The sequence below is a fragment of the Burkholderia anthinoferrum genome, assembly GCF_002925705.1.
Taxonomy (GTDB): domain Bacteria; phylum Pseudomonadota; class Gammaproteobacteria; order Burkholderiales; family Burkholderiaceae; genus Burkholderia; species Burkholderia semiarida.
Genome location: NZ_LFZP01000041.1, coordinates 1 through 109,838, shown reverse-complemented (window position 1 = coordinate 109,838; position 109,838 = coordinate 1). Strand labels below are relative to the sequence as shown.

General features: G+C 67.1%; 111 protein-coding genes, 7 tRNA genes and 2 pseudogenes (1 of these 120 running past the window's edge). 68 read left to right on the top strand and 52 right to left on the bottom strand.

Going from position 1 to position 109,838, the window contains the following annotated elements; translation table 11 throughout:
• Positions 1–343, bottom strand: the 5' portion of a protein-coding gene (locus C5F75_RS13755) for a M48 family metallopeptidase (RefSeq protein WP_059574043.1). Its footprint begins 917 nt before the window's first position; 343 of the gene's 1,260 nt are visible here — the first part of the coding sequence; the start codon lies at positions 341–343; its stop codon lies off the left edge, out of view.
• A 125-nt stretch (positions 344–468) separates the two neighbouring features.
• Between C5F75_RS13755 and orn the strand changes: the two genes are divergently transcribed.
• On the top strand, positions 469–1,089 hold the full coding sequence (gene orn, locus C5F75_RS13750; protein WP_059574042.1) for an oligoribonuclease: 621 nt from the start codon (positions 469–471) through the stop codon (positions 1,087–1,089).
• A 23-nt stretch (positions 1,090–1,112) separates the two neighbouring features.
• Here the strand turns inward: orn and mog are convergent, their stop codons facing one another.
• Positions 1,113–1,721 (bottom strand): molybdopterin adenylyltransferase, encoded by a 609-nt coding sequence (mog, locus tag C5F75_RS13745; RefSeq protein ID WP_081066587.1) that lies wholly within the window; start codon positions 1,719–1,721, stop codon positions 1,113–1,115.
• Positions 1,705–2,307 (bottom strand): ribosome biogenesis factor YjgA, encoded by a 603-nt coding sequence (gene yjgA, locus C5F75_RS13740; protein ID WP_275906232.1) that lies wholly within the window; start codon positions 2,305–2,307, stop codon positions 1,705–1,707. Before yjgA ends, mog begins: the two co-directional genes overlap by 17 nt.
• Positions 2,308–2,434: 127 nt before the next feature.
• On the opposite strand from yjgA, the gene pmbA reads away from it, so the two are divergent.
• Positions 2,435–3,805: a metalloprotease PmbA gene (gene pmbA / locus C5F75_RS13735; RefSeq protein WP_059574040.1), complete on the top strand. Its 1,371-nt coding sequence runs from the start codon at positions 2,435–2,437 to the stop codon at positions 3,803–3,805.
• A gap of 86 nt (positions 3,806–3,891) precedes the next feature.
• Here pmbA and C5F75_RS13730 read toward each other — a convergent pair whose 3' ends face one another.
• Both C5F75_RS13730 and C5F75_RS13725 read right to left on the bottom strand, forming a co-directional pair.
• The gene (locus C5F75_RS13730; protein ID WP_059574039.1) at positions 3,892–4,392 is read right to left on the bottom strand and encodes a dihydrofolate reductase; all 501 of its coding nucleotides are present in this window, start codon (positions 4,390–4,392) and stop codon (positions 3,892–3,894) included.
• 287 nt (positions 4,393–4,679) lie between these two features.
• Positions 4,680–4,892, bottom strand: a complete 213-nt coding sequence (locus C5F75_RS13725; protein ID WP_226093723.1) for a hypothetical protein — start codon at positions 4,890–4,892, stop codon at positions 4,680–4,682.
• 310 nt (positions 4,893–5,202) lie between these two features.
• Between C5F75_RS13725 and C5F75_RS36760 the strand changes: the two genes are divergently transcribed.
• Genes C5F75_RS36760 through C5F75_RS13715 form a run of 3 tightly spaced genes read left to right on the top strand, consistent with a single transcriptional unit; the run spans position 5,203 to position 7,910 of the window.
• Positions 5,203–5,523 (top strand): hypothetical protein, encoded by a 321-nt coding sequence (locus C5F75_RS36760; RefSeq protein WP_155634601.1) that lies wholly within the window; start codon positions 5,203–5,205, stop codon positions 5,521–5,523.
• Positions 5,499–6,896: a sigma-54 dependent transcriptional regulator gene (locus tag C5F75_RS13720; protein WP_059574037.1), complete on the top strand. Its 1,398-nt coding sequence runs from the start codon at positions 5,499–5,501 to the stop codon at positions 6,894–6,896. The genes C5F75_RS36760 and C5F75_RS13720 overlap by 25 nt, the downstream gene beginning before the upstream one ends.
• A 42-nt stretch (positions 6,897–6,938) precedes the next feature.
• The gene (locus C5F75_RS13715) at positions 6,939–7,910 is read left to right on the top strand and encodes a thymidylate synthase (RefSeq protein ID WP_059574036.1); all 972 of its coding nucleotides are present in this window, start codon (positions 6,939–6,941) and stop codon (positions 7,908–7,910) included.
• Positions 7,911–8,007: 97 nt separating this feature from the next.
• Here C5F75_RS13715 and C5F75_RS13710 read toward each other — a convergent pair whose 3' ends face one another.
• Both C5F75_RS13710 and C5F75_RS13705 read right to left on the bottom strand, forming a co-directional pair.
• The gene (locus C5F75_RS13710) at positions 8,008–10,557 is read right to left on the bottom strand and encodes a DUF6600 domain-containing protein (RefSeq protein WP_060011724.1); all 2,550 of its coding nucleotides are present in this window, start codon (positions 10,555–10,557) and stop codon (positions 8,008–8,010) included.
• Positions 10,558–10,719: 162 nt separating this feature from the next.
• A complete protein-coding gene (locus C5F75_RS13705) occupies positions 10,720–11,427 on the bottom strand; it encodes an ArsR/SmtB family transcription factor (protein WP_059574035.1) in 708 nt (235 codons plus the stop codon).
• A 187-nt stretch (positions 11,428–11,614) separates the two neighbouring features.
• Between C5F75_RS13705 and C5F75_RS36755 the strand changes: the two genes are divergently transcribed.
• Positions 11,615–11,755, top strand: coding sequence for a hypothetical protein (locus C5F75_RS36755; protein ID WP_167351605.1), 141 nt, complete (start codon positions 11,615–11,617; stop codon positions 11,753–11,755).
• Between the two features lie 121 nt (positions 11,756–11,876).
• Positions 11,877–12,389: an acyl-CoA thioesterase gene (locus C5F75_RS13700; RefSeq protein ID WP_023475851.1), complete on the top strand. Its 513-nt coding sequence runs from the start codon at positions 11,877–11,879 to the stop codon at positions 12,387–12,389.
• A gap of 54 nt (positions 12,390–12,443) precedes the next feature.
• Here the strand turns inward: C5F75_RS13700 and fumC are convergent, their stop codons facing one another.
• The 3 genes from fumC to C5F75_RS13685 form a co-directional block, all read right to left on the bottom strand.
• Positions 12,444–13,838: a class II fumarate hydratase gene (gene fumC, locus C5F75_RS13695; protein WP_059574034.1), complete on the bottom strand. Its 1,395-nt coding sequence runs from the start codon at positions 13,836–13,838 to the stop codon at positions 12,444–12,446.
• A gap of 184 nt (positions 13,839–14,022) precedes the next feature.
• Positions 14,023–15,411, bottom strand: coding sequence for a multidrug efflux MATE transporter NorM (norM, locus tag C5F75_RS13690; RefSeq protein ID WP_059574033.1), 1,389 nt, complete (start codon positions 15,409–15,411; stop codon positions 14,023–14,025).
• Between the two features lie 137 nt (positions 15,412–15,548).
• Entirely contained in the window at positions 15,549–15,767 is a 219-nt protein-coding gene (locus C5F75_RS13685; protein ID WP_006486208.1) for an RNA-binding S4 domain-containing protein, read from the bottom strand.
• 268 nt (positions 15,768–16,035) lie between these two features.
• On the opposite strand from C5F75_RS13685, the gene C5F75_RS13680 reads away from it, so the two are divergent.
• On the top strand, positions 16,036–16,443 hold the full coding sequence (locus C5F75_RS13680) for a hypothetical protein (RefSeq protein ID WP_059574032.1): 408 nt from the start codon (positions 16,036–16,038) through the stop codon (positions 16,441–16,443).
• Between the two features lie 132 nt (positions 16,444–16,575).
• Here C5F75_RS13680 and C5F75_RS13675 read toward each other — a convergent pair whose 3' ends face one another.
• The 9 genes from C5F75_RS13675 to fdxA form a co-directional block, all read right to left on the bottom strand.
• Positions 16,576–17,352: a DUF4088 family protein gene (locus C5F75_RS13675; RefSeq protein ID WP_059574031.1), complete on the bottom strand. Its 777-nt coding sequence runs from the start codon at positions 17,350–17,352 to the stop codon at positions 16,576–16,578.
• 160 nt (positions 17,353–17,512) lie between these two features.
• On the bottom strand, positions 17,513–17,851 hold the full coding sequence (locus C5F75_RS13670; protein ID WP_059574030.1) for an AzlD domain-containing protein: 339 nt from the start codon (positions 17,849–17,851) through the stop codon (positions 17,513–17,515).
• Positions 17,848–18,615: an AzlC family ABC transporter permease gene (locus tag C5F75_RS13665; RefSeq protein ID WP_059574029.1), complete on the bottom strand. Its 768-nt coding sequence runs from the start codon at positions 18,613–18,615 to the stop codon at positions 17,848–17,850. Before C5F75_RS13665 ends, C5F75_RS13670 begins: the two co-directional genes overlap by 4 nt.
• A gap of 127 nt (positions 18,616–18,742) precedes the next feature.
• Positions 18,743–19,648, bottom strand: a complete 906-nt coding sequence (locus C5F75_RS13660; protein ID WP_059574028.1) for an AraC family transcriptional regulator — start codon at positions 19,646–19,648, stop codon at positions 18,743–18,745.
• A gap of 61 nt (positions 19,649–19,709) precedes the next feature.
• The gene (locus C5F75_RS13655) at positions 19,710–20,195 is read right to left on the bottom strand and encodes a CreA family protein (protein ID WP_059574027.1); all 486 of its coding nucleotides are present in this window, start codon (positions 20,193–20,195) and stop codon (positions 19,710–19,712) included.
• A 130-nt stretch (positions 20,196–20,325) separates the two neighbouring features.
• Positions 20,326–20,401: transfer RNA gene (locus C5F75_RS13650), tRNA-Asn, on the bottom strand.
• Between the two features lie 72 nt (positions 20,402–20,473).
• Positions 20,474–20,549 (bottom strand) — tRNA-Asn (locus C5F75_RS13645).
• A gap of 72 nt (positions 20,550–20,621) precedes the next feature.
• A tRNA-Asn gene (locus C5F75_RS13640) sits at positions 20,622–20,697 on the bottom strand.
• Positions 20,698–20,799: 102 nt separating this feature from the next.
• Positions 20,800–21,123 (bottom strand): ferredoxin FdxA, encoded by a 324-nt coding sequence (fdxA, locus tag C5F75_RS13635; protein WP_011544919.1) that lies wholly within the window; start codon positions 21,121–21,123, stop codon positions 20,800–20,802.
• A gap of 285 nt (positions 21,124–21,408) precedes the next feature.
• Between fdxA and pncB the strand changes: the two genes are divergently transcribed.
• From pncB to rmuC, 5 genes are all read left to right on the top strand, one after another.
• Positions 21,409–22,608, top strand: a complete 1,200-nt coding sequence (pncB, locus tag C5F75_RS13625; RefSeq protein WP_059574026.1) for a nicotinate phosphoribosyltransferase — start codon at positions 21,409–21,411, stop codon at positions 22,606–22,608.
• An 87-nt stretch (positions 22,609–22,695) separates the two neighbouring features.
• Positions 22,696–23,358, top strand: a complete 663-nt coding sequence (locus C5F75_RS13620) for a LutC/YkgG family protein (protein WP_059574025.1) — start codon at positions 22,696–22,698, stop codon at positions 23,356–23,358.
• A gap of 43 nt (positions 23,359–23,401) precedes the next feature.
• Positions 23,402–24,832: a sodium:proton antiporter gene (locus tag C5F75_RS13615; protein ID WP_089464627.1), complete on the top strand. Its 1,431-nt coding sequence runs from the start codon at positions 23,402–23,404 to the stop codon at positions 24,830–24,832.
• Between the two features lie 81 nt (positions 24,833–24,913).
• A complete protein-coding gene (locus tag C5F75_RS13610; protein WP_059638337.1) occupies positions 24,914–25,903 on the top strand; it encodes a 2-hydroxyacid dehydrogenase in 990 nt (329 codons plus the stop codon).
• Positions 25,900–27,375, top strand: a complete 1,476-nt coding sequence (rmuC, locus tag C5F75_RS13605; RefSeq protein ID WP_060965740.1) for a DNA recombination protein RmuC — start codon at positions 25,900–25,902, stop codon at positions 27,373–27,375. The genes C5F75_RS13610 and rmuC overlap by 4 nt, the downstream gene beginning before the upstream one ends.
• Before the next feature lie 90 nt (positions 27,376–27,465).
• Here the strand turns inward: rmuC and C5F75_RS13600 are convergent, their stop codons facing one another.
• From C5F75_RS13600 to C5F75_RS13575, 6 genes are all read right to left on the bottom strand, one after another.
• On the bottom strand, positions 27,466–27,951 hold the full coding sequence (locus C5F75_RS13600) for a GNAT family N-acetyltransferase (RefSeq protein ID WP_104012365.1): 486 nt from the start codon (positions 27,949–27,951) through the stop codon (positions 27,466–27,468).
• Positions 27,948–28,223 carry a hypothetical protein gene (locus C5F75_RS13595; RefSeq protein WP_006476519.1) on the bottom strand — a complete coding sequence of 92 codons (276 nt, stop codon included), beginning with the start codon at positions 28,221–28,223 and terminating at the stop codon, positions 27,948–27,950. Before C5F75_RS13595 ends, C5F75_RS13600 begins: the two co-directional genes overlap by 4 nt.
• A gap of 39 nt (positions 28,224–28,262) precedes the next feature.
• Positions 28,263–29,561, bottom strand: coding sequence for a molybdopterin molybdotransferase MoeA (gene moeA / locus C5F75_RS13590; RefSeq protein ID WP_104012364.1), 1,299 nt, complete (start codon positions 29,559–29,561; stop codon positions 28,263–28,265).
• Positions 29,562–29,672: 111 nt separating this feature from the next.
• Positions 29,673–30,290, bottom strand: coding sequence for a molybdenum cofactor guanylyltransferase MobA (gene mobA / locus C5F75_RS13585; RefSeq protein ID WP_104012363.1), 618 nt, complete (start codon positions 30,288–30,290; stop codon positions 29,673–29,675).
• A 29-nt stretch (positions 30,291–30,319) separates the two neighbouring features.
• The gene (gene moaA / locus C5F75_RS13580) at positions 30,320–31,432 is read right to left on the bottom strand and encodes a GTP 3',8-cyclase MoaA (protein ID WP_089464632.1); all 1,113 of its coding nucleotides are present in this window, start codon (positions 31,430–31,432) and stop codon (positions 30,320–30,322) included.
• Positions 31,433–31,564: 132 nt separating this feature from the next.
• Entirely contained in the window at positions 31,565–34,753 is a 3,189-nt protein-coding gene (locus C5F75_RS13575) for an Rne/Rng family ribonuclease (RefSeq protein WP_104012362.1), read from the bottom strand.
• A 721-nt stretch (positions 34,754–35,474) separates the two neighbouring features.
• Here C5F75_RS13575 and C5F75_RS13565 point away from each other — a divergent pair.
• The 4 genes from C5F75_RS13565 to C5F75_RS13550 are packed head-to-tail and all read left to right on the top strand — an operon-like array spanning position 35,475 to position 38,547.
• The gene (locus C5F75_RS13565; protein WP_059574017.1) at positions 35,475–36,479 is read left to right on the top strand and encodes an RluA family pseudouridine synthase; all 1,005 of its coding nucleotides are present in this window, start codon (positions 35,475–35,477) and stop codon (positions 36,477–36,479) included.
• Positions 36,480–36,484: 5 nt separating this feature from the next.
• Positions 36,485–37,144, top strand: a complete 660-nt coding sequence (locus C5F75_RS13560) for an HAD-IA family hydrolase (protein ID WP_104012361.1) — start codon at positions 36,485–36,487, stop codon at positions 37,142–37,144.
• A complete protein-coding gene (locus tag C5F75_RS13555; protein ID WP_059574322.1) occupies positions 37,141–37,542 on the top strand; it encodes a Rieske (2Fe-2S) protein in 402 nt (133 codons plus the stop codon). The genes C5F75_RS13560 and C5F75_RS13555 overlap by 4 nt, the downstream gene beginning before the upstream one ends.
• 12 nt (positions 37,543–37,554) lie before the next feature.
• Positions 37,555–38,547 carry a S49 family peptidase gene (locus C5F75_RS13550; RefSeq protein WP_059574015.1) on the top strand — a complete coding sequence of 331 codons (993 nt, stop codon included), beginning with the start codon at positions 37,555–37,557 and terminating at the stop codon, positions 38,545–38,547.
• A gap of 69 nt (positions 38,548–38,616) precedes the next feature.
• On the opposite strand, the gene C5F75_RS13545 is transcribed toward C5F75_RS13550, so the two are convergent.
• Both C5F75_RS13545 and C5F75_RS13540 read right to left on the bottom strand, forming a co-directional pair.
• Positions 38,617–39,339 carry an SAM-dependent methyltransferase gene (locus C5F75_RS13545; RefSeq protein WP_059574014.1) on the bottom strand — a complete coding sequence of 241 codons (723 nt, stop codon included), beginning with the start codon at positions 39,337–39,339 and terminating at the stop codon, positions 38,617–38,619.
• A complete protein-coding gene (locus C5F75_RS13540) occupies positions 39,336–39,968 on the bottom strand; it encodes a Maf-like protein (protein WP_089464634.1) in 633 nt (210 codons plus the stop codon). Before C5F75_RS13540 ends, C5F75_RS13545 begins: the two co-directional genes overlap by 4 nt.
• 221 nt (positions 39,969–40,189) lie before the next feature.
• On the opposite strand from C5F75_RS13540, the gene C5F75_RS13535 reads away from it, so the two are divergent.
• The 21 genes from C5F75_RS13535 to acpS all read left to right on the top strand — a co-directional run bounded on the left by C5F75_RS13535 (position 40,190) and on the right by acpS (position 58,949).
• Entirely contained in the window at positions 40,190–40,825 is a 636-nt protein-coding gene (locus C5F75_RS13535) for a YceD family protein (RefSeq protein ID WP_059638276.1), read from the top strand.
• Between the two features lie 98 nt (positions 40,826–40,923).
• A complete protein-coding gene (gene rpmF / locus C5F75_RS13530) occupies positions 40,924–41,103 on the top strand; it encodes a 50S ribosomal protein L32 (protein WP_006051932.1) in 180 nt (59 codons plus the stop codon).
• A gap of 129 nt (positions 41,104–41,232) precedes the next feature.
• Entirely contained in the window at positions 41,233–42,339 is a 1,107-nt protein-coding gene (gene plsX / locus C5F75_RS13525; protein ID WP_099316199.1) for a phosphate acyltransferase PlsX, read from the top strand.
• The gene (locus C5F75_RS13520) at positions 42,340–43,329 is read left to right on the top strand and encodes a beta-ketoacyl-ACP synthase III (RefSeq protein ID WP_104012360.1); all 990 of its coding nucleotides are present in this window, start codon (positions 42,340–42,342) and stop codon (positions 43,327–43,329) included.
• 84 nt (positions 43,330–43,413) lie between these two features.
• Positions 43,414–44,346 carry an ACP S-malonyltransferase gene (fabD, locus tag C5F75_RS13515; protein WP_059574321.1) on the top strand — a complete coding sequence of 311 codons (933 nt, stop codon included), beginning with the start codon at positions 43,414–43,416 and terminating at the stop codon, positions 44,344–44,346.
• A gap of 36 nt (positions 44,347–44,382) precedes the next feature.
• Complete coding sequence (fabG, locus tag C5F75_RS13510) at positions 44,383–45,132, top strand: 3-oxoacyl-ACP reductase FabG (protein WP_059574010.1); 750 nt, start codon at positions 44,383–44,385, stop codon at positions 45,130–45,132.
• Between the two features lie 144 nt (positions 45,133–45,276).
• Positions 45,277–45,516, top strand: coding sequence for an acyl carrier protein (acpP, locus tag C5F75_RS13505; protein WP_004197638.1), 240 nt, complete (start codon positions 45,277–45,279; stop codon positions 45,514–45,516).
• Positions 45,517–45,680: 164 nt separating this feature from the next.
• Entirely contained in the window at positions 45,681–46,913 is a 1,233-nt protein-coding gene (fabF, locus tag C5F75_RS13500; protein ID WP_104012359.1) for a beta-ketoacyl-ACP synthase II, read from the top strand.
• An 11-nt stretch (positions 46,914–46,924) separates the two neighbouring features.
• A complete protein-coding gene (locus C5F75_RS13495; protein ID WP_104012358.1) occupies positions 46,925–47,389 on the top strand; it encodes a hypothetical protein in 465 nt (154 codons plus the stop codon).
• Between the two features lie 91 nt (positions 47,390–47,480).
• A complete protein-coding gene (rpoE, locus tag C5F75_RS13490; RefSeq protein WP_006490873.1) occupies positions 47,481–48,080 on the top strand; it encodes an RNA polymerase sigma factor RpoE in 600 nt (199 codons plus the stop codon).
• Positions 48,081–48,166: 86 nt separating this feature from the next.
• Positions 48,167–48,784, top strand: coding sequence for a sigma-E factor negative regulatory protein (locus tag C5F75_RS13485; RefSeq protein WP_059574007.1), 618 nt, complete (start codon positions 48,167–48,169; stop codon positions 48,782–48,784).
• Between the two features lie 5 nt (positions 48,785–48,789).
• On the top strand, positions 48,790–49,842 hold the full coding sequence (locus tag C5F75_RS13480; RefSeq protein ID WP_059638278.1) for a MucB/RseB C-terminal domain-containing protein: 1,053 nt from the start codon (positions 48,790–48,792) through the stop codon (positions 49,840–49,842).
• 16 nt (positions 49,843–49,858) lie between these two features.
• Complete coding sequence (locus C5F75_RS13475; RefSeq protein ID WP_059574005.1) at positions 49,859–51,343, top strand: DegQ family serine endoprotease; 1,485 nt, start codon at positions 49,859–49,861, stop codon at positions 51,341–51,343.
• 7 nt (positions 51,344–51,350) lie between these two features.
• Positions 51,351–51,629, top strand: coding sequence for a glutaredoxin family protein (locus C5F75_RS13470; RefSeq protein ID WP_104012357.1), 279 nt, complete (start codon positions 51,351–51,353; stop codon positions 51,627–51,629).
• Between the two features lie 156 nt (positions 51,630–51,785).
• Positions 51,786–53,579 carry a translation elongation factor 4 gene (gene lepA / locus C5F75_RS13465; RefSeq protein WP_021159691.1) on the top strand — a complete coding sequence of 598 codons (1,794 nt, stop codon included), beginning with the start codon at positions 51,786–51,788 and terminating at the stop codon, positions 53,577–53,579.
• A gap of 16 nt (positions 53,580–53,595) precedes the next feature.
• Positions 53,596–54,489 carry a signal peptidase I gene (gene lepB, locus C5F75_RS13460; RefSeq protein ID WP_059574003.1) on the top strand — a complete coding sequence of 298 codons (894 nt, stop codon included), beginning with the start codon at positions 53,596–53,598 and terminating at the stop codon, positions 54,487–54,489.
• A gap of 152 nt (positions 54,490–54,641) precedes the next feature.
• Positions 54,642–55,865 (top strand): ribonuclease III, encoded by a 1,224-nt coding sequence (rnc, locus tag C5F75_RS13455; protein ID WP_104012356.1) that lies wholly within the window; start codon positions 54,642–54,644, stop codon positions 55,863–55,865.
• A 60-nt stretch (positions 55,866–55,925) separates the two neighbouring features.
• A complete protein-coding gene (gene era / locus C5F75_RS13450) occupies positions 55,926–56,825 on the top strand; it encodes a GTPase Era (RefSeq protein WP_104012355.1) in 900 nt (299 codons plus the stop codon).
• Positions 56,812–57,648 carry a DNA repair protein RecO gene (gene recO / locus C5F75_RS13445; RefSeq protein WP_059574001.1) on the top strand — a complete coding sequence of 279 codons (837 nt, stop codon included), beginning with the start codon at positions 56,812–56,814 and terminating at the stop codon, positions 57,646–57,648. The genes era and recO overlap by 14 nt, the downstream gene beginning before the upstream one ends.
• Positions 57,645–58,421, top strand: a complete 777-nt coding sequence (gene pdxJ, locus C5F75_RS13440; protein WP_059574000.1) for a pyridoxine 5'-phosphate synthase — start codon at positions 57,645–57,647, stop codon at positions 58,419–58,421. Before recO ends, pdxJ begins: the two co-directional genes overlap by 4 nt.
• Before the next feature lie 81 nt (positions 58,422–58,502).
• Positions 58,503–58,949 (top strand): holo-ACP synthase, encoded by a 447-nt coding sequence (gene acpS / locus C5F75_RS13435; protein ID WP_059573999.1) that lies wholly within the window; start codon positions 58,503–58,505, stop codon positions 58,947–58,949.
• Between the two features lie 33 nt (positions 58,950–58,982).
• Here the strand turns inward: acpS and C5F75_RS13430 are convergent.
• Positions 58,983–59,201: pseudogene (locus C5F75_RS13430) on the bottom strand (zinc ribbon domain-containing protein); the annotation flags it as partial.
• A 136-nt stretch (positions 59,202–59,337) separates the two neighbouring features.
• Here C5F75_RS13430 and nagZ point away from each other — a divergent pair.
• A complete protein-coding gene (gene nagZ, locus C5F75_RS13425; RefSeq protein ID WP_059573998.1) occupies positions 59,338–60,366 on the top strand; it encodes a beta-N-acetylhexosaminidase in 1,029 nt (342 codons plus the stop codon).
• 173 nt (positions 60,367–60,539) lie between these two features.
• Here nagZ and C5F75_RS13420 read toward each other — a convergent pair whose 3' ends face one another.
• From C5F75_RS13420 to earP, 3 genes are all read right to left on the bottom strand, one after another.
• Positions 60,540–61,925: a sigma-54-dependent transcriptional regulator gene (locus C5F75_RS13420; protein WP_059573997.1), complete on the bottom strand. Its 1,386-nt coding sequence runs from the start codon at positions 61,923–61,925 to the stop codon at positions 60,540–60,542.
• Positions 61,926–62,192: 267 nt separating this feature from the next.
• A complete protein-coding gene (efp, locus tag C5F75_RS13415; RefSeq protein ID WP_059573996.1) occupies positions 62,193–62,750 on the bottom strand; it encodes an elongation factor P in 558 nt (185 codons plus the stop codon).
• Between the two features lie 137 nt (positions 62,751–62,887).
• Complete coding sequence (gene earP / locus C5F75_RS13410; protein WP_104012354.1) at positions 62,888–64,081, bottom strand: elongation factor P maturation arginine rhamnosyltransferase EarP; 1,194 nt, start codon at positions 64,079–64,081, stop codon at positions 62,888–62,890.
• Between the two features lie 76 nt (positions 64,082–64,157).
• On the opposite strand from earP, the gene uvrC reads away from it, so the two are divergent.
• The 7 genes and pseudogenes from uvrC to C5F75_RS13375 all read left to right on the top strand — a co-directional run.
• On the top strand, positions 64,158–66,191 hold the full coding sequence (uvrC, locus tag C5F75_RS13405) for an excinuclease ABC subunit UvrC (protein WP_059638288.1): 2,034 nt from the start codon (positions 64,158–64,160) through the stop codon (positions 66,189–66,191).
• A 90-nt stretch (positions 66,192–66,281) separates the two neighbouring features.
• A complete protein-coding gene (gene pgsA / locus C5F75_RS13400) occupies positions 66,282–66,869 on the top strand; it encodes a CDP-diacylglycerol--glycerol-3-phosphate 3-phosphatidyltransferase (protein ID WP_011544951.1) in 588 nt (195 codons plus the stop codon).
• 166 nt (positions 66,870–67,035) lie between these two features.
• A tRNA-Gly gene (locus tag C5F75_RS13395) sits at positions 67,036–67,111 on the top strand.
• A gap of 52 nt (positions 67,112–67,163) precedes the next feature.
• Positions 67,164–67,239 (top strand) — tRNA-Gly (locus C5F75_RS13390).
• Positions 67,240–67,290: 51 nt separating this feature from the next.
• Positions 67,291–67,366 (top strand) — tRNA-Gly (locus tag C5F75_RS13385).
• A gap of 98 nt (positions 67,367–67,464) precedes the next feature.
• Positions 67,465–67,538: transfer RNA gene (locus tag C5F75_RS13380), tRNA-Cys, on the top strand.
• 186 nt (positions 67,539–67,724) lie between these two features.
• A pseudogene (locus C5F75_RS13375) lies at positions 67,725–68,261 on the top strand (DNA adenine methylase); the annotation flags it as partial.
• Between the two features lie 39 nt (positions 68,262–68,300).
• On the opposite strand, the gene C5F75_RS13370 reads toward C5F75_RS13375, so the two are convergent.
• Genes C5F75_RS13370 through C5F75_RS13350 form a run of 5 tightly spaced genes read right to left on the bottom strand, consistent with a single transcriptional unit; the run spans position 68,301 to position 70,899 of the window.
• Positions 68,301–69,011 carry an immunity 52 family protein gene (locus C5F75_RS13370; protein WP_104012353.1) on the bottom strand — a complete coding sequence of 237 codons (711 nt, stop codon included), beginning with the start codon at positions 69,009–69,011 and terminating at the stop codon, positions 68,301–68,303.
• A gap of 11 nt (positions 69,012–69,022) precedes the next feature.
• Positions 69,023–69,631 carry a restriction endonuclease fold toxin 5 domain-containing protein gene (locus tag C5F75_RS13365; RefSeq protein WP_104012352.1) on the bottom strand — a complete coding sequence of 203 codons (609 nt, stop codon included), beginning with the start codon at positions 69,629–69,631 and terminating at the stop codon, positions 69,023–69,025.
• Positions 69,513–69,986 (bottom strand): hypothetical protein, encoded by a 474-nt coding sequence (locus C5F75_RS37200; RefSeq protein ID WP_124657613.1) that lies wholly within the window; start codon positions 69,984–69,986, stop codon positions 69,513–69,515. Before C5F75_RS37200 ends, C5F75_RS13365 begins: the two co-directional genes overlap by 119 nt.
• Positions 69,979–70,482: a DUF4123 domain-containing protein gene (locus C5F75_RS13355; protein WP_099316206.1), complete on the bottom strand. Its 504-nt coding sequence runs from the start codon at positions 70,480–70,482 to the stop codon at positions 69,979–69,981. Before C5F75_RS13355 ends, C5F75_RS37200 begins: the two co-directional genes overlap by 8 nt.
• Positions 70,483–70,485: 3 nt before the next feature.
• Positions 70,486–70,899, bottom strand: coding sequence for a PAAR domain-containing protein (locus C5F75_RS13350; RefSeq protein WP_104012351.1), 414 nt, complete (start codon positions 70,897–70,899; stop codon positions 70,486–70,488).
• A gap of 753 nt (positions 70,900–71,652) precedes the next feature.
• Here C5F75_RS13350 and C5F75_RS13345 point away from each other — a divergent pair.
• Positions 71,653–72,321 (top strand): hypothetical protein, encoded by a 669-nt coding sequence (locus tag C5F75_RS13345; RefSeq protein ID WP_179231716.1) that lies wholly within the window; start codon positions 71,653–71,655, stop codon positions 72,319–72,321.
• A gap of 180 nt (positions 72,322–72,501) precedes the next feature.
• Here the strand turns inward: C5F75_RS13345 and C5F75_RS36750 are convergent, their stop codons facing one another.
• Positions 72,502–72,756: a hypothetical protein gene (locus C5F75_RS36750; protein ID WP_059573992.1), complete on the bottom strand. Its 255-nt coding sequence runs from the start codon at positions 72,754–72,756 to the stop codon at positions 72,502–72,504.
• A gap of 194 nt (positions 72,757–72,950) precedes the next feature.
• Here C5F75_RS36750 and C5F75_RS13340 point away from each other — a divergent pair, with 194 nt between their 5' ends.
• Entirely contained in the window at positions 72,951–74,429 is a 1,479-nt protein-coding gene (locus C5F75_RS13340) for a sensor domain-containing diguanylate cyclase (protein ID WP_099316208.1), read from the top strand.
• A 153-nt stretch (positions 74,430–74,582) separates the two neighbouring features.
• Here C5F75_RS13340 and C5F75_RS13335 read toward each other — a convergent pair whose 3' ends face one another.
• Complete coding sequence (locus tag C5F75_RS13335) at positions 74,583–75,131, bottom strand: GNAT family N-acetyltransferase (protein WP_060313268.1); 549 nt, start codon at positions 75,129–75,131, stop codon at positions 74,583–74,585.
• 50 nt (positions 75,132–75,181) lie between these two features.
• Complete coding sequence (locus tag C5F75_RS13330; protein WP_059638293.1) at positions 75,182–75,799, bottom strand: helix-turn-helix domain-containing protein; 618 nt, start codon at positions 75,797–75,799, stop codon at positions 75,182–75,184.
• Between the two features lie 146 nt (positions 75,800–75,945).
• Here C5F75_RS13330 and C5F75_RS13325 point away from each other — a divergent pair, with 146 nt between their 5' ends.
• Positions 75,946–76,182, top strand: a complete 237-nt coding sequence (locus C5F75_RS13325; protein WP_059573988.1) for a ParD-like family protein — start codon at positions 75,946–75,948, stop codon at positions 76,180–76,182.
• Positions 76,182–76,988 (top strand): type I methionyl aminopeptidase, encoded by an 807-nt coding sequence (gene map, locus C5F75_RS13320; RefSeq protein WP_104012350.1) that lies wholly within the window; start codon positions 76,182–76,184, stop codon positions 76,986–76,988. The genes C5F75_RS13325 and map overlap by 1 nt, the downstream gene beginning before the upstream one ends.
• Positions 76,989–77,101: 113 nt before the next feature.
• Here map and C5F75_RS13315 read toward each other — a convergent pair whose 3' ends face one another.
• Entirely contained in the window at positions 77,102–77,605 is a 504-nt protein-coding gene (locus C5F75_RS13315) for a GAF domain-containing protein (protein ID WP_104012349.1), read from the bottom strand.
• A gap of 114 nt (positions 77,606–77,719) precedes the next feature.
• Complete coding sequence (locus tag C5F75_RS13310; protein WP_059573985.1) at positions 77,720–78,637, bottom strand: LysR family transcriptional regulator; 918 nt, start codon at positions 78,635–78,637, stop codon at positions 77,720–77,722.
• 111 nt (positions 78,638–78,748) lie between these two features.
• On the opposite strand from C5F75_RS13310, the gene C5F75_RS13305 reads away from it, so the two are divergent.
• Entirely contained in the window at positions 78,749–79,615 is an 867-nt protein-coding gene (locus C5F75_RS13305; protein WP_059638301.1) for a pirin family protein, read from the top strand.
• 126 nt (positions 79,616–79,741) lie between these two features.
• A complete protein-coding gene (locus C5F75_RS13300; RefSeq protein WP_104012348.1) occupies positions 79,742–80,233 on the top strand; it encodes a GNAT family N-acetyltransferase in 492 nt (163 codons plus the stop codon).
• Between the two features lie 15 nt (positions 80,234–80,248).
• On the opposite strand, the gene C5F75_RS13295 is transcribed toward C5F75_RS13300, so the two are convergent.
• Genes C5F75_RS13295 through C5F75_RS13285 form a run of 3 tightly spaced genes read right to left on the bottom strand, consistent with a single transcriptional unit; the run spans position 80,249 to position 82,198 of the window.
• Complete coding sequence (locus C5F75_RS13295) at positions 80,249–81,118, bottom strand: cytochrome c oxidase assembly protein (RefSeq protein WP_059638305.1); 870 nt, start codon at positions 81,116–81,118, stop codon at positions 80,249–80,251.
• 10 nt (positions 81,119–81,128) lie between these two features.
• A complete protein-coding gene (locus C5F75_RS13290) occupies positions 81,129–81,575 on the bottom strand; it encodes a copper chaperone PCu(A)C (protein ID WP_104012347.1) in 447 nt (148 codons plus the stop codon).
• An 8-nt stretch (positions 81,576–81,583) separates the two neighbouring features.
• Complete coding sequence (locus tag C5F75_RS13285; RefSeq protein ID WP_059573980.1) at positions 81,584–82,198, bottom strand: SCO family protein; 615 nt, start codon at positions 82,196–82,198, stop codon at positions 81,584–81,586.
• 281 nt (positions 82,199–82,479) lie between these two features.
• On the opposite strand from C5F75_RS13285, the gene otsB reads away from it, so the two are divergent.
• A complete protein-coding gene (gene otsB, locus C5F75_RS13280; protein WP_059573979.1) occupies positions 82,480–83,232 on the top strand; it encodes a trehalose-phosphatase in 753 nt (250 codons plus the stop codon).
• The gene (gene otsA, locus C5F75_RS13275) at positions 83,229–84,614 is read left to right on the top strand and encodes an alpha,alpha-trehalose-phosphate synthase (UDP-forming) (RefSeq protein WP_059573978.1); all 1,386 of its coding nucleotides are present in this window, start codon (positions 83,229–83,231) and stop codon (positions 84,612–84,614) included. The genes otsB and otsA overlap by 4 nt, the downstream gene beginning before the upstream one ends.
• A 78-nt stretch (positions 84,615–84,692) precedes the next feature.
• Here otsA and C5F75_RS13270 read toward each other — a convergent pair whose 3' ends face one another.
• Complete coding sequence (locus tag C5F75_RS13270; RefSeq protein ID WP_104012346.1) at positions 84,693–86,528, bottom strand: ABC transporter ATP-binding protein; 1,836 nt, start codon at positions 86,526–86,528, stop codon at positions 84,693–84,695.
• A gap of 557 nt (positions 86,529–87,085) precedes the next feature.
• Here C5F75_RS13270 and C5F75_RS13265 point away from each other — a divergent pair.
• The 3 genes from C5F75_RS13265 (at position 87,086) to C5F75_RS13255 (ending at position 89,698) form a co-directional block, all read left to right on the top strand.
• The gene (locus C5F75_RS13265; RefSeq protein ID WP_034186533.1) at positions 87,086–88,150 is read left to right on the top strand and encodes a glycosyltransferase family 4 protein; all 1,065 of its coding nucleotides are present in this window, start codon (positions 87,086–87,088) and stop codon (positions 88,148–88,150) included.
• 235 nt (positions 88,151–88,385) lie between these two features.
• The gene (locus C5F75_RS13260) at positions 88,386–89,195 is read left to right on the top strand and encodes a hypothetical protein (protein ID WP_060965771.1); all 810 of its coding nucleotides are present in this window, start codon (positions 88,386–88,388) and stop codon (positions 89,193–89,195) included.
• A 38-nt stretch (positions 89,196–89,233) separates the two neighbouring features.
• On the top strand, positions 89,234–89,698 hold the full coding sequence (locus tag C5F75_RS13255; RefSeq protein ID WP_059638311.1) for a DUF2214 family protein: 465 nt from the start codon (positions 89,234–89,236) through the stop codon (positions 89,696–89,698).
• A gap of 122 nt (positions 89,699–89,820) precedes the next feature.
• On the opposite strand, the gene gudD is transcribed toward C5F75_RS13255, so the two are convergent.
• The gene (gudD, locus tag C5F75_RS13250) at positions 89,821–91,173 is read right to left on the bottom strand and encodes a glucarate dehydratase (RefSeq protein ID WP_099316213.1); all 1,353 of its coding nucleotides are present in this window, start codon (positions 91,171–91,173) and stop codon (positions 89,821–89,823) included.
• Positions 91,174–91,532: 359 nt separating this feature from the next.
• Here gudD and C5F75_RS13240 point away from each other — a divergent pair, with 359 nt between their 5' ends.
• Positions 91,533–92,282 carry a FadR/GntR family transcriptional regulator gene (locus tag C5F75_RS13240; protein WP_011544971.1) on the top strand — a complete coding sequence of 250 codons (750 nt, stop codon included), beginning with the start codon at positions 91,533–91,535 and terminating at the stop codon, positions 92,280–92,282.
• Between the two features lie 142 nt (positions 92,283–92,424).
• Here C5F75_RS13240 and C5F75_RS13235 read toward each other — a convergent pair whose 3' ends face one another.
• The 3 genes from C5F75_RS13235 to pdxY form a co-directional block, all read right to left on the bottom strand.
• A complete protein-coding gene (locus tag C5F75_RS13235) occupies positions 92,425–93,573 on the bottom strand; it encodes a branched-chain amino acid ABC transporter substrate-binding protein (protein ID WP_104012345.1) in 1,149 nt (382 codons plus the stop codon).
• Positions 93,574–93,945: 372 nt separating this feature from the next.
• Complete coding sequence (locus tag C5F75_RS13230; protein WP_059573972.1) at positions 93,946–96,090, bottom strand: phosphocholine-specific phospholipase C; 2,145 nt, start codon at positions 96,088–96,090, stop codon at positions 93,946–93,948.
• 253 nt (positions 96,091–96,343) lie between these two features.
• Positions 96,344–97,204, bottom strand: a complete 861-nt coding sequence (gene pdxY / locus C5F75_RS13225) for a pyridoxal kinase PdxY (protein ID WP_060313304.1) — start codon at positions 97,202–97,204, stop codon at positions 96,344–96,346.
• A gap of 185 nt (positions 97,205–97,389) precedes the next feature.
• On the opposite strand from pdxY, the gene C5F75_RS13220 reads away from it, so the two are divergent.
• On the top strand, positions 97,390–98,451 hold the full coding sequence (locus C5F75_RS13220; RefSeq protein ID WP_104012344.1) for an alpha/beta fold hydrolase: 1,062 nt from the start codon (positions 97,390–97,392) through the stop codon (positions 98,449–98,451).
• Between the two features lie 39 nt (positions 98,452–98,490).
• Here the strand turns inward: C5F75_RS13220 and C5F75_RS13215 are convergent, their stop codons facing one another.
• Positions 98,491–99,489 carry an LLM class flavin-dependent oxidoreductase gene (locus C5F75_RS13215; RefSeq protein ID WP_059573969.1) on the bottom strand — a complete coding sequence of 333 codons (999 nt, stop codon included), beginning with the start codon at positions 99,487–99,489 and terminating at the stop codon, positions 98,491–98,493.
• 636 nt (positions 99,490–100,125) lie between these two features.
• Here C5F75_RS13215 and hpnI point away from each other — a divergent pair.
• The 5 genes from hpnI to C5F75_RS13190 all read left to right on the top strand — a co-directional run bounded on the left by hpnI (position 100,126) and on the right by C5F75_RS13190 (position 105,455).
• Positions 100,126–101,301, top strand: coding sequence for a bacteriohopanetetrol glucosamine biosynthesis glycosyltransferase HpnI (gene hpnI, locus C5F75_RS13210; RefSeq protein WP_104012343.1), 1,176 nt, complete (start codon positions 100,126–100,128; stop codon positions 101,299–101,301).
• Between the two features lie 134 nt (positions 101,302–101,435).
• Positions 101,436–102,878, top strand: coding sequence for a hopanoid biosynthesis associated radical SAM protein HpnJ (hpnJ, locus tag C5F75_RS13205; protein WP_316252114.1), 1,443 nt, complete (start codon positions 101,436–101,438; stop codon positions 102,876–102,878).
• Positions 102,879–102,881: 3 nt separating this feature from the next.
• A complete protein-coding gene (hpnK, locus tag C5F75_RS13200) occupies positions 102,882–103,766 on the top strand; it encodes a hopanoid biosynthesis-associated protein HpnK (RefSeq protein WP_059573967.1) in 885 nt (294 codons plus the stop codon).
• Positions 103,763–104,812 carry a lysylphosphatidylglycerol synthase domain-containing protein gene (locus tag C5F75_RS13195; protein ID WP_104012342.1) on the top strand — a complete coding sequence of 350 codons (1,050 nt, stop codon included), beginning with the start codon at positions 103,763–103,765 and terminating at the stop codon, positions 104,810–104,812. The genes hpnK and C5F75_RS13195 overlap by 4 nt, the downstream gene beginning before the upstream one ends.
• An 88-nt stretch (positions 104,813–104,900) precedes the next feature.
• A complete protein-coding gene (locus tag C5F75_RS13190; protein WP_006488732.1) occupies positions 104,901–105,455 on the top strand; it encodes a hypothetical protein in 555 nt (184 codons plus the stop codon).
• Positions 105,456–105,458: 3 nt separating this feature from the next.
• Here C5F75_RS13190 and C5F75_RS13185 read toward each other — a convergent pair whose 3' ends face one another.
• Entirely contained in the window at positions 105,459–105,755 is a 297-nt protein-coding gene (locus C5F75_RS13185; RefSeq protein ID WP_027783976.1) for a BrnA antitoxin family protein, read from the bottom strand.
• Entirely contained in the window at positions 105,739–106,035 is a 297-nt protein-coding gene (locus C5F75_RS13180) for a BrnT family toxin (RefSeq protein WP_059573965.1), read from the bottom strand. Before C5F75_RS13180 ends, C5F75_RS13185 begins: the two co-directional genes overlap by 17 nt.
• A 397-nt stretch (positions 106,036–106,432) precedes the next feature.
• Between C5F75_RS13180 and C5F75_RS13175 the strand changes: the two genes are divergently transcribed.
• Genes C5F75_RS13175 through C5F75_RS13160 form a run of 4 tightly spaced genes read left to right on the top strand, consistent with a single transcriptional unit; the run spans position 106,433 to position 109,715 of the window.
• Positions 106,433–107,122 (top strand): ABC transporter permease, encoded by a 690-nt coding sequence (locus C5F75_RS13175; RefSeq protein ID WP_006488734.1) that lies wholly within the window; start codon positions 106,433–106,435, stop codon positions 107,120–107,122.
• A complete protein-coding gene (locus C5F75_RS13170) occupies positions 107,119–107,832 on the top strand; it encodes an ABC transporter permease (protein ID WP_059573964.1) in 714 nt (237 codons plus the stop codon). Before C5F75_RS13175 ends, C5F75_RS13170 begins: the two co-directional genes overlap by 4 nt.
• A 20-nt stretch (positions 107,833–107,852) precedes the next feature.
• Positions 107,853–108,653 carry an ABC transporter ATP-binding protein gene (locus C5F75_RS13165; protein ID WP_006488736.1) on the top strand — a complete coding sequence of 267 codons (801 nt, stop codon included), beginning with the start codon at positions 107,853–107,855 and terminating at the stop codon, positions 108,651–108,653.
• Between the two features lie 21 nt (positions 108,654–108,674).
• Entirely contained in the window at positions 108,675–109,715 is a 1,041-nt protein-coding gene (locus C5F75_RS13160; RefSeq protein ID WP_059573963.1) for a GlxA family transcriptional regulator, read from the top strand.
• Positions 109,716–109,838 lie beyond the last annotated feature (123 nt).

The following is a 109,838-nucleotide window of genomic DNA, read 5'->3' as shown; positions in this document are numbered from 1 at the left end:
TGATCACGAGCACCGCGGCGACGAGGGCGACCTGCTGCCCGTAGCCGCGGCCGAGCCAGCCGGTCAGCAGCGTGTCGAGCGCGCCGACGCCGCCGAGCAGCGTGAGGCCGACCAGCACGGCCGCGCTGACGACGATCTCGAACATCGTCAGCCGGGTGCGCTCGACCGTGTAGTCGGCCGCGCGCTGGTGGGCGGTCAGCGGGATGGTGGCGCTGAACTGCGCGGGCACGCCGTTGCGGTGCGCGGCGACGAAGCGGATCTGCCGCGACGCGAGCCACAGCTTGGTGACGACCATCGCGAGTACGGCGATCGCGAACAGCAGGGTGAACGAAAAGGGTGACATCGAAGGCGCCAAAGGGTTCTATGCGAGAATTATATGTTCTTGCGGACCGGCCCCGCTCACGCGATGCCGGCCGCCCGGGCGGCGCCGCATCGGCGCGCCCGGTCCGCCATTTTCCAGGATGAATCATGACCGATACCGCCGCTTCCGCCAGCCAGCCCGCGCTCGTGCGCAACGAGTTGAACCTCGTCTGGCTCGACATGGAAATGACGGGCCTCGACCCGGATAACGACCGCATCATCGAGATCGCGGTCGTCGTGACCAATTCCACGCTCGACATCGCGGTCGAGGGCCCGGTGTTCGCGATCCACCAGAGCGACGAGACGCTCGCGAAGATGGACGACTGGAACAAGTCGACGCACGGCCGTTCGGGGCTGATCGACCGCGTGCGCGCATCGACCGTGACCGAGGCGGAAGCCGCCGCGCAACTGCAGGCGTTCCTCGCGCAGTACGTGTCGCCGGGCAAGTCGCCGATGTGCGGCAACTCGATTTGCCAGGACCGCCGCTTCATGGCGCGCTGGATGCCTGAATTCGAGCGGTTCTTCCACTACCGCAATCTCGACGTCAGTACGCTCAAGGAGCTGTGCCGCCGCTGGCAGCCGGCCATCTACAAGGGTTTTCAGAAGCGGGCGATGCACACGGCGCTCGCCGATATCCACGAGTCGATCGACGAGCTGAAGTACTACCGCGAGCATTTCCTGATTCCGGCCGCCTCGGCGCCGGCAGGCGATTCCGTGCCGGCCGTCTGAGCAGGCCGGCACGCGGCAAACGCTCAGCGCCGCGCGCTTTTCGGCCGGAACGCCGCGACCACCGCGGCGTCGGTCTCGATATACGGGCCGCCGATCAGGTCGATGCAGTAGGGCACCGCGGCGAAGATGCCGGGCACGGTCGAGTTGCCGTCGGCGTCGCGCAGCCCTTCCAGCGTTTCCCGGATCGACTTCGGCTGGCCGGGCAGGTTGATGATCAGCGCCGCATGGTCGGCCGTTTCGCGGATCACGGCGACCTGCCGCGACAGGATCGCGGTCGGCACGAAATTCAGGCTGATCTGCCGCATCTGTTCGCCGAATCCCGGCATTTCCTTCGTCGCCGCGGCCAGCGTGGCTTCCGGCGTCACGTCGCGGCGCGCGGGGCCCGTGCCGCCCGTCGTCAGCACGAGGTCGCAGCCGGCGACGTCGACCAGTTCGGCGAGCGTGGCCGAGATCGTCGGTGCGTCGTCCTGGATCAGGCGCGTCTCGGCGCGCCACGGCGAAACCAGCGCGCCGGCGAGCCATTCCTGCAGCGCCGGGATGCCCTTGTCTTCGTAAACCCCCGTGCTCGCGCGGTCGCTGATCGACACGAGGCCGACCACGAGCTCGTCCGGATGGTTACGCTTCGTCGTCATGGTCGTCTCCGGCGTCGTCGGCCGCTTCGTCGTCGCTGTCGGATGCGCCGCCCGCGGCCTTGATCCATTGGAACAGCTCGCGGAAATAGCGCGGCGGCTTGCCTTGCTGCGCTTCCTTGCGCGCGTTGCGGATCAGCGTGCGGCCTTCCTGGATGTCGGCGTCGGGGTGCTGGCGCAGGAATTCGGTCAGCGCGTCGTCGCTCGCGAGCAGTTGCTCGCGCGTGCGCTCGATCCAGTGCAGGCGGGCGGTGGCGGCCTTGTTCACGCCGCGTTGCGCGTCGAGCGCGGTGCGCAGCGCGGCCGTTTCGTCGTCGGTCAGCGAGCGCATCACGCGGCCGACGTACTGAAGCTGGCGGCGCTTGCCTTCGTGATCGGTGATCCGGCGCGCCTCGCGCACGGCGTCCGCGAGGTCCTCGGGCATCGGCATGCGCTTGAGCGCATCCTTCGGCAGGTCGACGAGCGCCTGGCCGAGTTCCTGCAGCGCGTGCATTTCGCGCTTCAACTGGGATTTGCTGGGGCGATCGTAGCCATGGTCGTCGTCCTCGACGGCAGGTTCGATCGGCTGGATTCGGGTTTTGCGTGTCATGGGCCGCATTGTATCGCGGCGCGGACACCCCAAGCTTGTCTGTGCGCGGCCCCGGACCTTGCTATGATCGCGGGATACGCAACATTTTGACCATGCGGGCGCCCGCCCGCCACCGGATACCAAGACGATGGCAGCCAATCTCGACGTACAAGCGCGCTATTTCCCGCACACGCAGGACCAGCTCAAGGAAATCGCATCGGACATCCTTCGCCATGCGAAGGCGCTCGGCGCGACGGACGCCGCGACCGAAATCTCCGAGGGCGACGGCCTGTCGGTGTCGGTGCGCCGCGGCGAAGTCGAAACGATCGAGCACAACCGCGACAAGATGGTCGGCGTCACCGTGTTCATCGGCAAGAAGCGCGGCAACGCGAGCACGTCGGACTTCTCGCCGGCCGCGATCAAGGATACCGTCGCCGCCGCCTACAACATCGCGCGCTTCACGGCCGAGGACGAAGCGGCCGGCCTTGCCGAAGCCGAGCTGCTCGAAACCGACCCGCGCGACCTCGATCTGTACCATCCGTGGGCGCTGAGCGCCGACGAGGCCGTCGAGCTCGCGCGCCGCGCGGAAGACGCCGCGTTCGCGGTCAGCCCGCAGATTCGCAATTCGGAAGGCGCGAGCGTGTCGGCGCAGCACTCGCAGTTCGTGCTCGCGACGTCGCGCGGCTTCCTCGCCGGCTACCCGTACTCGCGCCACTACATTGCGTGCGCACCGATCGCGGGCAGCGGCCGTCACATGCAGCGCGACGACTGGTATTCGTCGAAGCGCAGCGCGATCGATCTCGCCGCGCCCGAAGCGGTGGGCCGCTACGCGGCCGAACGCGCGCTCGCGCGGATGGGCGCGCGCCGTCTCGACACGCGCAAGGTGCCCGTGCTGTTCGAGGCGCCGCTCGCGGCCGGCCTGCTCGGCGCATTCGTGCAGGCGGTGAGCGGCGGCGCGCTGTACCGCAAGACGTCGTTCCTCGTCGACAGCCTCGGCAAGCCGGTGTTCGCGCCGCACATCCAGGTCGTCGAGGATCCGCACGTGCCGCGCGCGATGGGCAGCGCGCCGTTCGACGAGGAAGGCGTGCGCACGCGTGCGCGCAGCGTCGTGAAGGACGGCGTCGTGGAGGGCTACTTCCTGTCGACCTATTCGGCGCGCAAGCTCGGCACGCAAACGACCGGCAACGCGGGCGGCTCGCACAACCTCGCGCTGCGCAGCTCGAACACGCAGGCGGGCGACGACTTCGACGCGATGCTGAAGAAGCTCGGTACGGGCCTGCTGCTGACCGAGCTGATGGGGCAGGGCGTGAACTACGTGACGGGCGACTATTCGCGCGGCGCGGCGGGTTTCTGGGTGGAGAACGGCGTGATCCAGTATCCGGTCGAGGAAATCACCGTCGCCAGCACGCTGCAGGAGATGTTCCGTCATATCGTCGCGATCGGTGCGGATTCGATCGTGCGCGGTACGAAGGAAACCGGCTCGGTGCTGATCGAGCAGATGACGATCGCGGGGCAGTAAGCCGCGCGCGGCGCAGGCCGACAACAGTCAACGAAAACCCGACCGGCGTGAGCCGGTCGGGTTTTTTCATCGTGCGGAAGAAGGCGTCAGCCGCGCTTGCGTGTGTAGACGACGAACGCATAGCCGAACGAGTTCGGCGCGGCAGCCTGATGCGCGTCGCGCGAGACTTCCTGCCAGTGCGCGGCGTGAGGCGCCGGGAACGACGCGTCGCCGTCGAAGTCGGCATCGATCTCGGTGATGACCAGCTTGTCGGCGAACGCGAGACCTTCCGCATAGAGTTGCGCGCCGCCGATCAGGAATGCCTCGGGCGCGCCGTCGCGCGCGGCGAGCGCCAGCGCGTCGGCGAGCGACGTGACCGTGTCGCAGCCTTCGAAACGGCGCGTGGCGTCGCGCGTGACGACGATGTTGCGGCGGCCGGGCAGCGGCCGGCCGATCGACTCGTGGGTCTTGCGGCCCATCACGATCGGCGCGCCCATCGTCGTGCGCTTGAAGAACGCGAGATCCTCGGGAAGTTTCCAGGGCAACTGGTTGTCGCGGCCGATGATGCCGTTGCGGGCACGCGCGACGATCAGGGTCAACGTCGTCATGAAGGTCGGGGAAGAGGGAACATGCAATGGGCCGATTTTACCGGAACGGCGGCGCGCGCCGGATTCCGCCTGCCCGCGTGGGCATCGGCGTGTGTTGCGCGGTGCGCCGCGACGCGGGATGCCCGCATCACGGCGGCCGTCCGAATAAAAAGAGTGCCCGCCGGGGGACGGAGCACCAAAACATTTTGCGTCGCGAGATTGGCGATACCGGTTCCGGTCGATGGCATCCCGTCCGACCGGATCGTCGATTCGATACGCAATCCTAATTGAATTTAGACGGAAAATGATCAGGGATGCGTATTGCTTCGCGCGTTGCCTCCCATCGCATGCTGCATGTTGCCCGGTTGCGGTGCCGGCATCGGCAACTGGGGCGGCGGTGGAATCTCGTCCCACAGCGTCACGGAGGCCTGGCGCGCCGGCAGCGGTTGCGGCGCCGACACGGTCACGATACCGAACCCGTTGCCGTGCTGCCTGACCGGCACATTTTCGACAAGCAGCATCGCGCGATCCGGTCGCATGCCTTCGTCCGCGCATGCGGGTGCAGGCGGGCCGGCGGCCGAAAGCAGGAGCGTCGTCGGCACGAAAGAAAGTAAAAGGATTTTTCGCATGGTGACTGTCTCCGGTCGTTTCCGTATTCAGCGAAATACATGCCACGATACCGGGACCATTGCCGCCATTGCGATTCGCGCTCGAGCGTTGAGAATTGTGGCCGAAAACGCCTGAAAATGTTTCAGGCCTGAAACGAGGGGGCTCGGGAATATTGCTGATTCAACCAACCCGCTTCAAGGATGAAAATCGGCGCGTGTGTTGATGACGAAACCCTTCCTGCGCATGCGCTATGTGCAGATGATTGATCTGCATCGACCTCCTGAGCGATTGGGCCGGATCGCCATCGGCGCTGAAACGGGCTTGTCGTATTCTGCGCCTGTAACAAGCTGTTTGATCAAAATAACTGGACGCAAGATAAGCGCCATCATGCGAGGCATTGTCGTTGCCGCGCATCGGCATGGCGAATCGAGCCACCTTGGGCTGACCCGATTCGATCCTTTTGCACGCGACCTGACGTGTGCGGCAATCGTTAGACGGTTGATGAACGGGGTGAGGATATGGGAGCCGATCAGCGGCACGTGATCTACTATTCGCGCGAACCGAACGATGCGTTGCGCGGCCATTTCGACGAATGCGGCTGGCGCGTCGATCTTGCCGAGACCGTGCGCGACGTGCGGCGCGTCGTGCAGCAGGGCGTGGCAACCGCCGGCCTGCTCGATTTTTCGCCGGGCTTCAAGCCGTCGGATCTGCGCGAACTCGAATCCTGCCTGAGCATCCAGCACATCGGCTGGATCGCGGCGACGCGGCGCGGCCAGTTGCAGGACGCGACGCTGCGCCATCTCATCCGCGACTATTGCTTCGACTACGTGACGATGCCGTACGAAACGGCGCGCATCGTCGAGACCGTCGGCCATGCGCACGGCATGATCGCACTGACCGATGCCGTCGCGCCGCCCGTCGGCGCCGGGCGTACCGAAGGCGAGATGGTCGGCACCTGCGATGCGATGCTCGGGCTATTCAGGACGATCCGCCGTGTCGCGGCGACGGACGCACCGGTGTTCATCTCCGGCGAGTCGGGCACGGGCAAGGAGCTGACGGCGGTCGCGATTCACGAGCGGTCGTCGCGCGCGCAGGCGCCGTTCATCGCGATCAATTGCGGGGCGATACCGTCGACGCTGCTGCAGGCCGAACTGTTCGGCTATGAGCGCGGCGCATTCACCGGGGCGAACCAGCGCAAGATCGGTCGCGTCGAGGCCGCCAACGGCGGCACGCTGTTTCTCGACGAGATCGGCGATCTGCCGCTCGAAAGCCAGGCGAGCCTGCTGCGTTTCCTGCAGGAGGGCAAGATCGAGCGGCTCGGCGCGCACGTGTCGGTGCCGGTCGACGTACGCGTGATCTGCGCGACGCACGTGGACATGGAAGCGGCGCTGCGCGAAGGGCGCTTCCGCGAGGACCTGTTTCATCGGCTGTGCGTGCTGAAGATCGAGGAGCCGCCGCTGCGCGCGCGCGGCAAGGACATCGAGGTGCTCGCGCGCCACATGCTCGAGCGCTTCAAGGGCGATGCGCATCGCCGCCTGCGCGGTTTTTCCCCTGACGCGGTCGCGTCGCTGTACGGCTATTCGTGGCCCGGCAACGTGCGCGAGCTGATCAATCGCGTGCGCCGCGCGATCGTGATGTCGGAAGGCCGGATGATCACCGCGACCGACCTCGAACTGAGCGACTATGCGACGCTCGCGCCGGTGTCGCTGCTGGAGGCGCGCGAGGCGGCCGAACGGCAGGCGATCGAGCAGGCGCTGCTGCGCCATCGCGGCCGTTTCGCGGATGCCGCGCGGGAGCTCGGCGTGTCGCGCGTCACGCTCTACCGGCTGATGTGCGCGCACGGCATGCGCGAGCGCGGCGACACGCTGGCAGGGTTTTCGGCGCCGTTGCCGGAGCTTCCGCGCCACGCTTGCTAAAATTGGCGGGTGCGGCCGCCCCTCGCGGCCGAAGGAACCCGCATGAAACAGTATCTCGATCTCGTTCGTACCATTCTCGATACAGGCACCTGGCAGGAGAACCGCACGGGAATCCGCACCATCAGCATGCCGGGCGCGATGCTGCGTTTCGACCTGCAGCAAGGCTTCCCGGCCGTGACGACCAAGAAGCTCGCGTTCAAGTCCGCGATCGGAGAGCTCGTCGGCTTCCTGCGCGCATCGCGCAGCGCGGCCGATTTCCGCGCGCTCGGCTGCAAGGTGTGGGATGCGAACGCGAACGAGAACGCGCAGTGGCTCGCGAACCCGTATCGCCAGGGCGTGGACGATCTCGGCGACGTCTACGGCGTGCAATGGCGCCAGTGGCCGGGCTACAAGGTGCTCGACGCGAGCGCCGACGCGCAGATCGCCGATGCGACGCGCCGCGGCTTCCGGATCGTCACGCGTTTCGATGAGGACGGCACGTCGAAGGTGCTGCTGTACAAGGCGATCGACCAGTTGCGCCAGTGCCTGGACACGATCATCGAGAACCCGTCCGATCGCCGTATCCTGTTTCACGCGTGGAATCCGGCCGTGCTCGACCAGATCGCGCTGCCCGCATGCCATCTGCTGTACCAGTTCCTGCCGAACGCGACGAAGCGCGAAATCTCGCTGTGCCTGTACATCCGCAGTAACGACGTCGGCCTCGGCACGCCGTTCAACCTGACCGAAGGCGCCGCGCTGCTGTCGCTCGTCGGCCGGCTGACGGGCTACACGCCGCGCTGGTTCACGTATTTCATCGGCGACGCCCACATCTACGAGAACCAGCTCGACATGCTGCAACGGCAGCTCACGCGCGACCCGTACGAAAGCCCGCGGCTCGAGATTGCCGAGCGCGTGCCCGAGTACGCGAAGACGGGCGTCTATGCGCCGGAATGGCTGGAGCAGATCGAGCCGTCCGATTTCTCGCTCGTCGGCTATCGCCACCATGAGCCGCTGACCGCGCCGATGGCGGTCTGATCGCGCGGCGGGGCCGCGCGGTTTCATCGATCCGCACGCCGCAAAAAGGCTCGACCGGTATCAGCCGGTCGAGCCTTTTGTTTCATGTCCGCGGCACTTACTGGCGATGCCGCTCTTCGTGGCCGCCTTGCGGCGGCGGGCTGCTCGGGCGCGGCGCCTCGACGTGCGGCGCCGGCTGCGGGCGTGCTTCCATCCGGGGGGCGGGCATCGGCGGGCGCGGTTCCATGCGGGGTGCCGGTTGCGGCCGCGGCTCCATGCGCGGCGCCTGCGGCTGCGGACGCGGCATGTCGTGCACCGCGGGCGCCGGCGGGCGGTACTCGTTCACGCGCGGCGGCGCGACTTCGCGACGGGGCGCCGGTTGGGCGAAGTCCGGGCGCGGTTGCGGCGCGGGGGCGGCCCGCTCCGGTTGCGGCTGCGCATGCCGGGCCGGCGTCGGGAAATCGGGGCGCGGATGTGGTTGCGGAATCTGCGCGGTATGGTCGGACTGCGGTTGCGGCAGTGCGCGAGGCGCTTCGTTGCGCCCGCCGGATTGCCCACCCTGCGGAGCCGGCACGCCGTCCGGATGCGGGAGCGCCGCGCTGCGCACGGGCGACAGCGCGTTCTGTCCCGCCGCGTGTAGCGCGGCAGGCGGAGCAGGGCGCTGATGCGCCATCGGCGTGTGCGGCTGCATCCACACGGGCGACGGCGCGTTCGCTACGTGCGCATCGCCCGTCCGCGCCGGAACGTCGTTCGCGCCCGGCGGATGCGGGACGCCATTGCCGGGCGCGAACGCCTGATGCGGCATCGGATTGCCGGGCGCCTGCGGCGTGCCGCCGTTGGCGAAACGCGGTGCGTTGGGCGTTTCGCCGTTCGCCGGCCGCGCGACATTCGGCATGCCCGGCGCCGGTGCGCCCGGCTGTCCGGCCCGCACGTCGGCCGGCTGGCCTTCGCGCGGCGCGCGGGCCGGCTGCACGACCGGGCCGTGCGGATTCACGAGCTGCACGTTGTGCATCGCCCATGCGCCGCCGCCCGGCTTGCCCGGCACGCGGACCGGGCGAGCCGTATAGTCGGCCGGTACGTTCGTCTTCACGACGGGCGCACCGGCCCCCGGTACGCGCCCGCCCTGCTGCGCGAGGTGAGCGGCGGCCTGGTCGCGATACGCGGCCGGCACGGCCGGATTGCGCGTCGCCACGAACGGGTGCTGCGCGATCGCCGCCGGCGGGCGGTAGCCGGCATTGCGCAGCCCGCCGGTGAAACTCTGGCGCACCGGCGCGATGCCGGGCGTGCCCGGCATCACGTGCGCGTTGCGCCATTGCCGCGGATCGACGGGCTGCGCGAAGTGCGCGACCGGCTGGCCGTGCACGAACGCGGCGGCCGGCACGGCCGTGATCGCGTGCGGCGCGCGCAAGTTCACGTACGTCTTGTTGATGTTGGTGATATTGGTGATGTTCGTCACGTTCACGGTCTTGTTCACGTTGACGTTGTTCACCACGATGTTGCGGTTGACGCGGTCGTAGTAGTGCGGGCTCCAGCCGCCCCAGCCCGGATGCCACGCCTCGCCCGGGCCGAGCGCGAACCATGCGCAGCCGGCCGCGGCCACGCCACCGACCGTGAGCGCGACGCTCCAGTCGGAACCGCCGCCGCCACCGCCGCCCACGAACGCGACGAGCGCCGGCGCGTAGACGGGTGGCTGGCTGACGACCATCGGGCCGGGCACCCATGCCCAACTGTCGTCGACGTACGCCCAGCGGCCGTAGTGATAGGGCGCGAAGCCCCACGGCGCGTCGTCGACCCAGGTCCAGCCCCACGGCGCCTGCCAGATCCAGTGACCGTCGTGATACGGCGCCCAGTCGGCCGGCGTGTTGTTCGGCACCCATACCGCGCCGTAATTCGGGGTTTCGCGCCATGTGCCGTTCGCGTCGAGATCCTGGTAGCCCGGAATGTCGCGGGACACGTACCGGGCCGACACCGAGCGCGCTTCGGCCGCGTCGCGGCTGGCGGCCCACTGGTCGAGCGCGTCGGGGGCCGGTGCGGCCGATTGCTGCACGACCTGCAGGTCGGTGCCCGTGAACACGACCTGCTGGCCGGGCGACAGCGGATACTGTCCGTTGCTGCCGTAGACGGTCGCGCTGCCGCTGCGCACCGTCACCGTCGTGCTCGCGCCGTTCGGCGCGACATCGACGCGATAGTCGCCCGGGCCCGTGATGCCGAGCGCGAGATTCGGCGTGTCGATTTCGTACGATCCGCCGGCCGGCAGATCGCGCACGTGTGTCGACACGGTGCCGAGCCCCACTTTCAGCTGCGTCGTCGTATCGTCGAGGTTCAGCACCGACAGGCTCGTCGATTCGCCGAGCCGCACCGCGGTCGAGCCGACGTGCAGTTCCGAGCGCGCGCCGGCATCGTTCCAGAGTTGGTCGCCGGTCGTCAGCGGCCGGTTGACCGCCGCATACGACCACGTATCGGTGCCGGCCGGTTCGGTCGTCACGGCGCCCGACAGGTAATTGAGCCGCGCGACGCGGCCGGGCGGATCGCCGCCCGGTTGCCGTGCCGCGGCCATATTCGGCGGCGCGTCGACCGATTGCGCGAAGGCGGGCGGCAGCGCCGCAAGCGCGACGAACGCGAGCAGCGTGCAGCGGGCGGTGCGCTTGAGCGTGAACAGGGTGGCCATGGTGAGCGTCATTGTCGTGATGGCGGCGCGCCGATTCGTGCCGTCGAGTTCACAATATCCGCTTGGCCTGTTTCAAGGCACGGTGTTTTGTAAGTCGAGTGGCACGCGATGTAACAAAACCTCTCCATCGCGCGCCGTTGTCGTGCAGTTGCAATGCCGGCGTCAAGCGGACGTAAGCCACGCATCGAAAACCTGCTGCCCGCGCACCGTGACGCGCAGCACGCGCGGCCGGGCAGCACGCTCGATCCAGCCATGTGAACAGAAGCTATCGAGCAGCGCCGCGCCGAGTGCGCCGCCGAGGTGCGAGCGCCGCTCGCTCCAGTCGAGACAGCCGCACGCGAAGCGGCGCCGGCGCATGCGCTGCTGCGCGACGTCGATGCCCCATTGCGCGAGCGCCTGCGTGCCGAGCTCGGTGGTCTCGATCGCGTCGCCGTTTGCGAGCAGCCAGCCGCGCGCGGTGAGGCCGTCGAAGATGCGCACCGCGAGCTCGCCGGCCATGTGGTCGTAGCAGGTGCGTGCATAGCGCAGTTCGGCCGGGACCGCGCGCGACGGCGGCGGAACCGGGCGATGCGGCGCGGCCGCGCGGGCGACGTTGGCCATCGCTTCGAGCGAGGCCGCGATGTCGGCCGATGCAATGCGGTAGTAGCGATGCCGGCCGCGCACGTCGAGGGCCAGCAGGCCGCCTTCGGTCAGGCGCGCGAGGTGCGCGCTGGCCGCGGACGGCGACAGCCCCGCGATCATCGTCAGTTCGCCGGCCGGGCGCGCGCTGCCGTCCATCAGCACCCACAGCATCGCGGCGCGGCCGGGATCGGCGAGCAGCGCGCCGATGCGGCTCAGGCCCGGAAAATGGTGGTCGTCTTGATCGGTCATCGTCGTGTCTCGTCGAGCGGGATGAGGGGCAGTGTAGTCGGTGCCCGCATTCGATGTTTCGCTTTCGGATGAAATGTCGAACGCAGCGGCGGCGCCGCTGCGCGGACCGGCCGCGGGCGGTTGCAGGGCACGCGTAGAATGGCCGGACGCGGCGGCAGCGGGCCGCCGCATGTGACGCGATGCGAAGATGAAGACGATTTTCTGTGTGTTGGCGGCCGCGCTCCTCTGCGCGGCCTGTGCGCCCGGTGGCGCGGGCGCGACCGGAGCGCGCGGCGGCAGTATCGAGATGTACGGGACGATCGACCAGGGCATCACCGTGCGCCGCTGACGTTCGCGCGCGGTCGGTATGGCCGCCGCAGCCCCGCCACACGGGGCCCGCCGCGACGCATTGCCGCAGTGCAACGTATAATGGCCCCATCACAGCGCCCCTGCCGCCTGGAGCCAGAACAATGCCCCAACCGTCCCCCGTGCCGGCCGCCCTCGACCGCACCGAAACCGTATTCCGCTTCCTTGCCGAGCCTTCGTCCGTGAACTTCGGCGGCAAGGTGCACGGCGGCGCGCTGATGAAGTGGATCGACGAAGTCGCGTATGCGTGCGCGGCGGTCTGGTCGAGCCGCTATTGCGTGACGGTCAGCGTCGGCAACATCCGCTTCCAGCGTCCGATCCTGGTCGGCAATCTGGTCGAGCTGAAGGCGCGCGTCGTGGCGACGGGCCGTACCAGCATGCACATCCATGTGTCGGTGCACGCGGGCGATCCGAAGGGCGGCGTGTTGCGTCAGACGACCGATTGCCTCGTCGTGTTCGTCGCGGTCGACGAGAACGGCAACCCGGTGCCGGTACCGCCGTTCGTGCCGGAAACCGACGAGCAGCGGGTACTGGCGAAATATGCGGCCGACGTGCGGGCCGCGCTCGACAAGATCGTCGAGATGAAGCCGGAAGAAGTCGCGAAGGGCACCGTCTGAGTGCCGCGGGCGCCGCGCTCGTCGCGCCGCGCCCGTCGTTCCGCCGTCCCGCCGTTACCGCGTCCCGATCATCTGCTCGGGGCGTACCCACGCATCGAATTCCGCTTCCGTCAGGTAGCCGAGCGCGAGCGCGGCCGCCTTCAGCGTCGTGCCTTCCTTGTGCGCCTTCTTCGCGATCTGCGCGGACTTGTCGTAGCCGATGTGCGGATTGAGCGCCGTCACGAGCATCAGCGATTCGTTCAGCAGCAGGTCGATCCGCGAACGGTTCGGCTCGATGCCCACCGCGCAGTGATCGTTGAAGCTCTGCGCGCCGTCGGCGAGCAGCCGCACCGACTGCAGCACGTTGTGCGCGATCATCGGCCGGAACACGTTCAGCTCGAAATTGCCGCTCGCGCCGCCGACGTTGACCGCGACGTCGTTGCCGAACACCTGGCAGCACAGCATCGTCACGGCTTCCGACTGCGTCGGATTCACCTTGCCCGGCATGATCGAGCTGCCCGGCTCGTTTTCCGGAATCGACAGCTCGCCCAGCCCGCAGCGCGGCCCGCTCGCGAGCCAACGCACGTCGTTCGCGATCTTCATCAGGCTCGCCGCGACCGTCTTCAGCGCGCCGTGCGCGAACACCAGCGCGTCGGCGGCCGCCATCACCTCGAACTTGCTCGGCGCGGTCACGAACGGCAGCTTCGTCAGACGGCCGATCTCGTCGGCCACGCGCACCGCGAACGCCGGATGCGCGTTCAGCCCCGTGCCGACCGCGGTGCCGCCGAGCGCGAGCTCGTACAGGTGCGGCAGCGCCGATTCGACGTGACGGATGCCCTGGTCGAGCTGCGCGACATAGCCGGAGAACTCCTGGCCGAGCGTGAGCGGCGTCGCGTCCTGCAGGTGCGTGCGGCCGATCTTCACGATGTCGGCGAATGCCTTCGACTTCGCGTCGAGCGTCGCGCGCAGCGTGCGCAGCGCCGGCAGCAGGTGGTTGACGATCGCATACGCGGCCGCGATGTGCATCGCGGTCGGGAACACGTCGTTTGACGACTGGCCGCGGTTCACGTCGTCGTTCGGATGAACCTTGCGCGCCTCGCCGCGCTCGCCGCCCATCAGCTCGCTCGCGCGGTTCGCGATCACCTCGTTGAGGTTCATGTTGGTCTGCGTGCCGGAGCCCGTCTGCCACACCGCGAGCGGGAATTCGCGCGGATGCTTGCCGGCGATGATCTCGTCGGCGGCCGCGATGATCGCGTGTGCCTTGTCGTCGGCGAGCACGCCGAGCGACTGGTTGACGGCCGCCGCGGCGCGCTTGACGATCGCGAGCGCGTGGATCAGCTCGGGCGACTGCTTCTCCGTCGAGATCCGGAAATTCTGCAGCGAGCGCTCGGTCTGCGCGCCCCAGAGCCGATCGGCCGGCACGGCGATCTCGCCGAACGTGTCGCGTTCCATCCGAACTGCTTCGTTCATGATGCACTCCTCCTGGAAAGGGGAAAGGCCGCGCGTCGTCGCGCGGCGTCAGACGTAATCAGACGTATCGTGAGGCAGTCGCGCCGCTTGCGCGGCGTCTCGAGGTGCTCAGCCGACAAGGATAGCGCCGGCCGCGATTTCGTGTCGTGTCGCGCCCAGGGCGCGTTGCGCGCGCAAACAGGCGCTAGCGCGCCGCCGCGATGAGCGAGGTGGTCTTGCGGTGAAAGCGCCAGGCCATCAGCGCGGCAACGCTCGCGAGGCCGGCCGCGAGCCCCCACCACAGGCCGCGCGCGCCCAGGCCGGCGTGGAACGCGAACCAGTAGCCGGTCGGGAAGCCGATGCCCCAGTAGCCGAAGGTCGCGGCGAGCATCGGGATGCGCGTGTCCTTCAGGCCGCGCAGCGCACCCGACGCGACGGTCTGCATCCCGTCGACGATCTGGAACACCGCGGCGATGCCGAGCAGCGACGCGGCGAGCGATACCGTCGCCGCATTGGCCGGATCGTCGAGGTGCAGGTACAGGCCGACGATCGTATGCGGCGCGACGATCATCACGAGGCCCGACAGCGACATGAAGCCGACGCCGAGCGCGAGCGCGACGAAGCCCGCGTGCCGCGCGGCGACGGGCGAGCCCGCGCCGACCCAGTAGCCGACGCGCACGTTCGCCGCCTGGCCGATCGCGAGCGGCACCATGAACGACACCGACGCGACGTTCAGTGCGATCTGGTGCGCGGCGAGCGACGTCGCGCCCAGCACGCCGACCGTGAGGCCGGTGGCGAGAAAGAGCGTCGATTCGACGCCATACGTGATCGCGACCGGCCAGCCGATGCCGATCAACTCGCCCATCACGGGCAGCTTCGGGCGCGCGGCGGTCACGAAATGGCGAAAGCGCTGCCGGCCGTGCAGCAGCCAGATCAGCGCGAGCGCGGTGAGCCAGATCGTGATCGTCGTCGCGACGGCCGAGCCGAGAAAGCCGAGGCGCGGCAGCCCGAATGCGCCGTGGATCAGCCCGTAGTTCAGCACGCCGTTGACGCCGACGCCGCCGATCGACACCCACAGCAGCCGTCGCGCGGCGCCGATCGCCGGCAGGAACGCGCGCATCAGCCCGACGCCGATCAGGCTGCCGAGCGCCGCGAAGCGCAGGATGCCCGTGTATTCGCCGACGTGATGCGCGAGCAGCGGCGGCTCGTGGAACATCAGCAGGATCGGTTCGGCGAGCGACAGCGCGACGATGGCCGGAATCGCGAGCAGCACGGACAGCGCGAAGCCGGTCCAGTAGATGTGCGGCACGCGGTCCTCGGCCTGCGCGCCGCGCGCATGTGCGACGCTCACGCTGACCGACGACAGCACGCCTTGCAGGATCGTCACGATCACGAAGAAGAAGTTCGCGCCGAGCCCGCCCGCCGCGAGCGAATCGGGGCCGAGCGAACCGAGCAGCACCGTGTCGGTGACGCTCATCGCCATCTGGGAAAGTTGCGCGATCGCGAGCGGCGCGGCGAGGCGCGCGGTATCGGCGGCATGACTGGACAGGGACGGCGGCGCGGCGGCCGTCCGCGTGAGACCGGAATGCGACATGGAATGGGCGCTCGCGCGGGTGCGGGCCCGCGCTCTGTGTATTTATTTTGAGAGACGGCTAGCTTACGGCTTTATGCGTACCGTGTCGAACGCGTGCGCCGATGGCCATGTCACGGGCAGGGGAACCGCCGCGGTCGCTACGCTTCGCGTACCGCGATGCGCGTGTCGCCGAGCAGCACGACCTGGCCCGCGCGGATCTTGCAGGTCTTGCGAAGCTCGACCGCGCCGTCGACCTTCACGGCGCCGGACGCGACGATCAGCTTCGCGGTGCCGCCGCTGTCCGCGAGACCGGTGATCTTGAGCAGGTTGTGCAACTCGACGTATTCGCCGGTCAGCGTGAAATCCAGATTGGGCATGACGAGGAAGGTGCGCAACGCGCGGAAGGAAACGCTCCGCATCATACGGCACCGCGCGTCGGCACGCGAGCGCGGGGTCGTCGCCGGCGGATGTAAAGGACTGTGAGCGATTCGTCAGCAAATGAAACGGTGGGTAACAGTCTGAGAGATTCGCGAACCGGTCGCGCGGGCCGCCGGTCTTCTGTCGTACCTGCCGCGTGTTGCGGCGGGGCATGCAACGGACCGCATCGCCGTGGTCCGGGCGCACAACTTCTTGAGGAGAATTGCCATGTCCAAGATTCGTACGATGCTGATCGGTGCCGCGCTGACGGCGTTCGCCACTTCGGCCGCATTCGCCCAGACGGGCGGGACCACGCAAGGCGCGGCCGGTGCCGGCGTGCAGGCGCAGACGCCGGCGGCAGGTGCCGGTGCAGGCATGCAGGGTGGTGCCGGCGCGAACGCGTCGGGCAATGCGACGACCGGTGCGACCGATGCGGTCGGCGCGGCAGCCGATGGCGCGAAGGACACGACGTCGTCGGCCGTCCATTCGACCAAGAAGCACACGAAGCATGCGGCGAAGTCGGCCAAGAGCCATGCGGGTTCGGCCAAGGCGAAGGCGAAGGCCGACGACGCGACCGAGGGCGGCGCATCGGTCGGCACGCAGGGCGGTGCATCGGCCCAGGGCGCCACGCAGTAAGCGGTGCGCGGCGCCGTCGCGATGCTCGCCTTCGGACGACGCGTCGCGACGGGCGATCGTCCGGCGGCCCGGTTCGCTTCGCGCGAGCCGGGCCGTTTTCGTGGGGTAAGTAAGACGGTCGGCGGGACGCGCTTACGGCCGGCGCTGGCCTTGCCCCTGCCCCTGGGCCGGCCGCACCGCGGCAGGCGTGAACACGCTGCGCAGCCACGCGGCGAGCCGCGCGAAGACGTCGTACGGTTCCTCGACGAAGATCTCCGGTTTCAGCAGCCGCAGGTATTCCATGATCTGCTGCGCTTCCTGCTTCTGGAACGAGCCGTGCGCGAGCCCGAGCCGCAGCAGCCCGCGTAGTTCGCCGAGCTTGTCGCGCGCGGTGCTGCCGACGCTCATCTCGCACGCGAGCTTGGCCTCGTAGATCCGCTGCCGCAGCGATTCCGCGAGCCGCCACGCAGGCGTCTGCATCAGTTCCTCGAGCGTCTGGATGTCCTGCGCCGCGCCCTTGATCTGCGACGCGAGCGGGTCGATCAGCGACGCGTCGCCCTGCGCTTCGGCGACGATCGCCTTCGCCCAGTCGCGGCACGCCTTCGCGAGTTCGTCGGGCGTCCATTCGGAGCGCGACGCGAAGCCGAAGCCGAATTCGCCGGCCTGCCGCATCAGGATCGCGACGACGTCCGGGAATTCCTTGTCGAGCGTGCGCTTGGCCCACGCGTACTGGCCGCCCTGCAGCATTCGCTGCACGGCGTGCTCGGTCAGCGGCACCATGTTGTCGAGCAGCTTCGCGCGCAGGAAATCCTCGAACGACGGCGTCGCGAATTGCGGGTCGAGTTTCAGCGACACGCGCACGAACGCGTCGTAGTCCTTGCGCAGGGACTCGAGCGTGTCGTCCTTGAGGGAAAGGGTGATCTGGCCCATGAATCGTCTCGATGGCGGCCCGCGCAAGCCGGCGCCGGCACGGCGCACCGGAGCGGGCGCAGCGTCGACTGACCGGTGCGCGCCGGGGCCGGTGGCGGGTCTTCCTCTCCTATATCGGCGCGCCGGGCGGAAACTTGAGCGCGCGCGGTGGAGCGTGCGCTCAGGCCGGCGGCCAGTGCGGGAGGACGACCCCTTGCCACAGGAAGAACACGCCGAGCCCGACGGCGATCGTCACGAGCGGGCGGCGGGTCGCGGCCGACACGAGTACGGCCGCGAGCGCGCCGACGAGCTGCGGATTCCGCCACGTCAGTTCGGCCGTGCCGCCATGCGGCGAGACGGTCATCGGCACGATGATCGCGGTCAGCACGGTGACCGGCACGAAGCCGAGCGCGGTGCGCACGAGCGGCGGGAACGTCAGCCGCTCGCCGAACAGGAACAGCGTCGAGCGGATCGCGTACGTGATGACGGCCATGCCGAGGATCAACAGCGCGTAGCTCACGATGCGGCCTCCGGGCGAGAGCGGGCGCGCGTGCGATCGTGCCGCAGCGTGAGCACGACGCCGATCGCGACGCCGGCGGCGACCGCGCCGAGCAGCCCGAGCTTGTACGGCCAACTCTGCCAGAAGTACGCGAGCGTGCCGGCCGTGGCGGCCGCCGCGAAATAGCGCAGCGTGCCGAGCTGCGGGACGACGATCGCGATGAACGTCGCCGCCATCGCGAAATCGAGGCCGAGCGACTGCAGGCCGGGGAACGCCGTGCCGAAGCCGATGCCCGCGAGCGTCCAGACCTGCCAGTTCAGGTACATCGCGAGCCCGGAGCCGAAGAAGTAGTGGGGGCCGATCGTGCCGGGCGGGTGGTGCCGGTAGTGCCCGTAGGCGACCGCGAACACTTCGTCGGTCATCAGCGCGCCGAGCGTCGCGCGCCAGCGCAGCGGCAGGTGCGCGACATAGGGCGCGAGCGTCGCGCTGTACAACAGGTGGCGCAGGTTCACGATCAGCGTCGTGGCAAGCACCACGACGAAGCTCGCGCTGCCGGCGATCAGGCCGAGTGCGATGAACTGCGCGGAGCCCGCGAACACGGCGAGCGACATCAGTGCGCCGTGCCATGCGGCGAGCGGGCCGCCGCCGACGAGCGTGCCGAAAATCACGCCGAACGGTGCGGCGCCGATCATCATCGGAATCGTGTCGCGCGCGCCGTCGAGCCATTCGTTGAGCGGGCGGCGCGGGGGCGATGCGGGTGTGTTGTTCAAGAAGCGCTCCTCCATGAGCGGGAGGATAGCGGGCCGCTGGCGGGCCGGCTTGTATGTTCTTGCGCTCGCCGAAGCGGGGCCGGTGCCCGAGTGAGGGCCGGAGCGAGTTGCAGCGTGGTGGCCGGCTGCGGGAAGCCGCGCGTCAGCTTGCCTGCCAGCGCCCGGGTGGCACGCCGAACATCCGTTTGAAATGCCGCGTGAAGTGGCTCTGGTCGACGAAGCCGCTGGCCGCCGCGACATCGGCGACCGGCACGCCCGCGCGCAGCGGCGCCAGCGCACGCTGCAGCCGCAACTGGTTGCGCCACGCATGCGGCGGCATGCCGGTCGTGCGCGTGAACAGGCGCGCCGCGTGAAACGGTGACAGGCCGGCCGCCTGTGCGACGTCGTGGAGCGTCACCGTGCTCGTCAGATCGGCGGCGAGCCGCTCGCGCATCGCGTCGACGCGCGGTTCGTCGGCCGCGAGCGGCGCCGGTCGCGGCCGCGCGTCGGCGTGGCGCGCGATCAGCGTCGACAGCGCGTCGAGCATTGCCGTTTCGGCGGCGAGCGGATCGTACGGGCGCGGATCGCCGGCCGCCGGATCGTCTACCGGCTGCCCGGGCGCACGCGCATGCGACGACAGCGCGCGCTCGCTGCCGGCTTCCAGCATCCGGTGCGCCCGCGTGAGCCGCGCCGCGAGATCGGCGTCGCGAATCACGCCGGGGGCGAACCACGGTGCATCCTGCGGGCGGCCCGCGATCGCGCTCGCGAGTTCGCGGATGAATTCGACCGGCATGTAGCTGACGCGATAGCACCAGCCTTCGTCGGCGGCACGCGAGCCCGTATGCACTTCGCCGGGATTGATCACGGGCACGGTGCCTGTCTCGGCGACATAACCGGTGCCGCGGTAGGTGAAGCGTTCCGCGCCTTCGAGAATCACCGGGATCGTGTACGCGTCGTGCCAGTGGGGCGCGAACGCGTGATCGCGGTAGGTGGCCGTGAGCAGATCCGCGTCCGGCACGAGCGGCGTGCGCCAGTAGCGTGCGGAATCGGGAAGGCGGGTGGCGGGCATGATCGGGCGCGGGAGCGGTCGAACCGACAGTGTATCGCTCGCGCGCCCGGCGGGTGCGGGCTTACTTGAGCGGAATCGTCGTGCCGGCCGGCATCGGCACCGCGGTGACGGCGTTCTTCGGGCTGCCGCTGACGATACGGTCGCTGTAGGTCAGGTAGACGATCGTGTTGCGTTTCTTGTCGACCACGCGCACGACGTGCAGCGTCTTGAAGATGAACGACATGCGTTCGCTGAACACGTCGGCCTGCTGCTTGAGCGGCTCCTTGAAGCTGATCGGGCCGACCTGCCGGCACGCGATCGACGCTTCGCTCGGATCCTCGGCGACGCCGAGCGTACCCTTGATGCCGCCGGTGCGGGCGCGCGACACGTAGCAGGTCACGCCGTTCACGACCGGATCGTCATAGGCCTCGACGACCACGCGGTCGGAACCCGTGACGCGGAAATGGGTGTTGACGCTGCCGACTTCCTCCGCGTGCGCGAGCGGTGCGGCGGCGAAGGCGGAGAGCAGGAGGGCGACGGGGGCGAAACGGAGGAGGCGATGCTTCATCGACGGAACCGGAGGATGCGAATGCGGGACAGAGACTCTAGCATGCGCATGGCCGGGCCACGAAAAGCAGAAAGACGGAACGGTGGCCGGAAAAACAAAAGGCCCGTCGAATGACGGGCCTTTCGCTATTTGGCTCCCCGACCTGGGCTCGAACCAGGGACCTACGGATTAACAGTCCGGCGCTCTACCGACTGAGCTATCGGGGAATAAATCGGTACATCTGCGTGTTGTGCTTTCCAACAAAAAACCTGTCCACTTTCAACGGGCCTTTGCGTTTTTGGCTCCCCGACCTGGGCTCGAACCAGGGACCTACGGATTAACAGTCCGGCGCTCTACCGACTGAGCTATCGGGGAATAAATCGGTACATCTGCGTGTTGTGCTTTCCAACAAAAAACCTGTCCACTTTCAACGGGCCTTTGCGTTTTTGGCTCCCCGACCTGGGCTCGAACCAGGGACCTACGGATTAACAGTCCGGCGCTCTACCGACTGAGCTATCGGGGAACAAACAACAACAGCAGAGAAACGAGATTGTATGGAGTGTTCGCTAACCTGTCAATACTTTGGAGCCGCGACACATAAAAATTTTTTGCGGCCGCCGCGCGATCAGCGCTCGAGCAGGTGCAGCTTGTCCTGCACGTCCTTCCACTCGTCCGCGTCGGCGGGCGCCGGCTTGGTCTTCGTGATCGACGGCCAGTTCTTCGCCAGCTCGGCGTTCAGCTCGGTGAACTGCTGCTGGTCGCCCGGAACGTCTTCTTCGGCATAGATCGCATTGGTCGGGCATTCGGCGACGCACACGGCGCAGTCGATGCACTCGTCCGGATCGATGGCGAGAAAGTTGGGACCTTCACGGAAGCAATCCACCGGGCACACATCCACGCAATCCGTGTATTTGCACTTGATGCAGCCTTCGGTCACAACGTGAGTCATTAAAACGCTCCTGCTTGGCGGTATATGGGGTGGCGTTTGCGCCAAAAGCGGCATTGTAACTGAAGCGCAAAACCCGCATGTCGTGGTCGGCTATCCGGCTTATATCGTTTCGTGATTAGTTTATGGGGTGCGCAACGCGGATACCCGCACACGCACCGGCGGCGCGAAGCGCGAGCCGGCGGGGCGGTTTCACGATGGTCCGGCACGCATTCGGGTAACATGACCGACAGACCGGGCGGCGCGCGGTGCGCCGGGGCCGGTCACGATATTGGCGCTGCCGTCATCATGATCATCACTTCGCTGCTCGACACGGATCTCTACAAGTTCACGATGATGCAGGTCGTCCTGCATCACTTCCCCGCCGCAAACGTCGAATACCGTTTCCGGTGCCGCACGCCCGGCGTCGATCTCGTCCCGTACATCGACGAGATTCGCGACGAGGTGCGCGGCCTGTGCTCGCTGCGCTTTTCCGACGTCGAACTCGACTACCTGCGGCGCATGCGCTTCATCAAGAGCGACTTCGTCGATTTCCTCGCGCTGTTCCACCTGAACGAGAAGTACATCTCGATCACGTCGTCGCCGAAGGGCAACGGCGAGATCGACATCGTGATCGAGGGCCCGTGGCTGCATACGATCCTGTTCGAGATTCCGGTGCTCGCGATCGTCAACGAAGTCTATTTCCGCAACACGCAGCGCGAGCCCGACTATCGCGAAGGCCGCGAGCGGCTGCGCGAGAAGATCAAGCTGCTCGGCGCGAAGCCCGAATTCGCCGACTGCAAGATCGCCGACTACGGCACGCGCCGGCGCTTCTCGAAGGTCTGGCACGAGGAAGTCGCGCTCACGCTGCGCGACGGGCTCGGCCCGCAGTTCGCGGGCACGAGCAACGTGCTGTACGCGATGAAGCACGACATCACGCCGCTCGGCACGATGGCGCACGAATACCTGCAGGCGTGCCAGGCGCTGGGCCCGCGGCTGCGCGATTCGCAGATCTACGGCTTCGAGATGTGGGCGAAGGAATATCGCGGCGATCTCGGTATCGCGCTGTCGGACGTCTACGGCATGGACGCGTTCCTGAACGACTTCGACATGTACTTCTGCAAGCTGTTCGACGGCGCGCGCCACGATTCGGGCGATCCGTTCGACTGGGGCGAGCGGATGCTGCTCCATTACGAGGCGAACCGATGCGACCCGCGCACCAAGGTGCTCGTGTTCTCCGACGCGCTCGACATTCCGAAGGTCATGCAGCTGTACGAACGGTTCCGCGGCCGCTGCAAGCTCGCGTTCGGCGTCGGCACCAACCTCACCAACGATCTCGGCTACGTGCCGCTGCAGATCGTCATCAAGATGGTCCGCTGCAACGGCCAGCCGGTCGCGAAGCTGTCCGATTCGCCTGGCAAGAGCATGTGCGACGACAAGGCGTATCTCGCGTACCTGCGGCAGGTCTTCGGCATCGCGCAGCCGGTCGAGGAAGACGCGTCGAAGTAGGCTTTGGCCGTTCGGCCGAAGGTGCGTCGCGGCAGGGGCGGCCGGTATAATCCGACGTATTGCACGCCAACGTCACGAGGACCGTTCATGGACACTTCCGCTGCCCGTCGCCAGATCCTCGCGCGCATTCGCGCGGCGCAGGGGCGCGCGGCCGAACCCGATGCAGCGGAGCGCGACGGCGTCGCCGACTATCTCGCCCGTCATCCGCAGGGCCCGCGCCCGCCGGCGCCGGCCGATCTCGTCGCCGCTTTCGTCGACGAGGCTGCACGCCTGTCGACCACGGTCGACGAAGTCGCGACGCTGGCCGACGTGCCTGCCGCCGCCGCCCGTTATCTTGCCGCTCATGGTCTGCCGACGCAGGCCGTCGCATGGCGCACGCTGGCCGATTTCGACTGGGCGGGCGCCGGCCTGTCGGTCGAGTGCCGCAAGCCGCGCGACGGCGATCTCGTCGGCTTGACCGGCTGCTTTTGCGCGACCGCCGAAACGGGGTCGCTGGTATTGCTGTCCGGCCCCGACACTTATGCATCGGCCGGCCTGCTACCGGAAACCCACATCGCGATCGTGCCGGCGTCGCGCATCGTCGCCGGTCATGAAGACGCGTTCGCGCTGATTCGCGCGGAGCGCGGCGAGCTGCCGCGTGCGGTCAATTTCGTGTCGGGCCCGTCGCGCACGGGCGACATCGAGCAAACGATCATTCTGGGCGCGCACGGCCCGTACCGCGTGCACGCGATCGTCGTACGGGGCGCATGACGCACCCGCCGCATCCATCGCTACTCGAACAAGGAAGTTCTGCATGAAACGACATGCCGCCTGGGCGGGCATGGCGTCGGGAATCGCGCTTGGCGCCGCGCCCGCGCTCGCATCGGCCGCCACGCTCGACGGAGCCACGCTGTCCGCGCTCTGGGGCATCCCGTTCGCCGGGATCCTGCTGTCCATCGCGCTGTTCCCGCTCGTCGCCCCTGTGTTCTGGCATCACCACTTCGGCAAGATCGCAGCCGGCTGGGCGATCGTGTTCCTCGCGCCGTTCGCCGTCGCGTTCGGCGCCGGCGCCGCGTTCGGCACGCTCGTGCATGCGTTGCTCGAGGAATACATTCCGTTCATCGTGCTGCTCACCGCGCTCTACACGGTCGCGGGCGGCATCTGCGTGAACGGCAACCTGCATGGCTCGCCGAAGCTGAATACGGCGATCCTCGCGCTCGGCACGCTGCTCGCGAGCGTGATGGGCACGACGGGCGCCGCGATGCTGCTGATCCGGCCGCTGCTGCGCGCCAACGACAACCGCAAGCACGTCGTGCACGTGGTGATCTTCTTCATCTTCCTCGTCGCGAACGCGGGCGGCTCGCTGTCGCCGCTCGGCGATCCGCCGCTGTTCCTCGGCTTCCTGAACGGCGTGAGCTTTTTCTGGACGACCACGCATCTCGCGCTGCCGATGCTGTTCATCTGCGTGGTGCTGCTGACGCTGTTCTTCGCGCTCGATACGTACTTCTACCGGAAGGGCGGCGAGGAGCGGCCGGCCGTGCTCGATCCGACGCCCGACGGCGCGGCGCTGTCGATCGACGGCAAGATCAACTTCGTGCTGCTGGCGGCCGTGATCGCACTCGTGCTGATGAGCGGCGTATGGAAGCCGGGCATCGCGTTCGACGTGTGGGGTACGCACGTCGCGCTGCAGAATCTCGTGCGCGACGTCGCGCTCGTGGCGGTGACGCTCGCGTCGCTCGCGCTGACGCCGCGTTCCGCACGTGAAGGCAACGCGTTCAACTGGGCGCCGATCGAGGAGGTCGCGAAGCTGTTCGCGGGCATCTTCGTGACGATCGCGCCGGTGATCGTGATCCTGCGCGCGGGCGCGGACGGCGCGTTCGCGCAGATCGTCCATCTCGTCACGGGGGCCGACGGCAAGCCGATCGACGCGATGTACTTCTGGGCGACGGGCATCCTGTCGTCGTTCCTCGACAACGCGCCGACCTATCTCGTGTTCTTCAACCTCGCGGGCGGCGACGCCCAGACGCTGATGACGGCCGGCGCGTCGACGCTCGCCGCGATTTCCGCCGGTGCGGTGTTCATGGGCGCGAACAGTTACATCGGCAACGCGCCGAACTTCATGGTGAAGGCGATCGCCGAATCGCGCGGCGTGAAGATGCCGAGCTTCTTCGCGTACCTCGGCTGGGCGCTCGTTATCCTGGTGCCCGTGTTCCTGCTGACGTCGGTGATTTTCTTCCCGGCGTAACCTGACGACTTTCAACCAAGCGCGGGCAGTCCCGGCGGCGCGATGCGCGCCGCGATCGGCCCGCGGCATGCGGAGATGGCGATGCAGAAGATCCTGGTCGCGCGTCCGATCTTTCCGGACGTGATCGAACGGCTCAAGCAGTATTTCGACGTTGACTGGAACGATGGCGACGCGCTCGCACCCGACGCGCTCGCCGCGCGCCTGGCCGACAAGGACGGCGCGCTGACGGCCGGCGACCCGGTCGGCGCGGCGACGCTCGCGGCGGCGCCGCGCCTGCGCGTCGTGGCGAACATGGCGGTCGGCTACAACAACTTCGACATGGCCGCGTTCAACGCGGCGAACGTGCTCGGCACCAACACGCCTGACGTGCTGAACGAATCGACCGCCGATTTCGGCTGGGCGCTGATGATGGCCGCCGCGCGCCGGATCGCCGAATCCGAGCACTGGTTGCGCGCCGGTCACTGGCAGAAGTGGGCGTACGACGGTTTCCTCGGCGCCGACATTTACGGCTCGACGCTCGGCGTCATCGGCATGGGCCGCATCGGCCAGGCGCTCGCGCGCCGTGCGCGCGGCTTCGGGATGCAGGTGATCTATCACAACCGGTCGCGGGTCGCGCCCGAGATCGAGGCCGAGCTGAATGCCGAATACGTGTCGAAGGAGGCGCTGCTCGCGCGCGCCGACCATGTCGTGCTCGTGCTGCCATACACGAAGGAGAACCATCACACGATCGGCGCGGCCGAGCTCGCGAAGATGAAACCGACGGCGACGCTGACCAACATCGCACGCGGCGGGATCGTCGACGATGCGGCGCTGGCCGCCGCGCTGCGCGACGGGACGATCGCCGCGGCCGGCCTCGACGTGTACGAAGGCGAGCCGACCGTGCATCCGGCGCTGCTCGAGGTGCCGAACGTCGTGCTGACGCCGCATATCGCGAGCGCGACCGAAAAGACCCGCCGCGCGATGGCGAATCTCGCCGCCGACAACCTGATCGCCGCGCTGGGCGAGGGGCCGCGTGCGGGGCAGCCGCCGAATCCGATCAACCCTGACGTGATCGGGAAGCCGCGCGCATGACGATGACGTTGTTGCTTGCGGCGGTCGTCGTGCTGGCCGTCGCGCTCGCGGTGGCGATCGTCGCGCTCGTGCGCGGCGGCCGCCACGACGATGCGGCCGTGCTCGGCGATCAGATCGAGGATGCCGCGCATGCGCAGGCGCGTGCCGTCGAGCGGCTCGAACGCGAATTGCGCGGCGAGATCGTCGAAAGCGCGCGCGGCTCGCGTACGGAGCTGGCCGGCAGCTTCGCCCAGTTGCAGCAGACGCTCGCCGCGCAACTGACGAGCGTGGCGACCGTGCAGAACAACCAGATCGAGGGCTTCGCGCAGCAGCTCGGCAAGCTCGTCGCCGGCAATGCGCAGCAGTTCGACGCGATGCGCGAGAGCCTGCAGCGGCAGGCGCAGCAGGCGCGCGAGGAACAGACGGGCGCGCTGCGGCTGTTCGGCGACACGCTGCACCGGCAGCTCACGCAACTGACCGAGGCGAACGATCGCCGGATCGGCGAGGTGCGTGCGACGCTCGAACAGCGGCTGAAGGAAATCGAGACGAACAACGCGGCGAAGCTCGAGGAGATGCGCCGCACCGTCGACGAGAAGCTGCACGCGACGCTCGAGCAGCGGCTGGGCGAATCGTTCAAGCTCGTGTCGGACCGGCTCGAACAGGTCCATCGCGGGCTCGGCGAGATGCAGACGCTCGCGGCCGGCGTCGGCGACCTGAAAAAGGTGCTGACCAACGTGAAGACGCGCGGCACCTGGGGCGAAGTGCAGCTCGAGGCGCTGCTCGAACAGATGCTCACGCCCGACCAGTACGCGAAGAACGTCGCGACGGTGCCGAAGAGCACCGAGCGCGTCGAATTCGCGATCCGGCTGCCGGGGCGCGAAGCCGGCACGCGCGACGCGCCGCCGGTGTGGCTGCCGATCGACGCGAAATTCCCGCGCGAAGACTACGAGCGGCTGATCGACGCGCAGGAGCGTGCCGATGCGGTGGCCGTCGAGGAAGCGGCGCGTGCGCTCGAGGCGCGGGTGCGGATGGAGGCGCGCACGATCGCCGAGAAGTATGTCGCGCCGCCGCACACGACCGATTTCGCGCTGCTGTTCCTGCCGACCGAGGGGCTCTATGCGGAGATCCTGCGCCGCCCGGGGCTGACCGACCTGCTGCAGCGCGACTATCGCGTGACGGTCGCCGGGCCGACCACGCTGACCGCATTGCTGAACAGCCTGCAGATGGGGTTCCGCACGCTCGCGATCGAGCAGCGCTCGAGCGAGGTATGGCAGGTGCTCGGCGCGGTCAAGACCGAGTTCGGCAAGTTCGGAGACGTGCTCGCGCGCACGAAGGCGCAGCTCGAAACGGTCACGCGCTCGATCGAGTCCGCCGAGCAGCGCACGCGCGTGATGAGCCGCAAGTTGAAGCAGGTCGAGGCGCTGCCGGGAGAGACGGCGGCCGGGCTGCTCGGCGCGGAAGGGGCTGACGGCGCGGATGCGGACGACGCGTGACGCACGTCGTCGATAGCCGTCGGATAGAGAAAACGGGCGCTGCGGCGCCCGTTTTCCTTTGCGGCGATCGCCGGCGCGGCCGGCTCGCGCTCACTGCGCGGCGAGCGTGTCGAGCGCGTCGCCCGTCACGCGAACGATGCGCCACTCCGGCAGCACGGTCGCGCCCATCTTCTCGTAGAAATCGATCGCCGGCTGGTTCCAGTCGAGGACCGACCATTCGAAGCGCCCGCAGCGGCGCTCGACGGCGAGCGCCGCGAGATGACGCAGCATCGCGGTGCCCAGGCCCGTGCCGCGCTGCGACGGCTGTACGTACAGATCCTCGAGATAGAGCCCGCGGCGGCCGAGGAACGTCGAATAGTTGTGAAAGAACAGCGCGTACGCGACGATCGCGCCGTCGCGCTCGGCAACCAGCGCTTCGGCGGCCGGGCGCTCGCCGAACAGCGCGTCGGCCAGATCGGCTTCGGTCGCGACGAACAGCGCCGTGAGCTGCTCGAACTCGGCCAGCTCGCGCATCAGCGCGAGGATCGCGCCGACGTCGCGCGGGTCGGCCGCGCGGATCAGCGGCGTGCCGCTCACGCTTCCTCCGGCGGATCGGACAGCACGATCTCGATGCCGCCGAAGCGCGACGCGACCCAGTTGTACGCGTGGCACGCGATCCACAGCAGCACGAAGCCGAGGATCGCGTTCAGCAACAGCGCGCTCAGGATCGTGCTCAGTTCGACCATCCCGTAGCGGATGTACGCGACGAGAATGCCGAGCAGCACGATCGGTACGCTGAACGTCAGGTAGACGAGAATCAGCGCCTTCGCGGTCTGCCCCGCGGCGATCGACGAGATTTGTTTCTTCATGTGCGAATTGCCCCCGTAGAAATATACCGATAATGGAATTCAGATCAGGCCGTCGAGCGGCAGGATGTCGACCGGGGCGCCCGCGTCGACTGCCGCGGTATCGTGGCCCAGGACGATGAAACAGTTGGCGGCGGCAAGACCGCTCAGCGACGCGGAGCTTTGCGATCCGGCCGGTGCGACGTGCCATTGGCCGTCGGCGGCGCGCGTCGCGATGCCGCGCAGGTATTCGGTGCGGTCGGGACGCGTCTTCAGCGGCTGCGTGCTGCGTGCCGTGTACATGGCCGGCGGTGGCGTCCGTGCGCCGGCCAGCGTCAGCAGCGCGGGGCGCACGATTGCGTAGAACGTCACGGCGGATGCGACAGGATTGCCGGGTAACCCGAAGAACAGCGCGTGTCCGGCGCCGTCGGCCGCGCGTGCGAGCGTGCCGCATGCGAGCGGCCGGCCGGGCCGCAGCGCGAGGCTCGCGAACGTCACGTCGCCGAGCCGCGCCATCACGTCGCGCGTGAAGTCGGCTTCGCCGACCGACACGCCGCCCGACGTGATGACCGCATCGGCCTGCGCGGCGACGGCGTCGCGCAACGCGGCTTCAAGCGCGGCCGGGTCGTCCCGGACGATCCCGAGGTCGATCGCGTCCACGTGCAGCCGTTCGAGCATCGCGATCAGCATCCCGCGATTGCTGTCGTACAGCGCGCCGCGGCCGAGTGGTTCGCCGGGCTCGCGCAACTCGTCGCCGGTCGAGAACACGGCGACGCGCACGCGCCGGCGCACCGTGACGTCGGCGATGCCGAACGACGCGAGCAGGCCGAGATCGGACGGCCGCAGGATGCGGCCCGCGGCGAGCGCACAGGCGCCGCGCGCGAGATCCTCGCCGGCTTTGCGGCAGTTCGCGCCGCGCGTGACGTCGTGCGTGGCGAAGCGGATCGTGTCGCCGTCGACGCGCACGCGTTCCTGCGGAATCACCGTGTCGCATCCGGCCGGCATCGGCGCGCCCGTCATGATGCGCACGCATGCACCGGCCGCCACGGCGCCGTCGAACGGATGGCCGGCGAACGCGGTGCCGGCGACCGCCATCACAATCTCGCCCTGCGCCGAGGCGAGCGCCGTGGCGCTCCCGTCGAACGCATAGCCGTCCATGGCCGAGTTGTCGTACGCGGGAATGTCGAACGGCGCGCTCACGTCGGCCGCGAGCACGCGGTCGAGCGCATCGCGCAGTGCCACCGTGTCGCACGCGTCGACGGGCGCCACGAAGCGGCACGCGAGCGCCTGCGCGTCGGCGAGCGACAGCGGGGCGTCGGGGTCGGGTGCGGTTCGGGAGGCGGGCGAGGATTGCGTGATCATCAGTCGGACTGCGCCGCGAGGCGTATCGGGTTCGTGGCCGGTGGCGCGAGGAGGGTGCCTGGGCGCGGGTGTCGCGTGTGGCGGGCGCCGGGCGGGAACGGCACGGGGCCGTCAGCGGCGGGCCAGCGCGGCGAGTTCCTGCCAGGAGTTGGCATTGTAAAACGCACGCTCGTCGCGAAACTCGACTTCGACCGTCTTGTGGCGTGCGTACCACGCACGCACCTTGCGGTCGCCGGCCGCGAGCCGGGTGGCCAGATCGTCGGCCAGCGACGTGCGCAGCAGCGCGAACGTCGGCTGCGGCGAGCGCATCCGCTGCGCGTCGACGGTGACCGCCATCGCGATGTCGGCCTGCTGAGCGTCGAGCGCCGCATGCAGCCGTGCGACGAGGTCGGCGGGCAGATAGGGCGTGTCGCACGGCGAGCACGCGACCAGCGGCGCGCGCGCCACGCGCATGCCGGCGAGCAGGCCTGCGAGCGGCCCGGGGAAGTCGGGAGTTTCATCCGCGACGATGCGCGCGTCGAACGGCGCACCGAGTTCGGCATAGCGATCGGCATGACGATTCGCGCTGATCAGCGTCTCGTCGACCTGCGGCGACAGCCGGCGCAACACGTGCAGCGCGAGCGGCGTACCGTCGAGCAGTTGCAGGCCCTTGTCGACGCCGCCCATGCGCGTGGCGCGTCCGCCCGCAAGCAGCAGGCCGGCGATCGACGCGGAGGCGGGAGCGGGCATCGTGCGAAGGCGGAAAGGGGCGGCGTGCGTCAGCCGCCGATATACGACATTTCGACGCGCTTGCCCGCGCCGTCGGGCGCGGCGGCGGCCGATGCGCTGCCGCGCAGTTGCGAATAGCGGTCGGTGCGCGCCTGCCAGATGCGGGCGATCGCGGTCGCGATCTCGGCATCGCTCGCGCCGCCGCGCACGAGCGCGCGCAGATCGTGGCCGGCCGACGCGAACAGGCAGAGGTACAGCTTGCCTTCGGTCGACAGCCGCGCGCGCGTGCAGTCGCCGCAGAACGCCTGCGTGACGCTCGAGATCACGCCGATCTCGCCGCGGCCGTCCGCATAGCCCCAGCGCTGCGCGGTTTCGGCCGCCGTGTGCGGCTCGAGCGGCACGAGCGGGAAATGTTCGGTGATGCGCGCGACGACGTCCGCCGACGGCAGCACCTCGGTCATGTTCCAGCCGTTCGACGTCCCGACGTCCATGTATTCGATGAAACGCAGGATCACGCCGGTGCCGCGGAAACGCTCGGCCATCGGCAGGATCTCGCTGTCGTTGGTGCCGCGCTTCACGACCATGTTGACCTTGACCGGCGCGAGGCCGGCGGCCTGCGCGGCGAAGATGCCGTCGAGCACGTCGGCGCTCGCGAACTCGGCATCGTTCATGCGCTTGAACAGCGTATCGTCGAGCGCATCGAGGCTGACCGTGACGCGCGTGAGCCCGGCGTCCTTCAGTGCGCGCGCCTTGCGGGCGAGCAGCGAGCCGTTGGTCGTCAGCGTCAGGTCGAGCGGGCGGCCGGCGTGCGTCGTCAGGCGCGCGAGGCGCTCGATCAGGAATTCGAGGTTCTTGCGCAGCAACGGCTCGCCGCCCGTGATGCGGATCTTCTCGACGCCGTGCGCGACGAAGAGCCGCGCCACGCGCTCGATTTCCTCGTGCGTGAGCAGCGCGCTGTGCGGCAGGAACGGGTAATCCTTGTCGAAGACCGCGCGCGGCATGCAGTACACGCAGCGGAAATTGCAACGGTCCGTCACCGAAATGCGCAGATCGCGCAGCGGCCTGGCGAACGTGTCGGCCAGCGTGCCGTCGGGGGCATGCGCGACGCCGGAGACGTCCGGCATCCCGCTGACGTCGGCGAGAGGAATGATGCGTCGGGACATGTTGAAAGAAGTACGAGCCAGACCGCTATTTTAGCTGCAACCGGCTGACGGGGCCGGTGAGCGGAAACCCGCAGCGCGGACGTAAAAAAGCCCGCCGGAAGGCGGGCTTTTCCTGGTCGGGCGATGCGCCGTTCAACGGTGCGTCGTTTCGACCTGCTGCATCGGGGCCGTATCGACCGGCGGCAGCACCTTGCGTTCGCGCGGCACGCGGGCCGGACGCGGGAGCCGCGACGCGGCTTCCTGCGCGGCCGCGAACTTGTCGGCGTCCGTGTTCACCCAGACGAGACCGGCCTGCTCCAGCACGACATCCAGGCTTGCCGACGCGGGCGCGGCTGCCGGTTGTGCGGGGGCGGGAGCCGGTGCCGGTGCCGGTGCCGGTGCCGGTGCCGGTGCCGGCGCGGCGACGGCCTCGGCCGGCGCAGGCGCAGGCGCGGTTTCGACCGGCGCCTCGACCGCCACCGGCGCGGCTTCGATCGCCACGGCGGCCGGTGCGGCTGGCTCGACGGGCGCGGCTTGCGGCGCCTCGACAGCGGCCGCAGCGGCAGCCGGCACTTCGAACGCATCGGTCGGGGACACCGCGACCGGCGTCGGGCCCGCTTCCGCGGCCACCGGTGCTGCGACCGGTGCCGGTTCTGCTGCCTCGACGGCGACGACGGGCTCAACCGGCGCGGCCGGTGCCGCTTCGGTGTGTGCCGGAGCCGGCTGCGCTTCGACGGCGGCCGGTGCGGCCTGCTGCTCGGCGACGGCTTCGACGGCGACCGCGCTGGCCACGGCCGCGACGACTGCCGGTGCGGCCGTGTAGGCCGGTTCGGCTGCGACCGGTGTGGTCGCCGTCACGGTTTGCGCTGCGACTTCGCCATCTGCGCCTTGCTCGGCCTGGTCGACGACCGCGCCGTCTTCCTCGCGCTCGCGACGACCGCCGCGGCGGCCGCGACGGCGACGGCGGCGTTCTTCGCCGTCACGCGCACCGGCTTCCGCATCGGCTGCCAGGTCCGCGCCGGGCAGGGCTTCTGCCGCGGCCTTGTCGGTTTCCGGTTCCGGATGGTTTTCGCCACGGGTGACGGTTTCGAGCGTGGCCGCATGCTGGGTCGGCTTGCGGCGTTCGCCGCGCTCGCGACGCTCGCCGCGTTCCTGGCGCTCGCCACGACCGCCTGCTTCGACGCCTTCCGGCTGTTCGGCACGCTCGCGCGGCTCGCGGTTCTCACGCGGTTCGCGCGGCTCACGGCCTTCACGCGGCTCGCGGCCTTCGCGCGGGCCACGGCCCTCGCGACCTTCGCGGTTTTCACGACCTTCGCGGCCGTCGCGACCCTCTCGACCTTCACGCAGCTCACGGCCCTCGCGCGGCTCGCGGCCTTCACGCGGTTCGCGCACTTCCTTGCCTTCGCGCTCCTGGCGTTGCGGCTGGCCACGGCCGGCAGCCGCCTGGTCGCGGCCGCCTTGCGCCTGCTGGGCGCCGCCGCGACGGTTGCGATTGCGATCGCCGCCGCGCTGCTCGGTCTTTTCGGTGCGTTCGCGAGCCGGACGGGCTGCCTGCTCCTTCGCCGGTGCCGGCGTGGCAACCGGTGCGGGCGCCGGTGCCGGCGACACGCCGAACAAGCCCTTCAGCCAGCCGATGAAGCCGCCGCTCGTCGCCGCGACAGGCGCGGGCGCGGGCGCCGGAACCGGCTCGACCGGGCGCTGCGGCGCCGGGCTCGGCGCCGGACGCTCGGGCGTGATGCCCTTGACCGCGGCTTCCTGCTTCGGCTTCACTTCGGCCGCGCGCTTGCTGTAGCCGGTTTCCGACTCGAGCTCGCGCGCCGCTTCCTCGGCCATCTTCCAGGATGCGCGCGGATCGTCGAGGCGCGCGTCGTCGTGACGCAGGCGCTCGAGCTTGTAGTGCGGCGTATCGAGGTGCTTGTTCGGGATCAGCACGATGCCGACCTTGAAGCGCGACTCGATCTTGTTGATTTCCTGACGCTTTTCGTTCAGCAGGAAGGCGGTCACCTCGACCGGCACCTGGCAATGGATCGCCGCGGTGTTTTCCTTCATCGCTTCTTCCTGAATGATCCGCAGGACTTGCAGCGCGGACGATTCGGTATCGCGGATGTGGCCGGTGCCGTTGCAGCGCGGGCACGTCACGTGGCTGCCTTCCGACAGCGCCGGACGCAGGCGCTGGCGCGACAGCTCCATCAGGCCGAAGCGGGAGATCTTGCCCATCTGCACGCGCGCACGGTCGTGCTTGAGCGCGTCCTTCAGGCGTTGCTCGACTTCGCGCTGGCTCTTCGCCGATTCCATGTCGATGAAATCGATCACGATCAGGCCGCCGAGGTCGCGCAGGCGCAACTGGCGGGCGACTTCGTCGGCCGCCTCGAGGTTCGTGCGGGTGGCCGTTTCCTCGATGTCCGCGCCCTTGGTCGCGCGGGCCGAGTTCACGTCGATCGCGACGAGCGCTTCGGTGTGGTCGATCACGATCGCGCCGCCGGACGGCAGCGGCACCGTGCGCGAGTACGCGGTTTCGATCTGGTGCTCGATCTGGAAGCGCGAGAACAGCGGCACGTCGTCGTGATAGCGCTTCACCTTCGCGACGTTGTCCGGCATCACGATGTCCATGAACGCACGGGCCTGATCGTGGATTTCGTTCGTGTCGATCAGGATTTCGCCGATATCGGGCTGGAAATAGTCCCGGATCGCGCGGATCACGAGGCTCGATTCCAGATAGATCAGCATCGGCTGGCCGGCGTTGCCGCTTTGCGAGGCAGCCTCGATCGCGCGCCACAGTTGCAGCAGGTAGTTCAGGTCCCACTGCAGTTCCTCGGCGCTGCGGCCGATGCCCGCGGTACGGGCGATCATGCTCATGCCGTCCGGAATCTGCAGTTGCGCCATCGTTTCGCGCAGTTCCTGGCGCTCGTCGCCTTCGATCCGGCGCGACACGCCGCCGCCGCGCGGATTGTTCGGCATCAGCACGAGGTAACGGCCGGCGAGCGAGATGAAGGTGGTGAGGGCGGCGCCCTTGTTGCCACGCTCTTCCTTCTCGACCTGGACGATCAGTTCCTGGCCTTCGCGCAGCGCGTCCTGAATGCGCGCCGAGCGCATGTCGACACCGTCCTTGAAGTACTGGCGCGCGACTTCCTTGAACGGCAGGAAGCCGTGGCGGTCTTCGCCGTAGTTGACGAAGCACGCTTCGAGCGACGGCTCGATACGGGTAATGACCCCTTTGTAGATATTGCCTTTGCGCTGTTCGCGCCCGGCGGTTTCGATGTCGATGTCGATGAGCTTTTGCCCATCGACGATGGCGACGCGCAGCTCCTCCTGCTGCGTCGCATTGAACAGCATGCGTTTCATGAACGGCTCCAGGCGGCTCCGCTGCCGACGCCTCGCGGTTGTCAGGCGCGAGGGCGGGAACGACGGCAGGCCGCACCTTGTTGTGTTGTCACGAGCACGCTGGAGCGGGAACGCTGGCGGGGAGAATTGCCTGAAGAGGCGCTTGGGCCCGAAAGACGGGGCCGGCGGCCATAGGGCACCTGCGAATACGGCTTCAAAGCACGGCGTTCACACACCGCACGCTGCAAAAGCGCGCTAAGCCTGATCCGGGCATCGCCACGGGCGCGCGCAATGCGTCGCGCGCGCCGACGGGCGGCAGATGCTGCGGCTTGGGCCGCAGCGGGGAGTATCGAATCCAGCCCGACTTTCCCGCTTGGGGTGTACTTCCCTGGTTTGACGTCGCCAAGCCCCGCACGCTTCGCGGGGCCAAATCGGGCGCAACGCCGTAATTTTCGCAACCGGCAGCCTGCGGACGCACTTCGCGCCGTCAGGCTGCCGATCGAATTCTTTTCAACCAACTTTCCGTTACCGCGGCGCCTTGCCGACCGAATCCGCCTGTGGGCGAGATCCTTGCCGACGGGCGGCGCCGTGCGTGCAACTTGCTGCATCTCTTTGATCAGGGGCGAGCAGCGGACCCCCGGCGCAAGTAAAATAGCGGTTTGCGCTTGCGCCTTGCCCGATTCAGCCGGGGCCGGCCGGTCAGGCCACCCACAACGTCAGGCTGGGCAAAATTATATTCAGTATGAATGAGTTAGGCAAAATATCCCAGAATTCGGTCGCAAGCGGCCAGGTATCGATGATCGAGATCGACGAAAACTCGGCCGGTCAGCGCATCGACAACTTCCTGTTGCGCGTCTGTAAAGGCGTGCCGAAAAGCCATATTTACCGGATCCTCCGCAGCGGCGAAGTGCGCGTGAACAAGGGCCGGATCGACGCGCAGTACCGCCTCGAGCTGGGCGACCTCGTCCGCGTGCCGCCGGTTCGCGTGGCGGCGGCCGACCTCGCGCGCGCCGACACGCCCGTCGTGCCGCCCGCGAATTTCGACGTGCTGTACGAGGACGACGCGATGCTCGTGATCGACAAGCCGGCCGGCGTCGCGGTCCACGGCGGCAGCGGCGTCGCGTTCGGCGTGATCGAGCAGATGCGCCAGGCGCGCCCGCGCGCGAAATTCCTCGAACTCGTGCACCGGCTCGACCGCGAGACGTCCGGGATCCTGATGCTCGCGAAGAAGCGTACGGCGCTCGTCGGGCTGCACGAGCAGATCCGCGAGAACCGGATGGACAAGCGCTACTTCGCCTGCGCGCACGGCGAATGGCAGCCCGACTGGGGGCGCCGCCGCGCGGTGAAGGCGCCGTTGTTCAAGTATTCGACCCCGGAAGGGGAGCGCCGCGTGCGCGTGCAGGACGATGGGCTGCCGTCGCATACGGTGTTCAACCTCGTCGACCGCTGGTCCGACTATGTGCTCGTCGAAGCGGAACTCAAAACGGGGCGGACCCATCAGATCCGGGTGCACCTCGCGCATCTCGGCCTGCCGATCGCCGGCGACGCCAAGTACGGCGATTTCGCACTGAACAAGGCGCTGGCGCGCGCGAACGCGCAGCCGTCGCTGAAACGGATGTTCCTGCATGCGCACCGCCTCAAGCTCGCCCATCCGCTGACCGGCGAGGCGCTGCAGTTCGATGCGCCGCTGCCGGCCGAGTGCCGGCGCTTCCTCGATCAACTCAGCGCATTGCGCGATACCGCCTGAACCGCATGGCCCGACAGCAATTTGACCTGATCGTCTTCGACTGGGACGGCACGCTGATGGATTCGACCGCGCACATCGCGCACAGCATCCAGGCCGCGTGCCGCGATCTCGGCTTGCCCGCGCCGTCCGACGAGGCGTCCCGCTACGTGATCGGCCTCGGCCTGCGCGACGCGCTGCAGATCGCCGCGCCGACCCTCGATCCGTCCGACTACGCGCGGCTGGCCGAGCGCTACCGCTATCACTATCTGCTCGACGACCAGCGCATCGAGCTGTTCGCCGGCGTCCGCGAGCTGCTCGCCGAGCTGCGCGACATGGGTTATCTGCTCGCCGTCGCGACGGGCAAGGGTCGGGTCGGGCTGAATCGTGTGCTCGACCAGTCGAAGCTGACGAGCTGGTTCGACGCGACGCGCTGCGCGGACGAGACGTTCTCGAAGCCGCATCCGGCGATGCTGCACGAGTTGTCGCGGGAATTGGGGCAGGACCTGTCGCGCACCGTGATGATCGGCGACACCACGCACGACCTGCAGATGGCCGCCAGCGCCGGCGCGGCCGGCGTCGGCGTGGCGTACGGCGCGCATACGGCCGATGCGCTGGCGGCGCTCACCCCGCGCTTCGTCGCGCCGGACGTCGGCACGCTGGCCGCATGGCTGCGGGAGCACGCATGAGCGCGGCGCCGGACGCCGTGCGCGTGTGCGCATCGAGCGCGCTGACCGACGGCGGCGCCGGCGTGCGCGTCGACGCGACGCTGCGCGGCGAGCAGGCCGTCGTGTTCTTCGTGCGCTACGACGGTCGCGCGTACGGCTACCTGAACCGCTGCGCGCACGTGCCGATGGAGCTCGACTGGGCCGAAGGGCAGTTCTTCGAGTCGTCGGGCCTCTATCTGATGTGCGCGACGCACGGTGCGATCTACGCGCCGGATACCGGCAAGTGCGTCGGCGGCCCGTGCCGCGGCGGCCGCTTGCGGCCGGTCGAGGTCGACGAGCGCGACACGCCCGACGGCCGTGCGGTATTCTGGGTGCCCGATGCCGATCTGCATCCCGCCACTTCCGCCACGACCGACTGACGACACCACTGCATGACCGATCAACCGAATTCCCCGGATTCCTCCGCCCGTCCCGACAGCCGTGAACCGAGCTGGGAGCGCGCGGCGCTCGAGCGGATCGCGCTCGCGGCCGTCAAGGAACAGCGCGCGGCACGGCGCTGGAAGATCTTCTTCCGCTTCGCGTTTCTCGGCGTGTTCGTGCTGTTCGCGTTCGCGCTGATCGATTTCTCGGGCGATTCGAAGCTCTCGTCGAGCGGGCGGCATACGGCGCTCGTGACGATCGACGGCGAGATCGCGGCCGGCGTCAACGCGAACGCCGACGACATCAACACGGCGCTCGACGCCGCGTTCGACGACGACGGCACGGTCGGCGTCGTGCTGCGGATCAACAGCCCGGGCGGCAGCCCGGTGCAGGCGGGCATGGTCTACGACGAGATCCGGCGGTTGCGCGGCAAGTATCCGGACAAGCCGCTGTACGTCGTCGTGACCGACATGTGCGCGTCGGGCGGTTATTACATCGCGTCCGCGGCCGACAAGATCTTCGTCGACAAGGCGAGCATCGTCGGGTCGATCGGCGTGCTGATGGACGGGTTCGGCTTCACCGGGCTGATGGGCAAGCTCGGCGTCGAGCGGCGCCTGCATACGTCGGGCGAAAACAAGGGCTTCTACGATCCGTTCTCGCCGGAAACGCCGAAGATGGACGCACACGCGCAGGCACTGCTCGACCAGGTGCACGCGCAGTTCATCAAGGCCGTGAAGGATGGCCGCGGCAAGCGCCTGCACGAGACGCCCGACATGTTCTCGGGCCTGTTCTGGACCGGCGAGAAGAGCGTCGAGCTCGGGCTCGCCGACGGCTATGGCACGACCGACACGGTCGCGCGCGACGTGCTGAAGGCGCCGGATCTGGTCGACTATACGGTGAAGGAAAGCCTGACGAATCGGGTCGCGCGCAAGTTCGGCGCGGCCGTCGGGGGCGCCGCGATGAAGGCGCTGACGGCCGGCGGCGCGGCGGTCAGCCTGCGCTGACGATCGACGGTACCCGGCGGGCCGCGATGGCCCGCCTTTCATTCAGTCAGCCGATCGCCGGTCGCGGCATCAGTTCGCGAGCAGCAGGAAGATCGCGGGGCGCTTGTGCAGATTCGGCGCGGGCGCCTTTTTCCAGTCCATGACGGTGCGGCTCGCGATCGTCTCGGTCGCGAGGGTCAGATCGGCCGCGACGCAGATCTGCGTCGACGGCGCGCAGGTCGCGACCAGCGTGTCCAGCATCGCGTGATTCCGGTACGGCGTTTCGATGAAGATCTGCGTCTGGCGCGCCTTGCGCGACAGTTGCTCGAGTTCGCGCAGGCGTTTCGCGCGCGCGGCCGCATCGACCGGCAGGTAGCCGTTGAACGCGAAGCTCTGGCCGTTCAGGCCCGACGCCATCAGCGCCAGCAGGATCGAGCTCGGCCCGACGAGCGGCACGACCTTCACGCCGCGCTCGTGCGCGCGGCGCACGAGCAGCGCGCCGGGATCGGCGACGGCCGGGCAGCCGGCCTCCGACACGAGACCGGCGTCCGCGCCGGCCAGCACGGGCGCGAGCAGCCGGTCGATGGCGCCGGCCGGCGTATTGACGTTCAGCTCGCTGATCTCGATTTCCTGGATCGGCCGCGTCGTACCGATCTTCTTCAGAAACGCGCGGGTCGTTTTCGCGTTCTCGCCGATGTAATAGCCGAGCGTGCCGGCGCGCGCCTGCACGGCGGCGGGCAGCACGGCGGCGAGCATCGATTCGTCGCCTTCGCCGAGCGTGTTCGGGACGAGATAAAGCGTGCCGGCGGTCATGCGCGGTCTCCTCGGGTGGTAGCGAACAACGGGTAGTCGGCGGCGCGCAGCATCCGCGTGAGGGCGATCAGCGGCAGGCCGACGAGCGCGGTCGGATCGTCCGAGTCGATCGCGTCGAGCAGCGCGATGCCGAGCCCTTCGGACTTCGCGCTGCCGGCCACGTCGTACGGCGTTTCCGCGCGCAGGTAGGCGTCGAGTTCGGCCTCGGGCAGCGAACGGAAGCGCACGTGCGTCACGATGTCCTCGACCTGCGCGTCGTCGGTGCGGCTGTCGTACAGGCAGAGCGCGCTGTGGAATTCGACTTCGCGGCCCTGCATCGACATGAGCTGCGCGAGTGCGCGCTCGTGCGTGCCGGGCTTGCCGATCTGATGCCCGTCGAAGGTCGCGACCTGATCCGACCCGATCACCAGTACGCCGTCCGGCGCATCGATCGTGGCGGCCACGGCGCGTGCCTTCGCGCCGGCGAGGCGCAGCGCGGTCGCGGCCGGCGTTTCGCCGGCGAGCGGAGTTTCGTCCAGGTCGGGCGACACGACGTCGAACGGCACGCCGAGGCGCTCGAGGAGCGCGCGGCGGTAACGGGAACTGGAAGCAAGAATCAGCCGCGGCGGGCGGCAAACGGTATCCGGCATGGTCGGTTGGATCGGTGAGTCGTCAGGTGTGGCGCGGCGTTGCGCGGACGCAAGCTTAAGTGATTGACCGCAAAAGGTAAAACAGGTATGCTTTCCCGCTTTTCGTCGGCAGGCTTTCGTTGTGGTGGCGCCTGCCGGTCTTCGGAAGTAAAGTGGGTCATCCTTCGATGAGCCCGGTGCCAGGCCGGATCCCGCAAGTCAGCCTGTAGGCAGGAGCGCGCATGAACACTTCTTCTGGCAAACCTGCGGCGGCGCTCGATCCGCACGCGGTCGACCTGTTCGAGTTCGCTCGCAGCGGGCGGCAGGCGGCTGGCGCGGTGCACCTGTCGCAACTGCCGCGCATGTTAAACGAAGTGCCGGCGGACGCGCCAGATCGCGACACGGTGTTTACGTGGCAGGCGGAAGGGTTCACGCAGAAGGAATTGCAGGACGACGGCACCGACGGCCAGCAGCCGTATCTGCGCCTCGCGGTGCACGGCCATGCGTGGCTCACGTGCCAGCGCTGCATGACGCCGTACGACCAGACGTTCGACGTCGACATGACGTACCGGATCGTCGCGACCGAAGAAGAAGCCGAGGAATTTCCGCTCGACGACGATGAAGCCGATGTGATCGTGGGCTCACGCCAGTTCGATCTCGTCGACTTGATCGAAGAGGAATTGCTGCTTTCGTTGCCGCTCGTGCCCAAGCACGAGGTTTGCCCGGCAGTTCACGAAAGCCTCGTGTCGGGTGCGAGCGGTCCCGCGGAAGAGACGGACGAGGCGTCCGACGAAGCCGGGGACGAAGGCAAACGGCCGAATCCGTTCGCAGCGCTGCAAGCGTTGAAGAAGGACGGTGACGGCACCAAGAAACACTAAGCAGTCGTGGCGCGGGAAGGCGTAAGGGCTTTGGGCCAGGGTAGTTAAGCGCCGGATCGGGCTGTGTTAGAATCCGGAAAATTATTTAGGAGTTAGTCATGGCAGTCCAGCAAAACAAGAAGTCGCCGTCGAAGCGCGGCATGCATCGTTCGCACGATTTCCTGACGGCAGCGCCGCTGGCAGTCGAGCCGAGCACGGGTGAAGTGCACCTGCGTCACCACGTCAGCCCGAACGGCTACTATCGCGGCAAGAAAGTCGTCAAGACGAAGAACGACTAAGCGTCAAGTCACGCGTTGCGCGCTACGTTCGCCGTTCGCGTGACAACTGGTTCGCTTGACACTTTCCTGGCTCAACAAGAAGGCGGCATTCAACTGCCGCTTTTTTGTGCCTGAAATTCGTCGCATTCCATGACCGTAAAGCTCACAATCGATTGCATGGGAGGCGACCACGGCCCGTCCGTGACCGTTCCCGCGGCAGTCAAGTTCGTCCGCGCGCATCCCGATGCGCACCTGATGCTCGTCGGCATCGAAAGCGCGATTCGCGCTCAGCTCAAGAAGCTGAAAGCCCTCGACGATCCCGCGTTGACCATCGTGCCCGCCACCGAAGTCGTGGCGATGGACGACCCTGTCGAAGTGGCGCTGCGCAAGAAGAAGGATTCTTCGATGCGCGTCGCACTCAACCAGGTCAAGGAAGGCGCGGCGCAGGCCTGCATCTCCGCCGGCAATACCGGCGCGCTGATGGCCGTTTCCCGTTACGTACTCAAGACGCTGCCCGGCATCGAGCGGCCGGCGATCGCGTTCGCGCTGCCGAACCCGACCGGCTACACGATGATGCTGGACCTCGGCGCGAACGTCGACTGCGAACCGCAGCATCTGCTGCAGTTCGCGGAGATGGGACATGCGCTCGTGGCCGCGCTCGAAGGCAAGGAGCGCCCGACGATCGGCCTCTTGAACATCGGCGAAGAGGTCATCAAGGGCAACGAGACGATCAAGCGCGCAGGCGAGCTGCTGCGCGCCAGCACGCTCAACTTCCGCGGCAACGTGGAAGGCAACGACATCTACAAGGGCACCGTCGACGTGATCGTGTGCGACGGCTTCGTCGGCAACGTCGCGCTGAAGACGTCCGAAGGGCTCGCGCAGATGCTGTCGGACATCATCCGCGAGGAGTTCGGCCGTTCGCTGATGTCGAAGCTGATGGCGCTGCTCGCGCTGCCCGTGCTGATGCGTTTCAAGAAGCGCGTCGACCACCGCCAGTACAACGGCGCGGCGCTGCTGGGGCTGAAGAGCCTCGTGATCAAGAGCCACGGTTCGGCCGACGCCTACGCGTTTGAGTGGGCGATCAAACGCGGGTATGATGCCGTCAAAAACGGGGTGCTGGAGCGCCTCGCGCGCGCGATGGCGGATAATTCAGTGTCGCTCGGCGATGGCGAACACAACGCGGGCGGCTCGGGCCATGCAAGCCCGGCCCCAGGCCATCACGCCGAACCTTCCGCTGCGCAATCCTCTAAAGCATAAATGGCCCAATCGACTCTCTATTCCCGCGTGCTCGGCACGGGCAGCTATCTGCCGCCCGACCGCGTCACGAACCAGCAGTTGACCGATCGTCTCGCGAAGGAAGGCATCGAGACCAGCGATGAATGGATCGTGGCGCGCACGGGCATCCATGCGCGCCATTTCGCCGCACCGGACGTCACGACGAGCGATCTCGCGCTCGAGGCGTCGCGTCGTGCGATCGAGGCGGCCGGTGTCGATCCGCAGTCGATCGACCTGATCATCGTCGCGACTTCGACCCCCGATTTCGTGTTCCCGAGCACAGCGTGCCTGCTGCAGAACAAGCTCGGCATCAAGAACGGCGGCGCGGCGTTCGACGTGCAGGCCGTGTGTTCGGGCTTCGCGTACGCGATGGCGACGGCCGACAGCTTCATCCGCAGCGGCCAGCACCGTACGGCGCTGATCGTCGGTGCGGAGACGTTCTCGCGCATTCTCGACTTCAAGGACCGCACGACCTGCGTGCTGTTCGGCGACGGCGCGGGCGCGGTGATCCTGTCCGCATCGGAAGAGCCGGGCGTGCTCGGCAGCGCGCTGCACGCGGACGGCAGTTACTCGAACATCCTGTGCACGCCGGGCAACGTCAATCGCGGCGTGATCGACGGCAGCGCGTTCCTGCACATGGACGGGCAGGCCGTGTTCAAGCTCGCGGTCAACGTGCTCGAAAAGGTCGCGATCGAAGCGCTCGCGAAGGCGAATCTCGCGCCCGAGCAAATCGACTGGCTGATTCCGCACCAGGCCAACATCCGCATCATGACCAGCACCTGCCGCAAGCTCGGCCTGCCGCAGGAGCGCATGATCGTGACGGTCGACCAGCACGGCAACACGTCGGCCGCGTCGATTCCGCTGGCGCTCGACGCCGCGGTGCGCGACGGCCGCATCCAGCGCGGCCAGCACGTGCTGATCGAAGGCGTCGGCGGCGGCTTCACCTGGGGCGCGTCGGTCTTCCGTTTCTGATCCGCGGCGCGCGATTTGCCGCGCGCGGATCCCGTCGGCGCGCCGCGCGTGCGCGCCGTCCGCATCGATTCAATTGGGGACGATATGAAATTTGCATTCGTTTTTCCGGGGCAGGGCTCGCAGGCGATCGGCATGCTCAACGCATTCGCCGATCTGGCCGTCGTGCGCGAGACGCTCCAGGAAGCGTCCGATGTGCTCAATCAGGATCTCGGCAAGCTGATCGCCGAAGGTCCGGCCGAAGAGCTGAACCTGACCACCAACACGCAGCCCGTGATGCTGACCGCCGCATACGCGTGCTATCGCGCGTGGCAGCAGGCAGGCGGCCCGGCGCCGTCGATCGTCGCCGGCCACAGCCTCGGTGAGTACACGGCGCTCGTCGCGGCCGGCGCGATTGCATTCAAGGACGCGGTGCCGCTCGTGCGCTTCCGGGCGCAGGCGATGCAGACGGCCGTGCCGGTCGGCCAGGGCGGCATGGCCGCGATCCTGGGCCTCGACGACGACACGGTGCGTGCGGTGTGCGCCGAGGCCGCGGAAGCGGGCGTCGTCGAAGCGGTGAACTTCAATGCGCCCGCGCAAGTCGTGATCGCAGGCAGCAAGGCCGCGGTCGAGAAGGCGTGCGAGATCGCGAAGGCGAAGGGCGCGAAGCGCGCGCTGCCGCTGCCGGTGTCGGCGCCGTTCCATTCGTCGCTGCTCAAGCCGGCGTCGGACCAGCTGCGCGACTACCTTGCGAACGTCGACGTGAAGGCGCCGCAGATTCCGGTCGTCAACAACATCGACGTCGCCGTGCTCAGCGATCCGGCCGCGATCAAGGATGCGCTGGTGCGCCAGGCCGCGGGGCCGGTGCGCTGGGTCGAGTGCGTGCGTCACATCGCGGGAACGGGCGTCACGCACGTGATCGAATGCGGTCCGGGCAAGGTGCTCGCCGGCCTGACGAAGCGCATCGACGGCAACCTGACGGGCGCGTCGGTGTTCGATCCGGCTTCGCTCGACGAAGCGCTCAAGCTCGCGACCGCCTGACGCGGCGCCTTTTCCCAAGCAACGGATATTCGATTCATGGACAAGACTCTCGATAAACAGGTTGCGATCGTGACCGGCGCGTCGCGCGGCATCGGCCGTGCGATTGCACTCGAACTCGCGCGCCTGGGCGCGACGGTGATCGGCACGGCGACGAGCGAATCGGGCGCCGCCGCGATCACCGCGGCGTTCGCGGAAGCGGGCGTCACGGGCCGCGGCGCGGTGCTGAACGTCAACGACGCGGCCGCCGCCGAGGCGCTGATCGATGCGACCGTGAAGGAATTCGGCGCGCTGAACGTGCTCGTCAACAACGCGGGCATCACGCAGGACCAACTCGCGATGCGGATGAAGGACGAGGACTGGGACGCGGTGATCGACACCAACCTGAAGTCGGTGTTCCGCCTGTCGCGCGCGGTGCTGCGCCCGATGATGAAGGCGCGCGGCGGCCGTATCATCAACATCACGTCGGTGGTCGGCTCGGCCGGCAATCCGGGTCAGGTCAACTACGCGGCGGCGAAGGCCGGCGTCGCGGGCATGACGCGCGCGCTCGCGCGCGAAATCGGCAGCCGCGGCATCACGGTGAACTGCGTGGCGCCGGGCTTCATCGACACCGACATGACGAAGACGCTGCCGGAAGAACAGCAGGCCGCGCTCAAGACCCAGATTCCGCTCGGCCGACTCGGCAGCCCGGAGGACATCGCCCATGCCGTCGCGTTCCTCGCATCGCCGCAGGCCGGTTACATCACCGGCACGACGCTGCACGTGAATGGCGGCATGTACATGTCGTAACGGTTTTCGTTTACCATCCGCGCCGTATCCCGTTTTTCAGGCGGACCGGCGCTTGATCGACCATCAAGCCAACGCGCGTTTTGGCGTCAGCAAACCTGATAAAATGCGCGCACTTGTAAATCTGAACTTTCCCTCGGAGGGGTAATGGACAACATCGAACAACGTGTCAAGAAGATCGTCGCTGAACAACTGGGCGTCGCGGAAGCCGAGATCAAGAACGAGGCTTCGTTCGTGAACGACCTGGGCGCGGACTCGCTCGACACGGTCGAACTGGTGATGGCGCTCGAAGACGAGTTCGGCATGGAAATCCCGGACGAAGAAGCAGAGAAGATCACGACCGTTCAGCAAGCGATCGACTACGCTCGCGCAAACGTCAAGGCGTAAGCGCCTTTCGCGCTTGTCCGCCACGTCGCCGCGATCTTCGCGATTGACGCGCCATCCTGCCGGCTTCGCGCCGGACGGACTAACAGCCACAGGGCTCGCAGGGCTGGTTCCTGTGGCCACTGTGGCTTTTGTTTTTGTCATCCAATAATGGAAAAGAGGTTACCGTGAGCCGCCGTCGTGTTGTCGTTACAGGCCTGGGGCTGATTTCGCCTGTTGGCAATAATGTTGCCGACGGCTGGGCCAATCTCGTCGCCGGCAAGTCCGGTATCGCCACCGTCACGAAGTTCGATGCGTCGAACCTCGCCTGCCATTTCGCGGGCGAAGTGAAGGGTTTCAGCGCCGAGGAGTACATCCCGGCGAAGGAAGCCCGGAACATGGATACGTTCATCCATTACGGCATCGCCGCCGGCGTCCAGGCCATGCGGGACAGCGGGCTGGAAGTGACCGAAGCCAACGCGGAACGCATCGGCGTGCTGGTGGGTTCCGGCATCGGCGGCCTGCCGATGATCGAAGATACGCACCAGACCTACGTCGATCGCGGCGCACGCCGGATTTCGCCGTTCTTCGTGCCGGGTTCGATCATCAACATGATCTCGGGTCACCTGAGCATCATGTTCGGCCTGAAGGGCCCGAACCTCGCGGCCGTGACGGCCTGCACGACCGGCCTGCACAGCATCGGCCTCGCCGCGCGCCTGATCCAGGCCGGCGACGCCGACGTGATGGTCGCGGGCGGCGCCGAATCGACGGTGTCGCCGCTCGGCATCGGTGGCTTCGCGGCGGCGCGCGCGCTGTCGACGCGCAACGACGATCCGGCCACCGCGTCGCGTCCGTGGGACAAGGACCGCGACGGCTTCGTGCTGGGCGAGGGCTCCGGCGTGATGGTGCTCGAAGAGTACGGGGCGGCGAAGGCGCGCGGCGCGAAGATCTACGCGGAAGTCTCGGGCTTCGGCATGACGGGCGATGCGTACCACATGACCGCGCCGAACATGGACGGCCCGCGCCGCTGCATGGTCGCGGCGCTGCGCGACGCCGGCGTGAACCCGGATGAAGTTCAGTACCTGAACGCGCACGGCACGTCGACGCCGCTGGGCGACAAGAACGAGTCGGACGCGGTGAAGGCGGCCTTCGGCGAGCACGCGTACAAGATGGTGGTGAACTCGACGAAGTCGATGACGGGCCACCTGCTGGGTGGCGCGGGCGGCCTCGAATCGGTGTTCACGGTGCTGGCGCTGCACAACAACGTGTCGCCGCCGACCATCAACATCTTCAACCAGGATCCCGAGTGCGATCTCGATTACTGCGCGAACACCGCACGTGACATGAAGATCGACGTGGCCGTGAAGAACAACTTCGGCTTCGGCGGTACCAACGGCACGCTGGTGTTCAAGCGCGTCTGACGCTGAATCGCTTGACGAGTCCATTCGATGCTCCGGCCGGGCGTCCGCAGCGCTTTGCGTTGCGGGCCTCGGCCGTGTCGTATTTCGTGCTGGCCGCGTTCGTCGCGTCGGCTGCCGCCTCGGCGTACCTGTTCTGGGCGCCGCGCGCGGGCGCTGCCGCCGGCGCGGGCGTGTCGGCCGTGACGGCTGCACTGCTGGCCGTATGCGCGGTGCGGGCTTGCGCCCGCCGGCTGCCGGCGGAGTTGCGGATCGATGCGTTCGGGGAGATCGCGGCGTTTGGCCGCACCGGGCGCTTGCTGGCCCGCGGCCGCGTGACGGGCCACGCGCACTGGAGCAGCCTGCTGCTGGTGCTGTCGGTCGGGCAGGGCGCCCGGCGCGCCCGGCCGCTGCTGATTCCGGCCGACGCGCTCGATGCCGCGTCGTTCAGCGCGCTGTCGGTGCTGGCGAGAACGGCCGGGGCGGCGGGGCGGACATGACGACGGCATGGTTACCGACCGTAACCAGCGGCCGGCGCCGGAACGCTACAATAACGCTCCGCGTTGCATCCCTAGTTAACGGATTTGTCAGGTGAGTGAAAAAGAAATCGATCAGGCTCTGGTCGAGCGCGTACAGAAGGGCGACAAGGCGGCGTTCGAACTCCTGGTCTCCAAATACCACCGCAAGATCATTCGGCTGATCTCGCGCCTCGTGCGGGATCCCGCCGAGGTCGAGGATGTGGCCCAGGACGCGTTCATCAAGGCGTATCGTGCGCTGCCGCAATTCCGCGGCGAATCGGCGTTCTATACGTGGTTGTACCGAATTGCCGTCAACACGGCGAAGAACTACCTTGCGACGCAAGGCCGCCGGGCGCCGACCTCCACCGAGGCCGATGCGGAGGAAGCGGAAACTTTCTCCGACGCAGACCAACTAAGGGATATCAACACGCCTGAGTCGATGTTGATGAGCAAGCAGATTGCCGAGACGGTCAACGCTGCGATGGCTCTGCTGCCCGAGGAACTGCGTCAGGCAATCACGCTGCGCGAGATCGAGGGCCTGAGCTACGAAGAGATCGCGGAAATGATGGGCTGTCCGATCGGGACGGTCCGCTCGCGGATCTTCCGCGCGCGCGAAGCAATCGCTGCCAAATTGCGTCCGCTGCTCGATACGCCCGAAGGCAAGCGCTGGTAAGCGCGACGGGCGGAACGACGCGGGTCGGGGTCTAGTTACGGATAGAGTCGTGAAGTCACGACGGGGTGTGCAAGATGGGGAGCATCATGGGGTCGGTCAATACGCAATCGCAGGCGTGCTCGCGCGGCGAGCGCCTTTCCGCGCTGGTCGACGGCGAAATGTTCGATGGCCCGGATCACGGGCAGTTTCTGGCTGAGCTCGACCGCGCGGATCGCGCTGCGTGGGCCCATTACCACCTGATCGGCGATGCGCTGCGCTCGGACGAGCTCGCGCTGCCGCCCGCGCTGAGCGTCGCGTTCACCGCGCGCATGTCGGCCGCGCTCGAAAGCGAGCCGCACCTGCTGGCGCCGGCGGCCGCGCCGGTCGCGCGCAAGCTGCTGTCGCTGCGCCGCCGTGTCGTGCCCGCGTTCGCGGTGGCCGCCGCGGCCGCCACGCTGACGTGGATCGTCGTCCCGCAGATGCAGACGGCCGGTGCGCCGGGCGCCGTCCAGGTCGCGTCGGCAGGCGCGCCGCAAAACGGCAACCTGCAGCGCGTGACGGTTGCGCAGGCATCGGCCCAGCCGGGCCTGCAGGACGTCAACATCATTCGCGACGCCAGCCTCGACCAATACCTTGAAGCGCACCAGCAATTCGCGCAGCAGCCCGTCGTCACGGGTTCGATGCCGCTGATCCGCGCTGCCGTGACCACCACGCCAGGCCAATAAACCCGATGCGGACATTGCAGTTGAATCACGCCATCTCCGGATGGAAGCGGCTGCCGGCCCTCCTGCTTTGCGCAGCCGCCCTGTTGTCCGTTCAATCCCTTCCCGCCAGCGCCCAGCAACCGGACGATCCCCTCGCCACCCGCAAGGGCGCCGCGGACTGGCTCGACCGCGTCCAGCAGGCGGCGCAGCAGCAGAGCTACGAAGGGACGTTCGTCTACCAGCGCGGCGGGTATGTACAGTCGTCGCGCATTGCGCACGTCGCGTCCCGCGACGGCGAGTTCGAGCGGATCGAGACGCTCGACGGCAAGCCGCGCAAGCTGTTGCGGCATAACGACGAGCTGTACACGTTCGTACCCGAGCGCAAGCTGTGCGTGGTCGAGCGTCGCCAGACGCGCGATTCCTTTCCGGCGCTGCTCGGCGCGAGCGGCGAGCACGTGATGTCCGTCTACGATGCGAAGCCGCTCGGCAAGGACCGCGTGGCCGGGATCGACGCGCAGGTCGTCGAGCTCGTGCCGAAGGATGCGTACCGTTTCACGTACAAGCTGTGGGCCGACGCCCGCACCGGGCTGCTGCTGCGTTCGCAGACGCTCGACGCGAACGATCACGTGCTCGAGCAGATCGCGTTCTCGCAATTGCAGACGGGCGGTGCAAGCGGCGACAAGGCCGCGATTGCCGCCGGCATGCGCAACCTGAACGGCTGGACGGTCGTGCGCCCGCCGGTCGCGACGGTCGACATGGAAGCGCAGGGCTGGCAGCTCGCGCCGAGCGTGGCCGGCTTCCAGAAGATTCGTGAAGTGCGCCGGCCGATGGCCGCGCGCGATGCGGGCGATCCGCCGATCCCGGTCGATCAGGCCGTTTTCACCGACGGCCTCGCGACGGTCTCGGTCTTCATCGAGCCGGCCGAGAAAAATACGCGCAAGGAAGGCGCGGGCAGCACCGGTGCGACGCACGTTCTCGTGAAGCGTCGCGGCGACTACTGGGTCACCGTGCTCGGCGAAGTGCCGCCGGCAACGTTGCAGCAGTTCGCGTCTGCCATAGAATACAAGGCTTCCAAGTAACGCTACGGCTTCCGACATGACGAAACTCACGCTGCGCAAAGTGCTCGCGGCGGCGGCGCTGTGTGCCTGCCTGCCGCTCGTCCCGCAAACCGCGGTCGCTGTCACGCCTCCGGCTGCCAGCCTGCCCGATTTCGCCGACCTCGTCGAAAAGGTGGGCCCCGCGGTCGTGAACATCCGGACTACCGCGAACGTGCCGGTACCCGGCCCGCGCGGCGTGCTCCCGCCTGGCTTCGACAACGGCGACATGTCGGAATTCTTCCGGCGCTTCTTCGGCATTCCGCTGCCGCAGGCGCCCGGCAACGGCGGCAATCCGAAGAACGCGCCGACGCCGGACAATCCGCCCGACACCGAGCAGAACCGCGGCGTCGGCTCGGGCTTCATCGTGTCGGCCGACGGGTACGTGATGACCAATGCGCACGTCGTCGACGATGCGGACACCATCTACGTGACGCTGACCGACAAGCGCGAATTCAAGGCGAAGCTGATCGGCGTCGACGATCGCACGGACGTCGCGGTCGTCAAGATCCAGGCGTCGAACCTGCCGGTCGTCGCGATCGGCGATTCGAACAAGGTGCGCGTCGGCGAGTGGGTCGTCGCGATCGGTTCGCCGTTCGGCCTCGACAACACGGTCACGGCCGGCATCGTCAGCTCGAAGAGCCGCAACACGGGCGACTACCTGCCGTTCATCCAGACCGACGTCGCGGTGAACCCCGGCAACTCGGGCGGGCCGCTGATCAACATGCAGGGCGAGGTGATCGGCATCAACTCGCAGATCTACAGCCGGACCGGCGGCTTCATGGGCATTTCGTTCGCGATTCCGATCGACGAGGCGATGCGCGTGGCCGACCAGCTGAAGGCGACGGGCAAGGTCACGCGCGGCCGGATCGCGGTGGCGATCGGCGAGGTGACGAAGGACGTGGCCGACTCGATCGGGCTGCCGAAGGCCGAGGGCGCGCTCGTCAGCAGCGTCGAGCCGGGCGGTCCGGCCGACAAGGCGGGCATCCAGCCGGGCGACATCATCCTGAAGTTCAACGGCCGTCCGGTCGATGCGGCGTCCGATCTGCCGCGCATGGTCGGCGACACGAAGCCCGGCACGAAGGCGACGGTCAGCGTGTGGCGCAAGGGTCAGGCACGCGATCTGCCGATTACGATCGCCGAGACGCCGGCCGAGTCGACGGCGAAGGCCGAGCAGCGCAAGAACGCGCCGCAGAAGCCGCGCCAGAGCAATTCGCTCGGCCTGACGGTCAGCGACCTGACGGCGGAGCAGATGAAGACGCTGAAGCTGAAGAACGGCGTGCAGATCGACGGCGTCGACGGCCCGGCCGCCCGGGCGGGCCTGCAGCGCGGCGACATCGTGCTGCGCGTCGGCGACACCGACATCACGAGCGCGAAGCAGTTCGCCGACGTGACCGCGCAGCTCGACCCGCAGAAGGCGGTCGCGGTGCTCGTGCGGCGCGGCGACAACACGCAGTTCGTGCCCGTGCGGCCGCGCCAGAAGTAACCCGCCGATGTTCACGCTCTACGGCCGCGGCTGGTGCCACCTGTGCGACGACATGCGCGACGCACTGGCGCCGGTCGCGGCCGAATTCGGCGTCGCGATCGACTACGTCGACATCGATACCGATGCGGCGCTCGTCGCGCGTTATGATGAGGACGTGCCCGTGCTGCTGCTGGACGGCGCGCAAGTGTGCCGCCATCGGTTCGACGATGCTCGGGTGCGCGACGCGCTGGCAGCCCGGCGCGATGCTGGCACGCCGCCGGCCGGCGCTGCATTGCATGGGGCTTGATCCGGCGGGCGGCCCCGCCGGCGCCCCGCGTGGCGGGCCGTCCGAAATCCCGCCCGGCGTAAGCCTTTTCGGCTAAAATAAGCCGTTTTTTCACCGACTTACACAAGGCGTGCTCCGCAGTCGTCGAGCGCGCCTTTTTCGCTTGATCGGCACTGAATGGATCATATTCGCAATTTCTCGATCATCGCGCACATCGACCACGGCAAGTCGACGCTCGCGGATCGCATCATCCAGGTATGCGGCGGCCTCGCCGACCGTGAAATGGAAGCGCAGGTGCTCGACTCGATGGACATCGAGCGCGAGCGCGGCATCACGATCAAGGCGCAGACGGCTGCACTGTCGTATCGCGCCCGCGACGGCAAGGTCTACAACCTGAACCTGATCGACACGCCGGGGCACGTCGACTTCTCGTACGAGGTCAGCCGTTCGCTGTCCGCGTGCGAAGGCGCGCTGCTCGTGGTCGACGCGAGCCAGGGCGTCGAGGCGCAGACGGTCGCGAACTGCTACACGGCGATCGAGCTCGGCGTCGAGGTCGTGCCCGTGCTGAACAAGATCGACCTGCCGGCCGCGAACCCCGAGAACGCGATCGAGGAGATCGAGGACGTGATCGGCATCGACGCGACCGACGCGACGCGCTGCAGCGCGAAGACGGGGCTCGGCGTCGAGGACGTGCTCGAGGCGCTGATCGCGAAGGTGCCGCCGCCGAAGGGCGATCCGGCCGCGCCGCTGCAGGCGCTGATCATCGATTCGTGGTTCGACAACTACGTCGGCGTCGTGATGCTCGTGCGCATCGTCAACGGCACGCTGCGCCCGAAGGACAAGATCAAGATGATGGCGACCGGCGCGCAGTATCCGGTCGAGCACGTCGGCGTGTTCACGCCGAAGTCGCGCAATCTCGAATCGCTGTCGGCCGGGCAGGTGGGCTTCATCATCGCCGGCATCAAGGAACTGACGGCCGCGAAGGTCGGCGATACCGTCACGCACGCGACCAAGGCCGCTGCCGAGCCGCTGCCGGGCTTCAAGGAAGTGAAGCCGCAGGTGTTCGCGGGGCTGTATCCGGTCGAGGCGAACCAGTACGACGCGCTGCGCGAATCGCTCGAGAAGCTGAAGCTGAACGACGCATCGCTGCAGTACGAGCCTGAAGTGTCGCAGGCGCTCGGCTTCGGTTTCCGCTGCGGCTTCCTCGGGCTGCTGCACATGGAAATCGTGCAGGAGCGGCTCGAGCGCGAATTCGACATGGATCTCATCACGACCGCGCCGACGGTCGTCTACGAGGTCGTGCAGAGCGACGGCTCGACGATCATGGTCGAGAACCCGGCGAAGATGCCGGAGCCCGGCCGCATCGCCGAAGTCCGCGAGCCGATCGTCACCGTGAACCTGTACATGCCGCAGGATTACGTCGGCTCGGTGATCACGCTGTGCGAGCAGAAGCGCGGCTCGCAGATCAACATGCAGTATCACGGCCGCCAGGTGCAGCTCACGTACGAGATCCCGATGGCCGAGATCGTGCTCGACTTCTTCGATCGCCTGAAGTCGGTGTCGCGCGGCTATGCGTCGATGGACTACGAGTTCAAGGAATACCGTTCGTCGGACGTCGTGAAGGTCGACATGCTGATCAACGGCGACAAGGTCGATGCGCTGTCGATCATCGTGCACCGGTCGCAGTCGCAATACCGCGGCCGCGAAGTCGCCGCGAAGATGCGCGAGATCATTCCGCGCCAGATGTACGACGTGGCGATCCAGGCCGCGATCGGCGCGCACATCGTCGCGCGCGAGAACATCAAGGCGCTGCGCAAGAACGTGCTCGCGAAGTGCTACGGCGGCGACATCACGCGGAAGAAGAAACTGCTCGAGAAGCAGAAAGAAGGTAAGAAACGCATGAAGCAGGTGGGTTCGGTCGAGATCCCGCAGGAGGCGTTCCTCGCGATCTTGCGCGTCGAAGACAAATAACAGGACTGATCCTTTTATGAATTTTGCGCTGATTCTTTTTGTGCTCGTCGTCGTGACGGGCGTAGCGTGGGTGCTGGACAAACTGGTGTTCCTGCCGCGGCGTCGCAAGGCGGCCGATTCGGCGATCGAGGAGTTCGATCGCCAGCAGTCGCGCATCGACAAGCGTTTCGCGGACGAAAACGCGGCGCAGACGCGCTCGAAGCTGCGTGACGAAAAGCTGCGTCAGCCGTGGTGGCTCGAGTACACGGCGAGTTTCTTTCCGGTGATCCTGGCCGTGTTCGTCGTGCGTTCGTTCGTCGTCGAGCCGTTCAAGATTCCGTCGGGGTCGATGGTGCCGACGCTGCTCGTCGGCGACTTCATCCTCGTCAACAAGTTCGAGTACGGGCTGCGCCTGCCGGTCACCAACACGAAGATCACGCAGGGCAGCCCGCTGTCGCGCGGCGACGTCGTCGTGTTCCGCTATCCGAAGGACGAATCGGTCGACTACATCAAGCGCGTGATCGGCCTGCCGGGCGATACGGTCGCGTATCAGGACAAGCAGTTGACGATCAACGGCCAGCCGGTGCCCGAAGCGCCGCTGCCCGATTACTTCGACGACGAGCGACAGAATTACGCGAAGCAGTTCGAGGAAACGATCGGCAACAAGAAGAACGCGATCCTCAACAACCCGGCCGTGCCGCCGTTCGTGATGGGCGCATACGACTATCCGTATCGCGACAACTGCACGTACAACAGCCGCGGCGTGATCTGCAAGGTGCCGCCCGGTCACTACTTCATGATGGGCGACAACCGCGACAACAGCGCGGACAGCCGCTACTGGGGTTTCGTGCCGGACCGGAACATCGTCGGCCGCGCGTTCTTCATCTGGATGAACTTCAGCGACCTGAAGCGCATCGGTTCCTTCAACTGATGCATTGATTCACACGCACTACGCGACGCACGGGCCGCGTCGCGTATTGCCGAACTACTTTAAGAACCGGCGGTAACACCGCCTCGTCACGCCTTTTCGTGTCCGGCCGTGCCGTTTCGGCCCGACCGGGCGCCCGCGTTATACTCCTGCACATGCCCCTATCCCAGTTGGAAAGCCGGCTGCGCTACGAATTTCGCAATGCGGAATTGTTGCGCCAGGCTTTGACCCATCGCAGTCACAGTGCCACGCACAACGAACGGCTCGAGTTTCTCGGCGATTCCGTTCTGAATTGCGCGGTGGCCGCCCTTTTGTTCCAGCGCTTCGGCAAGCTGGACGAAGGCGACCTGTCGCGCGTACGCGCCAACCTCGTCAAACAGCAGTCGCTGTATGAAATTGCTCAGGCCCTCAATATCTCGGACGGCCTGCGGCTGGGCGAGGGCGAGCTGCGCAGCGGCGGTTTCCGCCGCCCGTCGATCCTCGCGGACGCATTCGAAGCCATCATCGGGGCCGTGTTCCTCGATGGCGGCTTCGAAGCCGCCCAAGGGGTCATCAAGCGCCTCTATATCCCGATTCTCGACCACATCGATCCCCGCACGCTCGGCAAGGACGCGAAGACGCTGCTGCAGGAATACCTGCAGGGGCACAAGATCGCGCTGCCGACCTATACGGTCGTCGCGACGCATGGTGCGGCGCACAATCAGCAGTTCGAGGTCGAATGCACGGTGCCGAAGCTGGACGTGAAGGTATCGGGCTCCGGCGCGAGCCGGCGCGCGGCCGAGCAGGCCGCCGCGAAGAAGGCGCTCGACGAGGTGATGGCGGCCGCGCCGATGCTGGCCGCGAAGCCGAAGCGCTCGAAAAACGCGCGCGGGTCGAAGCATGTCGAACCCGAGATCGTGCCGGGCGTGAAGGGCGTGCAGGAAGCGCTCGACCTGCGCTCGCCCGAGCGGAAGGAGCGTGCGGCGGCGCGCGAGGCGAGGGCGGGCGGCGCGGTACCGGCCGTAACGGTTGCGACGGCTGGCGCCGAACCGGCCGTCGCGCCGATGGCCGCGATTCGCGCGGCGCATGTCGAACCGGCGGCGGACAAGGGCGAACGGGCGGCGAAGCCGGCGGCTGACAAAGTTGCCGACAAACCGGCCGAGCGGCCCGACAAGGCCGCGGAAAAGCCCGCCGAGGCCGCGCCTCGCGCAGCCGACAAGCCGGCCGGCCACGCAGCCGATCCGGCATCGTCGCCGGCCGACAAGCCTGCCGCGGGGGGCGACTCCGCCGTGCGTACGCCGGCGCGCGCACGCGATGCCGCGGCGCCCGACGCCGAGACGCCACCCGGCGGCGCGAGCCTTGCTGCCGCGCAGGCGCGCGTGGCCGATGCCGACCACTGAATTGCCCATCGATCGTGCCGCGCGCCGCGCGGCCGTTTCCGAACCTGTCTCCCAAACGATATGAACACTCCCGCTCCTACCGGTTTCCGTTGCGGCATGATCGCGATCGTGGGCCGCCCGAACGTCGGCAAGTCGACGTTGATGAACGCACTCGTCGGCCAGAAGATCAGCATTACGTCGCGCAAGGCGCAGACGACCCGCCACCGCATCACCGGCATCAACACGTTCGACGACGCGCAATTCGTGTTCGTCGACACGCCCGGCTTCCAGACCCGTCACAGCACCGCGCTGAACCGTTCGCTGAACCGCGCGGTCACGTCGACGCTGACGTCGGTCGACGTGATCCTGTTCGTGATCGAGGCCGGCCGCTTCGGGCCCGACGACCAGAAGGTGCTCGACCTGATCCCGCCCGGCATGCCGACGCTGCTGATCGCGAACAAGATCGACCGCGTGAACGACAAGGCCACGCTGTTCCCGTTCATGCAGAAGGTGAGCGAGCTGCGCGAATTCACCGAGCTCGTGCCGCTGTCGGCGCAGAAGCCGGAAGACATCAAGCGCCTGCTGGAGACGATCAAGCCGTACCTGCCGGAAGGCGAGCCGATCTACGGCGAGGACGAACTGACCGACCGCAGCTCGCGCTTCCTCGCGGCCGAAATCCTGCGTGAGAAGGTGTTCCGCTGGACCGGCGACGAACTGCCGTACACGAGCACCGTGCTGATCGACAAGTTCGAGGAGGAGGGCCGCCTGAAGCGCATCTTCGCGACGATCCTCGTCGAGCGCGATTCGCACAAGGCGATGGTGATCGGCAAGAAGGGCGAGAAGCTCAAGCAGATCAGCACCGAGGCGCGGATGGACATGGAAAAGCTGTTCGACGGCCCCGTGTACCTCGAGACCTTCGTGAAGGTGAAGAGCGGCTGGGCCGACAACGAGGCGGGGCTGCGTGCCTATGGGTACGAATGACGCGCTGACGTCGACCGAAGACGCGGTGACGGCCGGTGCGAACGACGCGCCGCTGCCGGCACCGCCCGAACCGCCGCGCAAGGCGCGGCGCGCGACGTCTCGCACGTCCGATTTCCGCGTCGCCGAGCAGCCGGCGTTCGTGCTGCACAGCTATCCGTATCGGGAAACGAGCCTGATCGTCGACGTGCTGACGCGCGACCACGGCCGGCTCGCGCTCGTCGCGAAGGGCGCGAAGCGCCCGCACTCCGCGTTGCGCGGCGTATTGCAGACCTTCCAGCCGCTGCTGCTGTCGTGGTCGGGCAAATCCGAGGTGCGCACGCTGACGGGCGCCGAATGGGTCGGCGGGATGCTGCCGCTCGGCGGCGACGGGCTGTTGTGCGGTTTCTACGCGAACGAGCTGCTCGTGAAATTCTGCGCGCGCGAGGATCCCCAGCCGCCGCTGTTCAATCATTACGTGCTGACGCTCACGCGGCTCGCGCACGGCGAGCCCGCCGTGCAGGTGCTGCGCTCGTTCGAGCGCGTGCTGCTGCGCGAGACCGGCTATGCGATGGCGCTGAACCGCACGGTCGCCCGCCGTGCGGTCGAACCCGACCGGCGCTACGTGTTCGATCCCGAGCGTGGCGTGCGCAACGCGGACGACGACGTGCCGTCGCACTGGCCGGTCATCACCGGGCAGACGTTGCTCGACATGGAGCAGGACGATTACCATCGAGCCCAGACGGTTGCGCAGAGCAAGACGCTGATGCGCTTCCTGCTGAACACCTATCTCGGCGGTACGCCGCTCGCCACGCGTCAGATCCTGATCGACCTGCAAAACCTATGAGCTTCTTCCTGACAACGCCCACCGCCATCGACCTCGGCGTGAACATCGACCACGTCGCGACGCTGCGCAATGCACGCGGCACGCGCTATCCCGATCCGATCCGCGCGGCGCTCGCCGCCGAAGAGGCGGGCGCGGACGCGATCACGCTGCACTTGCGCGAGGATCGCCGCCACATCGTCGACGCCGACGTGCGCGAGCTGCGCCCGCTGCTGAAGACGCGCATGAACCTCGAATGCGCGGTGACGGCCGAGATGCTCGACATCGCCTGCGAAGTGCGTCCGCACGATGCGTGCCTCGTGCCGGAGAAGCGCGCGGAACTGACGACCGAAGGCGGTCTCGACGTGGCCGGCCACTTCGAGGCCGTGCGGGCGGCGTGCAGGCAGCTTGCCGACGCGGGTGTGCGCGTGTCGCTGTTCATCGACCCGGACGACACGCAGATTCGCGCCGCCCACGAAGCAGGTGCGCCGGTGATCGAGCTGCATACGGGCCGCTACGCCGAAGCGCACGACGAAGCGCAGCAGCAGCGCGAATACGAGCGTATCGTCGCGGGCGTGCAGACCGGCGCGCAGCTGGGCCTGAAGGTCAATGCGGGCCATGGGCTGCACTACACGAACGTGCAGCAGATCGCCGCGATCGACGGCATCGTCGAGCTGAACATCGGCCACGCGATCGTCGCGCACGCGATCTTCGCGGGCTGGGACAACGCGGTGCGCGAGATGAAGGCGATCATGGTCGCCGCACGCGTCGCCGCGCTGCACGGCGGCGCGCGCTGACGATGCGAGGCTGCCGCGCCCCGCACGCCGTTCGCGACGCTCTTGACCCGGCCTCGCCGGGCCACCCCCGCGGAGACTGACATGGCGATCTACGGTATCGGTACCGACATCGCGCAAGTGAGCCGCGTCGCGGCCGTGCTCGAGCGCACGGGCGGCCGGTTTGCCGAGAAGGTGCTCGGCCCCGACGAGCTACGCGTGTTCCACGCCCGGCGCGCGCGCTCCGAGGCGCGCGGCATCGCGTTTCTCGCGACGCGCTTCTCCGCGAAGGAAGCGTTCTCGAAGGCGATCGGGCTCGGCATGCACTGGCCGATGACGTGGCGTGCACTGCAGACGCTCAATCATCCGAGCGGCGAGCCGTACGTGGTCGCATCGGGCGAGCTGGCCGACTGGCTGGCCGCGCGCGGCATCACGGCGCGCGTGACGGTCAGCGACGAACGCGACTACGCGGTGTCGTTCGTGATCGCCGAGACGGACGCTGAAACGGCCGCCGCGCGTGCCCCTGCACCTGTTTCCCGAACCTCCTCCTGACGGAATTCCCGATTCGTTGACGTCATCCACCGCCTAAAGGCGGTGGATTCCCACACCTGGCGATGCATGTCCGCATCGGAGAATGTTCAGCGCAGCGTTGGTATCTCGATCATGCACGACACCACAGCCACTGCAGGCCCACTCTCTTATTCTCAGTCCCGCGATACCTTTCGGCCGCGCCGTGCTGCCTTGCGACCCGCACGCCGAACAGGACTGGGTCGAACCGCTTTCGTCGACTTCCTCGAACGTAGCAGTCCGTTGAGCGACTTCACGCGGTAGCGGTAGACAAGGATCATGCAGGTGATCCTAACCCGTGGAAGAAGCTGCCTGTCAACAGCACCCCTTTCCTTCCCGCCATCAATGGCGGAGTTTCTCGGAGCAAATTCTGATGAAAACGACTCCCGGCCCGGTCATGCTCGACGTCGTCGGCACGGCCTTGTCGCGCGACGATGCGCGGCGCCTCGCGCATCCGAATACCGGCGGCGTGATCCTGTTCGCGCGGCACTTCCAGAATCGTGCGCAGCTGACCGCGCTGACCGACTCGATCCGCGCGGTGCGCGAAGACATCCTGATCGCCGTCGATCACGAAGGCGGGCGCGTGCAGCGGTTCCGTACCGACGGCTTTACCGTGCTGCCCGCCATGCGCCGCCTCGGCGAACTGTGGGATCGCGACGTGCTGCTCGCGACGAAGGTCGCGACTGCCGTCGGCTACATCCTGGCCGCCGAACTGCGCGCATGCGGGATCGACATGAGCTTCACGCCGGTGCTCGACCTCGACTACGGGCACTCGAAGGTGATCGGCGATCGGGCGTTCCATCGCGACCCGCGCGTCGTCACGCTGCTCGCGAAGAGCCTGAATCACGGGCTGTCGCTCGCGGGCATGGCGAACTGCGGCAAGCATTTCCCGGGGCACGGCTTCGCGGAAGCCGATTCGCACGTCGCGCTGCCGACCGACGACCGCACGCTCGACGCGATCCTCGAACAGGACGTCGCGCCGTACGACTGGCTCGGGCTGTCGCTGGCCGCGGTGATTCCGGCGCACGTGATCTACACGCAGGTCGACAAGCGGCCGGCCGGGTTCTCGCGCGTGTGGCTGCAGGACATCCTGCGCGGCAGGCTCGGCTTCACGGGCGCGATCTTCAGCGACGACCTGTCGATGGAGGCCGCCCGCGAAGGCGGCACGCTCACGCAAGCAGCCGACGCCGCGCTCGCCGCCGGTTGCGACATGGTGCTCGTCTGCAACCAGCCGGACGCGGCCGAGGTCGTGCTGAACGGACTGAAGGCGCGGGCCTCGGCCGAATCGGTGCGGCGCCTCAAGCGGATGCGCGCGCGCGGCAAGGCGCTCAAGTGGGACAAGCTGATCGCGCAACCCGAGTATCGGCAGGCGCGGGCGCTGTTGAACAGCGCGCTCGCGTAAGCGGGCAGGGATGGCGCGAGTCGCGCCGTTCCGGTCTCCCCGAACGAAAGGCCGCGCAGTCGCGCGGCTTTTTTACGTGTTGCGACAGCCCTGAGTCGGGCAGTCGCCGGAGCGGGCTTTGATGCAACTAACGGTAAAACTCGACCAGCGCCCGCATGCAGGGGCGCGTCCGCTCAGTTCACCTTCATCCGTTGCAGCTTGTTGTACAGCGTCTTCGGGCTGATGCCGAGCAGCGTCGCCGCGCGGTGGCGCGTACCGCCGACCGCGTCGAGCGTTGCCCGGATCAGCAGATCCTCGACGTCGGACAGCGGCGTGCCGACCTTGATCTGCACGCTGCTGCCGTTCAGTGCGGCGCCAGCAGAGAAGCTGGCCTCGCCGGCGCGCAGCGTCTCGATGAAGTCGCCTGATGCGTCGTACGCGAAGCGCACGCGTTCCCGCAACTCGCGCACGTTGCCCGGCCATTCGTAGGACAGGCATTCGCGCACGAAGCCCGGCGCCGCGCGCTTGTCGGTCGTGCTGCGGCCGGTCGCGCGCGCTTCGCGGTTCAGTTCGTCGATCTGCGCATCCGCGATCGCGAGTGCGTCGCCGTCGCGTTCGCGCAGCGGCGGCATCGTGATCGACGCCGCGTCGAGGCGCAGCCACAGATCCTCGCGCAGCGTGCCGTTCGCCACCGCTTCGCGCGCCGGGCGGCGCGTGGCCGCGATCAGCCGGAAATCGCTGGTGATCGAGCTCGTGCCGCCGATCCGCATGAAGTTCTGCGAATCGAGCGCGTGCAGCAGCGCTTCCTGCAGCACGAGCGGCAGTGCGGTGATTTCGTCGAGGAACAGCGTGCCGCCGCCGGCCTGTTCGAACAGGCCGGATTCGCGGCGCTCGGCGCCGTCGAACGCGCCGCGTTCGTGGCCGAACAGCACGCTGTCGAGCGAGGCGCCGTGCCGGCCGGCCTGTGCGAGCATGCGGCAGTCGAACGACACGAACGGCCCTTTGCGGCGCCGGCTCAGCTCGTGCAGCGTGCGCGCGGCCAGCTTCTTGCCGGTGCCGGCCTCGCCGGAGAACAGCACGGCCGTTTCGGTGTGGGCGTTGTGCTCGATCATGTCGTACACGTGCTGCATCGCGTCGCTGCGGCCGACCAGCGCGCCGAAGCGGCCGAGATGGCGCAGCGACGCACGCAGCGACTGTACTTCGTCGATCAGCTCGTACGGGCGGGGAATCCGCGCGAGCAGGCTGCGCAGGCGCGGAATGTTGATCGGCTTGAGCAGGTAGTCCCAGATGCCGTGGCGCAAGCCCTCGATGGCGCTCTCGACCGTCGCGTTGCCCGTCAGCACGATCACCGGCAGCGAGCCGTTCGGCTGTTGCTGCGGCAGGTGCTGGAGCAGGTCGAACCCGCTGCCGTCCGGCAGGTTCAGGTCGACGAGCACGACGTCGGGAATCGAGCGGCCGAGCGCCGTGCGCGCTTCGGCGAGCGACGTGGCCGTGTCGACCGAGAAGCCGTCCGCGGCGAGCAGCGCGGTGAGGCCTGACAGGCTGTTGGGATCGTCTTCGACAATCAGGGCGTGTGGCATGGTGGACGCGAGTCGAGTCAAGAGAGGCGGGCTGTCGGCCAGCGGACCGCAGCCGCATGTCGGATTAAAGATTGATTTTATGCCCCGCCGAACGCGTCACGCGCATTATTTCTCCGGCGCTATAAAACAGTTACCGATGATACAAATTGAATATCTTTACCGGTGGCTTTTGTGCTGCGCATGGTTGCTGCCTGCGGCAGCTGTTGGCGCCAGACAAACAAAAAGCGCCCCGAAGGGCGCTTTGTTCGACGCGGATATCGCTGGCGCTTATGCGCGGCTGCGGTATTCGTTCGTGCGCGTATCGATTTCGATCTTGTCGCCGGTGTTGCAGAACAGCGGCACTTGCAGTTCGAAGCCGGTCGCGAGCTTCGCGTTCTTCAGCACCTTGCCCGACGACGTGTCGCCCTTGACGGCCGGTTCCGTGTAGGTGATTTCGCGAACGAGGATCGTCGGCAGTTCGACCGAGATCGCCTTCTCGTTGTAGAACACGACTTCGCAAGCCATGCCGTCTTCGAGGTAGTTCAGCGCTTCGCCCATCATTTCGGCTTCGACTTCGTACTGGTTGTAGTCGGCGTCCATGAACACGTACATCGGGTCGGCGAAGTACGAGTACGTCACTTCCTTGCGGTCGAGCACGACGACGTCGAACTTGTCGTCGGCCTTGTAGACCGATTCCTGGCCCGCGTTCGTCAGCAGGTTCTTCATCTTCATCTTGACGACGGCGGCGTTACGGCCCGACTTGTTGTATTCCGTCTTTGCGATGACCCAGGCATCGTTGCCGATCTGCACGACGTTGCCTACGCGGAGTTCCTGTGCGGTTTTCATAAAAAAACTGTCCTGATCAAATCAAATAAATAAGTGCCTGAGCGGTGCACAACGGGTGAGGCGCCAAGCAGATGCGTTCCGGTGGGCGCCCAAAGCTCAAACGCGAGCGCTTGCGTGGCCAGCCGTCGGATAACCGCTTATTTTAACTGAGATTTTGCGTATTCCGCCAGCTTTCCGGCGAGATCGCCAACGGCCGCGAGCGCGTCGGCCCAGCGGGCCGCATTGGCGTCCAGGGCGGCGCGGTGTTGCCAGAAATCGGCCCAGTCCGGCGTGCCGGCGCCGTTCCACGCGTGCCAGAACCGCTCGAGCGCCGTGCGGGGCGCGTCGGCGAGGCCGGCCGACAGGTGCGCGAGCGCGGCATCGAGCTTCGGCAGGTGCACGTCGTCGGCCTGCGGGTAGATGTGCCACACGAACGGCTTGCGCGCCCATTGCGCACGGACGAACGAATCCTCGCCGCGCACGAAATTCAGATCGGCGACCCACAGCAGCGGATCGTAGTCGGCCTGCGGAACGAACGCGAGCCCATGGGCGGTCAGGTTGCCGCTACGAGCGAGCGCGCCGGCGCCGAACGATTCGGCCCCGAAAAAACGCGCGACGGCGGGCGACAGGCGCCCGGCCGGCACGAGCGCGACCACCGGCGACGGGCCGTCGCGCCACTGCGCGAGCAGTGCATCGACGGCGGGATTCTCGTAGGCGAACAGGCTGACGACCGTCGTGCCGGGCGCCGGCGGCGCGCCGCCGGTCGCGCGCCGCCACCACGCGGCGCGGGCTGCCGGATCGGCGTCGAAGGCCGTGCGGCGCGCGTCGAGGTCGCGCTCCTTCGGCACGCCGCCGGTGCCCGCCGACAGGCCCGGGAAGAAGAACGTCTTCAGCAGCGGGTAGCGCGGATGCGGCGACGGCCGCAAATGGAAATCGGCGACCCAGTCCTCGGCGCTCAGGTATTCGAGGTTGATCCACACGGGGCGCCGCGCGCGCCGCGCCATCGCCGCGAGATAGGGAGCGGGCAGCTCGCACGCGAACGCCTCGATCACGACATCGGCGATGTCCAGCGCGTCGCCGACGTCCGCATGCCAGTGCTCGATCACGATCGCGTCGACCGTCTGCCGCGCGGCGTCGGGATCGACCTGCGGCAGCAGGCGCGCGAACGTGTGCAGGTCGTCGACGAACAGGCGAACCTGCCAGCCGTGCTCGTGCGCGAGCTGGCGCGCGACGCGCCAGCACACGCCGATGTCGCCGAAGTTGTCGATCACCGTGCAGAAGAGGTCGCAGGCGATCGGTTCGCCCGGCGCGAGCGGGACGGCGCGGAGGGGGATGGCGGTGGGGCGTGGCATCGAAGCGGGCCGGTGAATGCTCTAAACTGGCGATTCTAATAGACCCGTTCCGCGTTACAAGGCGCCCGGATCACGCATGACATCCCCAGAAGCCTCCGATACTCCGTTCGAACCGAAGAAGATCCTTGCGCAGTTGCCGCACATGCCGGGTGTCTATCGCTATTACGACACGGCGGGCGCCGTCCTCTACGTCGGCAAGGCGCGCGACCTGAAAAAGCGCGTGTCGAGTTATTTCACGAAGACGCAGCTGTCGCCGCGCATCGCGATGATGGTCACGCGCATCGCGCGCATCGAGACGACCGTCACGCGCTCGGAAGCCGAGGCGCTGCTGCTCGAGAACAATCTCATCAAGGCGCTCGCACCGCGTTACAACATCCTGTTTCGCGACGACAAGTCGTATCCGTACCTGAAGCTCACCGCGCACCGCTTTCCGCGGATGGCCTACTACCGCGGCTCGGTCGACAAGCAGAACCAGTATTTCGGGCCGTTCCCGAGCGCGTGGGCCGTGCGCGAGAGCATCCAGATCCTGCAGCGCGTGTTCCAGTTGCGTACCTGCGAGGATTCGGTCTTCAACAACCGCACGCGGCCGTGCCTGCTGCATCAGATCGGGCGGTGCACGGCGCCGTGCGTCGGCGCGATCTCCGACGAGGATTACGCGGTCGACGTGTCGAACGCCGCGCGGTTTCTGCTCGGCCGGCAGTCCGAAGTGATGAAGGAACTCGAGCAGAAAATGCACGCGTTCGCGGCCGAGCTGAAATTCGAGCAGGCGGCGGCCGTGCGCAACCAGATGAGCTCGCTCGCGACCGTGCTGCACCAGCAGGCGATCGAGGTCGGCAGCGACAGCGACGTCGACATCCTGGCGGTCGTCGCGCAGGGCGGACGCGTGTGCGTGAACCTGGCGATGGTGCGCGGCGGCCGGCATCTCGGCGACAAGGCGTATTTTCCGACGCACGTCGAAAGCGCGCTGACGCTCGCCGAAGGCGGGCTCGGTGAAGAGGCCGAGCCGGCGGAGGCGATCGACGCGCCGGCCGATGCAGTGCCCGACCAGCCCGCGCAAGAGGCCGGCGGCGCGCGTGCCACGGCGGCGGCCTCGGTCGAGGCCGAGGTGCTCGATGCGTTCATCGCGCAGCACTATCTTGGCAACCGCGTGCCGCCGGTGCTCGTCGTCAGCCATGCGCCCGCGAGCCGCGACCTGCTCGAGCTGCTGTCCGAGCAGGCTGGCCACAAGGTGTCGCTGGTGCGGCAGCCGCAGGGGCAGCGGCGCGCGTGGCTGTCGATGGCGGAGCAGAACGCGCGGATCGCGCTCATGCGGCTGCTGTCCGAACAAGGGTCGCAGCAGGCGCGCACACGCGCGCTCGCGGAGACGCTCGGCTACGACAGCGACGATCTTGCGACGCTGCGGATCGAATGCTTCGACATCAGCCACACGATGGGCGAGGCGACGCAGGCGTCGTGCGTCGTCTATCACCACCACAAGATGCAGTCGAGCGAGTACCGCCGCTACAACATCACGGGCATCACGCCGGGCGACGATTACGCGGCGATGCGGCAGGTGCTCACGCGCCGCTACGAGAAGATGGTCGAGCAGGCCGCGCAGGCGGCCGCCGCCGACGAAGCGGCCGGCATCGACGGCGAGTCGACGCGCCAGGCAGAGGCGTCGAGCCTGCTGCCGAACATCGTGCTGATCGACGGCGGCAAGGGCCAGGTCGAGATCGCGCGGCAGGTGTTCACCGAGCTTGGGCTCGATACGTCGATGCTGGTCGGCGTCGCGAAAGGCGAGGGGCGCAAGGTCGGCCTCGAGACGCTGGTGTTCGCGGACGGCCGCGCGCCGCTCGAGCTCGGCAAGGAGAGCGCCGCGCTGATGCTCGTCGCGCAGATCCGCGACGAGGCGCACCGCTTCGCGATCACCGGCATGCGGGCGAAGCGGGCGAAGGCGCGCCAGACGTCGCGGCTGGAGGAGCTCGAGGGCGTCGGCGCGAAGCGCCGGCAGCGGTTGCTCGCGCGCTTCGGCGGGTTGCGCGGCGTGGTGGCCGCGAGTGTCGAGGAACTGGCGAGCGTCGAAGGCATTTCGCACGCGCTCGCCGAGCAGATCTACAAGCAGCTTCACTGACGCGGCCGTGCGGCCGGCGGCGTTGCCAGCGTTCTTGTGGCAGGCCGGTCGACACGGCACAATTGCGAATCCTTTACTGTCCCGCATGCCATGCCGTTCAATTTCCCGATTTTCCTGACGTGGGTACGGATCGTGCTGATTCCGCTCGTCGTCGGCGTGTTCTATCTGCCGGACACGGTGATGGGCGGCGCGCACCGCAATCTCGCGGCGGCGGCGATCTTCATCCTCGCCGCGCTGACCGACTGGTTCGACGGATTCCTCGCCCGCAAGTGGAACCAGACGTCGTCGTTCGGCGCATTTCTCGACCCGGTGGCGGACAAGCTGATGGTGACGGCCGCGCTGCTGATCCTCGTGCAGATATCGCGGGTCGACGCGGCGATCGCGCTCGTGATCGTCGGTCGCGAGATCGCGATTTCGGCGCTGCGCGAATGGATGGCGCAGATCGGCGCGTCGAAGAGCGTCGCGGTGAACCAGCTCGGCAAGTTCAAGACCGCGTGCCAGATGGTCGCGATTCCGATGCTGCTGTTCTACGGGCCGCTGCCGCTCGGCGTCGTGACGATCGATACGCGCGTGTGGGGCGAGTGGCTGATGTATCTCGCGGCGGTGCTGACGATCTGGTCGATGCTGTACTACATGAAGCTCGCGTGGCCGCAGATTCGCGAGCGCGGCGGCGCGTGACCCGCGTCGCCTCTGCGCGTCTGCCTCCGCGCAGTCTCGGTGGCAGCGGTTTTTGTAAAAAGGGCTGGAAAAGCCCTTGACATACGAATGTGCCTTCGACATAATCTCGCTTCTCCGCTGCACGACGAAGTGAATGTGTGACGGAGAAGCAGTAGTGCAGCAATACGCGGGAGTAGCTCAGTTGGTAGAGCGCAACCTTGCCAAGGTTGAGGTCGCGAGTTCGAGACTCGTCTCCCGCTCCAGATTTTTCTGGCAGCGCGTGGTACGGCGAAGCGCTGCAGATGCAGGACACATGCGGGAGTAGCTCAGTTGGTAGAGCGCAACCTTGCCAAGGTTGAGGTCGCGAGTTCGAGACTCGTCTCCCGCTCCAGATTTTTCCGGCAGCGTGTGGTACGGCGAAGCGCTGCAGATGCAGGACAATGCGGGAGTAGCTCAGTTGGTAGAGCGCAACCTTGCCAAGGTTGAGGTCGCGAGTTCGAGACTCGTCTCCCGCTCCAAGTCATGGGAAGCCACGCTTCCCTTTTTATTTGATGGACTTCCGGTCCTCGAATAAAAATCTGTCGCTTGCCTCACGGCATCCGGACAGTCCGCTTTTGGCGCGATAGCAAAGCGGTTATGCAGCGGCCTGCAAAGCCGTTTAGGCCGGTTCGACTCCGGCTCGCGCCTCCAAGTAGAACGAGATAAAGCCCTGAGAAATCAGGGCTTTTCTTTTTTCTGCGGCGCTTTCATTCTTGTAATAGAGTTGCCTAGAGTGGTACAAAGTCGCCTCTAACCACTCAAGAAACACGCGTAACCACGCCTAAGTCGGCTCTTTGGCCGTATAGGTGAGTTCGCATTAGCGCATGGCAACCAAGCGTGTTCGAGTGGTTGAAGCAGACGATCCCGGAAACCCTCACCGATATCCAGCGTGCTGCGAGGTTCTATTACCTGCAGAAAAGTTGCTTTGGCGGGAAGTTGGAGGGGCAAACTTTCGGGACGCGAACCGAACATCCGCCGGGCCTGAACCTGTTGCGGCTTGAAGAAGAATTGTCGGCGGCTCACTTGCGGCTCGCGAACGCGTATATCGAGAGGCTGGATTGGGCCGCGTGTATCGATCGATATGACCGACCGCACACACTGTTCTACCTCGATCCACCGTATTACGAGACGGAAGGGTATGGCGTGCCGTTTCCGTTCGGCGAGTACGAGAAGATGGCGCAACGGCTGCGGTCGATCAAAGGGCGCGCGATCGTGAGCCTCAATGACCATCCGGACATTCGGCGCGTGTTCGACGGATTTCACATCGAGACCGTGCCGATTCAATACACGGTCGGCGGTGGGAGGGGTGTCGAGCGAAACGAACTGATTATTTTCAACTGGGACGACGCAGCGCAGCCCGTGGGTCTGTTCTAGTCGAAGGTGTCGGCGCGAAACATCGTGCCGACACCGCGCTTACAGATCGTCGAAAGCGGGAAGGAGATCTTGCTCCACGAGTCGGATCTCGATGCGGTTAGCAGCTTCGATGTGCTCGGGGTTCTTCGTCGAGAACGGTGCGTCGGTAGTGCTGACGATGATGGTGCCGGTTTGGTTCTTTCCGGGCTCAGGCGTGGCCACCACTTCGCGTGCCTCGGGGACCTGCTGCTGCGTAATCACGGTGGGCAGGTAGATCATCCAGCCGACGCCGGGCTTGTCGTCAAACACCTGTCGTGCCGCGTAGCTTCTCGGGCCGACAGCGGCGTATGCGGGTTTGAATGCAGCCGTAGCAGCACGAACGATTTTCAACACTGAATCCAGATTGCTGAGAATCGTCTTGTTCGACAGAGAAAGTTCGAACGTGTTGACGTAGCCCGGTTCGTTGAGATGGCACGAAATGGTTGTGCCTTCGTTGATGTCCTCGTTACCGTCCCAAAGGCTCACGTATGTTGCATCCGGATGATCGCCAAACTTGTGTTTCAGTACAGCGAGAATGGCGGTCGATGGTGAGCCATCGTCGAATGCCTGATATAGCCGTGCTTCCTCTCGGCTCTGCCCGCGTGCATACCATTGATTGATCGTCGGCTCGATCTCGGCGAGCGCATGTGTGACGACTTGAATGCGTGACAAGACTTCAGCGAAGTTGGTCGGCTCAAGTGAGTCATCCTTGAATTTCAGTCTGATATCCATGATCGTCGCGGTTAAGGTTGCCAGACGGATGCTACTTTATTCTCGATCAAGGCTGGGAGCATGTACTCGCGCAATTCGGCTTCTTCGAAGAACCACTTCAAGCGGGCCGGTGGGTTCATATTCACCTTCTTCGCTTGGGTATTCAGTTGGCTAAACAGAGATTCGTATCCCTCGAACCACGTTTGCGCCTTCATCTCGCCTTCGTCGTTTCGTCTAAGGAACTGAGCATAGTGTGACTTCGCTTCTTGAAGCAGGCATTCTGCTGGTACGAACCCGTCAAACTCAGTGCCGAGCCAAACCCACTCTTCGTTCCATCCTTCTTCGATGCTGTACGGCCGCCCGGTTATCCGCCCTTGATACTTGCGGGAGCGAGGCGACATGTTGTGCTTTTTGTTTTCCGCGGCCCCAGTCTCTTCAGGCGGGCATTTTTTGCATTTTTCCCCCGTGCGCGGGACAGCCTTGGCGTCGGTCTTGGCCTTGCTCTCATCCTTCGTCGTGTCGCTAGACAGGCTCGCCGTTCCCGCCAGTCCGATCCCTCCCAATAAGGCGGCGCCAGCGCGCGCCAAGACCGGCCCAAGCTCCGCCAATACCCCCTCCAGTAGTGGAAGTGCTGCTCCCATGCTCAAACCCCCCGTTGTATTCCGGATGTTCGACGCGCCACTTTATGACGCGCAAGTAGTCGTGAAATCGTTCGTCTGGTGATCGGCCTGGACGTGTGAGCCACGCGTGCGTGGCGGGCTTCGTGTAGAAGCTAGGCGCGTACGCTTCGATTCGCAGAAACGCTTCCACGTTTTCATCTGCATGGATGCCGAGTTGACGCGCGGCGTTGTATGCGTTCCATAGACGCGTTGACAGAGTGTTGTCGTCGGCAAGTTTGGGATCGGCTTTGACAAGATCCTGCCTGACGCGCTCGACGTATCCGCGCGCGTCGATCTCGGCAAGGCCGGCGATCTGTTCGCTGGTCAGCTCAAGCATGCGGGTGTACTCCCCTGAGTATTCCATTTACTTCGACAAGCCAGTCGAATGTCGGCACGAAGAACTGCATGCGCTGCGTGAATTCCATCAGCGAAGCCACGTCGGCCATGATTCGGGCATCGTAGAAGCGGAGCAGGGCAGTGCTTCCATCCGGCAAGCGTACGTCGAGCCGGCCGCGCAGCTCGTCAGCGAGTGATTCGATCGGATATGCGCTGATCAGCCACGACACACCGGTGGAGCTGCTGGCCATGGTGGAGAGGGTTCGCCGAATATTGCCAGCGGCCGTCTCGTACGCAAACAGCCATGGCCCAGCGTCTGCGAGTGACGCGTCCTGCGTGCCGTCGAATACGGCTATGGCCGACTGCGATCGTTGGGGCGATGAACCGCCGGCCGCATCAGCGTACAGAAGGCCATCGACAAGGGCGTACAGATGCACCTGCATGGTCAACTGCTGTTGACGCTTGATGAAGTAAGCCTCGATCGAATTTCCGGTCATGGGCTATCCGCGCGCGATCATCGTCGCGGCATTCTCGGCCGCGGCTTTCAGGCATTCGAGACAGAGCGTCGGCGAGGGGGCAAGCGCTGCAGCCGCGGCTGCGACAGCTGCGACTGCGCCGCCCGACGTCGCTTCGCCTGATCCGACGTCGTCGAATGTCGCGGACGACTGCGAGGCGATCAACGTCGCTCCGCACGCGGTTTTCATGCCCTCGACGGCGGTTTCTCGTCCGTCGAACGTGTGCGAGTATTGCCGCCCCGTCGGCAGGGTCGGAAAGACCCCCTTGCACTGCGGGCAAAGTACCTTGTGTCCGACGCCGGCAACGGGCTTTCCATCAATGGTCGAGGTCGCGCTGCCCTCCAGCACGCGGCCGCCATGCGTCGTCGTATCGCCGACGCAGATCATGGCTCTGGCCATATGTTCTCTCGTAGGTTTGGTTTTCGTATGAATTTACCATTTCCGGGGGAACGTCTGATCGTTGGCCACCTCGCGCTCAGTCAACTATTGTCAATCGAAGCGAGCGCCGTCGATCATGCGGCGGAGCAGGTCAAGCGCGAACGAATCGGGATAGCCGTTCTTCTTCAGCTCCAGCTCGGCCGCGCAGACCATTTTTTCCATGAGCCGCAGCGCTCGGCGGACATGCATCACTGACCTGCCGTGGATTTTTGGGCCTCGCGTGCGAGCCAGTCTGTCTGCGAAGTGCTTGACGGAGCGAGGCAATCGCATCGGGCGAGAGGATCGTCATGGTGCAGGCGAAAAGTTACTTTGGCGGCTCGCGTCGGCCCAGATCTTCTCTCGCGAAGTTCGCATTTCAGCCAAGAACCGCCATTGAAAGATAGAATTTGAGCAGCCGTACTATTTCGTTTGCGGACATTCGTGCTGAACGTGTAGGTGGCCGCTGCAGGGGCGAGTGGGCGACTTCCCCTACATCGGTACGAGCAACCTTTCCGCTAAACTCTGCGGACTAACATCTCACAAAGACGGACGCACATGGCAGGGGCCCACAAGATTACACCTTCAAACCCACGACTCTCGTCGCCGCTCGCCTTGGTCAACCAGATGATCGCGGATATGTCGCGTCAACGCTCGTTGCTTGTGCGCGCGACAGTCGGGATATTGCTTGTCGCCAGCGTGTTTTCAGGGTGTGCGCCCCTATCGGCGTCTGCGCCGATGGATCCTCAACAACGATCTGCCGCAGAGCAGCGGAATGCAAATGCGTTGTATAGCCAGAAAGTGTTGGCATATAAGCCGATGTTTGAGAATCCTGGCGGCTATGGTCGAGCGCAGATACTGGAAGCGTACGAGGCAGTGCTGCAGCAGTACTCCGCCGCAGCAATCGCTTATGCCCGCACCATTTATCCCGAGGCTCGACAGACGCTTCCACCTTCCCTGCAGCCATTGCCGACGCCGTCGGGGCCGGTCACGCTGGCGGTTGTCAATCGCGACTACGAACATGTGCTCGGAATGGACGCTGCTTTGTGGGAGATGAATATGGCGGCAAAGTTCGGGCGACCATCCAAGTTGCCGATACCGAAATACACCGGCCCTGTGCTCATCATGCCGCCTGCGCCACCGTTACCGCCCCTGCAGGATGTTCGCGATCCAAAGTTCGCGCGGCTCGTGACCATGACGAAGAAACTCGACGATGCGCAGAAGGCCGATCTGGCACGAGAGCAAGCCGCGATCGAGCAACAGTATGCCGACCAAGCCGCGTGGAGGGCTCGACACCCCACGGGGCAGTATGACCACATCGACCCGAGGACCGGACTACCGTATGCGCCTCCGCAACAGGAGACGCAGCGATGGTGCATGATGGGCGGTGGCCGGGTGCCTTGCTGAAACAGATCTGTTGGCGGTGTGCGCTTCCCAAATCGTCCATTGGGTTGATCTGGAGTACTCGCCGGTAGTAGACGTCCCATTCTAGGGGGCTGCGCCGATCATTCGCAAAGTGGCTAATTTGAGTGGCTAATCAACGTAGATCATTGAATTTGCAAGTTTCGCCACGGCCTGCAAAGCCGTTTAGGCCGGTTCGACTCCGGCTCGCGCCTCCAAGTAAGAAAAGAAAAAGCCCTGAGAAATCAGGGCTTTTTCTTTTTGTGCGCCGAGCATGGGCGCCCGCCTGCGGGTGCTAGTCCCGACATAACTGATCACCGCAAATACAGCGAAGCGAAACTGCACGAGGGTGGAAGCGTGGTGCAATGATGCGCTGATCGGCATGTGTCGCCGCACGGGCCGGCTGACCGTGGCGGGCCTCACATATTCTGTCGGGAACATGGTTTCCTCATATTATTTAATAATCTCGGAAGAGCGGGCCACCGGTACTGTTTTGTCGGCGCTTCACGTTCGATAGACTCTAGCCGTTTCCGGTTTTCGGTCAGTTTGGCGCTGCACCCGTCAATGCGTCGAGCCGATCCTGTATGCGCACTCACGCCCGGTGCGGGCGTGCACAATGAGCAGCGAGGAGATTCATGCAACCCCGGACGGCAGCCCCTTATTTCGTTGTGGCAGTCGGTGTCGTGATCGCATGCGCGCTGATGGGCCTGTGCGTGCTGCAACTGTTCCAAAGCCGCCATGACGCACTGGAGCGGGCCAGCGAAACCTCGCGCAATCTCGGCCTGATGGCCGAGCGCGACATCGAGCGCAACTTCGAACTCTACGATCTGTCCTTGCAGGCGCTGATCCATGGTCTGCAACGTCCCGACGTGATGGCAGCGGCGCCCGCGCTGCGGCGGGGCGTGTTGTTCGATCATGCAATGACGGCGCAATTCATCGGATCCCAACTGGTGCTCGATGCCGACGGAAACATCATTCTGGATTCGGCCAACGACGTGCCGCGCAAGGGCAATTTTGCCGATCGCAAGTACTTCACCGTCCATCGCGACAACCCGAACGTGGGGCTCTATGTCAGCGACCCATTCGCGTCGCGCTTGCGCGCCGGCATGCTCAGCATTGCGCTGTCGCGGCGCATATCGAATCCGGATGGCTCGTTTGCCGGTATCGCGCTGATCGCGATCAACCTCGAATATTTCCACAAGCTGTTCGCCGGATTGTCATTGGGACAACATGGCTCGATATCGCTGATCGGCAAGGACGGCATCATGATCATGCGGCAGCCGTACGACGTCCGGACTATCGGCCGCGATCTCGGCAAGGCCGCAACGTTTCAGCGCTTCCGGCGCGCACCCGATGGCTCGTTCTCGGAAACGTCGTCGATCGACGGCGTGCGCCGTCTCTACTACTTCAAGAATTTTCCGAGTCTGCCACTGATCATCATGGTCGCAGAGGCGGAGCAGGACATTTATGCCGCGTGGCGCCGCCGCGCCACGACGATCGGTCTACTCGTCGCGACATTCGGCGCAGCCTTCATTGCGCTATCCGTATTTCTCAGCGCGCAGCTGCGGCGTCGGATGCGCGCCGAATCCGAGCTCGAACTGCTGGCTCGCACCGACGGGCTCACCGGCCTCAACAATCGCCGCACCTTTGGCGAGGTTCTGGACCGGGAGTGGCGCCGTGCGCGGCGAGCCCATTCCGTTTTCTCGTTGCTGTTCGTCGATGTCGATCGTTTCAAGGCCTACAACGATACCTATGGTCACCAGGCGGGCGACGATGCGCTGGCTGCAGTCGCGCGCTGCATCGGCGACAACATTCGCCGACCGATCGATACAGCGGCTCGCTACGGCGGAGAGGAATTCGTCGTGCTGCTGCCTGACACACCAGAGACGGGGGCAGCCCAGACTGCTGAACGAATACGCGCGGCGATCAACGAACTGGCGCTCGAGCACGCGGGAAGCGAATACGGGCGCGTGACCGCCAGTATCGGGTTGGCGAGTTGGGTGCCGGATCAGGACGGCGAGCCTGGAGCGATCATCAAGGCGGCCGACGAGGCGTTGTATTACGCGAAGGCAACCGGTCGGAACAAGGTTTCCAGCTTTCAGTCGTCGGTTTGACGGTGGCCCACCCGCGGAGGATTGTCGAAGTTATTTTCGTTTCGGGCCGTCGGTGACTCCGCGAAGACTTGTCATTTACGGACGAGAAAAGTCCCGCGGGGCACTTCCTTTGCCGCGTCGCGGTGGGTGCGACGGCCGCCACGCGAGGCGAGATCACCCGTCCACCGGCTGTGCCGGCGTCTCGAGCTTCAACTGATAGAACGCCGCATCGAGCCAGCGGCCGAACTTGAATCCCGCTTCCGCGATCGTGCCTGCGTGCACGAACCCCAGCTTCGTATGCAGTGCGATGCTGCCGGCATTGGCCGCGTCGATGCAGCCCACCAGCACGTGCACCTGCGCTTCGCGTGCACGCCGGACCACTTCGCGCAGCAGCAGTTCGCCGAGCCCGCGACCGCGCTGGTCCTGGCGCACGTAGACGCTGTGTTCGACCGTGTACTTGAACGCCGGAAATGCGCGGAACGTGCCCCAGCTCGCGAAGCCGAGCAGCGTGCCCGCCGCGTCGACGGCGCCGATGACCGGAAAGCCGCCCGCGCGCTTCGTCGCGAACCACGCGACCATCGCTTCCGGCGGGCGCGGCCGGTAGTCGTACAGCGCGGTCGAGTTCAGGATCGCGTCGTTCAGGATCTCGAGGATGGCCGCTGCGTGTTCGGCCTCGCTGCAATCGATCAGGCGCACGTCGTCGCGCGGTGTCGGGGAATTCATGCGGGTTCCTTCCTGTTGGCTTTAAACCGCTTGCGCACGCGATGCACGCATCACGCGCTCCGCACGGCGGCGGATGCATCGCAGATCGCGACGACATAGCGCGCGGCATGCGACGACGGATTGCTGAAGATCAGCGGCTGGTCGAGCCGCATGGCCAGACAGTCGCCTTCGTGAAGTTCGTGGAGCGTGTCGCCGAACGTGACGTCGACGCGGCCGCTGATGATCCACACCTGCTGATGCAGCGCGCTTTCGCGCCCGCCGCTGTCGTACGCGACGCGCGCGCCGGGCGGGAAATCGACCTCGACGAGCTGGAGCGGCGACGGCCAGCCGGCCGGCGACAGGTTGCGCCGCACATAGCCGGACGCCGGATCGCGCCATTCGACCTGCTGCGCGCGCCGTGCGAGCGGCTGGGCGGGCGCATCGTTCCGGTCGCCGCCGAACAGCCCGGCCAGCGATACGCCGAGGCCGGCCGCGAGCTTGTCGAGCACGACGGCGGTCGGGCTGGCCGATGCGCGTTCGATGAGCGAGATCATCGAACGGCTGACGCCGGAGCGCGCGGCGAGCGCGTCGAGCGTGTAGCCTCGAACGGTGCGCAGATCGCGCACGCGCCGGGCAATGCGTTCGTTGATGCCGGTATCGTCGGCTGCGGTGATCGCAGATTCTTTCATGATGGATTGATTTTCCAGCAAACTGGAATTCGATGTCAACGGCATTCGCCGCGGCTCGTCGAGCGAGGCGGGAGTCGAATGGCTTGCCCGGGCGTCGCGTGCGGCGTAATATACGAAACAGCTACGTTTCGTTTAATTGGGGATATATGGGCATCATCAAGATTTCCGAGCACATGCATGAACGGCTGCGCTCGACGAGCACGGCGCTGAGCCGGTCGATCAACGCGCAGGCCGAACACTGGCTGCGCGTCGGGATGCTGGCGGAACTCAACCCGGCGCTGTCCTACGGCGACATCTGCAAGATGTTGATCGAAGCCGAGGCGCGGGGCGGCGACGCGAGGGCGGCGGAACCGGTCGCGCATCACATCGAGCAGGTGGCGTAATGGCGAAGCGAGAAATCCCGATCCGCGGCGCTGCGGAAATCGCGAAATCGCGCGAAGCCGCGAAGCTCGCGTCGCAGGTGCTGACGATGATCGCCGAGCATGTGAAGCCGGGCGTCACCACCGACGAGCTGGACGCGCGCTGTCGCGAGTACATCGTCGACGAGCTGGGTGCGATTCCCGCGAACATCGGCTACCACGGCTATCCGAAGACGCTGTGCACGTCGGTCAACCACGTGGTCTGTCATGGCATTCCGACGTCGCGGCCGATGCGCGACGGCGACATCGTGAACCTCGACATCGCGGTGATCAAGGACGGCTGGTTCGGCGACACGAGCCGCATGTATTTCGTCGGCGAACCGAACGAACTCGCGCGGCGGCTCGTCGCGGCGACCTACGAGGCGATGCATGCCGGCATCCGCGCGGTGCGTCCGGGCGCGACGCTCGGCGACGTCGGCTACGCGATCCAGCAGGTCGCGCATCGCGAAGGGTTCAGCGTGGTGCGCGAGTATTGCGGGCACGGCATCGGCGACGTCTATCACGACGAGCCGCAGGTGCTGCACTACGGCCGCCCGGGCACCGGCGTACCGCTGCGGCCGGGGATGATCTTCACGATCGAGCCGATGCTCAACGCGGGCAAGCGCGATACGCGCGTGCTGGCCGACGGCTGGACGGTCGTCACGAAGGACCATTCGCTGTCCGCGCAGTGGGAGCACATGGTCGTGGTGACGGAAACGGGCTTCGAGGTGCTGACCGAGGATGCGACGCCGCAGGCGTTCGCCGCGTCTTCCGGCGCGCACGCAGCCTGACGCGGCCTGATGCGGCCAGCGCGCCGCATCCGGCGGCGCGGCGTTGCAATGAAACGGGCCCCTTCGCGGGGCCCGTGTCGTTCGCGGCGGCCGGCGCCGCCGCGCAGCGACGGTCAACCGCGCGCCTTCCGCCACGCGTGTTCGACGAACGCGCGGCACAGCGCTTCCATTCCTTTGCGGTCTTCGTCGTCGAAGCGCGCGGCGACCGGGCTATCGACATCCCATACGCCGATCAGCGTGCCGTCGCCCGCCACCAGCGGCACGACGATTTCCGATTCCGACGCCGCATCGCACGCGATATGGCCGGGGAAGTCGTGCACGTCGCGCACGACCTGCGTCTCGCGGGTTTGCGCGGCCGTGCCGCACACGCCCTTGCCGAGGGCGATCCGCACGCACGCGGGCTTGCCCTGGAACGGCCCGACCACGAGCTCGGTGCCGTCGAAGAAGTAGAAGCCGGCCCAGTTCAGGCGATCGAGCGAGTGATAGACAAGCGCGGAGAAATTCGCCGCATTGGCGGTCAGGTCGCGTTCGGATTCGACGAGCGCGCGGGCCTGCTCGACGAGCGTCGCGTATTGATCGGCCTTGGAGGCGGTGGGGTCGTTGGACAGCGTGAACATGGCGGGAAAGCGATAGGGGTTGTCAAAAGGCGCACTGACGGCGCACTGCGCGTACCGCAGTCTACGGCACGCGCGGGCGGTCTGCAGCGCACGATGGGGTGGGAGGCGGCACGCTCAGTCGGGTTCGAGCGCGGCGAACCGCTCCGCCAGAAAGTCGAGCAGCGCCCGGACCGCGGGCAGCAGCCCGCGACGCGATGCGAACACCGCGTGCACGATCTCGCGGCGCGGCGCCCAGTCGGGCAGGACGGTCGTCAGTTCGCCGCGTGCGACTTCGTCGCGCACCATCATCGTCGGCAGCTGCACGATGCCGACGCCTGCGACGGCCGCCGCGCGCAGCGCGAGCATGCCGCCCGTCACCAGGCGCGGCTGGTGATGGATTTCCGCCTGCGCGCCGTCGGGCCCGCGCAGCCGCCACACGTGCGTGGACTGCGGCACGCCGTGATCGAGGCTCGGCAGGCGCGCGAGATCGGCGGGAACGGCCGGCACGCCGTGCTCGCGTAGCAGCGCGGGGCTCGCGACGAGACACTGGCCGCGCTCGGCGAGCACGCGCAGCGCGAGATCGCTGTCCTCGAGCGGCGGCGGACGCACGCGGATCGCGACGTCGATCCCTTCGCCGACCACGTCGACGCGCCGGTTGGTCGCTTCGAGATGGATCTCGACGCGCGGGCAGGCGGCCATGAATGCGGCGATCATCGTGCCGACCAGCGAATCGAGCAGCACGATCGGGCAACTGACGCGCACGATGCCGCGCGGCTCCTCGTGCAGCAGCGCGATCGCCTCGTCGGCGGCGTCGGCCTCGACGAGCATCGCGCGGCAATGCGCGTAATAGGTCTGGCCGACGTCGGTGACCGTGAAGCGGCGCGTCGAACGCTGGATCAGCCGCATCCCGAGCCGCGCCTCGAGCAGCGCGATTCGGCGGCTCAGCTTCGATTTCGGCATGTCCAGCGCGCGTCCGGCCGGCGCGAAGCCGCCGTGTTCGACGACCTGCACGAAGTAGTAGAGATCGTTGAGATCCCGCGCTTTATCGTTCATGAAATGGAACGCTGAGTGCGATTTCGGCAGTCTACCGGATGGATCGTTCCATCTCTATATTGTTATTCAAAGATGCGAAACACGGGTTTCGCCGCAATATGGAGAAGGGCAATGAAGAAGATCCAGGGTGTCTACAGTGCGCCGCGCGGCCATTGGGTCGGCGACGGTTTCCCGGTGCGTTCGATGTTCAGCTATCAGTCTCACGGCGCGCATCTGAGCCCGTTCCTGCTGCTCGACTACGCCGGGCCCGCGAACTTCGAGCCGGCTTCGGCGCCGCGCGGGGTCGGCCAGCACCCGCACCGCGGCTTCGAAACGGTGACGATCGTCTACGACGGCGAAGTCGCGCACCGCGACTCGACCGGCGCGGGCGGCACGATCGGCCCGGGCGACGTGCAGTGGATGACGGCCGCGAGCGGGATTCTGCACGAGGAATTCCACTCGGAGGCGTTCACGAAGCGGGGCGGCCCGCTCGAGATGGTGCAGCTGTGGGTGAACCTGCCCGCCGCGGACAAGATGGGCGCGCCGGGCTACCAGACGCTGCTGAACGCCGATATCCCGGTGGTCGAGCTGCCGGAAGGCGCCGGGCGGGCGCGGATCATCGCTGGCGAACTCGACGGGCGGCGCGGCCCGGCCCGCACGCACACGCCGATCGACGTGTGGGACGTGCGGCTCGTGGCAGGCGGCCACGCGCGGTTCCCGATCGCCGAAGGGCGGACGCTCGCGGTAGTCGTGCTGAGCGGCACCGTGCAGGTGAACGGCGAGACGGTGGCGCGCGAAGCGCAGTTCGTGCAACTCGGCCGCGACGGCCGAGACGTCGAGATCGAGGCGAACGGCGACGCGAAGCTGCTGATCCTGAGCGGCGAGCCGATCGACGAGCCGGTCGTCGGTTACGGCCCGTTCGTGATGAACTCGCAAGCGGAGATTCGCACCGCGATCGAGGACTTCAACAACGGCCGCTTCGGTCGGATGCCGGCATGACGAGCAGGCCCCGCGCGATGCGGGGCTTTTTTTCGCGTGCGGGCAGGCAGTCGCGCGGGATACGCGCTTCGGGGCATAATCGACGGTTGCCGCGCGCCGGCCGGCGCGCCCGAATCAGGACCCCACATGAACGCATCCGCACCCGCCGCACTTCCGAGCACCGCCGATCTCGACTGGCGCTGGAAACCCTTCGACGCGCTGACGGCGCGCGAAATCTATTCGATCCTCGAAGCGCGCAGCGCCGTCTTCGTCGTCGAACAGAACTGCGTGTATCGCGACATCGACGATGCGGATCAGGCCGCGTGGCATCTGGCGGCCTTCGATCCGGCCGGCCGCCTGGCCGGTTATCTGCGCGTGCTGCTGCCCGACGCGCAGCATACCGACGTGCGCATCGGCCGCGTGCTGACGACCGCCGCGTTTCGCGGCGCGGGCCTCGGCAACGGGCTGCTGTCGCGCGCGCTCGAGCATATCCGTGCGCAGTGGCCGGAAACGCCGGTGAGCCTGCATGCGCAGGCCCACTTGCAGCGTTTCTACGGGGCATTCGGCTTCACGCCGAGTTCGGACGTGCACGACGAGGACGGCATTCCGCACGTGTGGATGAGCAGCGCGCGCGCGTGACGCGCGCCGCGGCGGTCAGTGCGCGGCGCGTGCGACCGGCGGCTCGTCCGCAGGCTGCGCGGCCCGTTCGCCGATCAGGCGCCCGCGCGCGGACAGCCGCAGCCAGTGCCGCAGCGCGATCAGCGCGCCGATCACGCTCATCATCGAGCCGGGAATCCACAGCAGCAGGCCGCCGATCTGCTGGTCGCGCATCGGGCTCAGCCACGTGAACGCGCGGCCGCAGATCGAGTAGATCGGATACAGCTCGTGCGGCGTGAAGAAGATCAGCGCGCCGAGCGCGATCTGCGGCGGGATCGCAGCGACGACGATCAGGATCCGGCGGCCCGGCGACAGCCGCGCGGGCGGCGCGGGACGCGGATCGACGACGAGCCACCAGAACAGCAGCCCGTCGATCACCATGCTCCAGTTCATCACGCGATACAGGCGCCAGTCGAGCATCGCGATGAAGTGGATCGGCGACAGCAGCCAGAAATAGATCAGCCCGACGAACAGCACGACCGCGACGACCGGATGGAACACCACGTCGAGCGTCGCCCGTACCGGCGCCCACGCAAGCGCGGGACGCACGAAGCGCTGCCGCCAGCGGAACGGAATGCCCGCCCGGATCGCCGCGCCCGGATAGGACAGCGCGATGAAGAACGGCCCGAGGTGATGCAGCACGAGGTGCTGCGCGCGGTGCAGGAAGAATTCGTGCTCGAAGAAATAGTCGAGCCGCGTATGCAGCGCGATGTAGAGCGCCGTCAGCCCGAACCAGAACGAGAACTGCCGCAGCGGCGACACCTTCGCCTTCTTCACGCCGCGCGCGAACAGCACGGCGGCCGTGAGCACCGCGATGACCACGGTCGGCGACGGTTCCCACGGATCGAGCCAGTACAGGAGGTTCATCGCGCGCGCATCACTTCGCCTTGGCCGGCGATTTCACGGCGAACGGCGCATCGACCGTTTCGCCGTCGGAGAATTTCAGGCGCAGGTGCACGGTGTCGCCCGGTTTGATCGCGTGCTTTGGCTCCTCGAGCATGAAGTGATAGCCGCCCGGCGCGATGTCGACCTTGCCGCGCGCGGGGATGGTCAGCTTGTCGACCATTTCCATCTTCTGCGTCGAGCCGTTCGATACCGTCTGGTGCAGCATCGCCATCCCGTAGTCGGGGCTGTCGACGTCGACGAGGTCGATCGGCTTGTCGCCGGTGTTCACGAGCGTCACGTAGCCGCCGGCGGGCAGCTTGTTCGGCAGCCAGCGCACCCACGCGTTCTGCGCGCTGATCGCGCCGGAGGCATATGCGTGGGCGCCGGCGCACAGCGCGGCGAGGAGGGCGAGCGTCTTGAGTGTCGTTTTCGTGTTCATGGCGCGGTTCAGGTCGTGGAGGCGGTGTCGATGATCCGGCGCACATCGGCGGCGATGGCGTCGGGCGAATCGCGATCGGTCGCGAGCAGGCGTGCGCGGCCGGTCGCGTCGAAGATGTAGACGGCCGAGCTGTGCGTGACTTCGTAGCCGCCGGACGGATCGCGTTTTTCCATCTGGTACGCGACGCGATAGCGCTTGGCGAGCGACTCGATCTGGCCGTCGGTGCCGGTCAGCCCGCGCGCATGCGCGGGGTCGAACGCGGCGACATAGGACTGCATCGCCTGCGGCGTATCGCGCGCGGGATCGACCGATACGAACAGGATGCGCACGTTGTCCGCCCGGGGGCCGAGCTTCGCGAGCACGTCCATCAGCCGCGCCAAGGTTTCGGGGCAGACATCGGGGCAGTGCGTGTAGCCGAAGTAGACGAGCGCGACCCGGCCGCGGAACGCATCGGCGTCGACGGGACGGCCGTCGCCGCCCGTCAGCCTGAACGACAGGTCGGGCAGGTGGCCGGTGACGTTGGTCAGGTTCCAGCGCGGCTCGTCGCGCGTGCACGCGGCGAGCGCCACGGCGGCGGCGAGGGCCGCGGACCTGCGGATGAGGCGGGAGAGGCGAGACGGCATCCTGGGCTCGATCGGGCGAAATGGGTGACCGGCCGGCGCGATGCCATGCGTCGCGCGGCAGGCGGTTGCGACTGTAGCGCAATTCGCGCGCCTGCGTCCTTTTGAAACCGGTACGGTGCCGGCCAGCGGGGCAATATGTCGCAGTTGACGCGGTGGGGCGGCGCGAGGTTCGCGCTGCCCCGGTTTCGCCCATCTGGGGGCGCAGGCGCGGTAAGATGCGCACAACTCCATTCGCGCAGCGGCGGCCGGCGTGTGCCGGCCGCCCTCAGACTATCGAATCGATGCAATCCGTTCCGGCTTCCCTGTCCCTGACCGATACCGCGTTCTTCTTCGACTTCGACGGCACGCTCGTCGAGCTGGCGCCGACGCCCGACAGCATTCGCGTTCCGCCGTCGCTGCTGACGCTGCTCGACGAATTGTCGCGCCGCTCGCACGGCGCGGTCGCGATCGTGTCCGGGCGCGGCATCGACAACCTCGACACGTTCCTGAAGATGCCCGACCTGCCGATCGCCGGCCTGCACGGCGCGGAGCGCCGCGACGCGAACGGCGACACGCAGCGCATCGGCTTCAACGACGAACGCCTGCTGCGCATCGAGCGCGAGCTTGCCGACGTGGTCGACCGCCATCCGGGCATGCTGCTCGAAATCAAGGGCGCGGCCGTCGCGCTGCACTTTCGCAATGCGCCCGAGCGCGAGGCGGTGGCGCGCGAGGCGGCCGAGCGCCTCGTCGCCGACTATGCGGATGCGTACGTGCTGCAACCGGGCAAGATGGTGTTCGAGATCAAGCCGAAGGGCGTCGACAAGGGCCGCGCGCTGGCCGCGTTCCTCGACGAGCCGCCGTTTGCTGGCCGCGTGCCGCTGTTCGCGGGCGACGACCTGACCGACGAGAAGGGCTTCGCGGTGGTCAATGCGCGCGGCGGCCTGTCGATCAAGGTCGGCGCGGGCGAGACGTCCGCGCGCATGCGGCTCGATTCGGTCGACGCCCTGCATGAGCAGATCGCACGCTGGCTCGGCGCGGGGCAGCCTCACGCATGAGCCGGCTCATCATCGTTTCAAACCGCGTCGCGCCGATCTCGGAAGGCGAACCGGCGGCGGGCGGCCTTGCGATCGGCGTCTACGACGCGCTGAAGGAAACCGGCGGCATGTGGTTCGGCTGGAGCGGCGACGTGGTCGCGTCCGGCGCGCCGCAGCCGCAGATCCGCATCGAGGAGCGCGGGCCCGTGACGTTCGCGACCGTCGGGCTGTCGCGCCGCGATTACGACCAGTATTACCGCGGTTTCTCGAACGCGACGCTGTGGCCCGCGTTCCATTACCGCGCGGACCTGATCCAGTACGATCGCCACGAATTCGACGGCTACCGCCGCGTCAACGTGTGGCTCGCGCAGCAGCTCGTGCCGCTGCTGCAGGACGACGACGTGATCTGGGTGCACGACTATCATCTGATTCCGTTCGCGCGCGCGCTGCGCGACGCCGGCGTGAAGAACCGCATCGGCTTCTTCCTGCACATCCCGTTTCCGGCCGCGCAGGTGCTCGTCAACGTGCCGCCGCACCGCGAGCTCGTCGAGTCGCTGTGCGCGTTCGATCTGCTCGGCTTCCAGACCGAGCCCGACCTGCGCGCGTTCTGCGACTACGTCGAGTTCGAGGCGGGCGGCGACGTCGAGCGCGACGGGAATACGGTAAGCGTGCATGCGTTCGGCCAGACGCTGCGCGCGGCCGCCTATCCGATCGGCGTGTATCCGGACGAGATCGCGTCGCTCGCGCAGGCGGGCGAAAACGGCAAGGCGGTGCGTACGCTCGCGACGTCGCTACGCGGGCGGCAACTGATCATGAGCGTCGACCGGCTCGATTATTCGAAGGGGCTCGTCGAGCGCTTCCGGGCCTTCGAGAAGCTGCTCGAGCACCAGGCGTCGATTCGCAACCGCGTGTCGTTCCTGCAGATCGCGCCGTCGACGCGCGCGGACCTGCGCGCATACCAGGACATCCGCCTGCAACTCGAGGCGGAATCGGGGCGCATCAACGGGCGCTACGCGGAACTCGACTGGGCGCCGATCCTCTACATTCACCGCCAGTACGACCGCCAGCTGCTGGCCGCGCTGTACCGGCTCGCGCGCGTGGGCTTCGTGACGCCGCTGCGCGACGGGATGAACCTCGTCGCGAAGGAGTACGTGTCCGCGCAGAATCCGGACGATCCGGGCGTGCTGGTGCTGTCGCGCTTCGCGGGCGCCGCACGCGAGCTTACCGGCGCGCTGATCGTCAATCCGATCGATATCGACGGGATGGCCGATGCGCTGTCGCAGGCGTTGACGATGCCGCTCGCCGAGCGGCGCGCACGCTACGCGGACATGATCGCGCAGCTTCGCGAGAACAACGTGTCGGTGTGGCGGGACAATTTCCTGCGCGATCTGCAGCAGGTCTGACCGGATTGCCCCCGCTGCAATTGAAAAAGCCGCCGTGCGCAAGCAAGGCGGCTTTTTCGTCGGCGGTATGCCGGCGCGTCAGGCCACGCGTTCGCCGGTGGGCGTGTTGCCGTCGACGGGCGCCGCGTGATGGCGGCCGTGCTGCTTCGCGAGCAGGTCGCGGTACAGGCCGGGACGGTTGCGCAGCACGTCGGGCGGGCCGTCGTCGATCACCTTGCCGTTGCTCATCACGATGATGCGGTCGAAGTTGCGCAGCGTCGACAGGCGGTGCGCGATCGCGATCACCGTGCGGCCGACCATCAGGCGGTCGAGCGCGCTCTGGATCGCTTCCTCGGACGCGCTGTCGAGCGCCGACGTCGCTTCGTCGAGCAGCAGGATCGGCGCATCCTTCAGGATCGCGCGCGCGATCGCGATGCGCTGGCGCTGGCCGCCCGACAGCTTGACGCCGCGGTCGCCGACGATCGTGTCATAGCCTTCCGGCATCGCCTCGATGAATTCCGCGCAGCGCGCGTCGCGCGCCGCGGCGAGCACTTCCTCGCGGGTCGCGTCGGGGCGGCCGTACGCGATGTTGTCGTAGATCGTCCGGTGCAGCAGCGAGATGTCCTGCGGCACCAGCGCGATCGCATGGCGCAGGCTGTCCTGCGTGATGCCCTTCACGTCCTGGCCGTCGATCTTCACGACACCGTCCTGCGTGTCGTAGAAGCGCTGCAGGAGCGCCAGCACGGTCGACTTGCCGGCGCCCGACTTGCCGATCAGGCCGACGCGCTGGCCCGGCTCGATATGGAGGTCGAAATGGTCGAGGATCGGGCGGCGGTGCGGGTACGCGAACGTCACGCGCTCGAAGTCGACGCGGCCGCCCGTGGCCGACAGCGGCTGCGCGTCGGAACGGTCCGGCATCCCGTGCGGTTCGAGCAGCGTCTTCACCGCTTCGGACAGGCGTGCGACGTGCTGCGTGACGTCGACGAGCGCGACCGCGAGGTCGCGCGTGCCGTGCAGGATCGTGAAGCCGAGCGAGCTGACGAGCACGATGTCGCCCGACGTCGCGCGGCCCTGGTCCCACAGCCACAGCGCCCAGCCGAGCAGGCCGGCGGACAGCATCGCGGTGATCACCGCGTGCAGCAGGCGCAGCTTTTCGAGATAGAGCAGGCTTTGCTGGCGCGCATCCATCTCCGCCTTCACCGTCGCGCTGAAGCGCTTCTGTTCGCGCAGCGTCATCCCGAATGCGCGCACGAGGCCCATGTTGCCGATCACGTCGACGAGCTCGCCGTCGACCGCCGCGGCCTTCGCCGCGAATGCGTGATGGCGTGCCGAGCCGCGACCGGCCAGCTTGAACAGGATGACGGAAAGCACGGCCGAACAGCCGAGCAGGCCGGCCGCCATCAGCGGATTGACGACGATGATCATCAGGATCGCGCCCATCACCGCGATGCACGGCGGCAGCACGTTCCACGCCATCGTGTTCTCCGACGTGTAGACCGCGTTCGACGTGGCCGTGATGCGGCTGGCGAGCGTGCCCGGCTGCTTCTCCGAGTAATACGTCGGCGAATGGCCGATCAGGTACTGGAACAGGTCGCGCCGCAGGTCGCCGGTGACCGCGACGAACGTGTGCGCGGCGACCCAGCCGCCGACGCGCCACAGCAGGTTGTCGGCCGCGATCAGGCCGACGAGCAGCGCGAACGCGCTCCACAGCGGGCCGGGATGATGCCGCCCGGTCGCCAGCACGTCGATCAGGTGCTTGATCGCATATTGGGAGCCGAGCGCGCAGCCGACGGCGGCCAGCACGCTGCAGAGCACCACCAGGTGCGCGACCGGGTGCAGGCGGATGTAGCGGAACAGGAACGCGATCGGCCGATGCGCGTAGCTCGACAGCTTCGCGTTGTGGGCGTTGCGCTGGGCAGGGGTGAGAGATTCCAAAATATGCGTGCGGTGATTCGGTGATTGAGCGTGGCGGCTGGATCGCAGGCCGGCGCGCTCGGACTGAATAATCCGGCATTGTAAACAAGGCCGCGCGTCGCGCTGCGCGAATCTTGCCTTGGCCAGGGGCTCGCGTTCGATTTTGAGATAAAATCCGGCATCCCGTCCTGCCGCGTGTGCCGGAATCACGCTGCCGGCAGCTGCGGGTTAACGAGGATCGCCAAAACGGCCTTCCACTCTAGAACGGACGCCCGAGTCCGCGGGTTGCAAAGTGTTGCGCCTTTGTAACAAAGTAAAGAGTTTGAAATGTCGTGCGCCGTATCGGGATTAACCCTAGATAATCGGCTCCGGGTTCGATTCCAGGTTTTTTACGAACCCCTGTCAACGGGTCTTCGTTTCAAACGTTCTATGCCTGTCGCGTCGACGACGCTCCTTGAGCAGCGCGGGTTCGACGCCCCGGCAGGCTGATTCGTCCGACTTTCGGACGACATGCATCCCGGCCCCCGGCAGGTTGCCGACCCATACCTGGTTTTTTGCCGATTTTTTAGGAGTTACGCATGCGAATCGCCCAAATCGCTCCGTTGCATGAAGCGGTGCCCCCGAAACTGTACGGCGGTACCGAGCGAGTGGTGTCCTACCTCACCGAAGCACTCGTCGAGATGGGGCATGACGTCACGCTCTTCGCGAGCGGCGATTCGCAGACCTCCGCGAAGCTCGAAGCGTGCTGGCCGCAGGCGCTGCGCCTCGACCCGACCATCCGCGACGTGATGGCCCCGCACATGCTGCTCCTCGAGCAGGTGCGCCGCCGCGCGGAAGAGTTCGATGTCCTGCACTGCCACATCGACTACTACCCGTTCTCGCTGTTCTCGCGCCAGCCGGTCCCGCATCTGACGACGATGCACGGCCGTCTCGACCTGCCGGAGCTGCAGCCGATCTTCAACGCATTCAGCGACGTGCCGGTCGTGTCGATCTCCGACAACCAGCGCATCCCGCTGCCGCAGGCGAACTGGCTGTCGACCGTGTATCACGGCCTGCCGGAAAACCTGCTGACGCCGATCCCGAACGTGAAGCCGAGCTACCTCGCGTTCCTCGGCCGCATCTCGCCGGAAAAGCGCGTCGACACCGCGATCCGCATCGCCGAGCAGGCCGGCCTGCCGATCAAGATCGCCGCGAAGCTCGACAAGGCCGACCGCGCGTACTACGAAGAGAAGATCAAGCCGCTGTTCGCGCTGCCGCACGTCGAGTACATCGGTGAAATCAGCGAAGCCGAAAAGACCGAATTCCTCGGCAACGCGCACGCGCTGCTGTTCCCGATCGACTGGCCGGAGCCGTTCGGCCTGGTGATGATCGAGGCAATGGCTTGCGGCACGCCGGTGATCGCGTTCAAGCGCGGCTCGGTGCCGGAAGTGATCGACAACGGCGTGTCGGGCTTCGTCGTCGAAGACGAACTGTCGGCCGTCGCCGCGCTCAAGCGCCTCGATACGCTGCCGCGCGAGAAGGTTCGCGCCGCGTTCGAAGCCCGTTTCTCGTCGAAGGTGATGGCGCAGAACTACGTGAAGGGCTACGAGGAACTGCTGCGCCAGAAGCGCCGCACGGTGCTCCGCGAAGTCAACGCGAGCTGATTGCGGGCCGCCGCCGCATGGCGGCGCGCGACCGTACGACGCCCCGTCCGGGTCTTCCGGCGGGGCGTCGTCACATCCGCGGCGCGGATGTGTTGTATTCTCGCCGCGCCCGGCGGCGCGAACCGCCTTCGAAGCGGCCCGGCACGCCATCCGGCCGTCTGTCCAGACGGTAATGTCCCTATAATGGCCGTGCCGTGAAATCCGGCCCGGTACGAATATCCAGAGGAGAGCAGTCTTGGCGAGAACGAAAACCACGCGCGCAGCGCCGGCCCCCGGCGCCGGTGTGATCTTCGCGTTGCGCGCGATCGGTCTCGTGTTGCTCGCGCGCTGGCTGTTCTCGATGTCCCAGATGGGCTATCGCTCGTCGCTGTCGGCGATGGTGTCGTCGCCGTGGGCATTCATCTACCTCATCCTGATCTTCCTGCTGCTCGCGCTGCCGGGTGCCGCCGCACGGGCCGAGCGGCCGTTCCATCCGCTGCCGCAGTGGCTGCGCCAGGCGCTGCGCGTGTTCGCGCTGATCGGTTTCCTGTTCGCGGTGTGGTCGATCGGCGCCTTCACGTGGGCGGCCGGCTGGCGCCGCGCGCTGCACGCGGTGACGGCCACCAACGGCTGGCTCGTCGCCGCGCCGGCGCTGTACGCGGCGATCGTGTGGATCTGCCGGCCGCGGCCGCTGTGGCGGACCAACGTGGCCGCGCGCCGCTTCGCGGTCGGCCGGTATGCGATCTCGCTCGACATGCTGACGCGCACCGCGATCGTCTGGATGGAAAGCCGCAAGGTCGGCCAGTACGACGCGCGCGAACTGTCGGTGCGCTGGCCCGGCCGCGCGGCGCCCGCCGCGGGCGAACAGGGCGAGCAAGGCGCGCAGCCGGCGGTCGTGCCGCCGCGTCGCGGCAGCCTGTTCAATCGACCGAAGGTGGAGCTGCTGTGGGATTCGCCGGCGGCTGTCGGCCACAACCGGCAGATCGTGATGCGCACGCCGCTCGCGACCGAAGGCGACCGCGTCGCGGTGCTCGCGCTCGACGCGGCGCTCAAGCAAATCGTCTGACACGGCCCGCGCACGGACGCGGGCGACAAGGAGGCGCGATGATCGTCCGTTGGTTGCTGGCTGCCATCCACCTGAGTGCGTTCGGCGTCGCGTTTGCCGCGATCGCGGCGCGTAACCGCGCGTTGCGCCGGCTCGTCGCGTCGGCGCAGGCGGCCGATTTGCCCGGCGTGTTCAAGGCGGATGCGCTCTGGGGGCTGTCCGCGCTCGTCCTGATCGCGACGGGCCTCGCGCGTGCGTTCGGCGGTTTCGAAAAAGGGACCGCGTACTACCTGCACGAACCGCTCTTTCACCTGAAGATGACCGCGCTCGTGCTGATCCTGCTGCTCGAGGTCGTGCCGATGCTGGGGTTGATCCGCTGGCGTGTCGCCGCGCGGCGGCAGCAGATGCCCGATATCGACCGTGCGCGCACCTATGTGCGGATCGGCCACTGGCAGGCGGTGCTGGTGATCGTCATCGTGTTCGCCGCGTCGGGGATGGCGCGGGGGATCGGTGCGGCCGGCTAGGTGCGGCTGGCTAGGGACGCCCGGTTAGGGACGCCCGGTTAGGGACGCCCGGTCAGTGATCCCCGGCTAGAGGCGGCCGCCCGGGCGTGACCGGGCGACGTTGCCGCCCGGTCGGTCCGTGCTCAGCGCACGAGGCACGGGCGCTTGTTGTTGAACGTCCAGCCCGGAATCAGATACTGCATCGCCGCCGCGTCGTCGCGGGCGCCGAGGCCGTGCTGCTTGTACAGCTCGTGCGCGAGCGCGACCGCATCCATGTCGATGTCGATGCCGAGCCCCGGCCGCTTCGGCACGTCCACCAGCCCGTTCTCGATCTTCAGCGGCTCGCGCGTCAGCCGTTCGCCGTCCTGCCAGATCCAGTGCGTATCGATCGCGGTGACCTGGCCCGGCGCCGCGGCCGCGACGTGCGTGAACATCGCGAGCGACACGTCGAAGTGGTTGTTCGAATGCGAACCCCACGTGAGGCCCCAGTCGCGGCACATCTGCGCGACCCGCACCGAGCCCTGCATCGTCCAGAAGTGCGGATCGGCGAGCGGGATGTCGACGGCGTGCAGCTGCACCGCATGGCCCATCTGCCGCCAGTCGGTCGCGATCATGTTGGTCGCCGTCGGCAGCCCCGTCGCGCGGCGGAATTCGGCCATCACCTCGCGGCCCGAGTAACCGTTCTCCGCGCCGCAGGGATCTTCCGCGTACGCGAGCACGTGGTGCTGGTCGCGGCACAGCCGCACGGCCTCGTCGAGCGACCACGCGCCGTTCGGATCGAGCGTCACGCGCGCGTCGGGGAAGCGCTCGGCGAGCGCCGTCACGGCCTCGATCTCGCTTGCCCCTTCGAATACGCCGCCCTTCAGCTTGAAGTCGTTGAAGCCGTAGCGCGCATGCGCGGCTTCGGCGAGCCGCACGACGGCTTCGGGCGTCAGCGCGGCTTCGTCGCGCACGCGCGTCCAGTCGTCGGTCGCGCCGCGGCCGTCGCGATAGGGCAGCGCCGTCTTCGTGCGATCGCCGATGTAGAACAGGTAGCCGAGCATCTCGACACGCTCGCGCTGCTGGCCTTCGCCGAGCAGCGCGGCGACCGGCACGCCGAGATGCTGACCGAGCAGGTCGAGCAGCGCGGCCTCGAGCGCGGTGACCGCGTGGATCGTCGTGCGCAGGTCGAAGGTCTGCAGCCCGCGGCCGCTCGCGTCGCGGTCGGCGAAGGTGCGCCGCACGTCGTTGAGCACCGCGTGATAGTTGCCGACCGGCTGGCCGACGACGAGCGCGCGCGCGTCGTCGAGCGTGCGGCGGATGCTTTCGCCGCCCGGCACTTCGCCGACGCCCGTGCGACCCGCGCTGTCCTTCAGGATCACGAGGTTGCGGGTGAAGAACGGGCCGTGCGCGCCGCTCAGGTTGAGCAGCATGCTGTCGTGGCCGGCGACCGGAATCGCTTGCAGGTCGACGATGCGCGGCGTGTCGGGGGAGGGCGAGGCAGTGACGGCGTTCATGGGCGGCGATGGCGAGAGAGTGGGCGATGCCGTGCGGCAAAAGCTTTGCCGCGCGCGGCGGGAGGTGCGATCATTCGACAACCGATGTGCGCGGCGCGCAAGGCCCGCATGTCGACGCAACCCGAAACGGGGTGAAAGCGGCAACCGGGCCGGCGGCGCGCGAAACGCGAACGCGGCCCGATTGTCACGCACGGGACCGGGGCGGTGCTGAACGGCCGACCTGAGTCGACAGGAGATCCGTGCGCCGATCATCAGTCGTCGGATGACTTGTGACGCAGTATAATGAATCATCGGCTTTCGCTCAAACCCCGCGTAAACCCTCGGCTCACATTACGATCATTCAAAAAGGAACCGGCCACATGTCCGTGCCTACGCTTCCCGCAGCGCCGCGCCGTCGCGCACGCAGCCTCGCACAAGATGTCGTCGACGCGCTGACCGCGCAGATCGAAAACGGCACGCTGCGTCCCGGCGACAAGCTGCCGACCGAAACCGAAGTCATGGCGGCGCAGGGCGTGAGCCGCACGGTCGTGCGCGAGGCGATCTCGCGGATGCAGGCGAGCGGCCTCGTCGAGACGCGCCATGGCATCGGCAGCTTCGTGCTGGAGCCGTCGCGCCGCCAGACGCTCGGCATCGATCCCGCGACGATCACGACGCTGCGCGACGTGCTCGCGGTGCTGGAGCTGCGCATCAGCCTCGAAAGCGAGTGCGCGAGCCTGGCCGCGCAGCGCGCGAACGATGCCGATCTCGCCGCGCTGCGGCGCGCGCTCGACGCGATCGCGACGGGCGCGGGCGGCGGCCGCGACACCGCGCAGCTCGACTTCCAGTTCCACCTGCAGATCGCGCAATCCACCGGCAACCGCTATTTCGTCGACATCATGACGCAGCTCGGCACGTCGATCATCCCGCGCACGCGCGTGAACTCGGCGCGTTTTGCCGGCGACGACCTGGAGCGTTACGTGGGCCGGCTGAACCACGAGCACGAGGACATCTACGAGGCGATCGCGCGCCACGACCCGGAAGCGGCCCGCGCCGCGATGCGCACGCACCTTACGAACAGCCGCGAGCGGCTGCGCCGCGCGCACGAGGCGGCGGAGGCCGAGGCCGGCTGACCGCTGGCCGGGGCGTGGGGTCCGCGCGGCGGCGGGCCTGCCTCGAATCGCTTCAACATCAGTCGTCATACGAGATCGGTGCGGGCCCCGCCGGTCTCAGCGGCGAGGCGGCGTTTCCGCCGCCGGCCGCCTCCGTCTCCGATCAGCCTCCCTTCGTCACGATCGTCTTCCACGCGCCGTTCTTCACCTGGTACAGCGTCGACATCCCGCTCTTCAGCGAGCCGTCGTTCGCGAACGAGATGCGGCCGGTCACGCCTTCGAAGTCGATTTTCTTGAGCGCCGGGCGATAGGCCTTCGGGTCGGTCGAGTTGGCCGCCTGCATCGCCTTGATCGCCGCCCACGCCGCGTCATAGCCGAACTGCGCATACGAGAGCACGTCGACGCCGAAGCGCTTCTTGAAGCGTGCCTCGAAATCCTTGCCCTGCGGCAACTCGTCGAGCGGACGGCCGTATTCCCATGCCATCGCGCCTTCGGCGGCCGGGCCCGCGATCTTGATGAACTCGTTGTCCTTCACGCCGCCGCCGCCGACGAACTGCGCATTCAGCCCGAGCTGGCGCATCTGCTTGATGAAGTTCGCGGCGAGCGAATCGAGGCCGCCGAAGAAGATCAGGTCGGGATTCTTGGCCTTCAGGCTCGTGACCTGCGCGCGGAAATCGACCGCCTGGTTGTTGGTGAACTCGCGGCCGATGAGGTTGCCGCCCGCGGCCTTCACGGCCTTCTCGAATTCGTCGGCCTCGCCCTGGCCGAACGCGGTGCGGTCGTCGATGATCGCAATGCGCTTCGCCTTCGTCACCTCGACCGCGTACTTGCCCGCGTTGCCCGCATTCTGGCCGTCGGTCGCGATCACCATGAACATGTTCGCGAGCCCGCGCGACGTGAGCGTCGGGTTGGTCGCGGCCGGGTCGATGACCGGAATGCCGGCCTTGTCGTAGACCACCGACGCCGGGATCGTCGTCCCCGAATTGAAGTGGCCGACCACGACCGACACGTTCTGGTCGACCAGCGCCTGCGCGGCCTGCACGCCGATGCGCGGATCGGCCTGGTCGTCCTGCACGACGAGATTGAAGCGGGCGGGCTTGCCGGCGATCTGCACCTTCTGCGCGACCGCATCGTCGAGCGCGAGCTGGACACCGTTTTGCAGATCCTTGCCGTAGCCGGCGTTCACGCCGGTGAGCGGCGCGGCGAAGCCGACCTTCACGTCGGTTGTGTCGGCCGCCTGCGCGGCCTGTTGCGAGAGGAGGGCAAGCGCGGAGGCGATGGACACCGACAGCAGGGAATGACGGAATTTCATGTTGTTCCTCTTGTTCGACACCGGCGAGTGGATACCGCGCGCACCAGGACGGGCCCGGGCGCGTGCGACGGGCGGGCGGTTCGACCGCTTCTCGGAATCGGGCGGGGAGGTCGGCATCGTGACCCTCGGAAACATCTCCCGGCAGGCTCCGCGAAGAGCCCCGATTGCCTCGATATATAGGTCGCCGATATGCGCGGGTCTTGGAAATTTGCCGCGCATTCGATGCGGATTTGCGCATAGCTTCCGCGCGACCGGCCACGGCCGGTATCGGGAGTTTCCCGTCGCGAACGGAACGGGCGCGCAGAAGGGGGGAGCGGTGCGGGGCAAGAGCGCGGCGCGGCCTGTCGGGGCCGCGCCGCGCGTGGGCCGACGTCAGTCGGACAGGGCGTCCGAGGCGGCCTCGGCGTCGTCGTGCGACGCGGTCGTGCGGATCAGCGGGTCGCTGGTGCTCGGGCGGCCCGTTTCGACGTGGCCGGCGAAGCGGCGCAGGAAGCCGAGCTGCCGGCCGTCGCTGACGGTCAGGTCGTACCAGCCGTGGCTGCCGCGCAGGTCCCAGTAATCGTCGACGTGCGCGCCCGGCGCGAGATCGAACGTACGCGCGTGACCGTGGCCGTACGCGTTCGTGACCTTGAGCCGCACGGCCTTGTGGCCGCGGTTCATCAGGCGCAGCGTGATGTTGCCGTTCGCGACGTCGTAGCCGTAGATCACTTCGGGGTTCACGTTCGCGCTGCCGACGCCGGTCGCGAACGGGCCGCGGAAATGGCAATAGAAGCCGTTCGGGCCGTATACGTCGAGGTCGTACAGGCCGAGCGACGCGGCCGCGCTCCACGTATCGGCGATGCGTTTGCCGGCTTCGACCGTGTACGTCCACGGGCCGTCGACGCGGTTGCGCGACTGGACCTGGAACGCGGCGCCCGCGCGGCCCGTGTTCGCGAAGGTCAGCCGGAACTGGCCGTTCGCGGCTTCGACGCGGCCGTGCACGAACAGCTCGTACGGCAGCGCGCGCGCCGGGCGCAGCCCGGCTTCCTGTTTCGGCAGCTTCTGCAGCACCGGCGGCACCGGGATGTAATCGGGGTGGCGATTGCGATCCGGCGGCGCGTAGCCGCTCGTATCGGGCAGCGTCGGCCAGCCGGCGTCGGCCGTCGCGAAGTCGAACGCGGCGGTCAGGTCCCCGCACACCGCGCGACGCCACGGCGACACGTTGGCGGCCGTGACCGGATACTGCGCGCCGAACCGCGCCTCGATGAATTGCAGCAGCGACGTGTGATCGAAGGTCTGCGAGCAGACCCAGCCGCCCTTGGTCCACGGCGACACGACCAGCATCGGCACGCGCGGCCCGAGCCCGTACGGGCCGGCCATGTGCGATGCGTCGCCGGCGAAAACCTCGTTGGTCGTCGCGACCGTCGACAGCCCGTTCTCGCGCGACTGCGGCGCGAACGGCGGCGGCACGTGATCGAAGAAGCCGTCGTTTTCGTCGTACGTGATGAAGAGGGCGGTCTTGCTCCACACGTCGGGATTCGACACGAGCGCCTTCAGCACCTGCTCGATGTACCACGCGCCGTAGTTCGCGGGCCAGTTCGGGTGCTCGGAATACGCTTCCGGCGCGCAGATCCACGACACCTGCGGCAGCGTGCCGTTCTTCACGTCCTGTTGCAGCACGTCGAACAGCGTGCCGCCGGCGCTGATGTTGGTGCCGGTGCGCGCCTTGTCGTACAGCGGCGTGCCGGGCAGCGCGGTGCGGTACTGGTTGAAGTAGAGCAGCGCGTTGTCGCCGTAGTTGCCGATGTACGGGTTCTGCGTCCAGCCCCACGAGCCGTTCGCGTCGAGCCCCGTGCCGACGTCCTGGTAGATCTTCCACGACACGCCGGCCTGTTCGAGCACTTCCGGATACGTCGTCCAGCCGTAGCCCTTTTCCTCGTTGCCGAGCACCGGGCCGCCGCCCGTGCCGTCGTTGCCGACGTAGCCCGTCCACATGTAGTAGCGGTTCGGGTCGGTCGAGCTCGGGATCGCGCAGTGGTACGCGTCGCAGATCGTGAACGCGTCGGCGAGCTGGTAATGGAACGGGATGTCGTCGCGCTTGAGGTACGCCATCGTCGTGGTGCCCTTGTTCGGCACCCACTGATCGTAGCGGCCCTTGTTCCACGCGGCGTGCATGTCCTGCCAGCCGTGCGGCAGGTCCTGCAGGAACTGCAGGCCGAGCTTGTCCGCGCCGGGGTGGAACGGCAGCAGTTCGGCCGGGCCGACCGGCTGGTGAAACACCGACTTGCCGTTCGCGAGGCGCAACGGGCGCGGGTCGCCGAAGCCGCGGACACCGCGCATCGTGCCGAAGTAGTGGTCGAACGAGCGGTTCTCCTGCATCAGGATCACGATGTGTTCGATGTCGCGGATCGTGCCGGTGCGGCGGTTCGCGGGAATCGCGAGCGCATCCCGGATCACGGGCGGAAACAGGTTCAGCGCGGCGGCGCCGGCAGTGCCGGCGGCGACGCGCAGGAAGTCACGACGGTTCGATCGGGTCATGGTCGTTATCGTGCGGTAAAGGGGGAGCCGATTGGCGGGACCTGCGGGAAAGGCGCGCACCGAATCGCAGGATGCGGCTGCGTCGGTGCGTGCCGCCGCGAGCATAGCGAGGAATCGGTGTCATTCATGTGAAGTCCGGAAACGTTTGCATGGACGGCGAACCGGTATCGGGATGCGCATCGCCGGCGGTCGTGGTGTAACGGGGAAAGCAGGAAAGCAGCGCGGCGGAGCAGCGCAACGCGGTGCCGGCGCGTCAGGCGTCGGTCACCCACGCGCCGAACCATTCGCTCGGGCGGGCGATCTCGTCCTGCGCGGCGACGAGTTCGAGTTCGTAACGGCGTGCGTCGTAGGTGGCCTTCACGACCGCATGCACGGCCGCGAGCGTGTGTTCGAACGCGGCGCGCACGGAGTCGCCGCGCAGCCGGCACGCGACGAAGATCGCGCTGGTGAGGTCGCCGACGCCGACCGGGTGGCGCGGAAACGCATACAGCGGCCGCTGGCCGATCCACGCTTCGGTTTCGGTGACGGCGAGCATGTTGAAACGGTCGGCCGGGCTGTTGCGGTCGTGCAGGTGCTTGACGAGGATGATCTGCGGGCCGCGGCGGATCAGCGCGCGGCAGGCGTCGACGGCTTCGGCGACGGTCTCGATGCGCCGCCCGGCGAGCTTCTGCAGTTCGGTATGGTTCGGCGACATGCCGTCGGCGAGCGCGGGCACCTCCTGGACGATGAATTCCTCGACGCCGGGCTCGGGCCGGATGCCGCCCGTCTGGCCCATCGCCGGATCGCAGAAGTACCACGCGTTCGGATTCATCGCCTTCACCGAGCGCACGATCTCGACCGCCGCGCGCGCCTGCGGCGGCGAGCCGAGGAAGCCGGACAGCACCGCGTCGCAACGCTTGAGCGCGCCGATGGCGGCGATGCCGTCGACGAGCTGTTCCATCTTCGCGGCATCGATCGCGCTGCCGGCCCAGTGGCCGTACTGCATGTGATTCGACAACTGGACGGTGTTGAGCGGCCAGACGTTGACGCCGAGGCGCTGCATCGGGAACACGGCCGCACTGTTGCCGGCATGGCCGTAGATGACGTGCGACTGAATGCTGAGGACGTTTTTCATGGGAATTCGCCTGCACGCGTTTCAGGGTCACGTCACACGATACCCGAGTTCGTCATACGCGCGGAAGTCGCGCGGCCCCGGAGTGTTGCGCGCCGTCGTCACGCGAGCGCGTAGAATCGCGGGGCGCGAGCCCGTCCCGCTGCACTCCGGCGGCCCGCGCGCGTCCCCCCATCACCGTGATCGCCATGCTTTCGATTTGCAAGATGTTGTCCGTCGCGCGTGCCGCGGTGCTCGGCGCGAGCGCCGCCGCCGCGTGCGCGCTGCCCGTTGCGGGCGTTGCCGCGACGCCCGCCGCCAACGACGGGCCCGCGTACGGCCCGCGGCTGGAAGGGTTTGCGTATCCGGCGCCCGTGCACGTGTACGCGTTCGTGTCGCAGCGGGAAACCCTCGAGATGGCGTACCTCGACGTGCAGCCCGCGCACCCGAACGGCCGCACCGTCGTGCTGCTGCACGGCAAGAACTTCTGCGCGGCGACCTGGGAAGACACGATCGACGTGCTGAGCCGCGCCGGCTATCGCGTGATCGCGCCGGACCAGATCGGTTTCTGCAAGTCGTCGAAGCCCGAGCGCTACCAGTACAGCTTCCAGCAACTCGCGCGCAACACGCACGCGCTGCTCGAATCGGTCGGCGTGAAGTCGGCGACGATCATCGGCCATTCGACGGGCGGGATGCTCGCGGTCCGCTACGCGCTGATGTATCCGAAGGCGACCGACCAGCTCGTGCTTGTGAACCCGATCGGCCTCGAGGACTGGAAGGCGCTCGGCGTGCCGCCGCTGTCGGTCGACTACTGGTATGCGCGCGAGCAGAAGACCACGGCCGACGGCATCCGCCGCTACGAGCAGGCGACCTACTATGCGGGCAAGTGGTCGCCGTCGTACGAGCGCTGGGTGCAGATGCTCGCCGGGATGTATCGCGGCGCCGGCCGCGACGCGGTCGCGTGGAACTCCGCGCTGATCTACGACATGATCCTCACGCAGCCGGTGGTCTACGAATTCGGCGCGATCCACGTGCCGACGCTGTTGATGATCGGCGACAAGGACACGACCGCGATCGGCAAGGACGCCGCGCCGCCCGACGTGCATGCGAAGCTCGGCCGCTATCCGGAGCTCGCGAAGCGCACGCAGGCCGCGATTCCCGGCGCGCAGCTCGTCGAATTCCCGGCGCTCGGGCACGCGCCGCAGATCCAGGACCCCGACGCGTTCCACAAGGCGCTGCTCGACGGGCTGGAGGCCGTGCGCCCGCAGTGACGCGGAGCAGGCCGCCGCCGGCCGCGCACCGTCGGGCGGTCAGCCTGCCTCGTTCGCGAGCTCGTCGCGGATCTGCGCGGCCAGTTCGAACGAGCGCAGCCGCGCGGCGTGATCGTAGATCTGCGCGGTGATGATCAGCTCGTCGGCGCCCGTCTGCGCGATGCGCTCGCGCAGCTTGTCGCGCACCGTGTCGCGCGAGCCGACCGCCGCGAACGACAGCGAATGCGCGACGGTCGCGAGTTCGAGTTCGTTCGCCTCGAGCACGTCGACGGGCGGCGGCAGCTTGCCCGGCGTGCCGCGCCGCAGGTTGATGAACTGCTGCTGCAGCGACGTGAACAGGCGCCGTGCCTCGTCGTCGGTCTCGGCCGCGAACACGTTGACGCCCACCATCGCATGCGGCTTCGGCCACGCGGCCGACGGCCGGTACTGCGCGCGATAGATCTCGAGCGCGCGCATCAGGTAATCCGGCGCGAAGTGCGACGCGAACGCGAACGGCAGCCCGAGCATCGCCGCGAGCTGCGCGCTGAACAGGCTCGAACCGAGCAGCCACACCGGGACGTCGAGCCCCGCGCCGGGCACCGCCCGCACGCGCTGGCCGGGCACCGGCTCCGCGAAGTAGCGCTGCAGCTCCGCGACGTCGTCCGGAAACGAATCCGCGCTGCCGATCAGGTCGCGGCGCAGCGCGCGCGACGTGGTCTGGTCGGTGCCGGGCGCGCGGCCGAGGCCGAGGTCGATGCGCCCCGGATACAGCGACGCGAGCGTGCCGAACTGTTCGGCGATCACGAGCGGCGCATGGTTCGGCAGCATGATGCCGCCCGAGCCGACCCGGATCGTGCGCGTGGCGCCCGCGACGTGGCCGATCACGACGGCGGTGGCCGCGCTCGCGATGCCCGGCATGTTGTGATGCTCGGCCAGCCAGTAGCGCCGGTAGCCCCAGCGTTCCGCGTGCTGCGCGAGATCGACGGTGTTGCGGAACGCTTGCGAGGCGTCGGCGCCGGCCGGGATGGGGGCGAGATCGAGTACGGAAAACGGTGTCATCGGAAGACCTTCGAAACGGGTGGCGTGGTGATGCGCTGACGCAACAAACGCCAACGATTTTGCCAAAGGGTTCCGGAACGTGCTGGCGGCGCGCGCATACCCATGCGCCTTACAGGGACGCAGGGTTCCTTGCGATGATCGTTGCAAAAATCAATCTAATCGCTGGTTAATTACCAAACTTTACGGCGATTGGAAATGAAACCGCATCGACATACAAATTTGCACGAAATGTCTGATTTTAAAGACTGCAATACGCCTGCAAAGTACTTACGCTAACGTGAACGTGGCCGGGCCGATCGGGTTCGTCGACCGCTCAGCTTTGCTGGAATTGCACTAGTCCGTTTCCCGGAACGCCGAGCGCCGGGGGGCGCGGACTGTTAAAATCCGGCGCCTGCCCATCTTGTGCCGATGGAGCCATTCGAGTCTTCCCGCATGCCGTCCGGGCGCTGCACCGGGATACGCCACGCGAAGCCGGGCATGGCCGCACCCGAACGACGGGTCGTGCCTCCCCATTACAGACGCTGCAGGAACAAGGAGTCGGGTCGTGCCCGCGTTCGTCGTAGTCGGAATACCGCATCACGTTCAATCACGCTCGAGCGTTTGCCATGGCGCCCAGGTCGCCGGGAGGCGTCGCGCATGACGCCGATCGTCACGCTGCTCGACTGGCTCCTGATCGCGTTCACGCTCGCCGCGGCCGGCTATGCGCTCGTCGCGGCCTTCGCGCCGCGGCCGCGCACGCCGCGCACGGCGGTGCGCGACGGCTTCGAGCCGGTCAGCGTGCTGAAGCCGTTGTGCGGCGCGGAGCCGCACCTGTACGACAACCTCGCGACCTTCTGCACGCAGCGCCACCCTTGCTACGAGGTGCTGTTCGGCGTCGCATCGCCGGCCGATCCGGCCATCGCCGTCGTCGAGCGGCTGCGCGCCGCTCATCCGGCGTGCGACATCACGCTCGTGGTCGACGCGCGCGTGCACGGCAAGAACCTGAAGGTCAGCAACCTGATCAATCTCGCCGAGCGCGCGAAATACGGACGCATCGTGATCGCGGACAGCGACATCGCGGTGCAGCCCGACTATCTGGAGCGCGTGACGGCGCCGCTCGCCGACACGTCGGTCGGGGTCGTCACGTGCCTGTATCATGCGCGCAGCGTCGGCGGCTTCTGGACGCGGATCGGCGCGCAGTTCGTCGACGCCTGGTTCGCGCCGTCGGTGCGCATCACGCACCTCGGCCGCTCGAGCCGCTTCGGCTTCGGCGCGACGCTCGCGCTCACGCGCGACACGCTCGAGCGGATCGGCGGCCTCTTCGCACTGAAGGACGAACTGGCAGACGATTTCTGGCTGGCCGAGCTGCCGCGTCGGCTCGGGCGGCGCACCGTGCTGTCCGAGGTCGAGGTCGCGACCGACGTGATCGAACCGTCGTTCGGGCCGCTGTGGCGCCGCGAGACGCGCTGGCTGCGTACGATCCGTTCGCTGAACCCGGCCGGCTTCGCGTTCCTGTTCATCACGTTTACCGCGCCGTGGCTCGCGATCGGCGCGGCGCTCGCGTGGCGCCTCGACGGCACCTTCGCCGGCACGCTGGCGGGCGGGGCGGCCGCGCTCGGCGCATTCGGGCGGCTCGTGCTGCACGCGCGCGGCGAGGACGGCTGGCGCGCGTTCTGGCGCGACCTGCCGCTCGTCGCGGTGCGCGACACGCTGCTCGCGCTGGAGTGGCTCGCGGCCGTGTTCGGCACCCACGTCGTGTGGCGCGGCGCGAGGATGACGGTCGTCGGCGGCGAACGCGCGACGGCGGCCGTGGAAGCAGTGGACGGCCGCTAGGGCTGGCGATCGGACCCGGCCCGCGGGCCGACACGCGTCGCACGGCGCAGCCGCGCGGCGCGACATGACGAAGAGGCGGGCGCCGGCATGGCGGCCCGCGGTTTTTTGACTGAATCGTTGTAACGAAACGAACTATGCAGGCTACCGGAGCATTCATGAAAACGCTGTTCTTGCAGGCCCCTTCGTATGACGGCTTCGACGGCGGAGCCGGCTCGCGCTATCAGGCGAAGCGCGAAATCCGTTCCTTCTGGTATCCGACCTGGCTCGCGCAGCCGGCCGCGCTCGTGCCGGGCAGCCGCGTCGTCGACGCGCCGGCCGACGGCCTGTCGGTCGAGGAAACGCTGAAGATCGCCAACGACTACGACCTCGTGATCATCCACACGAGCACGCCGTCATTCCCGACCGACGCGATGTTCGCGCAGGATCTGAAGAAGATGAAGCCGTCGATGCTGGTCGGCATGGTGGGCGCGAAGGTGATGGTCGATCCGCACAACTCGCTCACGGCGAGCGACGCCATCGACTTCGTGTGCCGCGAGGAATTCGACTACACCTGCAAGGAGCTCGCCGAAGGCAAGCCGTTCGCCGAGATCAAGGGCTTGAGCTGGCGCGCGAAGGGCGGCTCGATCGAGCACAACGAAGCGCGTCCGATCCTCGAGAACATGGACGAACTGCCGTTCGTCGCGCCCGTCTACAAGCGCGACCTGAAGATCGACAACTACTTCATCGGCTACCTGAACTATCCGTACGTGTCGATCTACACGGGCCGCGGCTGCAAGTCGCGCTGCACGTTCTGCCTGTGGCCGCAGACGGTCAGCGGCCATCGCTACCGCACGCGCTCGGTCGAGAACGTGCTCGCGGAAGCGAAGTGGATCCGCGACAACATGCCGGAAGTGAAGGAGCTGATGTTCGATGACGACACCTTCACCGACGATCTGCCGCGCGCCGAAGCCATCGCGATCGGCCTGGGCAAGCTCGGCATGACCTGGTCGTGCAACGCGAAGGCCAACGTGCCGTACAAGTCGCTGAAGATCATGAAGGAAAACGGCTTGCGCCTGCTGCTGGTCGGCTTCGAATCGGGCGACGACCAGATCCTCGTGAACATCAAGAAGGGTGTGCGCACCGATTTCGCGCGCCGCTTCAGCGCGGACTGCAAGAAGCTCGGCATCAAGATCCACGGCACCTTCATCCTCGGGCTGCCGGGCGAGACGAAGGAAACCATCAAGAAGACGATCGAGTACGCGAAGGAAATCAACCCGCACACGATCCAGGTGTCGCTCGCCGCACCGTATCCGGGCACGACGCTGTACAAGCAGGCCGTCGAAAACGGCTGGATGGAAGAGAACAAGACGATCAACCTCGTCAGCAAGGAGGGCGTGCAGCTCGCGGCGATCGGCTATGCGCACCTGTCGCGCGACGAGATCTATCACCACCTCGAACAGTTCTATCGCGAGTTCTACTTCCGTCCGTCGAAGATCTGGGAAATCGTGCGCGAGATGCTGACGAGCTGGGACATGATGAAGCGGCGCCTGCGCGAAGGCGTCGAGTTCTTCCGCTTCCTGCGCGCGCACGAGGCCTGATCCGTGGCGACGCAGCGGGCGGCGCGGGCGCTGATCTTCACCGCGGACGACTTCGGGCTGCACCCGCGCGTCAACGCGGCGGTCGAGCGCGCGCACCGCGACGGCGTGCTGAACGCCGCGAGCCTGATGGTCGGCGCACCCGCCGCGCAGGATGCGATCGAGCGCGCGCGGCGGCTGCCGTCGCTCGCGGTCGGGCTGCATCTGGTGCTCGCGGACGGCCCGGCCACGCTGCCCGCGCATGAGATTCCCGCGCTCGTCGGGCCCGACGGGCGCTTCGGCGACGCGATGGCGAAGGACGGTTGTCGCTTCTTCTTCCTGCCGCACGTGCGCGCGCAACTGCGCCGGGAAATCCGTGCGCAGTTCGACGCGTTCGCGGCGAGCGGCCTGCCGCTCGACCACGTGAACGCGCACAAGCATTTCCACCTGCATCCGACCGTGCTGTCGATGATCGTCGAGATCGGCCGCGACTACGGGCTGCGCGCGGTACGGCTGCCGTACGAAACGAGCGCGCCCGCGCTGCTGAAGCCGTGGATCGCGCTGGTGCGCGCGCGGCTCGACCGCGCGGGGCTCGCGCACAACGACTACGTGGTCGGCATCGAGCATACGGGCGCGATGGACGAGGCCGTGCTGCTCGACGCGCTCGCGAAGCTGCCGCCGGGCGTCGGCGAGATCTACTGCCATCCGGCCGAAGCGGGCGATGGCCCGATCACGCCGACGATGGCCGGCTATCGCCCGGTCGACGAACTCGATGCGCTGCTGTCGCCGCGCGTCGCGGCCGCGCTGAAGGCGGCGGGCGTCGCGACCGGCGGCTTCGCCGACGTGTTCGGCGGGCCCGCGGCACGACGTGGCGTGCACGCGTCGCGCGCAGCGGGAGCGCAGCCGTCATGAGCAAGTGGATCAAGTGGCTCGGCTGGCCGATCGGCATCGGCATCCTGCTCGCGCTGGGGCTGCACGAGGGCGTCGATGACGTATCGCAGATGCTCGCGCGCGCCGGCTACGCGCTGCTGTGGCTCGTGCCGTTCCACGCGCTGCCGCTGTTGCTCGATGCGTACGCATGGCACCAACTGCTCGACCGGCGCGGCTCGCTGCCGTTCCTGTGGTGGATCGCGACCGTGCGCGAGGCGGTGAACCGGCTGCTGCCGGTGGTCGGCATCGGCGGCGAGATCGTCGGCATCCGGCTCGCGCGCTGGCAGGTGCCCGACGCGAGCCGTGTGACCGCGTCGGTGATCGTCGAAGTGCTCGTGACGATCGTCGTCCAGTATGCGTTCGCGGCGCTCGGCCTCGTGCTGCTGCTCGCGACGACCGACAACATGGGCGGCGGCACGATCGGCCTCGCGCTGCTGCTGACGCTGCCGTTGCCGGTGCTCGGCGTGGTGCTGATGCGGCGCGGCGGCATCTTCCATGCGATCGAGCGTTTCGCGGGCCGCCTGCTCGGCGATTCGCACCGGCTGCTGCAGGGCGTCGACGGCCGCCGGCTCGACGCCGACATCGATTCGCTGATGTCGCGCACGGGCCTGCTGTTCAGCGCGTTCTTCTGGCAACTGGCCGGCTACGTGCTCGGCGCGCTCGAGATCTACTGGGCGCTCGCGCTGCTCGGCCACCCGGTGTCGATCGGCGGCGCGATCGCGATCGAGGCGATGACGCAGGCCGTGCGGCATGCGGCGTTCATGGTGCCGGGCGGGCTCGGCGTGCAGGAGGCGACCGTCGTGCTGCTCGCGCAGATGTTCGGCGTCGACCGCGAGACCGCGCTGTCGCTCGCGGTGGTCAAGCGCGGCCGCGAGGTGCTGTTCGGCTGCCTCGCGCTCGGCTCGTGGCAGCTTGCCGAGCTGGTGCGCACGCGCCGCCGCCTGGGCGCGCCGCCGGCCGGGCCGCGCGCGACGGCGCCGGCGAATCGGGCGCCCGAAACCCGGACCGAAACCGAAACGACGCATTGAACAGCGGACGGCCCGCGCGGCCCGTCTCGCGCTTTTGGCGTCGCGCGGGTATCCTTGCCGCGTGTTTTCTCCACGCGCCATTCTTCCGATGATTTTCCGTTTCCGGCTGCTTTCCGTGACGATGCTGGCCGCCGCGCTGGCGCTGACCGGTTGCGACGACCAGGGCCATCTCGACGTGCAACGTATCAGGGATTTCTTCAACGCGATCAAGCCCGCGCCGCTGCTGCTGAAGGGGCTGAAGGTCGGCGAATCGACCGAGGCCGACGTGCGCGGCACGATGGGCAAGCCCGAGACCGAGCGCACGTTCACCGACGGCTCGAAGCGTCTCGAATATCCGCGCGGCCCGATGGGCAACCAGACCTGGTTCGTCGATCTCGATGCGAACGGGCGCTACACGGGCGCGACGCAGGTCCTGACCGCCGAGAATTTCGCGAAAGTGCGCCCGGGGATGGACGAGGACGAGGTGCGACGCCTGCTCGGCAAGCCGGGCGACATCGCGCAGTATCCGCTGAAGCCGGAGACGGTCTGGAGTTGGCGCTGGCTCGAGGACGGCGTCAACACCGACGCGTTCTTCAACGTCCATTTCGGCCCGGACGGGCTCGTCTACACGACTTCGCGCTCCGACATCCTGAAAGGGCGGTGACGCTCACGCGCGGCGCTTCTTCAGCCAGTCGCGCAGCGCGTCGTTCATGCGCGTCTGCCAGCCGGGGCCGTCGGCCCGAAACGCGGCGAGGATGTCCGCGTCGTAGCGAATACTGACCTGTTCCTTCGGGTGCTCGAGCTTCGGGCGCCCGAACTTCTTCGCGACGACCTCGACGAACGGCTCCATCGCGTCGATTTCTTCGTCGCTGAGTTCGTGGGCGTCCGGATCGGCAGCGATGCCGCGGGCGATCGCCGCTTCTTCCTCGGGCGTGTTGCGGATGAATTTAACGGCCTTCTTCATATCGAATCATCTCTCGGTTGTTGGCCTTTCGCAGGCTGACGACACGCAGCGTGCGGCCGCGCGGGACGACGATCGCCGTGTAGAGGCGCGGGCCGATCGGCACCAGACAGATCCAGCGCGCCTCGCCGTAGTCCCGGCGGGTATCCGGCCACGCGCGCACGGCTTCCCACTCGGCGAATTCCGCCATTCGCAGCGAGATGCCGTGTTTCAGCCGGTTCGACAGATCCTTGGCGTCGTCGAAAACGAACGGAATTTCGACTAATTGTGGATGCGAAAACATGAAGTGGCAAGCCATTTTTGTGGATGCGAAAAGTAGAGGCCGCCACGAGTGACATCGGATCGGCGCGCAGCGCGTCGCGGGCATGAGCAAGCGATTGTGTGGTGTACGTCCCGACCTGCCCATTCGGCCCGATGGCCAGTCCGGCGCTATATCGAAAAAGCGACCGGAAAATTGCAAAAAAACCGCTTCCCGGCATGTCATCCGACTGTCAGGGAGCGGTTTTTTTCCTTTTGAAACAGCGGCGTAGGTCGTGTGCAGAAATGGTGGGACGAATTGTTGCGACGCAGCAATCGCGCGCATGGTGATTTGAGGCAAATAATTTCGCTTGCGACTATCCGCGTCACTCCGGCGCGGGACAGGCATGCGCGTCGGCATTCATTCAACTCTGGAGACGCGCGTGTTCCTTTACGGCTTTGGTCCCGTCCTCTGGGCCGGCACCGTGCAGACCATCGAGCTGTCGGTGCTGTCGCTCGCCACCGCGGTGGCGCTGGGGCTGATCGGCGCGGTGGCGAAGCTGTCGCACAACCGGGTGCTGCGAGCGATCGCGACCGGTTATACGACGCTGATCCGCTCGGTGCCCGATCTTGTGCTGATGCTGCTGCTGTTCTACAGCATCCAGATCTGGCTGAACCAGTTCACCGACCTCGTCGGCTGGAACCAGATCGACATCGATCCGTTCGTGGCCGGCGTGCTGACGCTCGGCTTCATCTACGGCGCGTACTTCACCGAGACGTTTCGCGGCGCGTTCCTGTCGGTGCCGCGCGGCCAGCTCGAAGCCGGTGCGGCTTACGGGATGAGCGGCGCGCGCGTGTTCGCGCGGATCATGTTTCCGCAGATGATGCGCTTTGCGCTGCCGGGCATCGGCAACAACTGGCAGGTGCTCGTGAAGGCGACCGCGCTGGTGTCGATCATCGGTCTCGCGGACGTCGTGAAGGCCGCGCAGGACGCCGGCAAGAGCACGTTCAACATGTTCTTCTTCATCCTCGTCGCGGCGCTGATCTACCTTGCGATCACGACCGTTTCCAACCTCGTGCTGATCCAGCTCGAGAAGCGTTATTCCATGGGCGTGCGGCACGCAGAACTATGATCGAGATCCTCCAGGAATTCGGCAAGGCGTTCCTTTTCTGGGACGGCCAGCGCCTGTCCGGCCTCGCGGTCACGCTGTGGCTGCTCGTCGCATCGATTTCGCTCGGCTTCGTGTGCGCGGTGCCGCTCGCGGTCGCGCGCGTGTCGAGAAACAAGTGGGTGTCGACGCCCGTGCGGTTCTACACGTACGTGTTCCGCGGCACGCCGCTCTACGTGCAGTTGCTGCTGATGTACACGGGCATGTACAGCCTCGAGTTCGTGCGCTCGCACTCGCTGCTCGACGCGTTTTTCCGCAGCGGTTTCAACTGCGCGATCCTCGCGTTCGCGCTGAACACCTGCGCGTACACCACCGAGATCTTCGCCGGAGCGATCCGTGCGATTCCGCATGGAGAGGTCGAGGCGGCGCGCGCGTACGGGATGTCGCCGTTCACGATGTACCGCCGCGTGATCCTGCCGTCGGCGCTGCGCCGTGCGCTGCCGCTGTACAGCAACGAGGTGATCCTGATGCTGCACGCGACGACCGTCGCGTTCACGGCGACCGTGCCGGACATCCTGAAGGTCGCGCGCGACGCCAATTCCGCGACCTACATGGCGTTCCAGTCATTCGGGATCGCCGCGCTGATCTATCTTGCGGTATCGTTCGCACTCGTCGCGGCGTTTCGCCGCGCGGAGCGCCACTGGCTCGCGTATCTCGCGGCCGCCCGTCACTGAATTACTTCGAGGAGAGCCAGTTGGCCGAGATCACTCAAACGAGCGCGTCCGCTTCCGTCAAGCTTGCCGCGGTCGATATCCACAAGCGCTATGGCGACAACGAGGTGCTCAAGGGCGTGTCGCTGAACGCGAAGGCCGGCGACGTCATCAGCATCATCGGCGCGAGCGGGTCGGGCAAGAGCACGTTTCTGCGCTGCATCAATTTCCTCGAGCGGCCGAATGCGGGGCAGATCGTCGTCGACGGCGAGGCCGTGCGCACGAAGACCGACCGCGCCGGCGCGCTCGAAGTCGCCGATCACAAGCAGTTGCAGCGCATCCGCACGAAGCTTGCGATGGTGTTCCAGCACTTCAATCTGTGGGCGCACATGAACGTGCTCGAGAACGTGATGGAGGCGCCCGTGCACGTGCTCGGCATTTCGAAGAAGGAAGCCGAGGAGCGTGCGCGCGAGTATCTGGAGAAGGTCGGTTTGCCGCCGCGCGTCGAGAAGCAGTATCCGTCGCATTTGTCGGGCGGCCAGCAGCAGCGCGTGGCGATCGCGCGGGCGCTGGCGATGCATCCTGACGTGATGCTGTTCGACGAGCCGACTTCCGCGCTCGATCCGGAGCTGGTGGGTGAAGTGCTGAAGGTGATGCAGAAGCTGGCCGAGGAAGGCCGCACGATGATCGTCGTCACGCACGAGATGGGATTCGCGCGCAACGTGTCGAACCACGTGATGTTCCTGCATCAGGGGCGGACCGAGGAAGAGGGCGATCCGAAGGAGGTGCTGGTGCGTCCGCAGAGCGAGCGGCTCAAGCAGTTCCTGTCGGGCAGCCTCAAGTAACGCGACAGGGCGGGTTTCAACGTGGTACCGGTGTCTCGTCCCGCAGGCGCCACCCGCACGACGCAGGTGGCGATCGTTGCATTGCCGCCCGTGTCGATGTCGGGCGTGGGGCCGATCGTCGATGCGCTGAATCTCGCGAACGAGATCGACGGGCGGCTTTTGTACCGCTGGCAGGTGTGTTCGTGGGATGGGCGGCCGGTGCCGCTCGCGGGCGGCGCGCAGTGGCATGCCGATGCGGCGTTCAACGATGCGATCGCGTGCGACTGGCTGATCGTCGTGTCGGAGCGGTTTCAGCAGTTTGCCGATTATCGGTTGTTTCTCGCGAGTCTCGCGCGGGTCGGGCAGCGCACGCCCGTTGTGACCGGCATTCATCACGGCGTGTGGTGGCTGGCGATGGCGGGGCAGCTTTCCGGGTATCGCGTGAGCGTGAACTGGGAGACGTATCAGCAGTTCGCCGAGCAGTTCGAGCGGTCGATCGTCACGCAGCAGATCTTCGAGATCGATCGCGATCGGGCGACCTGTGCCGGTGGGCAGGCGACCGTCGATTTCATGCTGGCCATGATTGGCCGCGAACATGGGGCGGACCTCGCGGAGCGGATTGCCGATGCGCTTGGGGCCGGCACGCTGCGCAGCGGTGAGGAGCGGCAGCGGATTCCTTTTGTTACCGCGCCCGGTGAGCGACATCCTCGGTTGAATGATGCTTTGCTTTTGATGGAAGCCAATATCGAAGATCCGTTGACGACCGATGAGATCGCCGGGCTCGTCGGCGTTTCACGCCGGCAACTGGAGCGGCTCTTTCGGCAGTATCTCGGGGCGATGCCCTCGAAGTATTACCTCAATCTTCGGCTGCTCAAGGCTCGGACGCAGTTGCAGCGGACCAGCAAGTCGGTCGTTCAGGTTTCTCTCGCTTGTGGGTTCTCTTCTGCCGCGCACTTCTCTAATGCTTACCGCGAAAGGTTCGGAGTCACGCCTCGGGAAGATCGGCGAGCGTGGCTCGAGAAGCAGACTGGCGGCGGCAGTGAACCTCGTGGAGGGGCGCTCGTCGAGCGCGAGAAGGGGTGATGTTCGGGGTGGTGAGCGGTCGTGCGGTTTGCTCTCTCGTGAAGTACCTGTGATCGTGTCGGTCTATTAGCGTCGCCCCTGCGCGGGGCAGCGGTCACTTTTCTTTGTCTTGCCAAAGAAAAG

Coding starts and splice junctions, on each gene's coding strand:
- orn (WP_059574042.1), top strand. CDS start 469: ATGACCGATACCGCCGCTTCCGCCAGCCAGCCCGCGCTCGTGCGCAAC.
- mog (WP_081066587.1), bottom strand. CDS start 1,721: ATGACGACGAAGCGTAACCATCCGGACGAGCTCGTGGTCGGCCTCGTG.
- yjgA (WP_275906232.1), bottom strand. CDS start 2,307: ATGACACGCAAAACCCGAATCCAGCCGATCGAACCTGCCGTCGAGGAC.
- pmbA (WP_059574040.1), top strand. CDS start 2,435: ATGGCAGCCAATCTCGACGTACAAGCGCGCTATTTCCCGCACACGCAG.
- C5F75_RS13730 (WP_059574039.1), bottom strand. CDS start 4,392: ATGACGACGTTGACCCTGATCGTCGCGCGTGCCCGCAACGGCATCATC.
- C5F75_RS13725 (WP_226093723.1), bottom strand. CDS start 4,892: ATGCTGCTTGTCGAAAATGTGCCGGTCAGGCAGCACGGCAACGGGTTC.
- C5F75_RS36760 (WP_155634601.1), top strand. CDS start 5,203: ATGACGAAACCCTTCCTGCGCATGCGCTATGTGCAGATGATTGATCTG.
- C5F75_RS13720 (WP_059574037.1), top strand. CDS start 5,499: ATGGGAGCCGATCAGCGGCACGTGATCTACTATTCGCGCGAACCGAAC.
- C5F75_RS13715 (WP_059574036.1), top strand. CDS start 6,939: ATGAAACAGTATCTCGATCTCGTTCGTACCATTCTCGATACAGGCACC.
- C5F75_RS13710 (WP_060011724.1), bottom strand. CDS start 10,557: ATGGCCACCCTGTTCACGCTCAAGCGCACCGCCCGCTGCACGCTGCTC.
- C5F75_RS13705 (WP_059574035.1), bottom strand. CDS start 11,427: ATGACCGATCAAGACGACCACCATTTTCCGGGCCTGAGCCGCATCGGC.
- C5F75_RS36755 (WP_167351605.1), top strand. CDS start 11,615: ATGAAGACGATTTTCTGTGTGTTGGCGGCCGCGCTCCTCTGCGCGGCC.
- C5F75_RS13700 (WP_023475851.1), top strand. CDS start 11,877: ATGCCCCAACCGTCCCCCGTGCCGGCCGCCCTCGACCGCACCGAAACC.
- fumC (WP_059574034.1), bottom strand. CDS start 13,838: ATGAACGAAGCAGTTCGGATGGAACGCGACACGTTCGGCGAGATCGCC.
- norM (WP_059574033.1), bottom strand. CDS start 15,411: ATGTCGCATTCCGGTCTCACGCGGACGGCCGCCGCGCCGCCGTCCCTG.
- C5F75_RS13685 (WP_006486208.1), bottom strand. CDS start 15,767: ATGCCCAATCTGGATTTCACGCTGACCGGCGAATACGTCGAGTTGCAC.
- C5F75_RS13680 (WP_059574032.1), top strand. CDS start 16,036: ATGTCCAAGATTCGTACGATGCTGATCGGTGCCGCGCTGACGGCGTTC.
- C5F75_RS13675 (WP_059574031.1), bottom strand. CDS start 17,352: ATGGGCCAGATCACCCTTTCCCTCAAGGACGACACGCTCGAGTCCCTG.
- C5F75_RS13665 (WP_059574029.1), bottom strand. CDS start 18,615: ATGGAGGAGCGCTTCTTGAACAACACACCCGCATCGCCCCCGCGCCGC.
- C5F75_RS13660 (WP_059574028.1), bottom strand. CDS start 19,648: ATGCCCGCCACCCGCCTTCCCGATTCCGCACGCTACTGGCGCACGCCG.
- C5F75_RS13655 (WP_059574027.1), bottom strand. CDS start 20,195: ATGAAGCATCGCCTCCTCCGTTTCGCCCCCGTCGCCCTCCTGCTCTCC.
- fdxA (WP_011544919.1), bottom strand. CDS start 21,123: ATGACTCACGTTGTGACCGAAGGCTGCATCAAGTGCAAATACACGGAT.
- pncB (WP_059574026.1), top strand. CDS start 21,409: ATGATCATCACTTCGCTGCTCGACACGGATCTCTACAAGTTCACGATG.
- C5F75_RS13620 (WP_059574025.1), top strand. CDS start 22,696: ATGGACACTTCCGCTGCCCGTCGCCAGATCCTCGCGCGCATTCGCGCG.
- C5F75_RS13615 (WP_089464627.1), top strand. CDS start 23,402: ATGAAACGACATGCCGCCTGGGCGGGCATGGCGTCGGGAATCGCGCTT.
- C5F75_RS13610 (WP_059638337.1), top strand. CDS start 24,914: ATGCAGAAGATCCTGGTCGCGCGTCCGATCTTTCCGGACGTGATCGAA.
- rmuC (WP_060965740.1), top strand. CDS start 25,900: ATGACGATGACGTTGTTGCTTGCGGCGGTCGTCGTGCTGGCCGTCGCG.
- C5F75_RS13595 (WP_006476519.1), bottom strand. CDS start 28,223: ATGAAGAAACAAATCTCGTCGATCGCCGCGGGGCAGACCGCGAAGGCG.
- moeA (WP_104012364.1), bottom strand. CDS start 29,561: ATGATCACGCAATCCTCGCCCGCCTCCCGAACCGCACCCGACCCCGAC.
- mobA (WP_104012363.1), bottom strand. CDS start 30,290: ATGCCCGCTCCCGCCTCCGCGTCGATCGCCGGCCTGCTGCTTGCGGGC.
- moaA (WP_089464632.1), bottom strand. CDS start 31,432: ATGTCCCGACGCATCATTCCTCTCGCCGACGTCAGCGGGATGCCGGAC.
- C5F75_RS13575 (WP_104012362.1), bottom strand. CDS start 34,753: ATGAAACGCATGCTGTTCAATGCGACGCAGCAGGAGGAGCTGCGCGTC.
- C5F75_RS13565 (WP_059574017.1), top strand. CDS start 35,475: ATGAATGAGTTAGGCAAAATATCCCAGAATTCGGTCGCAAGCGGCCAG.
- C5F75_RS13560 (WP_104012361.1), top strand. CDS start 36,485: ATGGCCCGACAGCAATTTGACCTGATCGTCTTCGACTGGGACGGCACG.
- C5F75_RS13555 (WP_059574322.1), top strand. CDS start 37,141: ATGAGCGCGGCGCCGGACGCCGTGCGCGTGTGCGCATCGAGCGCGCTG.
- C5F75_RS13550 (WP_059574015.1), top strand. CDS start 37,555: ATGACCGATCAACCGAATTCCCCGGATTCCTCCGCCCGTCCCGACAGC.
- C5F75_RS13545 (WP_059574014.1), bottom strand. CDS start 39,339: ATGACCGCCGGCACGCTTTATCTCGTCCCGAACACGCTCGGCGAAGGC.
- C5F75_RS13540 (WP_089464634.1), bottom strand. CDS start 39,968: ATGCCGGATACCGTTTGCCGCCCGCCGCGGCTGATTCTTGCTTCCAGT.
- C5F75_RS13535 (WP_059638276.1), top strand. CDS start 40,190: ATGAACACTTCTTCTGGCAAACCTGCGGCGGCGCTCGATCCGCACGCG.
- rpmF (WP_006051932.1), top strand. CDS start 40,924: ATGGCAGTCCAGCAAAACAAGAAGTCGCCGTCGAAGCGCGGCATGCAT.
- plsX (WP_099316199.1), top strand. CDS start 41,233: ATGACCGTAAAGCTCACAATCGATTGCATGGGAGGCGACCACGGCCCG.
- C5F75_RS13520 (WP_104012360.1), top strand. CDS start 42,340: ATGGCCCAATCGACTCTCTATTCCCGCGTGCTCGGCACGGGCAGCTAT.
- fabD (WP_059574321.1), top strand. CDS start 43,414: ATGAAATTTGCATTCGTTTTTCCGGGGCAGGGCTCGCAGGCGATCGGC.
- fabG (WP_059574010.1), top strand. CDS start 44,383: ATGGACAAGACTCTCGATAAACAGGTTGCGATCGTGACCGGCGCGTCG.
- acpP (WP_004197638.1), top strand. CDS start 45,277: ATGGACAACATCGAACAACGTGTCAAGAAGATCGTCGCTGAACAACTG.
- C5F75_RS13485 (WP_059574007.1), top strand. CDS start 48,167: ATGGGGTCGGTCAATACGCAATCGCAGGCGTGCTCGCGCGGCGAGCGC.
- C5F75_RS13480 (WP_059638278.1), top strand. CDS start 48,790: ATGCGGACATTGCAGTTGAATCACGCCATCTCCGGATGGAAGCGGCTG.
- C5F75_RS13475 (WP_059574005.1), top strand. CDS start 49,859: ATGACGAAACTCACGCTGCGCAAAGTGCTCGCGGCGGCGGCGCTGTGT.
- C5F75_RS13470 (WP_104012357.1), top strand. CDS start 51,351: ATGTTCACGCTCTACGGCCGCGGCTGGTGCCACCTGTGCGACGACATG.
- lepA (WP_021159691.1), top strand. CDS start 51,786: ATGGATCATATTCGCAATTTCTCGATCATCGCGCACATCGACCACGGC.
- lepB (WP_059574003.1), top strand. CDS start 53,596: ATGAATTTTGCGCTGATTCTTTTTGTGCTCGTCGTCGTGACGGGCGTA.
- rnc (WP_104012356.1), top strand. CDS start 54,642: ATGCCCCTATCCCAGTTGGAAAGCCGGCTGCGCTACGAATTTCGCAAT.
- era (WP_104012355.1), top strand. CDS start 55,926: ATGAACACTCCCGCTCCTACCGGTTTCCGTTGCGGCATGATCGCGATC.
- recO (WP_059574001.1), top strand. CDS start 56,812: ATGGGTACGAATGACGCGCTGACGTCGACCGAAGACGCGGTGACGGCC.
- pdxJ (WP_059574000.1), top strand. CDS start 57,645: ATGAGCTTCTTCCTGACAACGCCCACCGCCATCGACCTCGGCGTGAAC.
- acpS (WP_059573999.1), top strand. CDS start 58,503: ATGGCGATCTACGGTATCGGTACCGACATCGCGCAAGTGAGCCGCGTC.
- nagZ (WP_059573998.1), top strand. CDS start 59,338: ATGAAAACGACTCCCGGCCCGGTCATGCTCGACGTCGTCGGCACGGCC.
- C5F75_RS13420 (WP_059573997.1), bottom strand. CDS start 61,925: ATGCCACACGCCCTGATTGTCGAAGACGATCCCAACAGCCTGTCAGGC.
- efp (WP_059573996.1), bottom strand. CDS start 62,750: ATGAAAACCGCACAGGAACTCCGCGTAGGCAACGTCGTGCAGATCGGC.
- earP (WP_104012354.1), bottom strand. CDS start 64,081: ATGCCACGCCCCACCGCCATCCCCCTCCGCGCCGTCCCGCTCGCGCCG.
- uvrC (WP_059638288.1), top strand. CDS start 64,158: ATGACATCCCCAGAAGCCTCCGATACTCCGTTCGAACCGAAGAAGATC.
- pgsA (WP_011544951.1), top strand. CDS start 66,282: ATGCCGTTCAATTTCCCGATTTTCCTGACGTGGGTACGGATCGTGCTG.
- C5F75_RS13370 (WP_104012353.1), bottom strand. CDS start 69,011: ATGGATATCAGACTGAAATTCAAGGATGACTCACTTGAGCCGACCAAC.
- C5F75_RS13365 (WP_104012352.1), bottom strand. CDS start 69,631: ATGGGAGCAGCACTTCCACTACTGGAGGGGGTATTGGCGGAGCTTGGG.
- C5F75_RS37200 (WP_124657613.1), bottom strand. CDS start 69,986: ATGCTTGAGCTGACCAGCGAACAGATCGCCGGCCTTGCCGAGATCGAC.
- C5F75_RS13355 (WP_099316206.1), bottom strand. CDS start 70,482: ATGACCGGAAATTCGATCGAGGCTTACTTCATCAAGCGTCAACAGCAG.
- C5F75_RS13350 (WP_104012351.1), bottom strand. CDS start 70,899: ATGGCCAGAGCCATGATCTGCGTCGGCGATACGACGACGCATGGCGGC.
- C5F75_RS13345 (WP_179231716.1), top strand. CDS start 71,653: ATGGATCCTCAACAACGATCTGCCGCAGAGCAGCGGAATGCAAATGCG.
- C5F75_RS36750 (WP_059573992.1), bottom strand. CDS start 72,756: ATGTTCCCGACAGAATATGTGAGGCCCGCCACGGTCAGCCGGCCCGTG.
- C5F75_RS13340 (WP_099316208.1), top strand. CDS start 72,951: ATGCAACCCCGGACGGCAGCCCCTTATTTCGTTGTGGCAGTCGGTGTC.
- C5F75_RS13335 (WP_060313268.1), bottom strand. CDS start 75,131: ATGAATTCCCCGACACCGCGCGACGACGTGCGCCTGATCGATTGCAGC.
- C5F75_RS13330 (WP_059638293.1), bottom strand. CDS start 75,799: ATGAAAGAATCTGCGATCACCGCAGCCGACGATACCGGCATCAACGAA.
- C5F75_RS13325 (WP_059573988.1), top strand. CDS start 75,946: ATGGGCATCATCAAGATTTCCGAGCACATGCATGAACGGCTGCGCTCG.
- map (WP_104012350.1), top strand. CDS start 76,182: ATGGCGAAGCGAGAAATCCCGATCCGCGGCGCTGCGGAAATCGCGAAA.
- C5F75_RS13315 (WP_104012349.1), bottom strand. CDS start 77,605: ATGTTCACGCTGTCCAACGACCCCACCGCCTCCAAGGCCGATCAATAC.
- C5F75_RS13310 (WP_059573985.1), bottom strand. CDS start 78,637: ATGAACGATAAAGCGCGGGATCTCAACGATCTCTACTACTTCGTGCAG.
- C5F75_RS13305 (WP_059638301.1), top strand. CDS start 78,749: ATGAAGAAGATCCAGGGTGTCTACAGTGCGCCGCGCGGCCATTGGGTC.
- C5F75_RS13300 (WP_104012348.1), top strand. CDS start 79,742: ATGAACGCATCCGCACCCGCCGCACTTCCGAGCACCGCCGATCTCGAC.
- C5F75_RS13295 (WP_059638305.1), bottom strand. CDS start 81,118: ATGAACCTCCTGTACTGGCTCGATCCGTGGGAACCGTCGCCGACCGTG.
- C5F75_RS13290 (WP_104012347.1), bottom strand. CDS start 81,575: ATGAACACGAAAACGACACTCAAGACGCTCGCCCTCCTCGCCGCGCTG.
- C5F75_RS13285 (WP_059573980.1), bottom strand. CDS start 82,198: ATGCCGTCTCGCCTCTCCCGCCTCATCCGCAGGTCCGCGGCCCTCGCC.
- otsB (WP_059573979.1), top strand. CDS start 82,480: ATGCAATCCGTTCCGGCTTCCCTGTCCCTGACCGATACCGCGTTCTTC.
- otsA (WP_059573978.1), top strand. CDS start 83,229: ATGAGCCGGCTCATCATCGTTTCAAACCGCGTCGCGCCGATCTCGGAA.
- C5F75_RS13265 (WP_034186533.1), top strand. CDS start 87,086: ATGCGAATCGCCCAAATCGCTCCGTTGCATGAAGCGGTGCCCCCGAAA.
- C5F75_RS13255 (WP_059638311.1), top strand. CDS start 89,234: ATGATCGTCCGTTGGTTGCTGGCTGCCATCCACCTGAGTGCGTTCGGC.
- gudD (WP_099316213.1), bottom strand. CDS start 91,173: ATGAACGCCGTCACTGCCTCGCCCTCCCCCGACACGCCGCGCATCGTC.
- C5F75_RS13240 (WP_011544971.1), top strand. CDS start 91,533: ATGTCCGTGCCTACGCTTCCCGCAGCGCCGCGCCGTCGCGCACGCAGC.
- C5F75_RS13235 (WP_104012345.1), bottom strand. CDS start 93,573: ATGAAATTCCGTCATTCCCTGCTGTCGGTGTCCATCGCCTCCGCGCTT.
- C5F75_RS13230 (WP_059573972.1), bottom strand. CDS start 96,090: ATGACCCGATCGAACCGTCGTGACTTCCTGCGCGTCGCCGCCGGCACT.
- pdxY (WP_060313304.1), bottom strand. CDS start 97,204: ATGAAAAACGTCCTCAGCATTCAGTCGCACGTCATCTACGGCCATGCC.
- C5F75_RS13220 (WP_104012344.1), top strand. CDS start 97,390: ATGCTTTCGATTTGCAAGATGTTGTCCGTCGCGCGTGCCGCGGTGCTC.
- C5F75_RS13215 (WP_059573969.1), bottom strand. CDS start 99,489: ATGACACCGTTTTCCGTACTCGATCTCGCCCCCATCCCGGCCGGCGCC.
- hpnI (WP_104012343.1), top strand. CDS start 100,126: ATGACGCCGATCGTCACGCTGCTCGACTGGCTCCTGATCGCGTTCACG.
- hpnJ (WP_316252114.1), top strand. CDS start 101,436: ATGCAGGCTACCGGAGCATTCATGAAAACGCTGTTCTTGCAGGCCCCT.
- C5F75_RS13195 (WP_104012342.1), top strand. CDS start 103,763: ATGAGCAAGTGGATCAAGTGGCTCGGCTGGCCGATCGGCATCGGCATC.
- C5F75_RS13190 (WP_006488732.1), top strand. CDS start 104,901: ATGATTTTCCGTTTCCGGCTGCTTTCCGTGACGATGCTGGCCGCCGCG.
- C5F75_RS13185 (WP_027783976.1), bottom strand. CDS start 105,755: ATGAAGAAGGCCGTTAAATTCATCCGCAACACGCCCGAGGAAGAAGCG.
- C5F75_RS13180 (WP_059573965.1), bottom strand. CDS start 106,035: ATGTTTTCGCATCCACAATTAGTCGAAATTCCGTTCGTTTTCGACGAC.
- C5F75_RS13170 (WP_059573964.1), top strand. CDS start 107,119: ATGATCGAGATCCTCCAGGAATTCGGCAAGGCGTTCCTTTTCTGGGAC.